The organism is Pseudoalteromonas caenipelagi, assembly GCF_013140855.1.
Lineage (GTDB): Bacteria > Pseudomonadota > Gammaproteobacteria > Enterobacterales > Alteromonadaceae > Pseudoalteromonas > Pseudoalteromonas caenipelagi.
Map to the genome: position 1 here is coordinate 403,700 of NZ_JABBPG010000001.1, position 115,343 is coordinate 519,042.

Annotated in this window: 95 protein-coding genes, 2 tRNA genes and 3 pseudogenes (2 of these 100 running past the window's edge); 39 read left to right on the forward strand and 61 right to left on the reverse strand. The window is 41.1% G+C overall.

Going from position 1 to position 115,343, the window contains the following annotated elements; all coding sequences use genetic code 11:
* The 11 genes from HG263_RS01715 to gyrA form a co-directional block, all read right to left on the reverse strand.
* Positions 1-2,324 carry the 5' portion of an efflux RND transporter permease subunit gene (locus tag HG263_RS01715; protein ID WP_171624358.1) on the reverse strand. The gene continues 886 nt to the left of window position 1, outside the view, so only the first 2,324 of its 3,210 coding nucleotides appear in the window; it begins with the start codon at positions 2,322-2,324; its stop codon lies off the left edge, out of view.
* Entirely contained in the window at positions 2,321-3,496 is a 1,176-nt protein-coding gene (locus tag HG263_RS01720; protein ID WP_171624359.1) for an efflux RND transporter periplasmic adaptor subunit, read from the reverse strand. Before HG263_RS01720 ends, HG263_RS01715 begins: the two co-directional genes overlap by 4 nt.
* Before the next feature lie 229 nt (positions 3,497-3,725).
* Entirely contained in the window at positions 3,726-4,430 is a 705-nt protein-coding gene (gene pyrF / locus HG263_RS01725) for an orotidine-5'-phosphate decarboxylase (RefSeq protein ID WP_171624360.1), read from the reverse strand.
* A gap of 105 nt (positions 4,431-4,535) precedes the next feature.
* Complete coding sequence (lapB, locus tag HG263_RS01730; protein ID WP_171624361.1) at positions 4,536-5,672, reverse strand: lipopolysaccharide assembly protein LapB; 1,137 nt, start codon at positions 5,670-5,672, stop codon at positions 4,536-4,538.
* Between the two features lie 2 nt (positions 5,673-5,674).
* On the reverse strand, positions 5,675-5,938 hold the full coding sequence (locus tag HG263_RS01735) for a LapA family protein (protein ID WP_171624362.1): 264 nt from the start codon (positions 5,936-5,938) through the stop codon (positions 5,675-5,677).
* A gap of 21 nt (positions 5,939-5,959) precedes the next feature.
* Entirely contained in the window at positions 5,960-6,247 is a 288-nt protein-coding gene (gene ihfB, locus HG263_RS01740; RefSeq protein ID WP_171624363.1) for an integration host factor subunit beta, read from the reverse strand.
* Between the two features lie 59 nt (positions 6,248-6,306).
* The gene (gene rpsA, locus HG263_RS01745; RefSeq protein WP_171624364.1) at positions 6,307-7,974 is read right to left on the reverse strand and encodes a 30S ribosomal protein S1; all 1,668 of its coding nucleotides are present in this window, start codon (positions 7,972-7,974) and stop codon (positions 6,307-6,309) included.
* A 92-nt stretch (positions 7,975-8,066) separates the two neighbouring features.
* Positions 8,067-8,780 (reverse strand): (d)CMP kinase, encoded by a 714-nt coding sequence (gene cmk, locus HG263_RS01750; protein ID WP_171624365.1) that lies wholly within the window; start codon positions 8,778-8,780, stop codon positions 8,067-8,069.
* A gap of 151 nt (positions 8,781-8,931) precedes the next feature.
* Positions 8,932-10,209, reverse strand: coding sequence for a 3-phosphoshikimate 1-carboxyvinyltransferase (gene aroA / locus HG263_RS01755; protein WP_171624366.1), 1,278 nt, complete (start codon positions 10,207-10,209; stop codon positions 8,932-8,934).
* Entirely contained in the window at positions 10,209-11,291 is a 1,083-nt protein-coding gene (serC, locus tag HG263_RS01760; protein ID WP_171624367.1) for a 3-phosphoserine/phosphohydroxythreonine transaminase, read from the reverse strand. The genes aroA and serC overlap by 1 nt, the downstream gene beginning before the upstream one ends.
* Before the next feature lie 68 nt (positions 11,292-11,359).
* Entirely contained in the window at positions 11,360-14,041 is a 2,682-nt protein-coding gene (gene gyrA, locus HG263_RS01765; protein ID WP_171624368.1) for a DNA gyrase subunit A, read from the reverse strand.
* Between the two features lie 185 nt (positions 14,042-14,226).
* Here gyrA and ubiG point away from each other — a divergent pair, with 185 nt between their 5' ends.
* The 7 genes from ubiG (at position 14,227) to HG263_RS01800 (ending at position 21,043) form a co-directional block, all read left to right on the forward strand.
* Complete coding sequence (ubiG, locus tag HG263_RS01770; RefSeq protein ID WP_171624369.1) at positions 14,227-14,937, forward strand: bifunctional 2-polyprenyl-6-hydroxyphenol methylase/3-demethylubiquinol 3-O-methyltransferase UbiG; 711 nt, start codon at positions 14,227-14,229, stop codon at positions 14,935-14,937.
* Complete coding sequence (locus HG263_RS01775) at positions 14,934-15,581, forward strand: HAD family hydrolase (protein WP_171624370.1); 648 nt, start codon at positions 14,934-14,936, stop codon at positions 15,579-15,581. The genes ubiG and HG263_RS01775 overlap by 4 nt, the downstream gene beginning before the upstream one ends.
* A 360-nt stretch (positions 15,582-15,941) precedes the next feature.
* Entirely contained in the window at positions 15,942-18,227 is a 2,286-nt protein-coding gene (gene nrdA, locus HG263_RS01780; RefSeq protein ID WP_171624371.1) for a class 1a ribonucleoside-diphosphate reductase subunit alpha, read from the forward strand.
* A gap of 51 nt (positions 18,228-18,278) precedes the next feature.
* Positions 18,279-19,409 (forward strand): class Ia ribonucleoside-diphosphate reductase subunit beta, encoded by a 1,131-nt coding sequence (nrdB, locus tag HG263_RS01785; RefSeq protein WP_171624372.1) that lies wholly within the window; start codon positions 18,279-18,281, stop codon positions 19,407-19,409.
* Positions 19,409-19,681, forward strand: a complete 273-nt coding sequence (gene yfaE / locus HG263_RS01790; RefSeq protein WP_171624373.1) for a class I ribonucleotide reductase maintenance protein YfaE — start codon at positions 19,409-19,411, stop codon at positions 19,679-19,681. The genes nrdB and yfaE overlap by 1 nt, the downstream gene beginning before the upstream one ends.
* 502 nt (positions 19,682-20,183) lie before the next feature.
* Entirely contained in the window at positions 20,184-20,483 is a 300-nt protein-coding gene (locus tag HG263_RS01795; RefSeq protein WP_171624374.1) for a hypothetical protein, read from the forward strand.
* Between the two features lie 23 nt (positions 20,484-20,506).
* Complete coding sequence (locus HG263_RS01800; RefSeq protein ID WP_171624375.1) at positions 20,507-21,043, forward strand: DUF924 family protein; 537 nt, start codon at positions 20,507-20,509, stop codon at positions 21,041-21,043.
* Between the two features lie 52 nt (positions 21,044-21,095).
* Here HG263_RS01800 and HG263_RS01805 read toward each other — a convergent pair whose 3' ends face one another.
* The 4 genes from HG263_RS01805 to HG263_RS01820 all read right to left on the reverse strand — a co-directional run bounded on the left by HG263_RS01805 (position 21,096) and on the right by HG263_RS01820 (position 25,390).
* Positions 21,096-21,638 (reverse strand): GNAT family N-acetyltransferase, encoded by a 543-nt coding sequence (locus tag HG263_RS01805; protein WP_171624376.1) that lies wholly within the window; start codon positions 21,636-21,638, stop codon positions 21,096-21,098.
* A 195-nt stretch (positions 21,639-21,833) separates the two neighbouring features.
* A complete protein-coding gene (locus HG263_RS01810) occupies positions 21,834-23,075 on the reverse strand; it encodes an amidohydrolase family protein (RefSeq protein ID WP_171624377.1) in 1,242 nt (413 codons plus the stop codon).
* Between the two features lie 12 nt (positions 23,076-23,087).
* A complete protein-coding gene (locus HG263_RS01815; protein WP_171624378.1) occupies positions 23,088-24,470 on the reverse strand; it encodes an amidohydrolase in 1,383 nt (460 codons plus the stop codon).
* Between the two features lie 125 nt (positions 24,471-24,595).
* The gene (locus HG263_RS01820) at positions 24,596-25,390 is read right to left on the reverse strand and encodes a hypothetical protein (RefSeq protein ID WP_171624379.1); all 795 of its coding nucleotides are present in this window, start codon (positions 25,388-25,390) and stop codon (positions 24,596-24,598) included.
* Positions 25,391-25,660: 270 nt separating this feature from the next.
* Here HG263_RS01820 and HG263_RS01825 point away from each other — a divergent pair, with 270 nt between their 5' ends.
* A complete protein-coding gene (locus HG263_RS01825) occupies positions 25,661-26,020 on the forward strand; it encodes a DUF3718 domain-containing protein (protein ID WP_171624380.1) in 360 nt (119 codons plus the stop codon).
* A 58-nt stretch (positions 26,021-26,078) separates the two neighbouring features.
* Here the strand turns inward: HG263_RS01825 and HG263_RS01830 are convergent, their stop codons facing one another.
* Entirely contained in the window at positions 26,079-26,774 is a 696-nt protein-coding gene (locus HG263_RS01830) for a DUF445 domain-containing protein (RefSeq protein ID WP_171624381.1), read from the reverse strand.
* Positions 26,775-26,950: 176 nt separating this feature from the next.
* Between HG263_RS01830 and HG263_RS01835 the strand changes: the two genes are divergently transcribed.
* Positions 26,951-27,805 (forward strand): fructosamine kinase family protein, encoded by an 855-nt coding sequence (locus HG263_RS01835; RefSeq protein ID WP_171624382.1) that lies wholly within the window; start codon positions 26,951-26,953, stop codon positions 27,803-27,805.
* Between the two features lie 85 nt (positions 27,806-27,890).
* Positions 27,891-28,094, forward strand: a complete 204-nt coding sequence (locus HG263_RS01840; RefSeq protein ID WP_171624383.1) for a CPXCG motif-containing cysteine-rich protein — start codon at positions 27,891-27,893, stop codon at positions 28,092-28,094.
* A gap of 217 nt (positions 28,095-28,311) precedes the next feature.
* Here the strand turns inward: HG263_RS01840 and HG263_RS01845 are convergent, their stop codons facing one another.
* Entirely contained in the window at positions 28,312-28,956 is a 645-nt protein-coding gene (locus HG263_RS01845) for a riboflavin synthase subunit alpha (RefSeq protein ID WP_171624384.1), read from the reverse strand.
* A gap of 162 nt (positions 28,957-29,118) precedes the next feature.
* Between HG263_RS01845 and HG263_RS01850 the strand changes: the two genes are divergently transcribed.
* From HG263_RS01850 to HG263_RS01865, 4 genes are all read left to right on the forward strand, one after another.
* On the forward strand, positions 29,119-30,471 hold the full coding sequence (locus HG263_RS01850; RefSeq protein ID WP_171624385.1) for an MATE family efflux transporter: 1,353 nt from the start codon (positions 29,119-29,121) through the stop codon (positions 30,469-30,471).
* On the forward strand, positions 30,446-31,459 hold the full coding sequence (locus HG263_RS01855; RefSeq protein WP_171624386.1) for a DUF3080 family protein: 1,014 nt from the start codon (positions 30,446-30,448) through the stop codon (positions 31,457-31,459). The genes HG263_RS01850 and HG263_RS01855 overlap by 26 nt, the downstream gene beginning before the upstream one ends.
* Before the next feature lie 97 nt (positions 31,460-31,556).
* Positions 31,557-31,633 (forward strand) — tRNA-Val (locus HG263_RS01860).
* Positions 31,634-31,657: 24 nt separating this feature from the next.
* Positions 31,658-31,734, forward strand: a tRNA-Val gene (locus HG263_RS01865).
* A 228-nt stretch (positions 31,735-31,962) separates the two neighbouring features.
* On the opposite strand, the gene HG263_RS01870 is transcribed toward HG263_RS01865, so the two are convergent.
* From HG263_RS01870 to HG263_RS01885, 4 genes are all read right to left on the reverse strand, one after another.
* The gene (locus HG263_RS01870; RefSeq protein WP_171624387.1) at positions 31,963-33,840 is read right to left on the reverse strand and encodes a M6 family metalloprotease domain-containing protein; all 1,878 of its coding nucleotides are present in this window, start codon (positions 33,838-33,840) and stop codon (positions 31,963-31,965) included.
* Between the two features lie 248 nt (positions 33,841-34,088).
* On the reverse strand, positions 34,089-36,365 hold the full coding sequence (locus HG263_RS01875; protein ID WP_171624388.1) for a S8 family serine peptidase: 2,277 nt from the start codon (positions 36,363-36,365) through the stop codon (positions 34,089-34,091).
* A 328-nt stretch (positions 36,366-36,693) separates the two neighbouring features.
* Positions 36,694-37,605, reverse strand: coding sequence for a patatin-like phospholipase family protein (locus HG263_RS01880; RefSeq protein WP_171624389.1), 912 nt, complete (start codon positions 37,603-37,605; stop codon positions 36,694-36,696).
* Positions 37,606-37,651: 46 nt separating this feature from the next.
* On the reverse strand, positions 37,652-38,398 hold the full coding sequence (locus HG263_RS01885; protein ID WP_171624390.1) for a substrate-binding periplasmic protein: 747 nt from the start codon (positions 38,396-38,398) through the stop codon (positions 37,652-37,654).
* Positions 38,399-38,697: 299 nt separating this feature from the next.
* Here HG263_RS01885 and HG263_RS01890 point away from each other — a divergent pair, with 299 nt between their 5' ends.
* The gene (locus HG263_RS01890) at positions 38,698-39,414 is read left to right on the forward strand and encodes a substrate-binding periplasmic protein (RefSeq protein ID WP_171624391.1); all 717 of its coding nucleotides are present in this window, start codon (positions 38,698-38,700) and stop codon (positions 39,412-39,414) included.
* 53 nt (positions 39,415-39,467) lie between these two features.
* Here HG263_RS01890 and HG263_RS01895 read toward each other — a convergent pair whose 3' ends face one another.
* Together HG263_RS01895 and HG263_RS01900 are read right to left on the reverse strand one after the other, a co-directional pair.
* Positions 39,468-41,651, reverse strand: a complete 2,184-nt coding sequence (locus HG263_RS01895; protein WP_171624392.1) for an OsmC domain/YcaO domain-containing protein — start codon at positions 41,649-41,651, stop codon at positions 39,468-39,470.
* A gap of 172 nt (positions 41,652-41,823) precedes the next feature.
* Entirely contained in the window at positions 41,824-42,600 is a 777-nt protein-coding gene (locus tag HG263_RS01900; RefSeq protein ID WP_171624393.1) for a substrate-binding periplasmic protein, read from the reverse strand.
* A 367-nt stretch (positions 42,601-42,967) separates the two neighbouring features.
* Between HG263_RS01900 and HG263_RS01905 the strand changes: the two genes are divergently transcribed.
* From HG263_RS01905 to HG263_RS01920, 4 genes are all read left to right on the forward strand, one after another.
* Complete coding sequence (locus HG263_RS01905) at positions 42,968-43,363, forward strand: helix-turn-helix transcriptional regulator (RefSeq protein ID WP_171624394.1); 396 nt, start codon at positions 42,968-42,970, stop codon at positions 43,361-43,363.
* Complete coding sequence (locus HG263_RS01910; RefSeq protein ID WP_171624395.1) at positions 43,353-44,255, forward strand: sensor domain-containing protein; 903 nt, start codon at positions 43,353-43,355, stop codon at positions 44,253-44,255. Before HG263_RS01905 ends, HG263_RS01910 begins: the two co-directional genes overlap by 11 nt.
* Positions 44,256-44,278: 23 nt before the next feature.
* Complete coding sequence (locus HG263_RS01915) at positions 44,279-45,271, forward strand: CPBP family intramembrane glutamic endopeptidase (RefSeq protein ID WP_171624396.1); 993 nt, start codon at positions 44,279-44,281, stop codon at positions 45,269-45,271.
* A gap of 261 nt (positions 45,272-45,532) precedes the next feature.
* Entirely contained in the window at positions 45,533-45,778 is a 246-nt protein-coding gene (locus HG263_RS01920; RefSeq protein ID WP_171624397.1) for a hypothetical protein, read from the forward strand.
* 75 nt (positions 45,779-45,853) lie between these two features.
* Here the strand turns inward: HG263_RS01920 and HG263_RS01925 are convergent, their stop codons facing one another.
* On the reverse strand, positions 45,854-46,750 hold the full coding sequence (locus HG263_RS01925) for a hypothetical protein (protein WP_171624398.1): 897 nt from the start codon (positions 46,748-46,750) through the stop codon (positions 45,854-45,856).
* Positions 46,751-47,162: 412 nt separating this feature from the next.
* Between HG263_RS01925 and sbcB the strand changes: the two genes are divergently transcribed.
* Positions 47,163-48,614 (forward strand): exodeoxyribonuclease I, encoded by a 1,452-nt coding sequence (sbcB, locus tag HG263_RS01930; RefSeq protein ID WP_171624399.1) that lies wholly within the window; start codon positions 47,163-47,165, stop codon positions 48,612-48,614.
* 143 nt (positions 48,615-48,757) lie between these two features.
* Here sbcB and HG263_RS01935 read toward each other — a convergent pair whose 3' ends face one another.
* On the reverse strand, positions 48,758-49,642 hold the full coding sequence (locus tag HG263_RS01935; protein ID WP_171624400.1) for an NAD(P)-dependent oxidoreductase: 885 nt from the start codon (positions 49,640-49,642) through the stop codon (positions 48,758-48,760).
* Between the two features lie 139 nt (positions 49,643-49,781).
* Here HG263_RS01935 and HG263_RS01940 point away from each other — a divergent pair, with 139 nt between their 5' ends.
* The gene (locus HG263_RS01940) at positions 49,782-50,297 is read left to right on the forward strand and encodes a glutathione peroxidase (protein WP_171624401.1); all 516 of its coding nucleotides are present in this window, start codon (positions 49,782-49,784) and stop codon (positions 50,295-50,297) included.
* Positions 50,263-51,246 (forward strand): 2-hydroxyacid dehydrogenase, encoded by a 984-nt coding sequence (locus tag HG263_RS01945; protein ID WP_171624896.1) that lies wholly within the window; start codon positions 50,263-50,265, stop codon positions 51,244-51,246. The genes HG263_RS01940 and HG263_RS01945 overlap by 35 nt, the downstream gene beginning before the upstream one ends.
* Positions 51,247-51,293: 47 nt before the next feature.
* On the opposite strand, the gene HG263_RS01950 is transcribed toward HG263_RS01945, so the two are convergent.
* Positions 51,294-52,187, reverse strand: a complete 894-nt coding sequence (locus HG263_RS01950; protein WP_171624402.1) for a DMT family transporter — start codon at positions 52,185-52,187, stop codon at positions 51,294-51,296.
* Positions 52,188-52,356: 169 nt separating this feature from the next.
* Here HG263_RS01950 and HG263_RS01955 point away from each other — a divergent pair, with 169 nt between their 5' ends.
* Entirely contained in the window at positions 52,357-53,166 is an 810-nt protein-coding gene (locus HG263_RS01955) for a substrate-binding periplasmic protein (RefSeq protein ID WP_171624403.1), read from the forward strand.
* On the opposite strand, the gene HG263_RS01960 is transcribed toward HG263_RS01955, so the two are convergent.
* The 5 genes from HG263_RS01960 to HG263_RS01980 all read right to left on the reverse strand — a co-directional run bounded on the left by HG263_RS01960 (position 53,129) and on the right by HG263_RS01980 (position 62,077).
* A complete protein-coding gene (locus HG263_RS01960) occupies positions 53,129-55,822 on the reverse strand; it encodes an ATP-binding protein (protein ID WP_171624404.1) in 2,694 nt (897 codons plus the stop codon). The genes HG263_RS01955 and HG263_RS01960 overlap by 38 nt on opposite strands.
* 72 nt (positions 55,823-55,894) lie before the next feature.
* Positions 55,895-58,135, reverse strand: coding sequence for a TonB-dependent receptor (locus HG263_RS01965; RefSeq protein ID WP_246239851.1), 2,241 nt, complete (start codon positions 58,133-58,135; stop codon positions 55,895-55,897).
* Positions 58,136-58,233: 98 nt separating this feature from the next.
* Positions 58,234-60,477 carry an NAD(P)-binding protein gene (locus HG263_RS01970; protein ID WP_171624405.1) on the reverse strand — a complete coding sequence of 748 codons (2,244 nt, stop codon included), beginning with the start codon at positions 60,475-60,477 and terminating at the stop codon, positions 58,234-58,236.
* A gap of 24 nt (positions 60,478-60,501) precedes the next feature.
* Complete coding sequence (locus HG263_RS01975; protein WP_171624406.1) at positions 60,502-61,458, reverse strand: acetoacetate decarboxylase; 957 nt, start codon at positions 61,456-61,458, stop codon at positions 60,502-60,504.
* 25 nt (positions 61,459-61,483) lie between these two features.
* Positions 61,484-62,077: a dienelactone hydrolase family protein gene (locus HG263_RS01980; protein WP_171624407.1), complete on the reverse strand. Its 594-nt coding sequence runs from the start codon at positions 62,075-62,077 to the stop codon at positions 61,484-61,486.
* A gap of 285 nt (positions 62,078-62,362) precedes the next feature.
* Between HG263_RS01980 and HG263_RS01985 the strand changes: the two genes are divergently transcribed.
* Positions 62,363-63,217 (forward strand): transporter substrate-binding domain-containing protein, encoded by an 855-nt coding sequence (locus tag HG263_RS01985; RefSeq protein ID WP_171624408.1) that lies wholly within the window; start codon positions 62,363-62,365, stop codon positions 63,215-63,217.
* A gap of 194 nt (positions 63,218-63,411) precedes the next feature.
* Here the strand turns inward: HG263_RS01985 and ccoG are convergent, their stop codons facing one another.
* From ccoG to HG263_RS02000, 3 genes are all read right to left on the reverse strand, one after another.
* A complete protein-coding gene (ccoG, locus tag HG263_RS01990; RefSeq protein WP_171624409.1) occupies positions 63,412-64,794 on the reverse strand; it encodes a cytochrome c oxidase accessory protein CcoG in 1,383 nt (460 codons plus the stop codon).
* A gap of 144 nt (positions 64,795-64,938) precedes the next feature.
* The gene (locus HG263_RS01995) at positions 64,939-66,375 is read right to left on the reverse strand and encodes a sigma-54 interaction domain-containing protein (RefSeq protein WP_171624897.1); all 1,437 of its coding nucleotides are present in this window, start codon (positions 66,373-66,375) and stop codon (positions 64,939-64,941) included.
* Between the two features lie 68 nt (positions 66,376-66,443).
* A complete protein-coding gene (locus HG263_RS02000) occupies positions 66,444-67,406 on the reverse strand; it encodes a GlxA family transcriptional regulator (RefSeq protein WP_171624410.1) in 963 nt (320 codons plus the stop codon).
* Between the two features lie 98 nt (positions 67,407-67,504).
* Here HG263_RS02000 and HG263_RS02005 point away from each other — a divergent pair, with 98 nt between their 5' ends.
* Entirely contained in the window at positions 67,505-67,930 is a 426-nt protein-coding gene (locus HG263_RS02005; protein ID WP_171624411.1) for an MAPEG family protein, read from the forward strand.
* Between the two features lie 113 nt (positions 67,931-68,043).
* A complete protein-coding gene (gene rsmF, locus HG263_RS02010) occupies positions 68,044-69,483 on the forward strand; it encodes a 16S rRNA (cytosine(1407)-C(5))-methyltransferase RsmF (protein ID WP_171624412.1) in 1,440 nt (479 codons plus the stop codon).
* Positions 69,484-69,735: 252 nt separating this feature from the next.
* Here the strand turns inward: rsmF and HG263_RS02015 are convergent, their stop codons facing one another.
* The 3 genes from HG263_RS02015 to HG263_RS02025 are packed head-to-tail and all read right to left on the reverse strand — an operon-like array spanning position 69,736 to position 73,179.
* A complete protein-coding gene (locus HG263_RS02015) occupies positions 69,736-71,238 on the reverse strand; it encodes an aldehyde dehydrogenase (NADP(+)) (RefSeq protein WP_171624413.1) in 1,503 nt (500 codons plus the stop codon).
* Between the two features lie 23 nt (positions 71,239-71,261).
* Entirely contained in the window at positions 71,262-72,263 is a 1,002-nt protein-coding gene (locus tag HG263_RS02020; RefSeq protein WP_171624414.1) for a 4-hydroxyproline epimerase, read from the reverse strand.
* Between the two features lie 4 nt (positions 72,264-72,267).
* Entirely contained in the window at positions 72,268-73,179 is a 912-nt protein-coding gene (locus HG263_RS02025; protein ID WP_246239852.1) for a dihydrodipicolinate synthase family protein, read from the reverse strand.
* Between the two features lie 251 nt (positions 73,180-73,430).
* Between HG263_RS02025 and HG263_RS02030 the strand changes: the two genes are divergently transcribed.
* The 4 genes from HG263_RS02030 to map all read left to right on the forward strand — a co-directional run bounded on the left by HG263_RS02030 (position 73,431) and on the right by map (position 76,965).
* Entirely contained in the window at positions 73,431-74,675 is a 1,245-nt protein-coding gene (locus tag HG263_RS02030; RefSeq protein WP_171624416.1) for an NAD(P)/FAD-dependent oxidoreductase, read from the forward strand.
* Positions 74,676-74,683: 8 nt separating this feature from the next.
* Positions 74,684-75,907 carry a M24 family metallopeptidase gene (locus HG263_RS02035; RefSeq protein WP_171624417.1) on the forward strand — a complete coding sequence of 408 codons (1,224 nt, stop codon included), beginning with the start codon at positions 74,684-74,686 and terminating at the stop codon, positions 75,905-75,907.
* Between the two features lie 70 nt (positions 75,908-75,977).
* A complete protein-coding gene (locus HG263_RS02040; RefSeq protein ID WP_171624418.1) occupies positions 75,978-76,190 on the forward strand; it encodes a ParD-like family protein in 213 nt (70 codons plus the stop codon).
* On the forward strand, positions 76,183-76,965 hold the full coding sequence (map, locus tag HG263_RS02045; RefSeq protein ID WP_171624419.1) for a type I methionyl aminopeptidase: 783 nt from the start codon (positions 76,183-76,185) through the stop codon (positions 76,963-76,965). The genes HG263_RS02040 and map overlap by 8 nt, the downstream gene beginning before the upstream one ends.
* A 143-nt stretch (positions 76,966-77,108) precedes the next feature.
* Here the strand turns inward: map and HG263_RS02050 are convergent, their stop codons facing one another.
* The 7 genes and pseudogenes from HG263_RS02050 to HG263_RS02075 form a co-directional block, all read right to left on the reverse strand.
* The gene (locus HG263_RS02050) at positions 77,109-77,927 is read right to left on the reverse strand and encodes a hypothetical protein (RefSeq protein ID WP_171624420.1); all 819 of its coding nucleotides are present in this window, start codon (positions 77,925-77,927) and stop codon (positions 77,109-77,111) included.
* A 237-nt stretch (positions 77,928-78,164) separates the two neighbouring features.
* A complete protein-coding gene (locus HG263_RS02055) occupies positions 78,165-79,034 on the reverse strand; it encodes a PhzF family phenazine biosynthesis protein (protein WP_171624421.1) in 870 nt (289 codons plus the stop codon).
* A gap of 387 nt (positions 79,035-79,421) precedes the next feature.
* Positions 79,422-80,024, reverse strand: a complete 603-nt coding sequence (locus HG263_RS02060) for an outer membrane beta-barrel protein (RefSeq protein WP_171624422.1) — start codon at positions 80,022-80,024, stop codon at positions 79,422-79,424.
* 148 nt (positions 80,025-80,172) lie between these two features.
* Complete coding sequence (locus HG263_RS22645) at positions 80,173-80,544, reverse strand: DUF998 domain-containing protein (protein ID WP_343043955.1); 372 nt, start codon at positions 80,542-80,544, stop codon at positions 80,173-80,175.
* A gap of 425 nt (positions 80,545-80,969) precedes the next feature.
* Positions 80,970-81,455 carry a DUF6265 family protein gene (locus HG263_RS02070; RefSeq protein ID WP_171624423.1) on the reverse strand — a complete coding sequence of 162 codons (486 nt, stop codon included), beginning with the start codon at positions 81,453-81,455 and terminating at the stop codon, positions 80,970-80,972.
* Positions 81,456-81,586: 131 nt separating this feature from the next.
* Positions 81,587-81,820 (reverse strand): annotated as a pseudogene (locus HG263_RS22235) (transposase); the annotation flags it as partial.
* Between the two features lie 177 nt (positions 81,821-81,997).
* Positions 81,998-82,306: a hypothetical protein gene (locus tag HG263_RS02075; RefSeq protein WP_171624424.1), complete on the reverse strand. Its 309-nt coding sequence runs from the start codon at positions 82,304-82,306 to the stop codon at positions 81,998-82,000.
* 100 nt (positions 82,307-82,406) lie between these two features.
* Here HG263_RS02075 and HG263_RS02080 point away from each other — a divergent pair.
* Both HG263_RS02080 and HG263_RS02085 read left to right on the forward strand, forming a co-directional pair.
* Positions 82,407-83,421: pseudogene (locus tag HG263_RS02080) on the forward strand (IS110 family RNA-guided transposase).
* Positions 83,422-83,579: 158 nt separating this feature from the next.
* Positions 83,580-84,283 (forward strand): annotated as a pseudogene (locus tag HG263_RS02085) (transposase); the annotation flags it as partial.
* A 514-nt stretch (positions 84,284-84,797) separates the two neighbouring features.
* Here HG263_RS02085 and HG263_RS02090 read toward each other — a convergent pair.
* From HG263_RS02090 to HG263_RS02100, 3 genes are all read right to left on the reverse strand, one after another.
* Complete coding sequence (locus tag HG263_RS02090; protein ID WP_171624425.1) at positions 84,798-85,112, reverse strand: hypothetical protein; 315 nt, start codon at positions 85,110-85,112, stop codon at positions 84,798-84,800.
* A gap of 949 nt (positions 85,113-86,061) precedes the next feature.
* Positions 86,062-88,725, reverse strand: a complete 2,664-nt coding sequence (locus tag HG263_RS02095; RefSeq protein WP_171624426.1) for a TonB-dependent receptor plug domain-containing protein — start codon at positions 88,723-88,725, stop codon at positions 86,062-86,064.
* A 373-nt stretch (positions 88,726-89,098) separates the two neighbouring features.
* Positions 89,099-92,182 carry an error-prone DNA polymerase gene (locus HG263_RS02100; protein WP_171624427.1) on the reverse strand — a complete coding sequence of 1,028 codons (3,084 nt, stop codon included), beginning with the start codon at positions 92,180-92,182 and terminating at the stop codon, positions 89,099-89,101.
* A 256-nt stretch (positions 92,183-92,438) separates the two neighbouring features.
* Here HG263_RS02100 and HG263_RS02105 point away from each other — a divergent pair, with 256 nt between their 5' ends.
* The 3 genes from HG263_RS02105 (at position 92,439) to HG263_RS02115 (ending at position 96,939) form a co-directional block, all read left to right on the forward strand.
* Positions 92,439-94,967, forward strand: a complete 2,529-nt coding sequence (locus HG263_RS02105; protein ID WP_171624428.1) for a TonB-dependent receptor plug domain-containing protein — start codon at positions 92,439-92,441, stop codon at positions 94,965-94,967.
* A gap of 329 nt (positions 94,968-95,296) precedes the next feature.
* Positions 95,297-96,202 carry a hypothetical protein gene (locus tag HG263_RS02110; RefSeq protein WP_171624429.1) on the forward strand — a complete coding sequence of 302 codons (906 nt, stop codon included), beginning with the start codon at positions 95,297-95,299 and terminating at the stop codon, positions 96,200-96,202.
* Positions 96,199-96,939: a polysaccharide deacetylase family protein gene (locus HG263_RS02115; protein WP_171624430.1), complete on the forward strand. Its 741-nt coding sequence runs from the start codon at positions 96,199-96,201 to the stop codon at positions 96,937-96,939. Before HG263_RS02110 ends, HG263_RS02115 begins: the two co-directional genes overlap by 4 nt.
* Positions 96,940-96,996: 57 nt before the next feature.
* On the opposite strand, the gene HG263_RS02120 is transcribed toward HG263_RS02115, so the two are convergent.
* The 10 genes from HG263_RS02120 to sdhC all read right to left on the reverse strand — a co-directional run bounded on the left by HG263_RS02120 (position 96,997) and on the right by sdhC (position 109,343).
* Entirely contained in the window at positions 96,997-98,400 is a 1,404-nt protein-coding gene (locus tag HG263_RS02120) for a Y-family DNA polymerase (protein ID WP_171624431.1), read from the reverse strand.
* Positions 98,397-99,077, reverse strand: coding sequence for a translesion DNA synthesis-associated protein ImuA (imuA, locus tag HG263_RS02125; protein WP_171624432.1), 681 nt, complete (start codon positions 99,075-99,077; stop codon positions 98,397-98,399). The genes HG263_RS02120 and imuA overlap by 4 nt, the downstream gene beginning before the upstream one ends.
* A 425-nt stretch (positions 99,078-99,502) precedes the next feature.
* Positions 99,503-100,375, reverse strand: a complete 873-nt coding sequence (sucD, locus tag HG263_RS02130; protein ID WP_105168407.1) for a succinate--CoA ligase subunit alpha — start codon at positions 100,373-100,375, stop codon at positions 99,503-99,505.
* Entirely contained in the window at positions 100,375-101,541 is a 1,167-nt protein-coding gene (gene sucC / locus HG263_RS02135) for an ADP-forming succinate--CoA ligase subunit beta (protein ID WP_105168408.1), read from the reverse strand. The genes sucD and sucC overlap by 1 nt, the downstream gene beginning before the upstream one ends.
* Positions 101,542-101,719: 178 nt before the next feature.
* The gene (gene odhB, locus HG263_RS02140) at positions 101,720-103,216 is read right to left on the reverse strand and encodes a 2-oxoglutarate dehydrogenase complex dihydrolipoyllysine-residue succinyltransferase (protein ID WP_171624433.1); all 1,497 of its coding nucleotides are present in this window, start codon (positions 103,214-103,216) and stop codon (positions 101,720-101,722) included.
* A 3-nt stretch (positions 103,217-103,219) separates the two neighbouring features.
* Positions 103,220-106,039, reverse strand: a complete 2,820-nt coding sequence (gene sucA, locus HG263_RS02145) for a 2-oxoglutarate dehydrogenase E1 component (protein ID WP_171624434.1) — start codon at positions 106,037-106,039, stop codon at positions 103,220-103,222.
* Positions 106,040-106,124: 85 nt separating this feature from the next.
* Positions 106,125-106,844 (reverse strand): succinate dehydrogenase iron-sulfur subunit, encoded by a 720-nt coding sequence (locus HG263_RS02150; protein ID WP_171624435.1) that lies wholly within the window; start codon positions 106,842-106,844, stop codon positions 106,125-106,127.
* 10 nt (positions 106,845-106,854) lie between these two features.
* Entirely contained in the window at positions 106,855-108,627 is a 1,773-nt protein-coding gene (sdhA, locus tag HG263_RS02155; RefSeq protein ID WP_171624436.1) for a succinate dehydrogenase flavoprotein subunit, read from the reverse strand.
* A complete protein-coding gene (gene sdhD / locus HG263_RS02160) occupies positions 108,628-108,975 on the reverse strand; it encodes a succinate dehydrogenase, hydrophobic membrane anchor protein (RefSeq protein ID WP_171624437.1) in 348 nt (115 codons plus the stop codon). It abuts the gene before it with no gap.
* Complete coding sequence (sdhC, locus tag HG263_RS02165) at positions 108,966-109,343, reverse strand: succinate dehydrogenase, cytochrome b556 subunit (RefSeq protein ID WP_070985301.1); 378 nt, start codon at positions 109,341-109,343, stop codon at positions 108,966-108,968. Before sdhC ends, sdhD begins: the two co-directional genes overlap by 10 nt.
* Positions 109,344-109,741: 398 nt before the next feature.
* Between sdhC and HG263_RS02170 the strand changes: the two genes are divergently transcribed.
* The 4 genes from HG263_RS02170 to HG263_RS02185 all read left to right on the forward strand — a co-directional run bounded on the left by HG263_RS02170 (position 109,742) and on the right by HG263_RS02185 (position 113,398).
* Positions 109,742-111,028 (forward strand): citrate synthase, encoded by a 1,287-nt coding sequence (locus HG263_RS02170; RefSeq protein WP_171624438.1) that lies wholly within the window; start codon positions 109,742-109,744, stop codon positions 111,026-111,028.
* Positions 111,029-111,130: 102 nt separating this feature from the next.
* Positions 111,131-112,348, forward strand: a complete 1,218-nt coding sequence (locus HG263_RS02175) for an aminotransferase class V-fold PLP-dependent enzyme (RefSeq protein WP_171624439.1) — start codon at positions 111,131-111,133, stop codon at positions 112,346-112,348.
* A 5-nt stretch (positions 112,349-112,353) separates the two neighbouring features.
* Positions 112,354-112,761: a SufE family protein gene (locus HG263_RS02180; RefSeq protein WP_343043946.1), complete on the forward strand. Its 408-nt coding sequence runs from the start codon at positions 112,354-112,356 to the stop codon at positions 112,759-112,761.
* Positions 112,762-112,945: 184 nt separating this feature from the next.
* The gene (locus HG263_RS02185) at positions 112,946-113,398 is read left to right on the forward strand and encodes a hypothetical protein (protein ID WP_171624440.1); all 453 of its coding nucleotides are present in this window, start codon (positions 112,946-112,948) and stop codon (positions 113,396-113,398) included.
* 200 nt (positions 113,399-113,598) lie between these two features.
* Here the strand turns inward: HG263_RS02185 and tcdA are convergent, their stop codons facing one another.
* The 4 genes in view from tcdA to lpxK are tightly spaced (at most 47 nt apart) and all read right to left on the reverse strand, a layout consistent with a single transcriptional unit that may run on beyond the window.
* Complete coding sequence (gene tcdA / locus HG263_RS02190) at positions 113,599-114,399, reverse strand: tRNA cyclic N6-threonylcarbamoyladenosine(37) synthase TcdA (protein ID WP_171624441.1); 801 nt, start codon at positions 114,397-114,399, stop codon at positions 113,599-113,601.
* Between the two features lies 1 nt (position 114,400).
* Positions 114,401-115,066 carry a TIGR01621 family pseudouridine synthase gene (locus HG263_RS02195; RefSeq protein WP_171624442.1) on the reverse strand — a complete coding sequence of 222 codons (666 nt, stop codon included), beginning with the start codon at positions 115,064-115,066 and terminating at the stop codon, positions 114,401-114,403.
* Positions 115,067-115,113: 47 nt separating this feature from the next.
* A complete protein-coding gene (locus HG263_RS02200; protein ID WP_171624443.1) occupies positions 115,114-115,311 on the reverse strand; it encodes a Trm112 family protein in 198 nt (65 codons plus the stop codon).
* Positions 115,301-115,343, reverse strand: partial view of a tetraacyldisaccharide 4'-kinase gene (gene lpxK, locus HG263_RS02205; RefSeq protein WP_171624444.1) — the end only. It continues 938 nt past the right edge of the window; 43 of the gene's 981 nt are visible here — the last part of the coding sequence; the start codon falls outside the window, past its right edge; the stop codon is at positions 115,301-115,303. The genes HG263_RS02200 and lpxK overlap by 11 nt, the downstream gene beginning before the upstream one ends.

Here is a 115,343-nt window from a genome sequence, read left to right on the forward strand (position 1 = left end):
TTATTTTTAGGATAGCGCACACGAACCTTGATTTCGTTTTCTCCACGTTGAAAACGCTGCACTATATCGCCACCAAAGTTATTAAGCACCTGCATAGATAGTGTTTTGGTGTCTAGGCCTAATGCACGACCTTGTTCATTGAGTTCAAAATAGTACTGAGGTTCACCTAAATCTAGATTGTGATCAATACCACTTGTTCCTTTAGCCGCCTGAACTTTCGCCAGTAAAGCCATACCAGCACTTTCTAGCTGCTGCTCATTATTGGATTTTAACTGCACTTTAAAATTATCTATCATGCCGCGCTTAGCCAGTATTTTGGTTTTTTTGACACCTTCCAAACTCCCAGCCAATACAGACCATAGTTGCGCAAGATCATTTGCTGAATACACGCTGCTTTTATTAAGTTCAAGTGTCACTGTACCCTGCGTATCGCTTTCAGCTAGTACTTGTAGGCTTGAAATGTAGGATTTATCCGCAATATTTTGATTTGCACTATATTGCTGTCTTAACTGGCTATCAGCTTGCTGAGCTAATTGCTCAAGCCGGATTAAATTATCATAGATCTGCCCAGCGCTGGCGTCGTTATACATAGTGATCTCAGCACTGACAGTATCACCGGGTACATCTGGAAAGAAAGCAACTCGAACAGCGCCGGTAAATGGCAAAGACATAACCAATACCATCACCATTAAAAAAACGCTCAATAGTTTTAAATAATGTTCGATAGCATAACGTAAGACAGGAATGTAAATTCGCTCGTTAAAATCATTTAACCACTTATCAGCTTGTGCACGAATGCTCTGCCAAAAGTTCAACTTGGTTGGTTTAAACGTGTCTAAATGCGCCAAATGAGAAGGTAAAATCAACTTGGATTCAATCAACGATAATAACAATGCTATGGCAACGATAGTGCCAAATTGCGCATACACTTGCCCCAATCGCCCTTGCACATTACTCAAAGCAACAAAAGCAACTACCGTTGTCAATACGCCAAACATAGTGGCAGCAGCTACCTTATGAGTACCTAATATAGTATTCGCCACACTGTCTCCGTTTTGTTGGCGAGTATGGTAAATGCTTTCGCCAATCACCACAGCATCATCAACCACAATACCGAGTGCCATGATAAAACCGAATGTGGTCATTTCATTCAAGCTAAGTCCGGTAAAGCTATCTGTCATGAAAAACAATGTACCGCAAAATACAAAAGGAAGGCCCATAGCCACCCAAAGCGCAACACGTAAATTCAAAAATAGCGCCAAAACTATAAATACAAGTGCAATACCGGTAAACGCATTTTTCAACAACAGCGACAAACGCTCTGTGATCAACGTACTTTTATCCAACCAACTTGTGATCATCATGCCATCTGGCATATTAGAAGCACTTTGCCATTGTTTTACAATGTTATTGGCTTGCTCAACGATGTCTACGACATCCCCATACTCATCCATAACGATTTGTATAGCCGCTGCGTTATAACCGTTATAACGGGATAGAATAAATGCATCTTCCGCCTGAGTATATTTGACCGATGCGATATCTTTAAGTGTTATAGTGCCGCCATTTGCGAAGCTTTTCACTACAATTGATTCAAATTGCTTAGTGTCGTACGCTTGCTCAGAAACTTTTAATCTGACCGTTTTGTTTTGACTATAAAGGCTTGTACCAATTGCATAGGAAGACTCTCTATTTATTGCATCTTCGATATCGTTCAGGCTTATCTCATACGCTTGTAATTTTGCTTCGTCGACCTCAACAGATATTTCCCACTGCGCTTTTCCTTTTATTTCTAAATCTTTAATTGCGCTTTTCTCTAACAGCGTATCTTTGAGGCGAACAATCCATTGTTCTAAAGTTTGCCGTTCAACATCACCATATAGCTGTAACCAAAGCACATGATCTTGACGTCTTGCCTTGGTAATAACTGCAGGTTCTGAGCGTTGAGGTAAATTATTGATGGCATCAACTTGAGATTGTATATCCTGATATAATGCATCAATATCGTAACCACTTTGCATTTCAACGCTTACATGTGTCCCTTGCGCATTAGACGTTGACGTAATTCGTTTTATACCGGCGACAGTTTGCAGTGCATTTTCGATTTTGATAGCTATTCCTTGCTCCGCCTGAATTGGCTCGCCGCTATCGAATACCACCGAAATAGAAATGGTATCGGGCTCTAAGCTTGGGAATGCTTCTTTACGCAACCCATTTAACGACAGCAATCCAACGATAATCACGCCAAAAAAGAGTAAGTTTGCGGCGACAGGGTTATTCACAAACCAAGCAATAACGCCTTGAAGTTTGTTATCACGGATCATAATAATGCACCTTCAATAGTCTGAACATGCATGCCTTCGCTGAAGTGACTAAGCGGTCTTTTTACAACTTGAATGGGTTTGTTTTTTACGGATTCGATGTAAACATAATCACCGCTTGAAAAAACGTTGCTTGCATCGTATTCATGCAATTTTCCGCTCTCATCAACTGACCATATATTTCCTTGTTGAGAGATAGCTGAAGCTGGTAACTTATAGAGTGTATCACGTGCCTCTCCTTTTATAGCGACCTTAACAAAAGTACCGCTGTACAAAGGGATTGCTTGTTGCAAAGGACTTTCTACACTAATTACAATAGAACGTAAACGCGTATCAGCATCCAAATGTCTCTCTACCCGAGCCACTTTACCTTCCCAACTTGTTGTATGATCTAATGTACTAAAGATTGAAGCCGAGTAACCCTGTTTATCGTTTAGATTTGATATAGACTGAGGTAGTTGCAGCCATTGCTCTTCAGATAACGGTACTTTAACTTCAACCGTTGAAATACTATGAAGCTGGCCAATAAGTAGACCCGGTTGTACATAACTACCTGGTTGCACAGACACCGCTACCACGACGGCATCAAAAGGCGCTTTTATTTTGGTATTGTCTAAATCTCGTTGTGCTTCTTTAACTGCCAGCTTGGCATATTCATATTCAGCCTGCGCAGCTTCCAGCTGTGGTTTTCGCAAAATTAGTGGGGTCGCTTTTTGACCACCTACCTTGTTTCTTAGCCAATCATTATAGGCGACTTCTCCTTGGCGCTGCTCTTCTTGCAAGTTAAGTAACGCTTTAGCCTCTTGGGCTTTTGCTTGTGCAAGTTTAACCAAGTAAGGGGTATCATCTATTTTTGCAAGAACGCTGCCTTTTGCTATTCTTGCACCCGAGACGAAGTTATCGTTCAATTCAACGATTTTGCCACTCACATCACTTTTAAGGCTTAACTCGAACTTCGCTTTTGCTTCGCCAAAGCCAATAATTTCTGGCGCGTAGCTAAGTCCCTCAACTTGAATTGTTTCAACTTGAGGCAGCTTACTCAAATTACTGCTAGAAAAGGCTTGAACCGAGTCGCCCGGTACACCTGAATTGTTCGCACTAGACACTTGGTTATACAGCAGCACGCTTAAAAATGCGGTGAAACTTAGCACTATAGTTAATAACTTAAATTTCATCAGTTAAGCCTCTAGTAGGTTTTGTGACTTGCTACGCGTGATGGTGTGTGAACATAAAATAAGGGGGCGTTTTAAAAAGGAATTAAAAAACATGTAACTCGTCTCCAATGTAATAAGGAGCAAGTATAAATAAGCAGCGGTTAAGGTGAGGTTAAGATGGTAAGTCGTTGAATGTTATAGTGTTACAGTACACCTAGTTAAAACTAAGTGACTGTAACTAGAAAATAAACTAAGCAATAGAAGCGTTAATTTCCTGCAAGGTAGCAACAGGATCGCTCGCTTGAGTGATAGGTCGACCAATGACTAAATAGTCACTGCCCGCGGCAACCGCCTTTTGTGGTGTCATAATACGCTTCTGATCACCAGCATCACTGCCTGCAGGTCGTATACCTGGTGTAACCAACTTAAATGAATCGCCTAATTGAGACTTAAGTAAATGTGCTTCTTGCGCCGAGCATACTACACCATCAAGACCGGCTTCTTGAGCAAGCTTTGCTAGGTAAACAACTTGATCTTGGGGCGTTTTTTCAATACCTAAGCGTAGTAACTGACCTTGGTCCATACTTGTAAGTACCGTCACAGCGATGAGCATTGGCGCGTTTTCACCATATTTAGCGAGCGCTTCTTTGGCTTTTTGCATCATTTCAAAACCACCGCTGGCATGTACATTCACCATCCATACGCCAAGCTCAGCAGCAGCTGTTACCGCCTTTGCGACAGTATTAGGAATATCATGAAATTTCAAATCTAAAAAGACATCAAAGCCTAACGCTACTAACTCTTTAACAAATTCAGGACCAAAGTAAGTGAACATCTCTTTGCCTACTTTTAATCGGCACTCTGAAGGTGAAAGCTGTTTTACAAAGTTCAGTGCGGCTTGCCTATCGTCGTAATCTAATGCGATAAGCACTTTTTTATTATCATTTTGAGACATAGTATTCCTACATTGACAGTCGGTTCTAAAATAAAGCGGAACTTACTTTGAGCAGTATTATAACGGAAACTTTATAACTTGACCTGAGATTTTAGCAAAATCTGATTAATAGCCGTCTAACCCTTTGCTTGGCCCAATTGTTTCCCAATGCTTGCAAGAAGGGCATAGCCAATAAAGAGTATGACTTGTAAAACCGCAGTGTTGGCATTGATATTCTGGTTTAGTGGCAATGTAAGAGGTAACGAGCTTATCAATTTCAGATAAAACATCTTTTATTCTGTGGTTGTTATTACCCAAAAGCTGTAATAGAAAACTAAAGCCTCTGATTGATGGCTCTCGTTTTAAGCTGTCGGTCAGAAACTCTATCGCCTTTTGTTGTTCTTCGGCCTCTAATAACGCTTGGCAATACTTGATACGAATTAGCACCCCTCCTTTTGGCATTAACTCTTCAATTAAGTCATCAAATTGGTGTTTTAAATTTAATGCATGATAACTGTGTTCAAGCTCATTAATGTACAGAGGTGCTGTATTGGTGTTCGCCACAATAAGCTTACGCCAATAATATATCGCTTTAAGATGATCTTGTTTTGAATATGCATCTTTGCCCAATTCATAGAATGGTCGCACGATATTGTGCTCGAGTGCACAGGCTTGTTCCATGAGCTTTGAATTATCATCGGCAAGTGCAGTTTCACAATAAAAATTGGCAATTGCCGCAAAATGCTGCTGCTTGGTAAACAATTCACGATGAGATTCATACATATTAATGCCCTTTCGCCAATCCCGCATTTGCGAATAAAGGTTAATAATAGGGTCTAATGCTTCTACATTGTGATTTTTAACTAATACAACTAGGTGTTCTTCTGCACTATCTAAAAGCCCAGCTAAAATATAATCCTGTGCAAGTTCCAAACGGCACGACGCCATATCACTGGCACTTAAATTTGGCTGGTTGAGCAATAGTTCGTGTATTTTAATAGCTCTATCTAATTCGCCACGTTTGCGAAATAAAGTAGCTAAAGTGAGGTAGTGCTCAACTGAATCAGCCGACACTTCTAAAAGCTCTATCAGATGCTCAAGGCCTTGATCTTCTTCTCTATCAAGTAAGTACTTAAGACCTTTGCTATATTGCGAGGTAATCTGGCGGTTCAGTTCTAGAGCTTGATTTTTTGCACTATTTTTACCCATTACATAACCGTATGCGGCTGCAACAGGGAGCAATAAAAACAACAGCTCAGTCATGGTCAGCGTTCAGCATCAGTTGTCATCTGCCGATGACTTTTCTTTAGCCGATAGTTTTGCCACTTCAACTTCGAAAATACCGCAACGCTTACCACACACCCAATAAATACACCAATTATAAAACAGACACTCATTAAGGTTGATAAGGGTAATGTGCTACTTGCAAAAATATAGTTAACGTTCACTGCGTCTGGATTTTGAGTACCAATTACAAAAGCCAACAAAACTAAAACTAGCGCCAATCCTTTTTGAACTACCTTAACCAAGTGTTACTCCATATATCTGGTTTATTTAAGACTTTCGTTTACGCGATCACGTAATTCTTTACCAGGCTTAAAGTGAGGTACATATTTACCATCTAACTCTACCGTTTCGCCTGTTTTTGGGTTACGGCCAGTACGAGGTGAGCGATAATGCAATGAGAAACTACCAAAGCCACGGATTTCAATACGATCTGAGCTTGATAATGAACCTGCCATTTGTTCAAGAATTTCTTTAACTGAGTTCTCTACATCCTTAACAGGAATATGCGCATGTTGCTCTGCTAGTTGTTCTATCAATTCTGACTTTGTCATAATGTTTCCTTAGATAAAAAAGGAAGGGCTAAAGTGCCCTTCCTATATAGACTTATATATTAGTCTTTTTGAGCGTTTTTGAAAGCTGCTGCCATTGCGTTTTCGAACGCAGGCTCTTCTTTCTTCAACTTCTCAAGAACTTCTTTCTCTTCAGCTTCGAACATTGCTTTAACTGATAGGCTGATAGTACGGTTCTTACGATCAACACCTACAAATTTAGCTTCAATTTCGTCACCTGCAGAAACAACAGTCGTTGCATCTTCGATACGCTCTTGAGCGATGTCAGCTACACGAATGTAACCTTCAACACCTTCGATAAGCTCAACAGTTGCGCCTTTCGCGTCAACTTCAGTCACTTTACCTTTAACAATAGCACCTTTTTTGTTTGCGTCTAGGTAGTTATTGAAAGGATCTGCTTCGATTTGCTTAACGCCAAGTGAGATACGCTCACGCTCTGGGTCAACTTGAAGAACGATCGCTGTGATTTCATCGCCTTTCTTGTACTCACGTACTGCTTCTTCACCTGGAGTGTTCCAAGAGATGTCAGAAAGGTGAACAAGACCGTCAATACCACCGTCAAGACCGATGAAGATACCGAAGTCAGTGATTGACTTGATCTTACCAGTAACTTGGTCGCCTTTGTTTTGAAGACGAGCAAATTCTTGCCATGGGTTTGCGATACATTGCTTAAGACCTAGAGAAATACGACGACGTTCTTCGTCGATTTCAAGAACCATAACTTCTACAGTGTCGCCAAGGCTAACAACTTTTGAAGGGTGGATGTTCTTGTTAGTCCAATCCATTTCAGAAACGTGTACTAGACCTTCAACGCCTTCTTCGATTTCTACGAAACAGCCGTAATCAGTTAGGTTAGTTACACGACCAGAAAGCTTAGCACCTTCTGGGTAACGGCCAGCGATAGCTGCCCATGGATCTTCGCCTAATTGCTTAAGACCTAGAGAAACACGAGTCTTCTCTTTGTCAAACTTAAGTACTTTAACAGCGATTTCATCACCAACATTTACGATTTCTGAAGGGTGCTTAACACGCTTCCACGCCATGTCTGTAATGTGTAGTAGACCGTCAACGCCACCTAGGTCAACGAACGCACCGTAGTCAGTAAGGTTTTTAACGATACCTTTAACTTCTTGACCTTCGATAAGGTTTTGAAGAAGCTCTTCACGCTCTTGTGAATTTTCTGATTCGATAACTGCACGACGTGAAACAACTACGTTGTTACGTTTTTGATCAAGCTTGATTACTTTGAACTCAAGCTCTTTGCCTTCAAGGTGCGCTGTGTCACGTACAGGACGAACATCAACAAGTGAACCAGGTAGGAACGCACGAATAGTATCAACTTCAACAGTGAAACCACCTTTAACTTTACCGTTGATAACACCGATAACAGTTTCTTGCTCTTCACAAGCTTTTTCAAGGCGGATCCAAGCTTCGTGACGCTTCGCTTTCTCGCGAGAAAGGATAGTTTCACCAAAGCCGTCTTCAATTGCATCTAAAGCTACGTCTACTTCGTCGCCAACAGCAACTTCTAGTTCACCAGCAGCATTTTTGAATTGCTCTGCAGGGATAGCACTTTCTGATTTTAAACCAGCATCAACAAGAACAATGTTGTTCTCAATTGAAATAACAGTACCTTTAACGATAGAGCCTTGCTCTGCTTCAAAACCCTTTAGGCTTTCTTCAAATAACTGCGCAAAATTTTCTGACATACTAAATACGTCTCATAAATTAATATTCCAATTAGCAACCATGCTGCATGGGGTAGTTAAAAAAACACAAGCTTCCTGCCAGTGCGAAAAAATTAGAGTAAACGCGATTTCTCGAGCTTTCCTGAAACTACTGCGTCGTCAAGTATCGACATTACTTTCATAAATACTTGTTGTGCATCCAGTTGCGTCGTATCGATCACGATTGCATCATCTGCTGGAACAAGCGGCGCGACTTTGCGATTCATATCGCGATCATCACGAGCTTTAATATCCTCAAGCAGACCACTTAGTGTAACATCTAGACCTTTAGCATTCAACTCTAAGTAGCGTCTATTAGCCCGCTCTTCAGCGCTTGCTGTAAGATATAACTTAATTTCAGCATCAGGGAAAACCACAGTTCCCATATCTCTTCCATCGGCTATTAAGCCTTGCTCACTTCGAAAAGCACGCTGGCGACGCAACAGTGCCTCTCTCACTCTGGGCAATGCGGCAACCTTTGACGCTGCAGATCCGACTTTTTCGTCACGTATCGTGCTACTTACATCTTCGCCTTCTAAAATAACTTTGCTTTTTTTAGAAACAGGATCTATTAAAAATTGCACATCTAAATTGGCTGCTAATGGAACTAACGCTTCTTCGTTATCCAATGCAATTTGATGGTGTAGAGCTGCAAGGGATAAAACGCGATATATTGCACCGCTGTCCAATACATCCCAATTTAGTTTTTCAGCTAACAAGCGACAAACTGTTCCTTTGCCTGATCCACTTGGGCCGTCTACGGTGATAACTGGCATAGATGCCGGCATTAAAACCTCCTGAAATGCTCACCTGAGATAAATCGCGAGTATTATACGCAAGTTAAATGAATTTATCCTTATTAACGTGTAACTTTTTGTTAGATAGACACTAATATGAGGGGTTACGCGGCTTTTCGCAGCATAACCCCTTTTCATTTAGCTAAACACTGATTGAAGATAGAGTGTCAAAATAGGTAGGGAATGTTTTCGCCGTGCAGCCAGGATCATTGATAATAACTTCATGACCTCCTACTGCAACCATTGAAAAGCACATTGCAATACGATGGTCATTATACGTGTCTATATCAGTTAGATTAATTGTCTGTGGTGGCGTAATTTCAATAAAGTCCTCACCTTCGACCACTTCTGCACCAACTTTTCTTAACTCCGTTGCCATCGCAGCTAATCTATCTGTTTCTTTTACACGCCAATTATAGATGTTCCTAATTGCCGTAGGACCTTTAGCAAACAAAGCCACTGTGGCTAAAGTCATGGCAGCATCAGGAATGGCATTAGCATCAATATCGACTCCTTTAAGCTCACCTTTACGGACCACTAGTTTTTCATCATGCCAGTCAATTTGCGCACCGACCTGCTCCATAACACGGGCAAAGCCGATATCACCCTGCACACTATTTTTGCCAACGCCGTTTATTTCTACTTCGCCGCCGGCTATAGCTGCTGCAGCAATAAAATAGGATGCAGAGGAAGCATCTCCTTCAACCATAATTCTTTGTGGCGATTGGTAAACTTGCCCACCTTTGACGCTAAAGGTTTGATAGTTATCGTTGATGACGTCGACCCCAAATTGCGCCATTACACCGATGGTAATATCAATATATGGCTTTGAAACAAGTTCACCTTTAATGGTAACTTTGGTGTCACCTGCAAACAAAGGTGCAGCCATCAGTAAAGCAGTCAAAAACTGACTTGAAATACTACCGTCTATTTCTACCTCTCCACCATGAATTGCTTTACCAGCTATACGTAGTGGTGGATAGTCTTTATTCTTTAGATACTCGATGTCAGCCCCAAGCGCTTGCATTGCGTCGACTAGGTGGCCAATTGGGCGCTCTTCCATACGCGGCTCACCAACCAATTCAAAATGACCCGATGTAGCTGCAAGCACAGCCGTTAGAGGACGATATGCGGTGCCAGCATTACCCAAAAATAAGGGCTCGTTTGGTGTGTTTAATTTCCCTGCACAGCCTCTAACTGTCGCGACCGTTTTATCTTCGCTGAGCGTTACTTCGACTCCCATCTGTGCAAGCGCACTTAACATATGCCGAATATCGTCGCTGTCCAACAAGTTATGTACCTGAGTTGTTCCCTCAGAAAGGGCTGCAAGTAATAAAATGCGATTAGATAAACTTTTAGAGCCAGGTAAAGTGACACTGCCTGACACTTTAGTTATTGGTTTAAGAGTTAACTGCTCCATCAGCTATGCTCCTTAGCAAATTTATCCATAAATGTAACCAAAGCTTCGATACCGTCAATAGGCATTGCGTTATATATACTCGCTCGCATACCACCCACTAAACGGTGGCCTTCTAAGGCTACTAACCCTGACTTTTCAGCTTGCTTTAAAAAAGCATCATTTAACGAGTCATCTTTTAGCCAAAACGGAACATTCATTAGTGACCGACAATGCTTAGCAACTTTATTGCTATAAAAATCCGATTTATCGATATAGTCATACAGAATCGCGGCTTTCGTTTCGTTGTGCTTTTCCATTGCTTTAACTCCACCTGTAGCCTCTAGGTGTTTAAATACTTCAGCGGCGAGATACCAAGCAAACGTAGGTGGAGTGTTATACATGCTGCCTAGCTTTGCTTCAATCGCATAATCTAGGATAGAAGGACGTGGTAAACCTTCTCTTTCGAGTAAAGCTTTTCTCACAATAACGATACATAGGCCTGAAGGACCTATATTTTTTTGTGCGCCAGCATAGATAATATCAAAATCATCAACATTGATTTCACGTGACAAAATAACCGATGACATATCTGCGACTATTGGGGCATTTGGATGTTTTGGTACATCAAAAATCTGAATGCCATCGATTGTTTCATTGGGGCAGTAGTGTATAAAAGAAGCATTACTAGGTAGCGGCCACTGCGATACGGGTTTAATATCAAAAAAACCATCTTTATCACTGCGAATATTGATACCTTCAACATTTGTAAACTTCGCACCTTCTATAGTCGCACCATTGGACCAAATACCGTTTTCGATATAGATGCCAGGTGCATCATCTAGATGCAAATTAAGCGGCACAGCAGCAAATTGACCTCGGCCACCGCCGTGCATAAACAGCACTTCAAATTCATCTGAGATATTCATTAAACGGCGTAAGCTGGCTTCACATTCTTTAACCATTGCTAAAAAAGGTGCAGAACGATGACTAACTTCCATCACCGATACACCTAAATTTTGCCAATCTAAAAACTCTTGCTGTGCTTTTTTCATTACCTCAGGTGGTAACATGGCAGGACCTGCACAAAAGTTATATACCGTCATTATTCCTCATTCCTAAACAACTTTATATTTTACCAATAAAAAAAAGCGGCCGAAGCCGCTTTTATCACTTATTCACCTTGTGAATCGTCTGTTGTATTCACCGGTGTGTCCTCAGATGCTGGTAACTCGTTACCCTCACCTTCAGGAAGTTCTTCAACTGCTATTTCTTCGATACGTTGTAAACCAACTACTTGCTCATCGTCAATAGTTCTGATCAAAATTACCCCTTGGGTATTACGACCAACCGTTGAAACTTCGCTTACACGAGTACGTACTAGTGTACCTCGATTCGAAATAAGCATAATTTCATTGTTATCTTCAACCTGAACCGCACCGACTACAGCACCGTTACGCTCACTCACTTTTATCGACACAACACCTTGTGTTGCACGGCTCTTAGCCGGGTAATCTTCTAGTGGTGTACGCTTACCATAACCATTTTCAGTTACAGTCAAGATAGCACCATCATTTTTAGGTACAATGAGCGAGACTACTTTTACGTCATCTGGCATCTTAATACCACGGACACCCGTAGCCGTACGTCCCATTGGACGAAGCGCTAACATTTCTTCACCAGTTTCAGGGTCTATTTTAACTTCACCTGTTTCTGAATCACGAAGCTTTTCGTTAAAGCGAACCACCTTACCATGATCAGTAAACAGCATAATATCGTTGCTGCCATCGGTGATATCTGCACCAATCAAGCAATCGCCTTCGTTTAAGTTGATTGCGATAATACCGCTTGCGCGTTGGCGACTGTATGCAGTTAATGGTGTTTTCTTAACAGTACCGTTCGCTGTTGCCATCAATACGAACTTATCTTCTTCATATTCACGTACTGGCAAAATTGTTGTTATGCGCTCATTTGCCTCTAGTGGCAACAAGTTAACGATAGGTTTACCACGAGCAGCTCGTGATGCCAACGGTAACTGATATACCTTTAACCAATACATTCGGCCAGCTGTTGAGAAGCACAAAATAGTATCATGGGTATTTGCAACTAACAGACGTTCGATGAAGTCTTCATCCTTCATACGCGTTGCGGCCTTGCCTTTACCACCACGACGCTGTGCTTCATAGTCGCTTAGCGGTTGATACTTCACATATCCTTCATGGGATAAAGTAACAACAACGTCTTCTTCATTAATTAGGTCTTCTAGACTGATATCATGCGCAGCGGCACTTATTTCTGTACGACGCTCATCACCATAGGTATCTTTGATGATAACCAACTCATCACGGATCACTTCCATCAAACGTTCAGGTGTTGAAAGGATATATAGTAGCTCTGCAATAAGTTCTAGAAGTTCTTGGTATTCACCTAATATTTTCTCGTGCTCTAAACCTGTAAGCTTATGTAGGCGTAAATCTAAGATTGCTTGAGCTTGTTGCTCTGACAAGTGGTATTGGCCATCACGAATACCCAGCTCTGCAGCTAACCAGTCTGGTCGTGCTACATTATCTTCGCCAGCTTTTTCAAGCATGCTCTTAACCGTGCCTAACTCCCAAGGGCGAGCAAGTAAGGCAGCCTTTGCTTCAGCAGGGCTTGGGGACTTGCGGATTAGTTCGATGATTGGGTCTATGTTTGCAAGAGCGATTGCAAGACCTTCTAAGGTATGAGCTCGATCTCGAGCTTTCCGTAAATCAAATACCGTACGACGTGTTACTACTTCGCGGCGGTGAATGATAAACGCTTCAAGCATTTCTTTTAGGTTAAAACACTTAGGTTGGTTATTATCCAACGCAACCATGTTCATACCAAATACAGTTTGCAACTGTGTTTGTGCATATAGGTTGTTTAGAATAACTTCACCAACTTCACCGCGCTTTATTTCAATAACAATACGCATACCGTCTTTATCAGACTCGTCACGTAATGCACTGATCCCTTCTACCTTTTTCTCTTTAACAAGCTCAGCTATTTTTTCGATTAAGCGCGCTTTGTTAACTTGGTATGGGATCTCGTGGACGATGATGGTTTCTTTACCCGTCTTTTCATCCACCTCGATTTCAGCGCGAGCACGAATATAAACTTTTCCGCGTCCGGTTTTGTACGCCTGCTCAATACCCTTTTTGCCATTGATGATAGCCGCTGTTGGAAAATCAGGGCCAGGTATATATTCAATTAGATCTTCGATCGTCAGATCAGGATTCTGGATCAATGCTAAACAACCATTGATCACTTCGGTTAAATTATGCGGTGGTATATTTGTTGCCATACCAACGGCAATACCAGATGAACCATTAACCAACAATGCAGGAACTTTGGTAGGCAATACATCAGGAATTTGTTCTGTGCCATCGTAGTTAGGCACATAATCAACGGTTTCTTTTTCGAGGTCAGCCAAAAGCTCATGTGAGATTTTCGCCATACGTACTTCTGTGTAACGCATCGCTGCGGCTGAATCGCCGTCTACCGAACCAAAGTTACCTTGGCCGTCTACCAGCATGTAACGTAAAGAAAATGGTTGCGCCATACGTACTATGGTGTCGTAAACCGCACTATCACCATGCGGGTGATATTTACCGATAACATCACCGACAACACGCGCCGACTTCTTATAAGGCTTATTCCAGTCATTTTTAAGTTCGTTCATGGCGAACAATACGCGACGGTGAACGGGTTTTAAGCCGTCACGTACATCTGGTAATGCACGACCAACGATTACACTCATTGCGTAGTCTAAGTACGAATTTTTGAGTTCATCTTCGATATTGACTGGTAGGATTTCATTGGCGAGATCAGTCATTTGATTCCACTTTCCTTCAGTGTCTACCTCTTTTATGTCACACTATCGCGTGGCGAAGAGGTTGAGTTATTATTAATTCTGGGTAGCCATGCTAACACACTTTTAAACAATTTACAGGCGCAAAGTTTTAGTGATTTTAATCTGACCCCTCTTATAATGCGCTCAGATTAACGAGGAAGTTTTTTATGACCGAACATCAAAATGTAGACCCACAAGAAATCGCAAAATTTGAACAAATAGCAGAGCGTTGGTGGGATACTGAAGGCGAATTTAAGCCTTTGCATGACATCAACCCACTGCGCTTAGATTTTATTAACGACAAATGCCAAGGTCTTTTTGGCAAAAATGTACTCGATGTGGGTTGTGGCGGCGGCATTCTTACTGAAAGTATGGCCAAATTAGGTGCCAATGCTCAAGGCATAGACATGGGACAAGAACCTTTAAACGTCGCTAAGCTGCACAGTTTGGAATCTGGTGTAAAGGTGGATTACCAAAAAATTCCCGTTGAAGAATTTGCAGCGCAGAACCCTGAAGCGTTCGACGTAGTGACCTGCATGGAAATGTTGGAGCATGTACCAGACCCGGCTTCTATCATCAACGCAGTTGCAGCATTAGCAAAGCCAGGAGCAAGCGTTTTCTTCTCTACTCTAAATAAGACAACAAAAGCATATTTAATGGCGATTGTTGGTGCGGAGAAAATTCTAAAGATGGTACCAGAAGGTACTCACCAGCACGATAAGTTTATTCGTCCATCCACTTTGATTACTTGGGCTGAGCAGGCTGGACTAAAAGTTAGAGCAAGTGCAGGTATCAGTTACAATCCATTGAGCAAAACTTTCACTCTCAGTGACGACGTTAGCGTGAACTACCTACTTCACTTTGAGAAATTAGCATGATTGAAGCGGTTATTTTCGATTTAGATGGCACTTTACTTAATACGTGTGATGACTTAGGTGCAGCACTTAATCATACCTTGCAATTACATGGCATGCCGTGCGTACCAAAAGAGGTATACAGCCCTGCAATTTCAAATGGCGTTCAAGCGCTGTTAGAAGTTGGCTTCAAAGACAGCCTAGAAAACCATGACCTCTCGGCTCTAAAAAAGTCAGTTCTTGATTATTATGCTAGCAATATTGCCGTGTTTAGTCATTGTTTTGAGGGAATAGGCGCGCTATTAGATGCACTTGGCAATAGGAATATCAAAGTGGGGATCATGACTAACAAGCCCACTTTTTTAACGATGCCATTACTACAACACATCGAAGAGTTAAAACATATAGAGGTTGTTGTGTGCGGTGACACGCTGGACGAAGCGAAACCTTCTCCAAAACCTCTATTGCATGTAGCTGAACAATTAGGCGTCCAGCCTAATGCTTGTTACTACGTTGGCGATGCCGCAAGAGATATTGAAGCAGCAAAAGCGGCTAACATGCACTCCGTTGCCGCATTATGGGGTTATGTACCAAGTGAAGAGGTGGCACTGAGTTGGCAAGCAGATCTGAATTTAACTAACCCAGAATCGCTAATTTCACATATATAGTGTACAAATAAATGACAAAGCACTATATCTAGTGCTTTGAACCCGGAACCACTCCAGATTGTGTAGAAAAAAATCAGTTAGAATTTTTTTTGAATTTACTAAAAAATCCGACCATCTTGGTTGATTTTTTTAAGGTGTGTTTAATGATAAATCCTCAAAGGTTAATAGCCACTAACACGAGTGATTTATCCTTAACTTATCCACAATTGTGAGTAAGTTGTTCTATTGCAAATTTAGCGTAACCCCACTATCTTGTGATCCACGGTATGCTCATCACCATATATAGTGGTGAATAGATAAACAATAAGTGTGAACCGTGCGTTTACCAAAAAACAATTCCGAAGGAATACAGGCGCAACTATGAACCAACAGTTATCTGTCAGCAAAAGAAACGGCCGCAAAGAGCCTCTTGATTTAGATAAAATCCACCGCGTAATCACTTGGGCAGCGGACGGGTTAAACAATGTTTCTGTGTCTCAAGTCGAACTCAAATCGCATATTCAGTTTTATGACGGTATTCGTACCGAAGACATTCATGAGACAATTATTAAAGCAGCTGCAGATTTAATCGACAAAGAGTCACCTGATTATCAGTACTTAGCTGCGCGCCTTGCAATTTTCCACTTGCGTAAAAAAGCATACGGTCAATTTGAGCCACCACGCCTTTATGATCACATTACTAAGCTAGTTGAGGACAAGCGTTATGACCCTCATTTGCTAGTAGATTACACTGAACAAGAACTTGATGAACTAGATAGCTATGTTGACCACAGTCGAGATTTAAACTTCAGCTACGCTGCAGTAAAACAGCTAGAAGGTAAATACTTGGTTCAAAACAGAGTTACTGGTGAAATTTACGAAAGTGCTCAGTTTCTATATATTTTAGTTGCAGCGAGTTTATTCTCTGATTATCCAAAAGAGACGCGTTTAAGCTACATAAAGCGTTTTTATGATGCTATTTCGCTGTTCAAGATCTCATTACCAACGCCAATCATGGCAGGCGTACGTACACCAACTCGCCAATTTAGCTCATGTGTATTAATAGAATGTGGCGATAGTCTTGATTCAATTAATGCAACATCGTCTGCTATCGTTAAGTACGTAAGTCAACGCGCTGGTATTGGTATTAATGCTGGTCGTATTCGTGCACTTGGCAGCCCAATCCGTAACGGAGAAGCGTATCATACGGGCTGTATTCCTTTTTATAAGCACTTTCAAACAGCTGTTAAAAGCTGTTCACAAGGTGGGGTTCGTGGCGGTGCCGCAACACTATTCTACCCACTTTGGCACTTAGAAGTTGAAAACTTACTGGTACTTAAAAACAACCGTGGTGTTGAAGAAAACCGTGTTCGTCATTTAGATTACGGCGTACAGTTTAACAAAACAATGTACTCTCGCTTAATCAAAGATGGTTACATTACCTTGTTCAGCCCTTCAGATGTGCCTGGTTTGTACGATGCATTTTTTGAAGATCAAGAAAAATTCGAATCATTATACGAACAATACGAGCAAGATGAATCTATTCGTAAAAAACGTATTAAAGCCATCGAGCTTTTCTCGATGTTTGCTCAGGAGCGCGCAAGTACTGGTCGAATTTATCTTCAAAACGTCGACCACTGTAATACGCACAGTCCGTTTGACTCTAAGGTTGCGCCAATTCGTCAATCAAACTTATGCCTTGAGATAGCGCTGCCAACTAAACCACTAAACAATGTAAATGACCCTGAAGGTGAAATTGCATTGTGTACTTTGTCAGCATTTAACTTAGGTGCGTTAAATTCGCTTGACGAGCTTGAAGAGCTTGCAGAATTAGCAGTGCGTGCACTTGATAACCTACTTGATTTCCAAGACTACCCGGTACCTGCAGCCAAAAATGCTACCATGGGGCGTCGCACACTAGGTATTGGTGTGATTAACTACGCTTACTACCTAGCTAAAAATGGCGTTAAGTATTCAGACGGAAGCGCAAATGGTTTAACACACCGCACGTTTGAAGCGATTCAGTATTACCTCATGAAAGCGTCAAACGAATTGGCTAAAGAGCGTGGTGCATGTCCGCTATTTCATGAGACTACTTATTCAAAAGGTATCATGCCAATTGATACTTATAAGCGAGACTTAGATAAAATTTGTGAAGAGCCTCTTCTTTTAGATTGGGATGGCTTACGTCAAAGCATTAAAGAGCATGGTATGCGTAACTCTACGTTATCAGCATTAATGCCTTCTGAGACATCATCACAAATCTCAAACGCGACCAACGGTATTGAGCCGCCTAGAGGCCATATTAGTGTTAAAGCAAGTAAAGATGGTATTCTTAAGCAAGTGGTTCCTGAGTACGACCGTCTGAAAGACAATTACGAGCTGCTTTGGGACATTCCATCAAATGATGGTTATCTTGGATTAGTCGGAATCATGCAAAAATTCGTCGATCAAACGATCTCTGCAAACACTAATTACGATCCAAATAAATTTGAAGGCGGTAAAGTTCCAATGAAACTACTGCTCAAAGATTTATTAACGGCATACAAATTAGGTGTTAAAACACTTTATTATCATAATACCCGAGATGGAGCCTCAGACTCACAAGATGAGCTGAAAGCCCAACCGGAAGATGATGATTGTGCAGGCGGCGCTTGTAAAATATAAGTATATGCGGGTCGATATGACCCGCTGTTTTTGGTATTGAGTGTATTAAATATGTCTTATTCTACTTTTAGCAGAAATCATAATGATCAGTTAAAAGAGCCAATGTTTTTTGGCCAAACCGTCAATGTTTCTCGTTTCGACCAACAAAAATATCCCATCTTTGAAAAATTAATTGAGAAGCAGCTTTCCTTCTTTTGGCGTCCAGAAGAAGTGGATGTCAGCAAAGATAGGTTAGACTTCCAAAGTCTTCCAGAGCACGAAAAACATATATTTTTAAGTAACCTAAAGTATCAAACGCTACTCGATAGCGTGCAAGGGCGCTCTCCTAACGTTGCACTGTTGCCTATCGTCTCTCTACCTGAATTAGAAACGTGGATTGAAACCTGGGCGTTTAGTGAAACTATTCATAGCCGCTCGTATACACACATCATCCGCAACGTGACTCAATCACCTGAGTTAATCTTTGACGATATCGTTACCAACGAGCGTATCAATAAACGTGCTGACGCGGTTACTCGCTATTACGATGAATTAATCGAAAAAATATCCTTATATAACCTTCATGGCGAAGGCAAGCATGAAATAAACGGTGAAACGGTTGTTATCAATCTGTTTGAACTGAAAAAGCTACTTTATCTTTGCGTAATGTCTGTCAATATTCTTGAAGCTATTCGTTTTTATGTTAGCTTTGCATGCTCTTTTGCGTTTGCTGAGCGCGAATTAATGGAAGGTAACGCTAAGATCATTAAGTTGATTGCTCGTGACGAAGCTCTGCACTTGTCAGGTACTCAGCACATGCTCAACATAATGCAAGATGGTAAAGATGATCCCGAGATGGCGATCGTTGCGGCTCAATGTCAAGAGCAAGCAATTGCTATGTTTGTTGAAGCTGCAGAGCAAGAAAAAGAGTGGGCAGAATACCTATTCAAAGATGGCTCGATGATTGGTTTAAACAAAGATATTTTGTGTCAGTATGTTGAGTATATCACCAATGTCCGCATGAAAGCTGTTGGCTTGCCAGCTCAGTTTGAAAATAAGACCAACCCTATTCCTTGGATTAATGCTTGGTTGGTCTCTGACAACGTGCAAGTTGCACCTCAAGAAGCAGAGATCAGCTCATACCTTGTGGGTCAAATAGACTCTGAAGTTGACGCGTCTGAGTTTGGTGACTTTGATTTGTAATGAGTGACAATCCCTGTCATAAAATTACAATGGATAGCCATGATGAGCCGCTTGAATTTGCGGCTCAATCCCCTTCTCTTCTCGATACATTAGAACAAGCAAATATAGAAGTTGCCTATCAATGTAGAGAAGGGTTTTGTGGTGCATGTCGTGCTAAATTAGATGAAGGTGAAGTGAGTTATAATCAAGAGCCACTGGCTTTTGTTCGTGATGGCGAAATTCTATTATGCTGTACTAAACCGCTGACTGATATTAAATTGACCTTACTATAGCGCACTGCGACATTAAAATATGTGGCAATATCCATATTGCGAAATAATTATATTTTTTCTATCTCTAGCTTTTTAAATAACATGTTTGATAACCCACCTGACCCTTTTAATATGTATTATTAAGAGTCATTTAGCAATATTAATTGTATAGTCATTCCACTTCAGCCCTTCTTAAAGTAACACTTTTGTTCTTACGTTATTCAATTGCAGTACGGTATATAAGTACACTTTAGAATAACCACAGACATAACTAGTCGAAAATAAAAAACACTTTTGTATTATAATACCTCATTAAATAATCGTGATGAACATTTACATGTACAAATGTGTAGTTTATAAATTTAACACCTATATGCTAGCTGAGTTGTCATATTCTAAGCGAATTACTCCCCTGTATTGAGTATTACGTAATTTAGTACGTAAAAAACAATTCGACTCCCAAAGCGCTTCGCTGTAATATTTCGTAGATGCAAATTTTTAGTGCAGATAGGGAGCTTCGTTCATGCAAGAGCAAATAATATTATCATCGTCGGCAATTAATCAGGTCGGCGCGGCCAAATGTGATGGTACACTTTCAATCACAACTCAACATTTAGAGTTCAAACCGCTTAATACACAATTAAGCCTAGGTTCTATTAAACTAGATCGTAACGAAATAGAGTCTGCAGAGCCCTGTATAGGAACGGGCGGAGGCATTATCCCAATCTCAGCTGACGCAATAAAAATAACGCTTAAGAATAAAAAGCAATATGAGTTTATACTTACAAATAAAGAAGTATGGCTGCAACAGCTTAATAACTAATGCCTTACTTTTAGGGGGCTTTTGTGATTAGTGACGTTTTAAACTTTTGGTTTAAAGAAATTGATGTCAAGCTTTGGTGGAAAAAAGATCCTAATTTTGATGAACTTATCAAAAAGCGCTTTGGCACACTACACCAAAGTGCAGCGCGATGTGAGCTTTACCATTGGCGCACAACCCCTCAAGGAAGCTTGGCTGAAATCATAATACTTGACCAGTTTTCTAGAAATATATACCGAGACACACCAAAAGCGTTTGAGAACGATTCACTTGCCTTAACATTGGCCCAGTTTGCTATCGCTCAAGGTCAAAACACTATGCTGCCTAAGAATAGAAGAAGCTTTATGTATCTTCCATATATGCATAGCGAATCACAAGCTATTCATACTCAAGCCGTTGAGCTATATAAAGCTTTAGGTAACGAAGATAATTTAAGTTTTGAGCTCAAGCACAAAGCCATTATCGATCGGTTTGGGCGATATCCTCATCGCAATGCTATTTTAGGTCGAACATCAACCTCTGCAGAGCTTGAATTTTTAAAACAACCTAATTCAGGCTTTTAAGTTCAAACAACGCACAATGATGTTAACTCGGTATACTCTTTTTAGCGACTTTTCAAACAGCTGATAAGTTCCGTTTCATTGGTACAAATGTGACCGATAATGTGTCTGTCACAGGGTACTCTATGGCCTCTTCGGCAACAAAGCCATGACGTTCATATAACTTCACTCCAGGTAGTGTTGCCATTAATTCTAAAGATTGGAAACCTTTAGCTCTGGCTTCTTTTTCGCATTCTTGCATTAGCACAGAACCAAGTCCTTGGCGCGCATAACTGGGTTTTACAAAAAATGCTCGAATTTTTGCAGCATCTATATCGGGATTAAGTTCTTTTGGTGATCTGTTTGGCTCTCTATCACTACCAAATAATGTGCTACGAAAACTCCATCCTCCGCATGCAATGAGAAGCTTATCATCTTCTATTACAAAATAGCTCTGATCTTTAATAAGTTGTGAGTCTACACCTAACGCCGCTTGCAGTGCACCTTCAATTTGCTCTTTAGAATAATCCTCTGACGAGAGTTTTCTCGCAGATTCGGCTATTAACATTTCTATTTGAGCAATATCGCTTAAGGTTGCTATTCTTATTCTATATTTCATATATTAAACCGCCCTTACTATATAAAAAGTCAGTTTTAAATTAACTTATCAATCAATAACAGTAAATGACTATTTAAATTTATAGTTATAAAAAAACTCTGATATTTCCTTGGTTATGAAACCCCATATTCGTATATTAATAACACAAAAAAGCCCAGCTATAGCTGGGCTTAAATTTTAAATAATGTTGGCCTATTATTTTGTATAAGCGCGAGGAAGTTTAGAGTCCGTTGTATAACGTTCACGAAGCATGTCGTGACGAGACTCAGTGCTCACCTGTTCACCATTGATCCACACTTTTTCTATATGAGTACTTAACTCAAATGGATCGGCGCTCCAAAGGACTAGATCAGCACGTTGGCCGACCGCGATTTTACCACCATCAATTTCGAATGCTTCAGCAACATTGCTGGTAACAGCTTTAATAGCACTATCAAAACTCATCCCATTTGATACGGCAATACCCGCATCATAGCGAAGTTGATAAACATTATGACTGCCATCGCCGAACACTGATAGCAACACCTTAACACCCGCCTTTTCTAACTTACCAGCATTTTCCAAACTGGCATGTATTGCATCAAAATCAGTCGGAAGATTCGATACGCCACTCACTATCACAGGGATCTCAGCTTGTGCGAGCTTATCGGCAACTAGCACCGCATCAGATCCACCACGAATGATTACGTCTAAAGAAAACTGTTGTTTCAGCTTGATCACCTGCACGATATCAGCAGCACGATTAACATCAATAACTAACGGCATTTTCGCTTCTAGCAATTGCGTTAATACACGCTCTTCACCAGACGGCTTGTCTTCTTCTTTGTCGTCTTTTTTATCTTTTTGCTTTTTAAGCTTAACTTGCTGACCTTCAAGCTTTTCAATTAGCTGCTGAAAAGACAACGCTCGTGACCCTTTACTTTTAGCACCTAAGTCAATTACTAACGCTGTATGTTTATCAGTGACACTATCAAAACCGCCGCTTAAGTCAGCTGTAAATGCAAGCCCTGAGTAAACACCATCATAATTAATAGGTGATACTACATTTTGTGTGATCCCGCCTTTTCGTGCATAGGCAATCAAAGAGGAGCGTGGATTAAATGCATAACTAGGGTCAAAATCTAGTCCAGCTTTTTCGTCTGATGCATCACGCGAACGTGCCACAGCCCCTACTTCAACAAGGCCTAATTGGTTCATTGAGCCAATGAAACCAGGGGTTAAAACCATTCCTTCACCACTTACAGTTACGTCTGCGTCAACGCTCTGTGGATTTATAGCTTTGATTTTTCCATCTTCAATTACAACTGTTGCATTATTTAAGGTTCCCTGCTCTGTTGCAGTATGAACCGTTGCGCCTGTAATAGCCGTAATTTGTGCAAAGGCAGCTGAACTTGAAAGCAGCGCACCAGTGATAATAGATAACTTTAATTTAGTCATTGTGTGCGCTCCTTATTTTTGACCTAGCATGAAATCGCTAACTGCTTGATACTTTTCATCGTTACGGTCATATACTTTTGCACCGTCGATATATACATGCTCGGCTTTAGCGTACACGCTAAATGGGCTTTGGTTCCAAATAACGACATCAGCTTGTTTACCCGCCTCAATTGACCCTGTTTTGTCTGCAATACCCAAAGACTTAGCAGCATTATAGGTTATCCATTGGATCGCATGCTCTTCAGATATATCAAAGCCTTTTTGATTTGCGTTGTACATCACCTTACCAGCTTCTTGATTCAGGCGCTGAATCGTAGTGTCTGAGTCAGAGTGAATGATTGCACATGAGTTTTTAACGGCATCAACGATGGCTACATTTTCATGAACCATGTCATAGGCTTCCATTTTAAAGCCCCACCAATCTGGCCAAAGAGCCGCACAGTTTCCATTTTCGGCCAATAAGTCAGCCACTTTATATGCTTCAATACCATGGTGGAATGTTCCAGAGTGATAATTAAACTCTTTACCTAGGTCAATCATCATGGCCATTTCTTCGGCTTTATAACAATGGTTATGGATTAATATTTCACCGTCAAGCACACCACGTAACGTATCTAGTTTAATATCACGCTTTGGTGCATCAGGGTTCATACCTGCTGCATATTCTTGCTCATAGCGCTCCCAAGCTCGCTTGTACTCAGAGGCTTCTATCCAAGCTTCACGATAACCCGCCATATTACCCATACGAGTATAAGGCGCGACGCCTTTACTTCCGTATACACGTTTAGGGTTTTCACCACAAGCCATCTTCAAACCATATGGTGCCTCAGGAAATTTCATCGCTTGCATGGTGTGTGCAGGAACATTTTTCAATGTCACACTACGACCGCCAAACAGGTTTGCCGAGCCGGGTAAAATCTGTAACGTAGTAATACCGCCTTCACGTGCACGGTTAAAACCTGGATCCTGTGGCCATACAGAGTGTTCAACCCACACTTGCGATGTATTGGGGTTTACCATTTCATTACCATCAGAATGAGATTCTACTGATGGGCTAGGATAAGCACCTAAATGTGAGTGCACATCGATAATACCAGGCGTTACCCATTTACCTTTTGCATCAACAGTGGTTTGTGCTTCTACGTTCAAATCAACACCAACTTGACTGATTTTACCATCTACTAGGTATACATCAGCGTTATCTATACGCTCACCCGTACCTGTTAATACCGTAGCGTTGGTAATCAGTGTTGTGTTCGAAGGTAATGGTTGATAAGTACTAGGATAAGGATTCTTTTCAATCGTCACTTTTTCTTTTTGCGGACCAGTATCTTGACAGCCCGCGAGCGCTGCACTCAATGCTAGCACCAAAATGGAAGGAGCAAATTTTTGCATTGTTTTATCTCTATTTGTTTTTATTTCTCAATAACTGTAGCGAAACTCAAGTGAAAATGCGAAACAAATACCTCCAAACGCATTTATTCGCGATGAATTTCTTATTTTACAATTCACTTTAAAACTTAACGAGCAATATAGTCTTGATATAGCTTAGCAAGCGCAGCGTCTATGTCTAACTTTGCATCTCGTTTCATTAGTTGCTCGGTAGCTCTGGCAACAAAATCTGAGTTTTGCTTGTGCTGCTTGGCAAAGCCCTGAATTTTAGTTTTGGCGGCGTCAAGAGTCTGAGGCATACTATACCTATGCTTGTATTGACTTAATGCTTTGTCAAAATCACCATCACATTCTTTGACCAACAAATCGTAAAACTTGCTTTTATTCACACCACAATTTTCGAAACAATATGCCATAGCCGCATCAAAACTAGGAAACTCATGCTCTGCTACAATAAAGCTCTGCTTAGCGTGTGGTTTGTCAAACTCAGCTTCGTCACTTTCTAACAAAAATGGGATAAACTCTAAACGCTGTGCGGCCTCCTTTCCAAGTGCCATGCCTGCACTAATGCTATGCGCAAACTCTGGGCTCATTTCATCAAGCTCTGATTCATGCCACATATAATGTACTTTCAGCGCTTTTGCATATTTGTTAGAAAGTTTAGCCTTTAACTTTTTAACCCGCGCGTCTAAGCTCAATACCCGCTCATTATGTAACAATGCAAAACACTCATAGCACGATGGAACAGTGATAAAATCGGCTTGCTCGTCAAACTCAAGGACAAGCTCTGCATGCTCTAGTGGTGGGCAAAAGTCTACATCTGTAGCTTCACAGCCACAGTAATAGCAAAGTTTTGCATGCTCAACTTGTTTGGCTATGCCTTGCTTATAATATTTTTTTAGCGTCGCTTTGTAAGTTTTCATTACACTCTCATCATTTGGTAACTAAAAACCATTTATTTGAAAACCAGCATTTACACTCATGAAAACGAAATGTAAAAGTAAAAAAAATCATAAAATAAAAAACTAAAGTTGTGTCTAAATACACATATATTTTCGTTATTAATCAGTGCATTAAATATTATCAGTTACATCCAAATACTTGCTTACATTCTCACATCATTGCTTTACAGCATCTTTCACTGAGTCAGTCATAATTAACTCGAACCCAAACTAAACCCGTGGAGAAACATCATGAAAAAGCTAACTACTTTTTGTGCATCAGCAACACTTTTAGCTGGCCTGTTGGCTGGTACAGCAAATGCAGAACAATTTGTTGCAGCAGACAACACTATCGAAACTGAGTTATGCATGGCCATTACAGAAAATGATTCATTCAATTTACGCAAAACAATGAAAGCGCACCGTATTGGACTAAGAGTTATGCAAAATGAACTGACTTGTAACAACATGTCTGCTGATAAATTTATTGCTGTACATGGCTTTGACAACTCTGCGCATTCACTCAATGTCGATTTGAACACCGAAACGCACATTAAAGACCTAAGTGCCCGCCACGAAATAGGTAAAACAATCGTTGTGTCAGGCTCTTAAGTTATGAAAAAACAATATTCGATATAGTACGCAATATATTTTTGCGTACTATATTCTTTTAACCTATCAAGTGGGCAATTAAACCAAACAGTCCACCAAAAACTCCCCCCCATACAACTAACCACCCTAAGTGCGCGCGGATCATGTTTTGTACAATTTCTTTAACCATATCTGGGGTCAATTCTTCAAGCCTGTGCTCAACTGCATTTTCAATCGTTGTAAACACCATTTCGGCACTATGCCCACTGCTTAATTCATCGCTCATTAGCTGCTTAAACTTTTCTTCTTCTGTTATATCTATCAGTGCATCTTGCATCTTTTCAACAAACGACTCTTTCATTGGTTGTAACGCTTCATTACCGCCAAACATCGCTAGCATAGGGCCAAATTGCGATGTTTCTATCACTTGTAGCAATTTGTCAAATGCGGGGCTTAAGTCTACTTTTTTAATTACTGGCGTTAAGTCCATAGAGTTTTGCTGTTTTTCAAGCAACATTGACACTTTTTCTTGACTAAAAAACTCTTCCAAAATTAATACACTGATTGATTCTTTAAACTGCTTGAACTTGAGTTTTATAACGCCTGAACCATATAAAAATGGCACTTTTTCAAACAACATATGAATCGCCAGTAAATTTGTCATTGCACCTGATAACGCGAATATGCCGATAGAAAAGACTATTGGCAATTGCATAAAATAGCCAATAAGGACAGCTAATAGCGCCAATGTATTAGTAACATAGCTTTTATTCACTACAACCTCCTGATTTACAAACCGATGCATTCTATACACTATTTTCGACAAAATATAGCGCTGATAAAAGCCATCTATATTAGGTTTTAAGCAAAAAACCACTTTTGTCCTCCCTCAATGCCATTGATCCGCTATATTTAAACTTCAAGGCGGTCTATTTGTTTAAGGTGACCCTAATGTGGAATGTCGTTAATCAACAAATATCTGAAGTATTACATCAGCCCTTTGTTGTAACACACAAAGAACAGCTTAGAAGTTGTGACAATGAGAAGCACTTTCATATTACCAATGGTGAACAGCACTACTTGGTTAAAGTAGATATATTAAGCGCACTTGAACGTTTTGAGGCTGAAGCCAAAGCCAGAGACTTACTCATTAGAGACAGTGATTTTTTAGTTGCTGATACCATAACCATTGGTACCACAATTGAATTCAGCTTTATTGTACTAGAGATGCTCCCCAGAGCCCAAACTCAAGAAAACTGGCATGATTGCGCACTACAATTGGCAAAGATGCATAACCGCTTTGAACAGGAAATGTTTGGTCTAGAGGAAGATAGCTATATGCATCGGCTAGTTCAACCTAATCAATGGCATCGCAAGTGGGAAACGTTTTTCGCTGAGGAGCGAATAGGCTGGCAGCTTCAGCTGCTAAAAGAAAAAGGAGTCGAATTAGTCAATATCGATGACTTTGTGATAACCATTAAGTCCCTGCTTGCCCACAACACTAAACCTTCTCTTTTACATGGCCATTTTTGGAAAGGCAATATCTTTTTCAGCGAAGGAAAAACATGCTTAGACAATCCTGCTTGTTATTATGGCGATAGAGAAGTTGATATCGCAATGAGTGAACTTTTCGCTCCCCTCCCAAAAGAGTTTTATAGTGCTTATAACAAACAATTTGCGCTGCAACCAGGCTATGATATTCGCAAATCTGTTTACCAATTATATCCACTACTTTTGCACGCAAATTTATACGCGGGTGACTATCTCAACCAAGCACAGAAAAGAGTGAACGAGATCTTAAAATAGCCGCAATAAAGCGCCCACAATTGCATTTAATGCTATAATTAAGCAAGTGCAATGGCTATAGGCAATCGCCTGTTTGGAGAGCTGAATGAAAGCGCTGTATGATCAAAGAATAACATGCCCACACTGTGGTCATCACGTTTACGTAAGCCTTGACGCAAGTGATGGCGATCAAGACTTTTATGAAGATTGTGCAGCATGTTGTAACCCAATTCACTGCAACATGCATATCGATCAATCTAACAATAAACTTGAGTTACACATTGACAGTGACGATGAACAAGTTTTTTAACGCACAAGCTTTGTCGTGTTACTAGAACGTGTTGGTCTTTGTTATGAGTTTTTGCAGCAGTCATTCGGGTATTTTGACAAGGCAGAGCCTGCTCCGCATAGTTATTCTACGTACGCAAGGTAATAACGTAGAGCAATGCCCGAATGGCACTGCCTAAAGGCTCAAAGTAAAGTTCATACCTAAAATACTAACACACCCTAGGCAACGCTTCTTGTTATCAATTTAAATCACTTAGCCGGTTTTGTTTACGTAAGTAGTTTTCTACTGTATTTACAATCGTATAGGTTTGTTGATCAACCTCAATATTAACAAAATCACCATTGCGTACACGGCCTATGTTAGTAATGTTTAATGTTTCTGGTATTAGATGCAACCAAAAACCATGTTCATCAATTTCTCCGACCGTTAGGCTCGCCCCGTTCACACAGATGAATCCTTTATATAAGATAAATTTAAGCCACTGAGACGGCACCCTGAGATAGATTTTACAGTTATCTTCTTCATTAACAACGTGCTGCGCTTGAGCTGTACAGTGAATGTGGCCAGATACGATATGCCCACCCAATTCAGTGCCAAACGTAACCGAGCGTTCGTAATTAACCTGTGCCCCTCTAGACAACTCACTTAGATTTGTCAGCTTCAACGTTTCGTCAATTACATCAAAATAGACTTGGCCAACTACATCATGTGGATTCAACTCATACGCAGCGACCGTTAAACAACAGCCATTTATCGCGATACTAGCGCCAATGTTTAAGTGGGTTAAGTACTCTGTTCCAACTGATACGCCTAACCTTAATACACCATCTCTATGGTTTGCACTTATTACTGTTGCTTGCGTTTGCACAATACCAGTAAACATACTTACCCTTGCCGAACAAAAATTTTTCACATGATACAGGATAAATTACACCGCCTGAAGCTGGCATAGCAGGAACATACAGATAATTTTCCTACATTCACCGTCTTTACTCGCAAAGACTTACAACTAGAGGTTACAATTAGATTTTTAGCTGGCGATCACATGAAGTTTAGTTACTGGGAAGGCAAGCGTCTTTTGCAACTTGCTACTCCCGTTTTTTTCGCTCAAATTACCTTAGTTTTAATGTCAGTTGTTGACACCATGATGGCCGGCCAAGTCAGTGCCAATGACCTTGCAGCACTTTCAATTGCAACTGGTATTTGGAATCCGCTGATCTTTTCTTTACAAGGCATTTTGCTAGCAATAACGGGCATTGTCGCACATTGTCACGGTGCAAAAGATTTAACAAGTATCAAATCGCACTTTCAACAAGGTATGTATTTGGCCTTGATATTAGCTGCTATCAGCTTATTGCTCGCTCAATTAACACCTTTGGTTTTTTCAAGACTAGGCACCAGTACACAAATAACTGATTTATCGCAGCAATATATTGATTTTGTAAAATGGGGAGTGCTGGGCTTTTTAGTCTTTTCAATCTATCGGAATGTGACCGAGGGAGTCGGCTTAACTAAACCCGCATTTTATATCAGCCTAATTGGTCTTGCCGTAAACGTTGTGGCTAACTACATCTTTATCTACGGAAAGTTAGGCATGCCAGCTTATGGCAGTGCTGGGTGTGGGTTGGCAACCACATTGGTTTTTTGGGCAATGGCCCTAGCCCAGTGGTTATACTGCAAGCGTAGCGAGACCATGCGAGCGTTGTTTTTGTTATCGTCGTTTGCCAAGCCAAATTTATCAGCAATCTGCTACATCGCCAAATTAGGGCTGCCGATTTGCTTAGCCACATTATTTGAAGTCACCTTATTTGCCTGCATTCCGCTATTTATCGCCGATTTAGGAGCGGTTGCAGTATCTGGACACCAAATAGCAGCAAGCGTAACAACCGTTTTGTTTATGATGCCTTTAAGTCTTTCAATGGCAATCGCCATCCGAATTGGTAACCTATCAGGCCAACAAGCAAATAAGCAGCTTAAAACAGCGATATTTACCAGTTTTTGTCTAGCTACATTCATAGCTTTATTTGTTGCTTTACTAACCTTTATTGGCCGAAATAGTATCGTTTGGCTGTACACTAATAACGAGCAGGTAGCGCTACTTGCGTCAGGTATAATTGTGCTAGCGTGTATTTATCAGCTTCCAGATGCACTTCAGGTAGCGGCTAACGGTGTACTAAGAGGGTTAAAGTACACGAAACCTATTTCGTATATTACGTTTGTTTCATATTGGGTTATAGGCTTCTCACTAGGCTACATTTTAGCCAAGACAGACCTAATAGCCCCTGCCATGGGTCCAAAAGGGTTTTGGATAGGTATTATCGTTGGCTTAAGTGCAGCTGCGGTAATGTTACTTTTAAGTGTGAGGTCTCGACTTGCGTCTATCTTATCTCGTTGTTAGTTGCTTTGTTTTGCTTACGGGTTGTACACCTGCTCCAAGTGACATCTATGAAGAGTATCAACGGCGTTTAGAAAACGTTACGCTTAAAAATGGCATTTTAGATAATGCACTTACGCCACTTAAATTCAAACATGTAAAAAAGCCAAAGTCGCAAGTTACACTCTCAGTTTTGGAGTTAACGCGCTTGGATCACTGTGCGCTGATGAACATCATCGCTGCCAATAATAATCAGCTTGGCAAAGTACGAGTACCAAGCGAGCAATTAAAATATGCGATTAACTTTATAGTTCACGCGCAGCACTGCTTGAACCATCCCGAAACAATCGATGACACTGTAAAAGCAAAATTGGCAACTGCGCTCGAGGAGAAAAAAAGCCAGCTCACTAAATATTTTGAGCAAATGGTTTTTAATGAACGTGAGCTATCTAAAATGTTACTATTAACCAGTCAAGAAATTGCTTTGGAAGATCATCAAGACCCCCTAACTAAAGCATTAGAAGCATTAACGACGCTTACTCATCTATACACAAAAATAGCCTTATCGGAGCCCGATTACAGCCAGCTGGAAGACCCTCAACTCATCACGGATGCATTGGCTACACTTAATAAAAACAACTCTGTATCTCGGCTCATTACATCGGCAAGAAAACAAATTTCATCAAATAATCTAACGACCCAATGGCTAAATACCATAGAGCCTTCAAAAACGTTTTGTCAGCAAAATAAGAATAAGAAAAAAGCTCAGATTCTCAGCAACATATTTAACAAGTTTTATCTATCTCAATTGCAAGGTTACCAATCAAAGCTCACCAATATGCTGCGAGAAGTTTCTCCGTTGCTTTTTGTTTTATGGCGCTCCGAGCCACAATTAAGTCGCCGATTTAATGTTGAATCTAGCGACTCTTACTATCAGCAACTAAAACACAGTGCAGTACAGCACGTCACGTGGTGGCAAAAATTTTATAAAACGTGCAAAATCCAGCCTTAATGAGCAAAAAAACTGCAAACAAACAAAAATTTAGCAAACTGGCTTGATCCAACTTGCAAGTCGCTATATATTAGCCGCCGTTGCTTTGCAACACAGTACGACCGTAGCTCAGTTGGTTAGAGCACCACCTTGACATGGTGGGGGTCGGTGGTTCGAATCCACTCGGTCGTACCAATTTAGTTCATACCAAATTATAATACAACCGTAGCTCAGTTGGTTAGAGCACTACCTTGACATGGTAGGGGTCGGTGGTTCGAATCCACTCGGTTGTACCATCTTATAAAATCCTTTCTTTTCGTTGCAGTATTTAAACGTTTGTTATATAGCTTATCAAAGCAAATTATCTGCAAAAAATTATACCCACACCTCGTTAATAGCGATGAGCGCTTTCTAATACGAAATTTGATTACTAAGTAAATGGGTAGACAATGACGGCTTTATCTAAGCTTTGTCAAATCAAAAAACTAGACTTATTTACAGTCATCGCCACCCGATATAATAGATTACTTACTGAGCATTAAACTGTAATCTCCTGATCCCGAATATGAGTAAACAGTGATTCGGTAATATCCATTACTGGCTTGATAAGTTATGGCCTCATTTGAAGTTGGTGATTCGGAAACAGCGGCTTGAACCCAGCGCCCTCCTTGCCAAACTTCAAGTTTCAAATCAAAGTCAGCGTTACTTGGGCCTTCTAAGGTCATATCAAGCGTACCACCTGCATATTGAAACCAAGTACCGTTGGGTACAATTGCCTGCTGCTTATCTGCCAAATAGCCTGTATAAACGTCTCCTTTAGGTGGTGTGACACCCCCACCTATTTTAAACGACATGGTTTGTGCAGCATCACTAATTTCACTCACAGCTAAACCTGAGCTACTGCCATTCCACCATAGTGAGTTTGTTCCTTTTGAACTCAAAGCATTAGGTAATGACGCTGAAAACTCACCAGCAACGTCATATAAATCCGTAGAGTCACCTCTGTTTGATTTGTTTTCAGGGTCTCTATTACCATCAGCATGCTCCATTTGAATGTATGGATACCACTCATTAGAGTTATTACCAGCACTATCCACATGCCAAATGGCTAGGCCTTGATCAAGTTGCTCAGAGTTTTGGCCCGAACGATGAATCGCTTCAATATAAAATGCTTCATTACGGTTGCTCGGGTTCGTCCATTTATAAGATGTATTAGAGCCAGATGTGTGTGTTAACGTACCGCTAGGGGCATTACTATTGATTGCAGGGTTGAGCTCTGTCACCGTGTCCCACCCTGCCAAGTTTCTAAAGTGCGCCACAGGCGGTGTCGGCTTGAAACGATTAGTTTCGCCAATCGCACCATAACCCATAACACCAAAGCTAGCGACAGATCCTTCAGAGCTACCATCGTAATCATATAAATCAGGCCAGTTCGTTACCAAATGACCAGATTCATGCACAAATGTACCAATTGCTAGGCTATTACGCATATCCGTAATTTGATAACGATCGGTGCAAACACCATCAGCACAGAATCTTGGGCTAAGTGCAGCCATATGAGGCCATAGACCCTTTGACCAACTGCTGTCTGAATTGCCCGCATAAAAAATATTTAAGCCTTTGATCTGGCGACTACCATTTACAGAGAGCGTAGAAAAGTCAAACCCTTGAGTATATTCGAGCCAGTTGAGCGCTTCTTTAATTAACTCTTGCGAGCGCACGGTTGAACTGTATCTGTCGTCCGTATAATAAGATTTGTTCTTTTTGGCGGTATAGTACGCCGTTACCGTATTAGTATAGTCAAGTTTGCCACCAGAGACGCTTCTAAAGTAACCTCTTACTGATTGGGCATTACCAAATTCAGTATAGTTTAAGTCATTTAAAAACGACTCCACTTGCGATTTGCTAATGGTCCCACGAAAATCAGGAAAATCGATGATGATTGTTAGCCCTTTAATTTGCCCCGTGCTTTGCGTATCCACTTCACTGATGGTGCTTAACATACCATTAGCTTTAGTATGGGATTGCTCACCAAACATTCTCTGTTGAGCTTGCTCTACTTTCTTTTGTATTGCTGTGCGACTCAGTGTAAAAGCAGCGTCTTTTATTACATTGCCTTGTACCGCTTTATTACTTACTAACACGCCTGTTGATATCAAATCTTGACCATCACTAGATACCTTAGCGTAAGTAAGACCGTTTTTCTTTTCATCAAAAATCACTAAACGACCGTCTTGAGTGCGTTGCAATGCAAAATAATCGTTACCTTCTAGGCTAATACTGACAACTTCACCATTTGGTTGCGTATATTCGTACTGGTGGTTTTTGTAAGGAATGGCGGCTTGAGTTAAGCAAGTGAAGATGGCCAAAGGCGCAATCGCGAATTTTTTAAACCTATACATGTTGTGTTCCTATTACGGATTAATGGAAACACATTATTAACATCAAAAATACATATATTCAACACTCCAGAGAATGCAAACTGACTATTTTTAGAACGCTTTGTTCCTATATATAACACTTCTATACAGTTTTTAGTAATAGCACCCAATAATTGGATTCTATTTTAAACACTCGCTGAATTTGGTTTACCCATATATTTGCAACAAAAAAGGCCGTACAAGACGGCCTTTGATTTAAGGTTAATTAATTATTTTGGCGTAGCAGCTACATTTAGTGTAATGCCGCTAGATGCTCTGTAACCGTAGATATCGATGTACCAAGTACCAGCTTGCGGGTTTTGCATCGCACAAGACTCATTGTTGCTGCTGCTCTCTGACTTACAATCGTAACTAGAGGTTGTAGATTGTGCGCCACGTGTTACAAATAAGTCCGCATCGCCCGTACCACCTGATGTAGTTACATTCAGATCTGAGTAACCATCCGCTAGGTCTAGTGTGAAGCGAGTCCAGCCACGACGAGCAACACTGATACCAGTTTCAGTTACGTCAATTGGTTGCGTACCTGGATTTGTAGTACCACCGTCTGTGTAGCTCGCAACAAGAGATACACCTGAGAATGCGCTGTAGCCTTTCACCATAACTTGGTAAGTACCACCAGACTTAGTTAGGTTACAACTTTCATTGTTACCGCCTGCGTATGGACGACATTCAAAGTTTGAGTCACTTGGCTTAGAGCCAAACTGAACATAAAGGTCTGCATCGCCTGTACCACCGCTCATGTTAACTTTAACATCAGTAGCGCCTGCAGGTACTTCAAAAGTGAAAAGTAATTCTTCAGCTTTAGCACCAGAAAGATTTGACTTAGCAACACCGTTTTCTAATTCGTTACTAACTGGCGGCTCAACTGGACCACCTGTACCGTCACAACCTTTCTCAGTGATGAAGTCAATTGCATCTTTAGTTTGAACTAAACCATAACCAAATTTAACGTCACGACCTGTTGCACCTAGATCTTGTGCTGTAGCAGTTAGAACTGCACGGATTTGTGAAGCTGTACAACTTGGGTGGTGGCTCCATACTAGTGCTGCAACACCAGCTACGTGTGGTGATGCCATTGAAGTACCGCTCATTAAGCCATAGTTGCTAGGGTCTAAATTAACAGACGCTGTCATGCCAATGTTGTTTAACATATCCGCACCAGCAGTATCGCTAACTGTTACAGCTGGGATAGAAGTTGCGTTAGTATCACCTAATGTGCCGCCGAAAGAACCAGCTGCATTGTTATAAATAATCGCACCAACACCACCACTGTCTTCACAGTTTTTAACTTTGTCATGGAAAGAAATGTTACCACGTTGAATCAAACATACTTTGCCATTTGCACCTGAGTCAACTGACTCACCTGTTGCAAAGTTGTACAACGGCGCATTTGCATTACCTTGGTTTTCCATGCCGTTAGCGTCATAAGACTGACCAGCAACAGATAGAGAAACAATAGTACCTAAACCTTCAGGGTATGATGAATTAACATCAACACCTGGTGCTGCAATTTCTACTTGGCTGTTCTTTTGCGAGAAATCGGCCAATTCTTTATTGCTGTCGATTGCAGCAACTGACATAACTGAGTCATATGATGCAGGGTAGCTTTCAACGTCAGTGGTGTTAGTTGGAACACCGTCGTTACCTGCCGCTGCAATAAGTAACATACCTGCATCAGCTGCAGCTTGGATACCATTGCGCTCAGTTACACTTGAACCTTCACCACCTAAACTCATGTTTACAACATCAGAACCCGCTGCTTTACACTTGTTGATTGCATCAACTAACTCTGAAGAGTATCCCCAACCATCAGCATTGAATACTTTGATGATGTGCATTGAAGGATCTGTACCAATTACACCGCGTACACCAATACCATTATTAAGTGCCGCTATTGTACCCGCAACGTGTGTGCCGTGAGGTCCACCGTGCTCATACCAGTTACCAGTGCCAGAATCATTCGTACCAGAAATTGTGTCGCCACGAGCGCCCATATCTTCATGCGGAAGATCTAAGCCTGAGTCGATAACACAGATTTTTTTACCGCCGTTTGCAGCTGATGCTACTGAGTCATCAACCAAATCAGCTTGTACCATTGAGATACCGTAAGGCTGAGTTTGTGACATCAAACGACGTGGCAAATCTTCTTCTACGTATTCAACTAGGTTGTCATTACGCAGTGCCATTAGTTGTGTATCGCTTAATTGCGCTACAACTGCATTCAAGCTTGCTTTAAACTGTGCATTTTGAACACCTAAAGTAGCCATACGGTTAGCTGCCATTTGCGGCATGTTAGCCGAGTCTTGCATAGCTACACCCATCATCGCCATTTCGTTATCTTTGTATTTTACAATATAACGTTTTGGTAACGGAGATTCTGATTTCTCAGCAACTTGTTTTAAAGGAGATGCCTGTAATGATGCAGATACCGCAAGTGATAGCAGCGTAGTTGCAAAAATTGCTTTATTAGTTGTTACTTTCTTCATTGGAATAATCCATGCTTGTTATTATTTTCGTAATGAAATGTATCAAAAAACAAAATAATTAACACAACAAGTTACACGACATTGTAAAGAATTGTTAATGACACTGTCATAAAACAAATTAATTCACTAATAAAACAACAATTTAAAATGTACAGATTTTTTACAAAGACACTAGAACAAATACTCTTTCATGTTAAAACACGATCAATTAGTACCTTTTTCATTAACACTCAGTACCTGAAAAAGTTAACTCTATAACGAAAATCGGTGACTTTATAATGAGAAGAGGCAAGTAAAAAAGTAAAATATTTAGCTTTTACTTTAATAGTCAACTCAGTGTTCCTTTGCGCCAACGCCTTAAAAAGTTTTTACCATGGCGAATCCCGAGTAAATAGTCATATTGCAACATCTGAGCAGACGATCCGAGTACCATACTTTGTAAAGGATGATTTGGGGCTATTTGAATGACATTAACGTCTTTTGGTGGGCTATTCATAAATTCAAGCGCCTCATCATATCGCGCTTGATGGTAATGATATAGATCAAGCATTTTTTGCGACTGCTTGATCCGACGCATAAGTGGCTTAAGTCTCTCTAGTATTGGCATATGGCCATTATGGTGTTGCTCAAACGTTCTTATCACTAAGATTTGTTTAGCGCCCTGCTGATATGCCCACTTTACCGGAATTGGATCAGCCACCCCACCATCCATATAGTTTCGCCCAGCAATATTAACTCCTCCTTGATATAGAAATGGTATAGCGCTAGATGCTTTTAAATGTTCAAACATATTCTCATGCCAAGTATGGAGATATCGAGCTTCTAATGTTTGGGCATCAGTGGCGACAGCGTAAAATTGGTGGTCTTGGTCGAGATTATTTGAGTCTGTGAGTACCCGCAACTTGGGGCTATGGTTAACCTGTGAAAAGTACCAATCAAGATCAATCACCTTACCGTCAGTAAAAAATTTACTTGGTTTAAAAAACGTATCGTCTGTAGTCAATTGCGCTATTGCGGTACGCGCGCATTGTTTAGCTCTGGCAGAATAAGCCGCGAGGTTTTGTGCACCAGCCGAAACACCAACTTTAAGGTCAAATGGCCAAAAGTTTTCTTCTAAAAAGGCGTCTAATACTCCCGCTGTAAAAATTCCCTTTTGCCCACCCCCTTCTGCAACCAACGCAAACTCGGATTTATGGACACGCACAGATTCATTAATGTTAAGCGACAGTTCGGCCTGCATATTTCACCCTTTTTTTATTTGTAACCACGTGTTATTGATTAATTCCTCATTGAAAATGCATCTTACTATGGCAAGCTGATGCGGTATTTAGTTGATTGATCTCGGTTGCAGCAGAGGCTAGCCGTGTCAGCATTTTGCTAGGGGCATCAACGTGAGCAGCGAGATAAAGTCTGGCAGTGAGTTCTGGTACTTCTAGTACTAATTTCCACTTCCCTTGCGTACCCATTGCTTCTGACATCTGCTCAACAAAACTCTGTGCACCGAACAAAAAGTCAATTCTTCCTTTTTCAAGTAAACCACCTGCTTGGTTTAAGCTACTCAGCGTGACCAATCGACTTTTTTTAAAACCATGAGATTCAAGATACTGTAATGATGGTTGCGCAACCCCAACACCAACAACATAGTTTTTTATGCTGTCTAACGAAAACTGAGTATGCCATTGCTCATTGTCAACACGCTTATAGAATCCGACTTTGAGATCACACAATGGCATTAACCAATGATAATGCCGTTCTCTTTTCGCCGTGCGAGCTATTGAATAAATTAACGCACTTGGCGACGCTTCAAATTGTTGTTTTGCACGGTGCCAAGGCAGCATATAAATTTGATAATCAAAATTTGTACGAACCATTAATGCACGCACCATCATTGTTGCATGTCCATCTATCTCTCCACCATTACCTTGGTATTGGTATGGCGGAAAATGCTCTGTATAAATGTCAATTTTACCTTGCGCTGACACGCTGTTGCTTATCGATGCTATCCCTAACAAAGCCCAAATAAGAGATTTCATCGTCAAATTACCGCAGCTCTTTTTATTTAGTATAACTCATCAATCGTAGCTCATGTGATTTCATAATACGGAACATCATCTTATAATTAACCTCAGGTTTGGATAAGAGTTTTGAAATAGACAATACTAGTTAGCTGACGAAACGCGCAAGTCACACAGGGTGTTTTCCACAATAACAGAGGTCTTTAACGCAAAGGGTAAGCGAATTCGCTTACCCATAGCCGGGGTTAATTTTGTTCATTCGCACAAAACTCAAGCTATTACTACACTAAATGAAGTGATGTTGTCATGAGATGATTATGGTTATTCGCTCGCTATTCTTATTGGTTTACACTTTTTTTTCATCCTATGGCATAGCACACTCTGATGAAACCCATTTGCGTGTTGTAACTGAACATTTTCCACCATATCAATTTGTTAAAAATGGCGAAGTAACCTCAGGTTTTGCGTATGAAATAGTAAAAGCAGCGTTAGCAAAAGCGCAGCTTCATGCTGCTATCGAAGTGCTCCCTTGGGCACGAGCCTACGAGGTAGCCTTAAAGTATCCTAACGTCATTATTTTTTCTATCGCTAAAACGGATGAACGCGCACCATTGTTTCACTGGTTGTTAGAGCTTGGTCGGCTAGATTTTCATATGTATTCGTCAAACAACAATAAACTCATAAATATTAACAGTATGGCTGAGGCAAGAAAGTATATTCTAGTGGCAGTCAGAGGAAGCTACGAGGCAGATAAGCTATTGTCTTTGGGCTTTCGTTTAGATACTAACTTAATTTTAGTTAACGATTTTGCACATGCTTGGAGAATGGTTGAAAAAGGGCGCGCCGACGCAATTTATGCATCCCATATCCCCCCAAAAGTTAAACACAGTAGTTTGTATGGCTACAAACAACATCCGACGATTTATGAACATCGCTTTCTCCATGTTGCTGCAAGTCTATCCACGCCACCAAGTACGATAGCAAAACTTCAGCGTGCTTTTTCTCAAGTACGCCAAGCACAAAAAAACCAGTGACAAATAATTCATCACTGGTCCAATATAGCCTTTGTTCTGGCAGATATTGCTAGTTACAACCTCGCTTTCTTTGCACGTGCTGTATGTAGCTTTTTATAGCTATCAATCAATCGCAGATGCTTATCTAAACCATCTAAGTTCATGTTGGTAGGCGTTAAACCATAAAAGCGTACATCACCGTTAACAGAGCCTACAACATTGCCCATCATTTCTTTTGAGAACATACGTTCAAAGTTAGTAATAAAGTCCTCGAGTTCTAGCTCTTCATCAAGTTCAACTTCTAATACTGCATGTACGGCCTGATAGAACAAACCACGCTCTACCGTGTTATCATTGTACTGAAGGAATGATTCTACCAACTCAATCGCATCCTCAAGCTCACCAAGCGCTAGATAAATTAAAATTTTCAGTTCAAGAATGGTCAATTGACCCCAAACGGTGTTTTCATCAAATTCAACACCGATTAGAGTAATAATATCGATATAGTTATCTAACTGACTTTCTTCTAAGCGCTCAACTAGACTTGCTAATTGCTCCTCATTAAGCGAATGTAAGTTAAGAATATCTTCTCTGTACTGCAGTGCTTTATTGGTGTTATCCCAGATCAGGTCTTCTACAGGATACACTTCAGAGTAGTCTGGTACCAGGATACGACACGCGGTACCCAAGTCTGAAAACTCAGCAACGTAACACTCTTTACCTAAGTCTTTTAATATACCAAATAGCGTGTCACATTCTTGTTCATTGGTGCCTGAAAAATCCCATTCAACAAACTCATAATCGTGTTTAGCACTAAAGAAACGCCATGAAATAACACCTGTTGAATCTATAAAGTGTTCTACAAAGTTTTCAGGTTCTGATACCGCTAAACTATTAAATGTAGGTTTAGGCACATCATTGAGTCCTTCAAAGCTTCGTCCCTGCAATAGCTCTGTTAAACTACGTTCTAGTGCCACTTCAAAACTTGGATGCGCACCGAATGAGGCGAATACCCCACCCGTTTTTGGATTCATAAGTGTTACACACATAACAGGAAACTGACCACCTAAAGAGGCGTCTTTAACCACCACAGGGAAGCCTTGTTCCTCTAACCCTTTAATTCCAGCAACAATGTTTGGATATTTGTTTAATACGTCAGCGGGTACATCCGGCAGCACTATTTCTTGTTCGATGATTTGGCGTTTAACCGCACGCTCAAATATTTCTGACAAACATTGCACTTTTGCTTCATTAAAATTGTTACCCGCACTCATACCGTTGCTGAGAAACAAGTTTTCTATCAAGTTTGATGGAAAATAAACAGTTTCGCCATCAGAGTGACGTGTATAAGGAATAGAGCAAATACCACGCTGGGCATTACCCGAGTTAGTATCAATTAAGTGTGAGCCACGTAATTCACCTTCAGGGTCATAAATTTCACGACAGTATTGATCTAGGATTCCTTCAGGCAACGAATCGTCTTGTGTTAATTTAAACCACTTTTCATTTGGGTAATGAACAAACTCACTATTAGCAATCTCTTGCCCTAAAAACTGGTCGTTATAAAAGAAATTGCAATTCAAGCGCTCAATAAATTCACCCAGCGCAGAACACAATGCACTTTCTTTTGTTGCGCCTTTACCATTGGTGAAACACATTGGCGACGCTGCGTCACGGATATGCAATGACCAAACATTTGGTACGATATTACGCCAAGATGATATCTCTATTTTCATACCTAGATCAGCCAAAATGCTGGTCATATCAGCAATGGTTTGCTCAAGCGGTAAATCTTTACCTTCGATAAAGGTCGTTGATGCGCCATCAGGCGTTGTCATCAGCATAGCCTGAGCGTCTTCGTCTAAGTTTTCAACGGTTTCAATTTTAAACTCTGGGCCAGTTTGCACCACTTTTTTAACCGTGCAACGGTCAATAGAGCGCAAGATCCCTTCACGGTCTTTTTCAGAAATGCTCTCAGGTAATTCAACTTGGATTTGAAAAATTTGGTTGTAGCGGTTTTCTGGGTCAACAATATTATTTTGGGACAGCCGAATGCCTTCTGTGGGGATTTCACGCGCATTACAGTAAACTTTAACAAAATAAGCTGCGCACAAAGCTGATGACGCCAAAAAGTAGTCAAACGGGCTCGGCGCTGAGCCATCACCTTTATAACGAATAGGCTGATCGGCGATTACCGAAAAGTCATCAAACTTTGCCTCTAATCTTAAATTGTCTAGAAAATTAACTTTAATTTCCATTGTAAAATCCCATATTGCGCTGTTCACAAACCATGAAAGTTACGGTTTGTCAGTGGTAAAAATCTTAGGAAGTGATTATCGGCTTTTTCAAGCTCAGTGTCTTGGGTAAATTGAAAAAAGCGTTATTTTTATTTGCAAACACGAGCAAATAGCCTGTTATTTGCACTTAATATCAATGTTTACTCAACACCAATTGCCGAGAGAGTTCATCATTAAATCTAGATAGGAAATCATCATTAATCTCACCCGACAATTTGCTAAAAATAAAATGAACAGGTTCGTCATAGATTTTGTAAGGGTGAATATATAGCGCTTCGTTGTGCATTTCTTGCATATACAAACGCATTGTTATTGGGTCACCAATTACTGCATCTACTCGACCCGCCACCAGCATATCAAGGCGATTTTTTAAACCATGAATGTGAAAAATCTGACTCGCTTTTGCCGCTGCTAAGTAACGTTCAAAGTAACGTTCAAACTCCTTGCCATACCAAGTATGCTTGTCTGTGGCAACAACAACACCTTGTGCGTTTAAATCACTGAGCTGACTAATCGACCACTTGTTGCCGTTTTTGCTAAGCATCGCAATGTTTACCACTTCATTACGATAAGGTTTTGAAAAATTTAAATCTTTTCTGCTTTTCGTTTTATAAGCATACATACCAATGTCAATATGACCTCGTTCAAGTTCAACTAAGGTACGCTTCCAAGTCATTTGTACAAATTCGTACTTACACCCCATATTATCTAAAATAGAGCTGAGCAGCTGAATGTCATAACCTATGAGTGCATCTTCTGAATCATTAAAATATGAGAAAGGCTTATATGGGTGCCAAGCAATCAATAACTTGTTTTGTCCACAAGTTGAACTTGGTTTTATAGGTTTAGCTTGGCTACTGACTGTAAACAATAAACACATTGTAATAGATAAAACTAAGCCTTTAAACATTGGCTGAACACCTGAAAGTCAGATTAATTCAATGTATTAGTGTAGTTTGTTTTTCCGCTATATAGCCTATCGAGTTAACACTATTGGCAGCAAAAGTGCCAATGAAGATACGGGGGCTAATGGGGTTATTGTACATGCGACTTTGTACTTTTAGACATCACATTGATTGATGCAAATGCTAAAGCAAGACAGAGTAAACCGATATAGGTGCTCACCATAGCCAGCCTATATAACCTAAATCCTCGCCAAATTCAGTTAACCGCGCTTGCCATAACTCCAGCGACCATTTCTAATTTACGACACTAGTATTTAGTTAATAGTAGTGCTAACTTAATACTACTGTTAACTAAATACTACTAATACAAATGTGAATGAATTTAATAGCAACAACGCTCAAGAACGTGAAACGCTTGACGCGTTAACTAAAAAATTTACTAAAGAGCTCAGTACTGGTACTTCTGCACTAGTTTTGCTGAGCATACTCAAAAACGCTAAAAAGCCATTATATGGCTATCAAATAGGCCGCTTACTGAATACCGATAAACAAGGAGCGATTTACCCTGTACTTAGGAATATGGAAGCAAAGGGTCTGTTAAATAGCCAGACGCAGATATCTCAAAGCGGCCCACCTAGAAAGTACTTCACTATTTCTAAACTGGGAGAAAAGGTACTGGCTCAATGGCTTCAAGTTTGGGATCAAACACAACAACTCGTTAACCAAGCTATTTGTGGTAAAACAAATGGAGACAGCGATGTCGAATAATCAAGTAGAACAACAGATTCAACACTATTTACGCGCTTTAACTGAGCAATTACAAGGACAAGATATAGCGTTGGTCCAAGATGCGCTCTATGACGCAGAAAATCACTTTCGCTGTGCCTTTGAAGAAGCAAACAGCGAGTCAAACGCGATCATCGATATAATATCCGCTTACGGCACACCAGAGGAGATAGCGAAGCATTACTGTGATATGGAGCTAACCGTCAATTGGGCGATTCACGGTATTCACGGTATTCACGGTATTCACGGTATTCACGCCAATGATAAACCGAGTGTTCACGAAACCAGTGTGTTTTCAATCTTTAACGATATGTCGGCTTATAAAGCACTAATTTATGCGTTTATTCGTCTGCCTTTAGGTATCGCCTACTTTGCTTGGACCTTCATAGTCGGTTGTTGCAGCTTAGCTGCCTCATTGTTTATCGTCGGCTTACCGGTATTGGTATTTTACATTAAGTCGATGCACTATTTTTCGCTATTGGAAGGCAGATTAATCGAGAACTTATTAGGTATTAGAATGCCTAGACGACCCGCTAATACGGCCTTTAGTATCAAACAGAAGATATTAGACCCGATGCTATTAAAACGTAATTGGTCAACCAGCCTTTATTTGTCTTTGCAACTACCACTGGCCTTGATATACCTGCTACTTATCGTTCTACCTGCCATTTTGGCGGCCTGCTTGTTCTTATCACCAATTTTTGACCCAATCATTCATGCTTTCTACCCTGCTTTAGAAATTGATATCAATTGGTACTGGCTGCCAGTTACAACCCTCGTCAGCACAGCGCTGTTGATGCTATCGCTGTTTTTTGCAAAACAATTAGGAAAATACAACGGCAAGCTCGCCAAAGCCATGCTTGTCGGTGTATAAGCTAAACTATTAAAGGAATTAATATGCGATACCTCAGAGAGTTTACCCATAGCAAACCCATTTTTTCATATCTTATTTTGTGCTTTTCTTTCACTTGGCTTGTTTGGTTTACTGTGCCCAATATTGCAGGTGATAACTGGGCATTTGGTAAAATCATCGTAGGTGCTGGCTTTGGTCCTGCAATTGCAGCAATCATTTTAGCCCAACTACATGGTACAGGCTGTCGTTTTTCATCAAAAAAATGGTGGGGAAGCTTTAGCATTGTCTTTGTGATTATGGCCGTTATTTACACCTCAATGTTACTCACTGGTGATGCCATTACACTCGAGTTATTTAAACAAACAAAACCACTAGGCTTATCAACTTTAAGTATTGCCTGTGTAGTTATCTCATCAGCGGTATCGGGGTTTATCGTTGCGAGTTTGCTGTGTAGTCGCAATAGCCGATTAAATTCGTTACTACAATTTAGCGCAAACACAAAGTGGTGTCTTACTGCCTTATTGCTCCCTGCCGCTTGGATGGTTTTAGGCCTGCTCACAGTTAAACTTAGTGGGGCTCCATTGCCTGCATTTCCCCTAGATCTATTAAATTCAACAGACTCTCTGTTTGTACTGCGCAGTATTCTATTCACGCTTATTGTGGTCGCAATCGGTGAAGAAGCTGGCTGGCGAGCATGGTTATTACCTGAACTTCAAAAACGTTTTAGCCCTTTAGTCAGCTCATTCTTTTTGGGATTAATTTGGGGGGCTTGGCACTTTCCATTATTTGTGATTGGTCAATACCCAGACGCTCCAACGGCGGTATTCGCTAAAATGGGGGCCTGCGTAATTTTAGCAACACTATTTACTTGGCTTTATAACCACTCAAAGCAAAGCTTACTCGTTGCAGTTATCTTTCATACTGCGCTAAACAACAGCGCGCGAATACTGCCGTTTACTGAGCAATCGGGCATTTATATGCTAGCTATTTTTATTGCCGTAATCATTTTTGACAAAATGTGGGCAAAGCGTGGTTAAGTTTATAGGCAATTAATCAACTACATAGCGAAGGTTGCGATAAACGAAGTACCATACAACATTACGAGTGTTTTTTTTGCAAAAAACGTGTAATAGATTTTGTTTCACTTACTTTTTGAACGCCCATCTAAACGCGCAAAAAAAGCCACCGTTTTTATTAAACCTAGTGCGATGAGGACAGAAATGAGCGCGTGCATTGCCATCTTTGGTATTATGTTTTGTGATATTTCTGTCTGAAAATTTTCATCATAAGTAACCCAAGTGATTGCAAGGACTCCGACTGAAGCGAATATGAAAGGCAGTAGTGCGCTATCCACTTTGATTTCAAACCGTCGCGTAAAAGAGCTTGCCCAAGCAATTAAAATAAAAAACACGGTTTGGACAATCACCGCGCCAGAAATTCCTACAACCTCTCTGACACTAAAAAAGAGTAACAAGCAGAGGGTATATGAGAACACCTTTTCTTTATGCTCACTAAATGCATACAACGCCAAAAAAAGTAAATAATAATAAACAGGACTAAATACATTTCTTTTCCTTAAGGTGTATGCTCCTCAATAGACAAGCATACACCTTGATATATTAGGTCGGCCAACAAATTGGTTGAGGAACCTGGATGCCAGTAGCATCAGTGTAACCCGTTACGCACGTAATCCCTGTCGTATTTTCAGGATTGGGGGCCTGAGTATTGGAGCCTCCTGTTCCACCTCCACCAGAGCGCCCATAAAAACCTACCGCCTCTAACACTTTGGTATTTCTTGATGTCTTATTCATCGCATCCCAAAAGCCACTTGTAATTTTAACAAAGCGTCTAACACTTGGCCGATATACACCCGATTCATTTCCGATTATGATTAGAAAGTCACCGCCTTTAAGTACGCCAAGTGTTGCCGTTTTGCTCACCGCCTGACCGACGGCGGCCCCAACAGTGGCTTCTACTGCTGATTTGTACATACCAAATGCAGAAGACGCCATTCTGGCTGCCCTTGCAATTCTACCAACAATGTGATGAGAGGCTGCGCCACTTACAAAACCGAGCACATCGTTTGTGGAGTCAATATATTGTTGAGTAATTGGCATTACTGTAGGTGTCAATGTTAATTCTTCAGACATTTTCATGGTAAGGTAGTCCCACTCCTCACATGGATTGTCCCTATCATATCTGCAATCTAAAGCGCCATCGAACGGTCTAATTTCCGTATCTAGATTTAGCTTCTTCTTACTAGTGTACTGAATTTTAGGCAGGCCTTTTATAAACTGACCATAGCTCATATAGTTTATCAACGTACCATTAGAGTCATATAGCTCAAAAATGTTTTCTTCATTAACTACGAAATCCAGTTTATTAATTGCTTGATGCATTTTCGTCAATACATCATTTAAATCACAGTTTTCTTCACACCTTAATCTACCTGTGATCCCTTCTTCGGGAGCCTGAACGCTTTCTGATATTGCGTTAGATAAACTACTAAAGCCCATTCCAAGTATCAGCAGACAAGTCTTAGCCCATTTTTCCATTTTTCCTTTCGTGATATTTTTAAAGCCTTAAATCACCTCTATGGTGGATCTGTAATACACCCAAATGCAGCTGAAAAATAAATACAAAGATATATAAATGTAATATTTAGTAATAATACTAAGAGTTAATGTAAAATATCCACTTCTCGCTAGTGATCACCTTGTTATCCGCTTATAAGCACAGAGCTTAGGTTTCGTAAACACCAACAACCATTTTTCCTCGGCTCTCACTTCTAATATATATTAAACACATTAGGTTTTACCCTTCCCCCTACATTATGCGACAATAAGTGCTGATGTTTTTGCTATTACAGTTATCTAATAACAACGAAAAGCTGACTTAACATAATGAACGCAAAGGTTTAAGCCCTATATGGCAACACAAGAACACAGCCTAACTGGCCCAACAATTTATTGGCACGATTATGAAACTTGGGGTGCATCGCCGCAAAAAGACCGCCCTAGTCAGTTTGCTGGTATTCGTACCGACCTTGATTTAAATATCATTGGCGAACCTTTAATTGAGTACTGCAAACCTGCTCCAGATTATTTGCCACACCCAGAAGCATGCTTGATAACTGGGATCACCCCACAACATGCCATCAAGCATGGTCTCATTGAGGCTGAGTTTATGGCCAAGATCCATGCTGAATTTAGTCGCCCAGATACCTGTGTAGCAGGTTATAACAGCATTCGTTTTGATGACGAAGTAACGCGCTACGGCTTATATCGTAACTTTTACGACCCATATGAGCGTGAGTGGCAAAATGGCAATAGCCGCTGGGATATTATAGACCTAGTACGTGCTTGTTATGCATTACGCCCAGAAGGCATTGAATGGCCTTTAAAAGAAGATGGTACACCTAGTTTTAAACTTGAGCATTTAACAGCGGCCAATGGTATTGAGCACAGTGCGGCACACGATGCCTTAAGCGACGTAACAGCGACGATTGCACTGGCAAAGCTCATTAAAGAAAAGCAGCCTAAACTTTATCAATTTTTCTTTGGCTTACGCCACAAAAAAGCACTGCTTGATATGGTTGATGTGTACAATATGCAGCCGCTCGTTCATACCTCTTCGCATATAGCTGCGACACAAGGTTGTACCACTTGGATTGCTCCCATGAGCTTTCACCCAGTGAATAAAAACGCCTTAGTATGTTTTAACTTAACCCACAACCCGCAAGTGTTAATTGATTTGTCGGTTGAGCAATTGCGCGAACGTTTATATACCAAACATACCGACTTAGCGGAAGGTGAGCAGCCGTTAGGTTTAAAATTGGTACATGTTAACAAGTGCCCTATTTTAGCACCAGCCAAAACCTTACTTCCCGAAAATGCGGCTCGTTTAGGCATTGATAGAGCACAGTGCTTAGAGCATCTTAAAGTACTGAAAGCACACCCAGAGCTCAGAGATAAAGTTGCGCAAGTTTTTAACGAGCAAGGGAATTTTAGCGCAACAACTAACCCTGATTATCAGCTGTATAACGGCTTTACAAGTAAAGCGGATAAGGCAAAGTTTGCGATTATTCGCCAAGCGCAGCCGCAAGCCCTTAGTACGCTTAATTTAGAATTCGAAGATGCTAAGTTTTCAACCATGTTGTTTCGTTATCGCGCTCGTAACTGGCCAGAGACACTGAGCCCACATGAGCTTGATATATGGCGAAAATACTGTCAAAACAAACTAATGCATGGTGAAGACAACCCATCAATTAGTGCCGAAGACTTTATGTTAACGCTGGAAAATTTAGTGCATGAAAACGAGGGCAATGAACAGAACCTGAGTATTTTAAAAGCCCTGTACCATTACGCACAGAGCTTGTAACTCGCAAGCAAAAATGCCGAACAGTTTGTTTTACTAGGCGGTGCTCAAAAAAGCCCGCCTCGCCCTAGTAAAGTCAGGTATTTCTATAAAAGAGATATTAAACAATGAGTTCGGCACTTTATCTTAGTCATATACTAATCTAATTACTTTTTGTCGTGAATAGCGTCTAAACGCGCCAACAAACTTGAGGTGTCAAAACGACCCCCACCAAGGGCTTGCACGTCAGCGTAGTATTGGTCAACCATGGCCGTCAACGCCAAAGAAGCACCATTGTTACGCGCTTCATCAAGGGCAATACCTAAGTCTTTGCGCATCCAATCAACTGCAAAACCAAACTCATATTCACCCGCCAACATGGTTTTGTAACGGTTTTCCATTTGCCACGAACCCGCTGCGCCTTTAGAGATAGTCTCAATGACTTTTTCTCCATCAAGGCCCGCTTTTTTGGCAAAGTGTAATCCTTCGGCTAAGCCCTGAACCACGCCAGCGATGCAGATCTGATTCACCATTTTACAAGTTTGGCCGCTACCCACTTTACCTAGCAATTGAGAAAACTTGCTATACGCTGCCATAACACCTTGAACACGTTCAAAATCAGACTGTTCACCACCAGCCATAACTGTCAGCACGCCATTCTCAGCACCCGCTTGACCGCCTGATACTGGCGCATCTAAAAACGCGATGCTTTTCTCAGCAGCTTTATTGCTCACTTCAATTGCCACTTTTGCAGAGGTTGTAGTATGGTCAACTAAAATAGTGCCACCACGCATGCCTACAAGCACACCGGTTTCACCATAAACGACTGAACGTAAGTCGTCATCGTTGCCCACACACATAAATACAATATCAGCGTCTTTGACCGCCTCAGCAGGCGTATTTGCATAGCTACCTTGATGCTCACTGACCCACTTTTGCGCTTTTTCTACGGTGCGGTTATATACGCAAACTTGATGACCTGCACAGGCTAAATGCCCCGCCATTGGGTAGCCCATTACCCCAAGTCCTATGAATGCAACTTTCACTGACATAATTCTGTCCTATTTCGCTGTTATGGTATCGAGAATGGAGTTTTTATACCCAACTAAACTGGGTATAGCAAATGAAAAGCTATAAATAACTTATGAAAGAACTTAATACTAGATTTAGCGAGCAAGGAGTCTGAGCGCTATGGAATCAATACATCGCTACAGTGTAAAACTTATAAATGGTGAAACGCTCGCACTGAAGCAACTTGAAGGTAAAACGGTACTAATCGTTAACATTGCCAGTAAATGCAGCTTTGCGCCCCAACTAAGCGCACTGGAAAAACTGTACCGACAATATAAAAACTATGGTTTTGAGATTTTAGCATTCCCGTGTAATCAGTTTGGCCGTAACGAGCCACTTGAAGGGGTAATGCTCAATGAGTTTTATAGAAGTCACTTTGGCTTAAGCTTTACCGTCTGTGATAAAGTTCAAGTAAATGGCCCGGATGCTCACCCGCTATTTAATTATTTAAAATCAAATACTAGAGGAATTGCACAAAACCGCGCAATTAAATGGAACTTTACCAAGTTTTTAGTAAACTCACAGGGAGAGCTGGTTTCTAGGTACGCACCAAGGACCAAACCAGACACGTTAAAACCTGTCATTGAGAGCCAATTAAATGATGAAAGTAGCCCTATTCAGTTCGCAAAATTATGAAAAACCATTTTTTTCAAAAGCGTTAAGCAGCCACCCTAACATTGAATTACATTATTTTACTGAATCATTAAATGAACAAACGGTGGCACTATGCCAAGGATTTGATGCGGTATGTGCTTTTGTTAACGATACACTAAGCGGTGCTGTGCTAGCTGCCTTAGCAGAATACGATATTCAAGCTGTTGCATTACGATGCGCAGGTTTTAACAACGTAGACACTAAAGCCGCCATTGCTTTAGGAATAAAAGTACTGAGAGTGCCTGCATATAGCCCAGAAGCCGTTGCCGAACATTGTATTGCCTTAATGCTTACGCTAAGCCGCAAAACCCACAAAGCTTATAACCGAGTGCGTGAAGATAACTTTGATCTAAATGGCTTGTTGGGTTTTAACCTACATAACAAAACAGTGGGCGTTGTTGGCGCAGGTAAAATAGGTCAGGCGTTGATTGCAATTCTAAATGGTTTTGGTGCTAATGTGTTGGTATACGACCCAAATGTCGGCGAAGGTTCTTACACATTAACCTCTTTTGATATGCTGCTTGAGCAAAGTGATATCATTAGCCTAAATTGTCCTTTGAGTGAAGCCACCCACCATATGATAGACGATAATGCATTTGCTAAAATGAAGCCAGGCGTCATGCTTATCAACACCAGCCGTGGTGCATTAATTGATACAAAAGCTTGCATTCGAGCTTTGAAAAATAAAACGCTAGGATATCTCGGGCTAGACGTTTATGAACAGGAGTCTGAGCTATTTTTCAAAAATCGCAGTGACGAAATTATTCAAGACGATGTGTTTATGCGTTTGGTGAGTTTTCCCAATGTATTGATAACGGGCCATCAAGGCTTTTTTACACAAGAAGCGCTAGAACAAATTGCCAATGTAACACTCTTTAATTTACAACAGGTGTTTGACGCTCAAGGTGAACTGACAAATCAGGTTGTATAATCACTGTCGATGTATGGGAGCACTTATCCCATACATCGCTTTATCGTTTAACTTAATAGCAGTACCCCTACCCCAAGCAACGCTAGCAAGCCACCTAAAACCATATTTGCAGTGACGGGTTCTTTTCTAACGAAGCCAATCGTCATTACCATTAACGGCGCTGTTGCAAAAATGGTTTGTGCGATAGCGGGATCTGTGTACTTTACAGATATTAACTGCAACCATAACCCTATAAATGTACCAAAAAATATAGCAGATAATAACCAACCTCTGCCTTCTATTTTATGAAAACTCACCGCTTTTATTAAACTGTGTTCTTTGAGCAAAAAGACCAAAACTGCCACGCTAAAAGTACCACTCAAGAGTCTAATTAATGCGGCCCATAAACTACTACTTTGCTCTGCATTCATAGCACCTTTTGACATCACCATACCTGCTGCTTGGCAAAATGCTGCTAGCAAAGCGAACAGAATACCTTTTACATATATAGTGCGCTCTAACTCAGGCAATAATTGCTTAGGCTTAAGCGCTATTAAAACTCCCACTATTGTTATTACAATGCCAAGCCAAGCCTGCCAAAGTAAATAGCTCCCAAGCATAATAATATTAAGGATCCCGGCTATAGCCGGTGCAAATGACTCAATGATTAAGGTTCTCGCTGGACCGATATTTCGCAGTGCAGCAAAATAGGCACTGTCACCTATAGCAATCCCAATTACCCCACTGGCAATCAACCAATACCAACTTTGTATAGCGCTTGGTGCATGCAAATCCTGAGTCACTATTATGGCTAAGAGCATCATAATCGCAGCTAGCATACCTTTATTTACGTTTAGCTCTAGGGGCGATAAGCTGTGACTAAAGCGCTTGTAAAGTAACGTTGAGCTTGCCCAAACAAGCGCAGCCACTAAAGCGGCAACTTCTCCAATTCCTAATTGCATATCTCTTACTTGTTATTTTTTTGGCAAGTATGTAATGATGAGATGGAAATAGAAATAAAAATAGATAAACGAATGCAAAGTTTATCAATAAAATAAGAATCGGCTTTATTTAGCAATTTATTCGAAAATTCAACTAGATTTAATAGATTACAAACAGGAGATTGCTAATTTGCATACCTTAATCCAAGTCTTTATCTTATCTTTATTTGTTTTTACGACTAACTGTATTGCTGTCGAACAATGCAGGCAATCTGTAAAGCTTGGCCTAGTCGCTGATTGGCCTCCACTTACTTATTTTCGCCACGATGAAGCACAAGGTTTAGACATAGAAATTGCCAAAATGGTGTTCAACTCAATCGATATATGCGTTAACTATGTAAGATTGCCATCTAGTGCACGAGCCTTGGAACAAATGGAAAAAGGCTATATTGACGTTGCAGTTATGGTTAGCTACACAGAAGAGCGCGCTAAATATGGCTACTTTTCCCGCCCGTATCGAAACGAAAAGATGCGCTTGTTTAGTTATTTAGAACCACAGCCTATTTCTAGCCTGAATGAATTACTGGATGAGGGGAAAACCATAGGCTTGAGCATTGGGTCTTTTTATGGACAAGAATTGATACAGCTTGCCAACAGTAAGCGATACCAGAATCAGCTGGTACAGATTTCTAGTGCTGAACGACGTGCAGAAATGCTTGTAAAAAAAAGAGTAGATTTTATCGTCGACGATTTAATAACGGGCCTTTATATGATGAAAAGCAAGGGGTATGAAAAGATAAAACCTTGGCCATATGTTGTGCATGACAACCAAGTTCATTTTTTTATCCGAAAAAGCCAAGCGAGCAAAAAGATCTTAGACAGTGTCAATAATGCAATTGAGTCTTTACAACCAAAAATCGACCTGCTTGTAGCCAGCTTTGTCCATCGTCAATTGACACATATTAACTCGTCACTTTCGCTTGATGTGAGCTTGCGATAGTGTGTTCGATCACCGCCACTAGTTCTTCTATGTGTGGGACTATCTCATCTTCAGTATAATTGCCTCTAAACATACCATCTACTTTTGACGCTAAGTTTTGTATTTCAAAACATTCAAACATACCAGCGGTTCCCTTTATGGCATGTATCGATTTACTCAGGCCCTCCAAATCATGATATTTCAGTTGATTTTGAAGCTGAACTTTTTGCTCGTACAACCCCGAAATATACTTATTTTTTAACAAATCAAACTCTTCATTAGGAATGTCTATTTCATCCACAACCGAAATATTCAAATAGTGGCTGATTTTCTTACTAAACTCAGCTCTATCAATTGGCTTTGCAAGGTGATCTGTAAAACCAAGCTTTATATACCTTTCAACTTCATGCTGCATGGTGTTTGCAGTAAGCGCTAAAATAGGTGCTGAGCAGCCCGTCGCCTGAATAAATGTCAAAGCTTGCTCACCATCCATAACTGGCATCTGAATATCCATTAATATCAGGTCATATTCATTTTCTAGTACAGCTTGTACGGCTTGTTGACCGTTTTCTACTGCTGTAACTTTCAACCCCATACGTTCCAAGATACGCTGAATGAGCTTGCTATTGTCACTATGATCCTCTGCGAGTAAAACATCCCCTTTAAGATCTGTATTTACAGCTTCAATTACCGACTCATTTATTGGTGTGCTTATAGAGGCTTCCTCTAAGCTATTTACCCATCTAGTGTTGTCTGTCGTAAAAAGCCCCAAAGTTAACGTAAACACAGTGCCCGAACCGACTTCACTTTCAACAGATATGTCGCCATTGAGCTTATTTGCCAAACTTTTTGAAATATTTAGACCCAGCCCCGTTCCTCCATATTTACGCGACGTCGATGAATCAGCTTGATAAAACGCACTAAATAGCTCTTTTTGCTCAGTTGATGTCATCCCTATCCCCGTGTCGGTAACCGAGATCTTTAACACATCTTCAGAGCAAGCTACATCGATTGTTATTTTTCCAACAGACGTAAACTTTAGTGCATTTGAAGTTAAGTTAAGCAAAATTTGCCGCAAACGTGTTGGGTCGATAACAATGTTATCGGGTAATGGGAAGTGATATTTAAGGTCAAATTCAAGGCCTTTATCTCGAATCTGCTTACCCAATAAGGACTCTACATGCATTATGGACTTAAACAGATTCGACTCCATCAATTCGATTTCAAGTCGATTAGCCTCAATTTTTGACATATCCAAAATGTCATTAATGAGTCCCAAAACGTGTCGAGAGTTTTGCAAAATCACGTTAATAGCATGATTTCGTTCTTGCGGTGTGATATCGCCCAGAATTATACCATCTGCATAACCGATAATTGAGGTCATCGGCGTTCTTATTTCGTGGCTCATATTTGCTAAAAAGCGGCTCTTTGACTCACTGGCATCCCTGAGTTGAGAAGCCAACTGCTCCAACTCATATGTACGTTTAAGTACTTTGCCTTCGAGGTTTTTATTTAGCTCAATATTTTCTTCATTGGTTAAGCGGAATTTATCGGCAACCGCAAAAGCGAGTAATAGCGCATCCAGTGCTGTTCCCACAAGTCCCAACAAGTAAAGGTTAAGTGTAGAGGCTGGTAGTATTCCTAGATTGGTTAAATTTCCAATCATGTTTGGCACCATCATTGCGATGTAGGCCAATACAAAATATCGAGCTGGCTTAAACCCATCAAGTACCCGTAAAACGCCAATATACATTCCTAGGCACAGAGCACTGCCAGTCATAACTGTGGCCCATAAAAAGCCAAAACCAGGAAATAGAATACAAAACGGTAACCCAAGTGCAGAAATGATGCCTAACCAAATTGAAGTTATTGATAAATTGGGGTGCTTATCTTTGAGTTTAAGTAAGCTATTGTAAAACAATATATTTGTAATTGGGGCTAAGGAAAACCCCAGCCAGTGTAAATGAGCAGAATAAAAACCAAACAGCTGATCAGGTATATGAAAAAAGTGACTCCAACTGAACACCCACACACCAGCAAATAGCGCAAAGTATAAATGCGTGGCATCTTTTGAACCTATATAAATGAGTAAATTGTATAACCCCAATATAATGCCAACGCTGAAACAAAGCGTCATCAACAAATTTTCTTTAATAACCAGCTCGTTAAAATCTTTTACCGGTTTCATTACCAACTTAGTTGGGGTATAGAAAAACTCACTTTCAAAAGAGGTTACTAAGTAATACGTGGTGTTAGGTTTTAGCTCTATTGTGTTGCCATAGTGAAATGCAAATTCGTTAGGATTTTTTCCTCCCGAAAAGTAGCGTTGAATGTCACCTTTATCACTATAAATTCTACTCTCAATCCGATCTACAACGGTGTTGTAGGGGTATAACACCAACTTCTCGAGACTAGATTTATTGGTGATCTGCGTTACTAACCAATAACGCCCAGAAAAAAGAGCCCTTGAGGGCAACGGCTTGAGCTGTTTTGCCCACAGCTCAACAGATTGATAATTTGTTGGAAATCGTGCATTTTCGGATGATATAAGTAGCTGGGCATGGTCATGTAAATTAACACCTTGTTTGTCTAATGAATACTCGAAAACATCAGCATGACTGAGGCTTGAAAACATCAGCCCTAAAATAATGATCAGTTGTCGAATAATTAAACGCATAAAATGCCTTGATATTTTTGTGCTCATATTCCCATGAACACTGCTACATTTTCATCCATCTCCCCGTTATCGTTAAAAGCGATAACTCACATCAAGACCGACTCTTCGACCTTCTCCTTTAAAGTCTTCAAGCATACCTAAAAAACCCCTTAAGTCGAACTTTAAGTTGCTGTATTCTTTATCAAATAGGTTTTTAGCCCAAAGGTTAGCCTGCCACTGCCCAGCATCTAAACGTGTGTTAACACGCCATAGCGCATAACTATCTTGTTTGGCATAATCGCTTTGTAATTGGTCGAAATAATATTCTGACTGGTAATCAACGCCTAACGTAGTAGTTAGTTGACCAAGATTATTGAACACTGAAGTATAACTAACCTGCACATTCGTATTCAACTTTGACGTAAATGGCAAACGATTGTCTGTTAAAGATACCCCTAGCTGATCTACAAATTCCTCAAACTCTGCATGAGGTAAGTAGCCTACGCCAAATTGAACATTAAATTGCTCACTAATATCATAGTAAATATCGGCTTCGGCTCCATATATTTTTGAAGCGCCCACATTTTTAAGCAGTTGCAGAGGTACAGCACCTGGTATTGCAGACGGTTGGTTCATAAACACCTGCTGATCGTTGTAATTGTAATAAAAAATCGCAGAATTCAACCGTATTGAACTTTCAGGAAAGGTCAGCTTAGCACCAACCTCGTGGGCATTTAAACGCTCAGTTCCGTAATCAGCTTCCTTTGCCTGTTCGGGACTTGATAAGTAACCACCATTATATCCACCGCTTTTAGTACCATTAGAAAAGCTATAATAGAGTAACTTATTTTTATCTAAATTATGGTTGATAGCGAATCTGCCGGACCAACTACTATCATCATTGTTGCCCTCAACATGATAAAAAGGTAACACCGCTCCGTCTAGGTTACTTGGGTCCACTACAACATTGATTCGTGAAATGGAGTCATAATCTACAGATTCATCACTATACCGTAAACCAAATGTTAGCGTAGTATCGCTACGCCACAGCCACTCATACTGCGTAAACAACGCTATAACACTATTACGTATCTCATTGTCATAAAAGAATGTTGCTGAATTTGAGCCGTTAGGAGTACCTCGTAAGTCGCGCAGAATATCGTTGTAATTGTCCTGATAAAGTCTTTCTTGCAATTGAAAGATACCGGATGTGAGATAACCGTTCTCGTAATCACTTTGATACCGAACTTCATTACTCAATAGTTCGGCTTTTAACCCCAAATTGCCTTCGCAGGTACGTGCAGGTGACCCATCACAGTTAAAGGCATGCTCCCTATCCAAACGGCTGAAAGAGTTAATCCATAATAATTGAGATTTATCGGTAAGTTGGTATTCCACTTCCGCAGTCCATCCCTTACCAATACTGTGGTGTGGCGAATTATTATTTACATTAACAGCCCAAAAATCGTCACTACCATCATTGAAACCAAATACATCTGTACACTTCCCTTGATTCGCTTGTTCAGGTGTACATGTTAAACGCGTTTTAGGGTCAATCACCCCAATATTCCCTACAGGCTGAACAACACCATTCCAGTGACTGTAATTTGCCTTAAGGTAAACACTTAGCGTATCCCATTGAGCTAAATAGCTCAGCCTTATATCTGATTGCTCCATCCCAGCTTCTGGGGCCGTTGGGTGCAAATTGTAGGATGTATAATCGTACTTGACATGATTTGCAGCAAGCCTGAGCGCAGATTCATCATTCAAGCTAACATTGTAAAAACCTTGTACCTTTGACCACTCATCGGTACCCATTCCAACTTCTATTTTCCCATAGTTTCCAGCGTCAGGGCGCTTAGAGCGAATGAGTACAGCACCACCGGTACTATTTCGACCAAATAATGTACCCTGTGGCCCCTTTAGAACCTCAACTTGCTCGATATCAAAAAAGTTAACTAACTGATTATTTGCAGATCCCACCGATACACCATCAACGTACATAGCTACGGGGGAGGTATTCGCGGTGTTATAGTCAAGTAAGCCAACACCACGAATATTAATCGCAGGCGGCGTGCCCTCTGCCGCATTTTGACTGACCTTCATATTAGTTACGAAGCTACCTAACTCAGTGGTATCCTTTACACCAGAGTGACGTATGTCGTCTCCTTTTATTGGTGTAATTGCAATACTGACCTCATCAAGCAGTTGAACTCTTTTTTGCGCATAGACTTCAATGACTTCAATGGATTGTTCGTCTAATGCCAAACAGGGCTTTAGCAAAGCCCCGCCAACAGCTACACAGACAAGGCTTAGCGAGAGAGATTGATTCATATCCTTACTCTTTTATTACATTTCATTAGGTTAGTGGCAAAAAGTATAGTTCATTAACAGATCCTCCACCAAAATAATGAGAGATACAACGTTATTTCTTATGCACCATCTGGTTCAAAGCCATCCTCGCCGCTAATTTTCGAAGGTATTCCACACAAAGATCGTGATGTTTGCATACCTGCCATAACAGCAGCTTCAACGCATCCAGCATTTACACCCGTTTGGATCCAATCACCAGTTAAGTATAAATTAGCAAAAATTGAGCCGTCAGTTGCTAATCTGTACTGACTGCTACCGGTTACAGACAAAACATAACGTTCACTTGGGTCTACGTTAACGCGCCAATACTGGCTATCAAAGCGCTGCTCGCCCACATCACCTGCTGGCGCGTATAACACAGACCAATCAAATTGTTGTTGGTTATAAACGCTGGGCCACAGAGGCTGCATTTCAGTTCTTAATTTATCAAGCGCATTCTCTTTAACTTTGGCTTTTTGTTCCGTAGGGAAGTTATGATGGCTTTTAGATGGGTAGGTCTCACAACCAAATGCGCTACAAAAATATGCAATATTGTTTGGTCCATTACTTGGCCAATCTTCCTTGTCGACTAAGTTTGACATAGCTGCCCATGTATCAAAAGGTTGTGAAAAGCCACTTAAGATTGGTCTTTCTTCACTGGGTGGAGAATAGTTAAAACCGAGTTGCTCATCAGTTTTATTCAGCCAAATTTGAAACGCTTGAGTCGCCACCGTTTTTACTTTGGTGGCCTGATCGTTGAGCTTACTATCGAGTTGTAATAATTCTGGGCATAAATGATTTAACGATGCCACTGAAATACCAAAAATAACTTTGTCAAAGTCCACACCTCTGCGCAGCGTTTTGGTTGGCAACGGCTGTCCAAAAGCAGTTTGATATACATTCGCCCAGTCAGACCAAAATGACTCTAAATTAATGTTGTGTTGTTCAATCAGCTGCGCCTGTTCAGGAAGAATTTGATCAAGTAATGGCCTGTCAGGCCAACATGGTAACCCTTTAACAAATACAAACGGTTGATAAGACTCATCAACCAAAGTAACTTGTTCAGTGATGTTAATCTGCTCGACAACATGATTACCCTGTTGATCAATACCTGGAAGTAATTCATCTACCTGATTAAAAAACTCAAACTTTACACCACGGCTTTTCAATAACTCGTATATAGGTGCAAAAATCACATCCCCCATACCAGCTTGCATTTTCCACATAACGCCACCACGATAGCAAAGCATTAACCGCAGCATAGCAAGTGTAGCAACCCCCGCCTCTACATCACCCTTTTCAAAATCACCATCGACATAACCAAAAACCAGATCATAAAACCCTCTCACTGGAGCTGATTCGACGGTGTACTGCTTGTTCGCACCATTTTTTGCTAACCAAGCTTTAAAATCAATGTTGTTGATTGAGCTAAACCCTTTGGAGAATACTTTATCTTTGATAAGCCCAATCAATACGGCTATACCCAAATCAGCGCACACATACGCGCGGCGAATATTAGGGTTATCATCCAATAACTCTATCGCTTCACTGTTTAACCATCGCTTCAACTTACGTACTAGATACCAAACAACTAGTCGGTCTTTCGAGTCGCTTAAGTCTTTATCTGTCGCTCTAAGATTAACTAACCGCTGTAACTGTTGAGAGAGCATTGAGGGCGTTGACCAAATCTCTCTAAGTTCATCGTGGGCACTTTGAAAAAAATCTTCGACTTCATCTTCTACATCATCAAAGGCTTGACGAACTTGAGTTGCTAAATGTTGTAGTAAGCTTCTGTCTCGACGCTTAGTTGTTTGCAGCTTGGTTTTCTTGTGGTGTAAAGATACTTCCTCTTCTAAAGTACTAATAAACTTTCTCAGCCACGCAACAGTCATTTCTATTAATTGCCAAAAGTGCAAATCCAAAGTTCCATCAGCAGGGTTTCCCTCCAGAACAGGAAAGTCTATTGGCCATGTTTGCCATTCATTATCTATAAACTCTTGAAGCACTACGAAACTATGTGGTTTAAATGCTTCTTGCCAAGTACTAAGCGGCATATCACTTGGCCGGTTTAACTTGTTATAAACATTTTCTATGGCTCTGAAGGAATTAACGTAGGCACCAAACCAAACATGCAAGCCGTGTTCTTCTATACGTTCACCCATTTGTGCGTTTCGACCGCTAGCCCCTTTTCCGCCAAGTCGCCAACCGAGTTGGTAAACAGTTAGGTCATATTTTTGCTGCCAGTTCTCTTGCTCTGTCAAATAAACAGCAGCAGTCATAGCTGATACCCCACCCCCGAGTATCGCGATTTTTTCTCGACTCATGATCCTATTCCTTGCTTTTATTGCTTAAGCACCACTTACAATTTCGTAAGCACCGTCTTGATCAAAGTTCATACAAACATAATACGGTAACGTTGCCGTTTGCTCGCCAATATCGATACCAAACATGTCGTTTAATGGAAACGCGTCTAGTCGATTTATCCTGACTTTGAACTCATCTTTCAAGAATCCCATTTTATGGATTTGCTTTATTTCGGAAGGCGAATGGACCACCGCTTTATACACTGCATTTTCAGCAAACCCATCAGGAAACTGCTTAAACAAAATTTGGTCCATTTGAGGGTGTGTAAAACCCGACAGGAATTGTTTTAATAAATCAGCACTAATGTGAATATCATCACTGCTTGAATGCAGAAGCTCAGCCACCTCATGCCCAATCTCAAATAATTCTTCAAACCAACTATCGTCATCCGCTTCTCTGCTAATTGTTAGCAGCTCATGCCAAGCCATTTTTGTATCAGTGCTAAATGGATTGAATGTTTCCAAGCTCAAAGAAAAATGGTCGGCTTGCTTATAAGAGCTCGGCATCTCATAACGACATTGATACTTGTTATAACCCCATGTTTCACGACCATTTATCAAGGCATTAATATTGTTGACTGTAATAAAAGCCGGATACCAATACAAATGTGTCATTTTATTGGTCATGCTGTCTACTTGTGCTATTGGCAACCAAAAAATGATGTCTGTTTCTTGCATCCAACCATAACTTCTAAAAGGTTCCACTTTTGATGCGATATTTTCAATATCTGTGAAGGTAAGTAAGCAATACGACGATAATGCTTTAAAGCTAAATTCACTATTTGTAATACTATTGAGTGTTTGGTCAACATAGTTTTGAATTGACACATGAGTGCCTTTTACGAAGAAGCCATACATCATTGCGTTGATCATTCTACAAGGGGGCTTTGCAATTGGATTGCCGAAAAAATGTTGATAGGTGCCGTATTGCGCTTCACTCATAATCTATATCCTTAAATATCTATTATTAATCCACTTCTATCTGCTCCTGTTCAAGCGACTGCTGAAGTGTTATCACTTGTTGCTCACACAAATGAGTATAGTGAAGGTATGCGTATTTGTTGAAATGATTTGATAGCGCATTCATGAATCCATGACTATACCTAGTACGTGTGCAAGAAACCCAAGAAATTTTCTTAAGTGTTTGAATAACGGGCGTCAGTTCAAAATGTGATTCTTGATGGGGAAAATATAGATCAACAGGGCATTTTGGATGAATATGTAAATAATTTCTGATCTGACCGGGGTAAAATCCTATCAGCTTGTGAGGCAGCTTACCTTTCAATTGCGCCAAAGCTCGCCAAGCGGCCACCGCGCCGGCACTAAAACCAATGATTAAGTCAGGTCTGAGGTTTGCAATAGATCTTTCAACCTTTGCCATATAGCCATCATGGCCAATGGTATTGACGAACTGTTCATAAATGATCGATTCGTCCTTTTGTCTCACAGGCTGTTTGCTCACATAAGGAGAACAAATAACAACCTCACCACTTAGCTCATTAGCAAAAGCGTCTAAATTGGCAGTGTGTCCATATATATCACTAATAATTAGCGTTACCATAGCGTTTATCCTTTTTGTAAATTGGTATTGCTTTGATATGTAACGCCAACCTTGCATTATAAGTTAAAACAACTTTTGTGTATATCATAAGCTCCCCTTATCGTTTGTGCATATCCTTTCACTTTGAGGGTTGTAACGCTGATTATTTCGGCAAAGGCTGGCTATTTAAATTTAGCAGTGAACAGGTAGATGTAAATAACTGAGATGAATTTATTTACATTCTGATAAACTCCACTTTTTGTCAGTTTGCTACACTTAAAATTCGGTAAACCGTTAGGTAAGCGAATGCTGCGAACTTGCATATTCATATTATTGCTACTACCACTTAGCACGCTAGCAAAAAGCATTACATGGATATATGTCGACTTTGCGCCCTACTACATATTAGATGGCGCGAAAAAAGGCTTCGGCAGAGATGAGCGCGTCATTCAGCTTTTAGATAAAGCCTTGCCCTCATATGACTTTAAATTTGTCACTTTACCCGCGAGCCGCGCGATTCATGAGTTATCTAGTCCAAAGAACTTATACTGTATGATATCTATTTATAAAACACCGCAAAGAGCTCAGCATATAGACTACACAGTTGAAAGCTCTACCATAGGGTTGTCACCATCGCTTGCGATTAGACGCAGTACACTGCAGAGGCTCAATTTAGAATTAGGACAACAAGTCTCTATTCGAGAGCTTATTCATCGCTATCAACTTACTTTAGGCATCTCAGCCAGCCGCTCTTTTGGCGGTATACTTGATGGTATTATCGATACGATTCCACCAGAACAGTTAGTGTCTCGTCCAGGTAAAGATCCATTAATGAGCCTAACCAAAATGCTGTTGAAAAAGCGTGTCGATATTACCTTAGGTTACCCTAGCGAGCATTATCATATGCAACAATTGTTGGATGACGACTATCAACTATCACAACTTACCATTAAAGAAACTGAGAGCTTCGCCCAAGGTTACGTAGGTTGCACTAAACAAGCACAAACCCCTGCACTTATCAACGAACTAAATTCAGCATTAAAAACCATAAAAGCCACGCGAGCGTTTAGCGATGCGATGCTCTATTGGCTGCCTACAGAACTGCAACCAACATTAACAAGTAAGTTGATACAACAAAGTAACGACACACCTGAAGGTTAACATAGCTTATGGTGGTCTATAGCTTATAAATACGAAAACTCTAACACTTGAGATATACAGCGTAGCCAATTATACAGGTTGCAAAAGACAAGGCACTGGAAGCGTTTGGTTGAACTCATAAACAGCAAGAGTTGACGGCTTACTCTGAATTACTCAATGCCCAGCCATCAACTCACAGCTATAAAAGGTCCACCTTAGTTGCGATAAAAGTAACTCGATTTCTCTAACATTATGCTGGCATCTTCCATCGCACTAACGACAAATGTAACATCCTGGGCTTTGCTCCTAAGTAAAGTACCATCAATGCTCACGGTGATTGGCACTAATAGCATTTCACCAGCTGTCACCTTTATTACATTTGGCGATGCAAGCGTTGCTCCCTCAAGCCCTTTTAGGCTCACTCGGTAGTGTAAATCTTGTTGAGTTTTGTTTATCACACTCAAGGTATAAGGGTTTTCAACAATACCTTCGTAATTCACGCGATACAGTGCATTTCTATCTCTGATTACCGAAACCTCAAGAGGCATACGTTGCATTAACCATATTGCCATAACCACTATGACCATGATTGCCAAAGAAGCATAACCTATCAATTTAAGCCTAAAAGGGTTGGTTTTTTCGTTGTCTTGTTGACGCTCACTTTGATACTTTATCAAACCCGTTTGATAGCCAAACTTATTCATGGTTTCATCGCATGCGTCTATGCATAATCCACAGTTTATACATTCATATTGCAAACCGTTTCTTATATCGATGCCAGCCGGACACACCTCAACACATAAGTTACAGTCAACACAGTCACCTAATCCCAACTCCTTAAGATTGTCTTTGCGTTTCCTGCGTCCGCGTTGCTCTCCGCGTTGCGCATCATAACTCACTAATAAGGTATCTTTATCAAACATGACAGATTGAAAACGCGAGTAAGGACAGGCTACAGTACACATTTTTTCTCTTAAAAAGCCTGCATTGCCATAGGTACATAAAGCAAATAAAAACACCCAAAAACTGACTAACCCCGACCATTGCAATGTGAACATTTCACTATACAAAGTGTAAGCTGGGATAAAGTAAGCCATAAAAGACGTTGCAGTGAGTAGCGAAATAACCAGCCAGAGGCTGTGCTTGACGATTTTTTTGCGCACTTTTTGCGTACTCCATGACGCCTTATCCATTTTTATGCGCTGATTTCTAGTCCCCTCAATTCGATGCTCAACCCAGGTAAACATCAGCATCCAAACGGTTTGTGGACACATAAAGCCGCACCAGACTCGGCCAAGCCAATTAGTTACAAAAAATAAGGCAAATGCACCAGCCATAAACAGCCCCGCTAAAACCATAAAATCTTGCGGTAAAAATGTCGTGCCAAATATTCTAAATTGCTGATGTGCCACATCGAATAGAATTGCCTGCTTACCCTGATAGCTTATCCAAGGTAAGCCAATAAATGTCAGCATTAACAGCCAACTCAAGGCGCGTCTGATACGTTGAAAGTACCCTGTTTGTTCTCGGATATAAATTGGCCCCGGCTGGTTATAGGGCTTAATAATTAAATCTTCTTCTTTAAAATCAAACTTCATATTTCTTCTACTTGCGCTTGCTCTAATAGGATACAAGTAGTTTTGCAACTTTCAGACCAAACTGAAGCATAAGTCAACGTATTGATTTTTAAAGATTTAAATAACTTGCAAGATGATGTATTCGTGATATATCACGAGATAACGTTATATATCACGAGTTCTTCTATTAATTCCCAACTTTTTCATTTTGGATCGCAATGTACTTTCATTCAATCCAAGCTTACTGGCCGCCCCTTTTACACCCGCAACTTGCCAATTGCACGCTTCTAATACCGATAGAATATGCTTACATTGGGCAGCATCAAGAGTGAGATCATTTTCAAAAGGGTGCTGTATCACTTTATCTGCTTCAGATAACGGCTGCGTTAACTGTAATACCCGTGAAGTACTGAGTATTGCTTCGCGTTCCAATACATTTTGTAATTCTCTGATATTGCCTGGCCAATCATAGCGTTTCAACTGTTCTATGGCTGCGCTGGATACCCCTTCGAGTTGTTTGCCAAGGCGCTTATTAAGCTGTTTAATTATGTTGGCGCTTAGAACCGGAATATCTTCTTTACGCTCTCGAAGCGCTGGTGCTGTAATCGGGAATACATTGAGACGATAATAGAGGTCCATGCGAAAACTGCCTTGCTCGACCATTTTCCAAAGATCTCTATTCGTTGCAGCGATAATACGAATATCGACTGATAACGTTTGGCTACCACCCACGCGTTCAAATTCATGCTCTTGCAAAACGCGCAGTAACTTGCTTTGTGCCTCTATTGGCAATTCACCAATTTCATCTAAAAACAAAGTGCCTTTATTAGCAAGCTCAAAGCGCCCTTTACGTCTTTCATTAGCTCCTGTGAAGGCGCCTTTTTCATGACCGAATAGCTCAGACTCTAACAAGCTTGCAGTAAACGCAGCGCAGTTAACCTTCACAAATGGTTGCTTATTTCTGTCGCCGAGTCGATGCAGGTTTCTTGCAACCAACTCTTTACCAGTGCCATTTTCTCCAAGGATCAAAACCGTACTGTTCGTTTGACTTACCAATTCAATTTGCGACAACATGGTTTTAAAAATATGGCTACTTCCAACCAGACCTGAATCTTGCCAATCTTCATTAAGTTCAGACAACAAATAAGCATTCTCATCTTTTAATTGCTCGCTGAGAGATTTTACTTGTTCTAACGCTGTTCTTAATGCCTGTTCAGTTTCTTGCTGTTTTGATATGTCTCTAAATACAGCAACCGCACCAATTAACTTACCTTGTCTATAAACAGGTGTAGAGGTGTATTCAACCGCAAAACTGCTGCCATCTTTGCGCCAAAATACCTCATTTTTTACATGACGCCGCTTACCATCAAACATGGTGCAGTAAATCTGACACTCATCAGCTGGATATGGTGTGCCATCAGCATGACTATGATGATGATATTGGTGTATTTTTTTGCCTAACAATTCATCTGCACGCCACCCTGTCATACGCTCAGCTGCGGGATTAATAAAAACAGCATTACCCGACAAATCAAAGCCATAAACGCCTTCGCCTACTGCGTTTAGCAACAGCTCAGCATCACCTAAAAAATGGTTAACCATATTCGCCATAACTCACCCTCGTGAAATATCACGACCACTATAGCACAGTGTTTATATCATTGAAGTTATTAACTGAACTGTTGGCGATAATCAGCTAATGTTTGACCATATTGATCTTTAAACACTCGATTGAACGAACCTAAATCTTGGTAGCCAACTTGCCACGCTACTTCGTTGATATTCATGCGGGTTGTGCGCAATAACTGCTTTGCTTTTTCTAAACGAGCAAGCCTGACATAGTGCGACGGAGAAAGCCCCACTTGTTTTTGAAAACGACGGATTAGTGTACGTTCGCTTACGCTCAATTGCTTGGCAAGCGAGTTCAAAGTTAACGCCTGTGATAAATGCGCTTTTATGTAGTTTTGCAATGACAGCAGCCTTTCGTCTTGATGCAACTCAAATGCACCAACATGCATATATGAACTTTGAGACACTGAAAGTTTTGGAATTGCTAACCAAGACGACAACTCTTCGGCCAGCTCAGAGCCACAAGTTTGAGCGATAAAATAGACCATCATCGAGAAATAACTTTGTGCAGCACCAGAGGTTAACACTTTACCATCTTGCAAGTAGATTTTTTCTTGGCTGACTTTAAGCTGTGGAAAGTAACGCTGATAAAAAGATTTCAGCCACCAGCTACTTGTTACCTGATAGCTATCCAAAAAACCACTTACCGCCAAATAGCTTACAGAAGTACAGGTAGCGATTACATGCTCACTGTGTTGCGCCAATTGCTTTATATGTTGTGCCAGTGGTACATAGGTTTGACAATCTCGCCATAGTTTTTGATGACCTCTAAACTGGCTACCAATCCATAACATAACATCAACTTTATCAAGTTCTGCGAGCTTTTTATCACACGGCAAAACCAACCCTTGGCTCGTTATGACTTGCTTGTCATGTACACCCACTAGGTACCAACTAAATATCTTCTTTTTATTAATAGTATTGGCAACGTTTAAAATATCAATCACCCCTGTAATACCAGTTGCAAGCGCATTATCAGGGCAAATAATCGCCACTTGATACATTTGTCAGTTTCACCTTTTAATATGCCATTTATGACACATTAGCTTTTAATTCCTTTGCGGTAAAGTGGTTTTAGTTAACCAAGATGAGGTGTTGAATTATGTGGGTACACTATCCAATTCTATTTTTAATTGCACAAATGTGTTTCTTATGGCTTTTGACCATGTGGCTACGGATATCTGCTATTAAAGCTAAGCTAGTCTCAGCCAAAGATATCCAGTTTATTCAAAAAGCTAACTTTCCACGCGTTGCCACTCTTGCTGGCAATAGTTACGATAATCAGTTCCAGCAATCTGCATTATTTATAGTGCTACTGTGTTTACTCAATCAGCAAGGTATTGAAGGCCATTTTTGGTATGTAACAAGTACCTTTTTTGTTTTTGCGCGTTATTGGCATTGCTTTGAGCATATCGTGTGTCGCAACTTGCTGTTGAGAACCATCGCATTTGCTTTAGCCACCATTTGCTTTTTTGTTGCTTGGTTTGGCTATTTGTATGCAAGCCTAGCGGGTGCAAAGCTAGTCTAACAACCCGTTGCTTTAGTTTCGATTAACAGCTGGTTTTTAAAAGGACTTTTAGACCAGCGTTAAAAAATGATAAAATTTTGCTTTGCTTCTTATTCATCAGCTAGGCACCCGTTTTGAACCCTTCGACATATATTCCAGAATCATTTATAGATGATGTAAAAACCTATATTCCCAAGCACCTATCAATAGATGATTTTATTAAGGCTTGCCAGCGACCCCTGCGTCGTTCTGTCAGAGTTAATACCTTAAAAATGTCGGTCGCTGACTTTGAACACTATTGTAATGAAAATGACTGGAAAATAGCTCCTGTTCCTTGGTGTAACACCGGGTTTTGGCTTACTCGTCCAGATGACGAAGAGCAAAACCTACCTATCGGTAATACCGAGCTTCACTTGAGTGGCTGTATTTATGTGCAAGAAGCCAGCTCTATGCTCCCCCCACAAGCGCTCAGCAACGTAATAAGTGAGTGTGAATATGTGCTCGATATGGCCGCAGCACCAGGCTCTAAAACAACGCAACTGGCCGCCATGATGAACGGTTGTGGTGTGTTAGTAGCCAATGAATTCTCGTCATCTCGTGTAAAAGTACTCGCCGCAAATATCAAGCGCATGGGGGTATCGAACTGCGCTCTGTCACACTTTAACGGCAATATCTTTGGCAACTATATGTTTGAGTGCTTTGATAGTATATTACTAGATGCGCCTTGCTCAGGCGAAGGCACAGTGCGTAAAGATGCCGATGCGTTAAAAAATTGGTCTATTGAGTCCAATATCGAAATAGCCGATGTTCAAAAGCAGCTGATAATAAGCGCTTTTTATGCCTTAAAACCAGGAGGCACACTGGTTTACTCAACATGCACACTGACACCGCTTGAAAATCAAGAGGTGTGTCAATATTTGTTAGACCAATTTGCAGGACATGTTGAAATCGAACCGTTAAATAGCCTTTTCCCTAATGCTGAACATGCCACTACCGAACAAGGTTTTCTACATGTTTGGCCACAAATTTATGACAGTGAAGGATTTTTCATCGCTCGATTCAAAAAGCTTAGCTCGGTGACAAATTGCGAACAACAAGTTAAAAAAGGCGCATTTCCATTCACCCCTACTGCAAATAAGTTACAAAGTGACTTCAATGCCTATATCAAAAAGCAGTTTGGTATAAAGGCAATAAAAGGCCAACTCATGACACGAGATAAAGAGCTTTGGCTCTTTCCAGAGGGGATGGCACAAATAGAAAACAAAATTAAATATGCTCGGCTCGGTATTCAGCTCGGTACAACCCATAAAAATGGAGTACGTTTAGAACACGAATTTGCCACAGCTTTGGGTAAGTTAGCCACAGCAAATATTTATGCTATGAACCAACAACAAGCACAGGATTATTTTCAGGGTAAAGATATTCGTCTTGCAAAGCCCACAACAAATTTGGGAGAAGTTGTTTTAACTTTGTGTGGTGCACCTGTGGGTTTAGGTAAGTGGCAAAAAAACAAAATAAAGAATAGCTTGCCTCGAGATTTAGTAAGTGACTCCCAGTTAATAACTTGGGTATAACTTGGAGATATCTTTCACCTATTTTTAGATTAAATAAGCATATAAGATATAACCCATTGTTTTAATTGAATTTTAAATATATTGCATATGTTTGTAAGTTTTGTGAATAGTTAACTACACTTAAATTACTTTCTACTTCTCCCTAATGTATAGAAGGTGTTTTTAAGTAACGCATTGGCTCCTCAGAGCCATCCCCTAAGCCCAGAGCTTCCCTTTGCTCTGGGTCTTTTTTTGCTTAACATTTATCAACAATTATTCAGCCCGTTGACGACAAATTGGTCTTAAAAATCGCAGCATCGCATTTAACCCCACTGAAGTACTTCTTACATCAGTACTTGATGGGAATGGTCCCCCATGATTCATAGATGCGCATACTTCAACACCCGTTGGCATTTGGTTTTCAATTATTCGACCAACTTTGTACTGCAGAGCTTCAATCAGTTGTGCGTTAGTTACAAAATCATTATTTGAACCATGTATTGATGCACTAAGCTGCCCTTCTAATGAGTCAACCAGTTGCTTTAATTGCTGCGCATTGTCATATTTCACCATCATCACTGAAGGGCCAAAAACCTCTTCGTGTAACTGTTTGTTTTCCATATAAGTGTTAGCGTCAGTGCAGAATAAATGTGCATTCGCGTGGAATGTCTGTTCAAGTACACCTTGGGCTAGCAAACTCACCCCCTGTGCATTTTTGAGCAGCTCAACACTGCGCTTGAAGCTTCTGACAATGTTAGGCGAGAGTAATGTATCTGACTTACTTTGTGATAGCTGCTCAATGGCTTCTTCTATCAATTCTTCCGCGTCACTTGGCACCAACCATAAACCAGGACTTGTACAAAACTGACCATTACCCATAAGCACTGACTGACATAAAGATTGAGCTAATTGCTTGCCTTGCTCAGCCGCTTTTTGCGCAAAAACAACCTGAGGATTCGTGCTACCTAATTCACCATAAAATGGAATAGCTTCTTTCCTAGTGGCGATGGTTTCCATGAGTTTTTGTGCAACACCAAAGCTACCGGTGAATCCCACAGCTTTTATAGGCTGTGCTGCAACAAGTTGATGCGCTATCCCATATCCTTTTGCTTGGATCATAGAAAACACACCTTTGGGCATACCCGTCTTGGCAATAGCCTTATCTATTGCATGTGTCATTAACTCGCTAGTCACTGGGTGCGCTGTATGACTTTTCATTACCACAGGACAGCCAGCAGCCAAAGCCGCCGCAGTATCGCCTCCCAAAGTTGAAAATGCGTACGGGAAATTTGATGCGCCAAACACAGCTACTACGCCCACTGGTAAGTAGCTTAAATGCGTATATGGTTTCGCTAAAGGTGTACGATTCGGATCGGCTTGATCTTTAATATCAAGGTCAAGTAACCCATTTTTGCACTGCTCTAAACTCTGTGCAAAAGCCCTTAACTGATTCATAGTACGACCACGCTCACCTTGTAATCTAACTAATGGCAAGTTGGTTTCTTGGTGTGTTACTTCAAGTAGTTGCTCGCCCAGTGCTTCAATCTCATCAGCAATTGCATATAAAAATGTTGCACGCTCAGCAGGGCTTGTTTGGCGATATACGACAAATGCTTGCTCAGCTGCACTCACAGCTTGTTGCAACATCTGTTCGGTTGCTTCGAAAATAGGCGTAGTTAGGGGTTGATTCAGTTTAGGCGAAAAGCCAAAAAACTTATCAGCACCTTCGGCAATACACCACTGCCCTGCAATGTAACTTGCTCCGCTGATCTGCATAATTCACTCCTGTTGTTTGATTGTTAAATGACCTGAAAACCAAATGCATATGGGTCGTCGTCATCTACTGTTATATTGCTGGTACCTGTGACCTTAGACCAACCTCGAATACTGGGTAATATCGCCGCCTTTGTAGCCACTTCTGTCACCCCTTCAATGCAACCTACGAATTGGCTACCAATGTAACTCTCATGTACAAACTCTTGTCCAACCTGTAATTGCCCTTTTGCAAACAGCTGCGCCATACGGGCACTTGTGCCAGTGCCACAGGGCGAGCGATCTATTGCTTTATCACCGTAAAAAACCGCGTTAGCTGCGCTAGAGTTTTGTTGTTTTGGCTGTCCTGTCCACAAAACGTGAGAAGCACCTTTCACCGTTGCGTCTAATGGATGAATGCATGTAAGTTGTTGGTTTACAATTTGCCTGACTATCGGGCTAAATTTTAGAATTTCACTGGCATTCCATTTATCGATACCAGGAAAGCACTCTTGAGGTTCAACAATAATATAAAAATTACCGCCATAGGAGATGTCCACGCTAAGGAGGCCAAGCTCAGGGACCTCTATTTCGATATTCTGGTATGCTAAAAATGCAGGTACATTAAATAACTTAACCCACTCTACTTTGCCATTTACCATTCGATAATTGACATCTACCCGTCCAGCTGGCGTGTCTAGCTTTAGCTGTTCTTGCTGCTTAGGTTGGATCAGACCATGTTCGAGCGCGAAAGTAACCGTGCCGATGGTGCCATGGCCACACATTGGCAGACACCCAGATGTTTCAACAAACAAAATACTCGCATCGCCATCAGGGGTGGTTGGGGGATAAATGAACGAACCTGACATCATGTCATGGCCTCTTGGCTCAAACATGAGCGCTTGGCGGATCCAGTCATATTCGGCCATAAAATGCTGTCGCTTTTCACTCATGCTGTCACCCCGTAAATTGGGGTGACCACTGGTGATTAAGCGCACAGGGTTGCCACAAGTGTGACCATCAATACATGAAAATGTCCCTTTGCGCATAAGCTTAATCCAAATTAAATTTGCTTAAATCGATACGGTTGCTCATTGCGTCATCATATAAACGATTAATCATCGCTTTTTGCTCTTCTGGCAAGCTTAAACGTGGTGCGCGCGTCACTTCTGAGCCCCGACCGGCTAACTGCTCTGCATATTTAATACATTGCACCAATGTGGGAATAGTGTCTAAACGAAGCAAAGGTAAGAACCAACGCCAGATCTCTTTGGCTTCTTCATAGCGCCCTTGGCGAGCCAATTCATAAATCGCCACAGACTCTTTCGGGAACACATTTGTCAGCCCAGAGATCCAACCTGTTGCGCCAAGCATTAGGCTTTCTAAAGCGATGTCATCTACGCCACCAAAAATGATGAAGCGATCAGCAAATGCTGTTTGCAGCTCAGTAATACGACGTGTATCTGTTGTGGCTTCTTTGATCGCCACAATATTTTCCTCATTCGCCAGTACCTTCATACCTTCAATAGATACATCAACGCCATACGTAATTGGGTTGTTATAAATCATCACCGGCAACGACATGCAACGAGCGACCTGTTGATAATGGTAAATAGCTTCTCGCTCAGTTGAGCGGTACACCATACCTGGCAACACCATTAATCCGTCGATACCAATTTTTTCTGCATCTTGGCAAAACTCTACCGCAAACTGCGTAGTGGTCTCAGCAACACCGGTTAATAAAGGTACGCGACCTGCAACAACGTCTTTAACTGCTTTGAGCACTTCACGTTTTTCTTCAAATCTTAACGAGCAGTTCTCGCCCACAGTACCTAGTACAATGATACCGTGAACACCTTCGTTGATAAGCGCATCAACCATGCTTTTTGTTGTTTCGAAATTAATGCTGCCATCATCATTAAATTGGGTTGTTACTGCTGGGTAAACCCCTTGCCAATCGATCATTTTATTTTTCCTCATTGGTTTTTGTATTTACCATCTTAGGTATATTGTATACAATAATCAATATCCGATTGGGAAATTTATTTTTCTTAACTCTACAAGAATCGATGTAACGCTTTTAATCTATTGATTTAAATATCATTTAGGTGTTTTAGTTCGGTTAAAAAAATTACCTTTTGGGTTAAAAGTTAAACATGCAATTTGGCTGTTTTACTTATTTCTCGGCCAAAAAGTTTAAAACGTAGGAAAAGTGCATGAGCATAAAAGAACAAAAAGTTGCCGTTATAGGTGCTGGCATCATCGGCCTTTGCGTCGCTAAGCGGTTAAGAGATTGCGGCTATCACGTTTGTCTATTCGACAGTGAAGGAATTGCACAACGCTGCTCAAAGGGAAATGCTGGCCACTTTGCTACAGAACAAGTATTCCCTTTGGCAGATAAAAAGCTGCTGCCCAAATTGCCGAATATGTTATTTAATCCCCAAGGTGCATTATCTATAAAAGCAAGCTATGCACTAAAGATGCTGCCATGGTTTTTCCGTTTTTTACTCAACATGCGTGAAAAGCGCTTTAACGCCCACACACGAGCCCTTAAAGCTTTGAATGAAAGCTCATTATCTGCGTACGAAGAATTATTAGCTGGCAGTAATTATCAATCACTATTGACTAAAAATGGCTCGCTACTGACCTTTGAGCAGAGTAAACCCAGTGATATAGAAAAAATTTATCTCAACTTTAAAGCGCAAAATGTATCTGTTACTTGGCTTGATAAAAAAGCGTTACATGAGCTTGAGCCAAACATCAGTGAACACGTAACTAATGCGCTATTTTTTCCAGAGGTAGGTCATAGTATTGACCCTCACTCTTTATGCATGCACATTTTTAATCAATATAACAAGCAAGGCGGAGAGTTTTTCCAAGAGGCTGTAACTAATATCATCGCGCAATCAGATAAAAGTATTGTCTCAACAAGTACTAATAATACTTATCACTTTGACAAAGTGGTTGTGTGTACCGGAGCTTGGAGTAAGCCTTTGGCTAAACAACTCGGTTTTAATGTGCCACTTGAAACCGAGCGAGGCTACCATGCAATGGTTGAAAAGCATGACATTTTATCGCGTCCAGTTGCATCTGCTGAGCGGCAGTTTATTATCACTCCGATGCAGCAAGGTCTTCGTTTGGCTGGTACCGTTGAATTTGCAGGTTTAAACGCGCCAGAGCGCACTACTCGTGCGACTATGTTGCTAGGGCATGCAAAAAACATCTTAACAGATATTCAACACTGCCAAATAAAGCAGACTTGGATGGGATGCCGCCCTTCTCTGCCAGATTCATTACCTGTGATCAGCACAGCGCCTGACAACAAAAACATATTATTTGCATTTGGCCACCAGCATTTAGGCCTAACGCAAGCGGCTATTACCGCAAAATTGATTGCCCAATTGTGTCAAGGCGAGCAACCCTCTCTTGACCTAAACCCTTACAGAATTAACCGATTTTAGGAGCAAACATGACAACATACGGCATAGGCACCCAATCACAACAACAAGCCCTTGATGCACTTGAAGATATGACACAGGGAATACAGCCCATTGCATATCAAGAGTATGAAGCGCGCATCGCAAAAGCCCAGCGTTATATGCAGCACCACGGTATAGATGCGATTTATTTAAATGCAGGTACCAACCTCAAGTATTTTACCGGCATGCAGTGGTATGCAAGCGAGCGATTAGTTGGCGCAATTTTACCCGCATCTGGAGGTGTTGAGTTTATCGCCCCTACATTTGAAATCGGTTCTTTGCTTGATTATCAGGTGATTGAAGGCCCTATTAATGACTGGCAAGAACACGAAAGCCCATATACGCTATTTGCTAATGTTCTAAAAAACATGGGCATAAGCGACCAAGCAACCATAGGTATAGACGAAAGTACGGCATTTTTTGTTGCCGATGGCATAGCCAAAGCGGCGCCTACCTTGAACTTAATTAACGCCAAGGAAGTGACAGCCCACTGTAGAATGCATAAGTCTGAAAACGAATTAGCGCTGATCCAGCGAGCTATGGATATGACACTTGCGGTGCACAAAGCCACAGCAAGTATGTTGCATGAGGGCATTACTACGACAGAAGTTGAAGCATTCATTAATAAAGCGCATAAAAAAGTGGGCGCAACAGGCAATTACTTTTGCATTGTTTTGTTTGGCAAAGCCAGTTCATTTCCACATGGCGTTAAAGAGCCTCAAGCACTCAAAAAAGGTGATGTTGTACTGGTAGATACTGGCTGTAAACTTGAAGGTTACTTGTCTGATATCACGCGTACCTATGTGTTTGGCGAGGCAAACGAACGCCAGCGTACTATGTGGCAACATGAAAAAAATGCACAACTTGCCGCTTTTGGAGCTGCACAAATTGGCGCAACTTGCGGGGATGTTGATCACGGTGCACGCAGCTATTTGGCTAATCAAGGGTTAGGCCCGGATTATAATTTACCAGGTTGTCCTCACAGAACAGGGCACGGTATTGGTTTAGACATTCACGAATGGCCGTATTTAGTAAAAGATAATCCTCAATTACTCGCGCCTGGTATGTGTTTTAGCAACGAACCTATGTTAGTGGTGCCGAATGAATTTGGTATTCGTCTGGAGGATCATTTTTACATGACCGAGGCTGGACCAAAATGGTTTACACAGCCAAGCCATAGTATTGATGACCCTTTTGGTTTGAATAAAGATTAATTAGAACGCTTTACTTTTTGAACGCCCAAAATATACAATACATATATAAAACATATATAGGGTGTATATTTTGGGCATTGTTAAAATCTCCGACGAACTACACGAAGAACTTCGCGCAACCTGCCAAGTCATGTCTCGTTCAATTAATTCTCAAGCAGAGTTTTGGATAAAGATGGGCCGCTTAGCAGAGCTCAACCCAGATAAAACCTTTACGCAATTGATCCAAGCCGAACTTGCACAGCATACAAACCAGATACCCGCAGCGAGCACAAAAAATGAATGATGTTATCTTAAAGTCTTCAAAACAAGCTGATTTGATGCGTGAGTCTGGCAACTTGCTTTCGCAAGTTTTTGTTATGTTAGATAGCGTTGTTAAACCCGGTATTTCAACAATGACAGTGAATAACCTAGTTGAGCAATTTATAGTAGAAGAACTCAAAGCAAGGCCTGCATCAAAAGGACAATATGGCTATGAATTTGTGCTAAATAGCTCCGTTAATCACGTTGTTTGTCATGGTATTCCAAATGAATCTCAGATATTAACTGACACCGATATCGTCAATTTTGATATCACTTTAGAGAAAAACGGCTTTATCGCTGATTCAAGCAAAATGTACGTGATGCCTAATGCATCAGACGAAGCAAAAAAACTCGTTACTTTAACCGAACAAGCAATGTGGCAAGCAATAAAACTTGTCAAACCGGGCGTTCGCCTAGGTGATATAGGCCATATTATTTCTAAACTTGCTCATCAAAATGGTTACAGTGTGGTACGTGAGTATTGTGGTCACGGCATAGGTGAGCAAATGCATGAGGCCCCTAATGTACTTCACTACGGAAAACCAAATACAGGATTAAAACTGCAAAGTGGCATGACATTCACTATTGAGCCCATGATCAATCAAGGTAGCGCACGAATTAAAACTAAAAAAGATGGCTGGACTGTGGTAACCAAAGATAAAAAGCTATCTGCACAATCAGAGCACACTATTTTAGTAACCGATAACGGATTTGAAGTACTGACTTTACGCCCAGAAGAGGCACATTTGCTGGCCTGATTTCGCAGCTTGAATTGCGCCTAACTCAGCCCTATTACCCATTTAAAAGGCCAGTGCTCTGTACACCGGCTTTTTAAGTCACCGTTTTTGCACACTAAAAATACCGATTCGTAAATAACGCTTAAATACGGTGAGCTGTTAAGCTAGTTAAAAGGCGCACTATGTTCAAGCTGACTGATATCAAAACCTAACATATACAATGCTTTATCAACTTTTCTAAAGTTTTGTTGTGTGGCTTCACCATACTCTAATTCACATAGATACCGCACAAGCCACGATGCCATTTTATTCGCTCTAAAATTGCGCTCAGCATCTGAACACTTTATTTTGATGCCCAACAGCTCTCGGTACTGCCGATTAAGTTGTCTCGAACGGTCTTTAGGTCCAGTGAAAGATACAAGATTGCATGTTATAGACTTGAGACTGTCTTGTTTATCACCGCTGTCGAGTGATTGATAAAAACCTACAAGTATATAGTTTATATACGCTGCAACTCTCGAGTCATAGATAGTCGTGAGCTCGAACATAAACGAAAATACTTTTGTCCAACCACTAGACCAAAGTATTTTTTTCATATTTAAGGACAAAGTTTTGTCATCCTCGAACCAGCCTTTCCATTGTTCAAGCGCAGGCTTCAACTCACCTTTGCGATATAAGTTCAAGGCATCAATAATATTTGAAGCTTGAACACCTCCCCAATCAAACACTTCTATGCACTGTAAAATGAGTTCATTATCCGAAGTAGAGTCAGGAAGCCCAAGTTGACGATCAATACCTACCGTGTATTTACCTGATTTTTCATAGCTATATTTTTTAGCAGCGTCTTTAATTGAAGAAAACTCTATTACTCCCTTGCGTTTCCCATAATTAATTTTACATTTGTTACCACTCACACTGTTTTTATAGTAATCCGCAAACCCCAAATCATGTAAAGTTTTAGCCATTATTAAATATGAACTCATACATCCCTCTTTTCTATTCAATGGTTATTTATTGGCTTTCAAAATAGATTAACTAATGGTAAAAAATAATGGCTTTGGGAGGCTATCTAACTCGAAGCACTTAGATTGTTTACATGTGTTGAGCTTGATAATAATAGCCTCCCCACTTGAACATGCCGTAAGCATAAATAACATCACGTAGTAAAGCGTTTGTAAGACTTAACTTTTTGAGTGAATCATTCTGTCGCGATCAGTTCGCTATAAGGCTACCTTTTGCATCCCAATTTTATCAGCGAAGCCACCGACCCTAACACGCTTTATACCTCCCTCGCTTGAATCAACTGACGCTGTAATTGTTGAAATACAGTCCATTGCTCGACCTTGCTCGAAAGTAAAGCGCTTTGAAGAGCCTTGATATAGGTGCTTGGTTAAATAGCATGCCAATGCGCCACTTGCACTTCCTGTCGCTGATTCTTCTGAGATGCCAAATAATGGTGCAAAGTTACGACAACTTGCCGTCAATTTACTTGATTCATCACACAGTTCAAAAGCATGAATACCAATCACCTCATGTCTTTTACAAAAGTCACTGGTTAGCTTGTGATTCACTTTAATTTTATCTAAATAACCACTAGGCACAGGGACGATAATATCAGGTAAGCCGGTTGAAACGACCTCTACCGGTAAATATGTTGATTCAAGTATCGAAGGCTCTAGTCCAATTAACTCTGATATAGCCTCATAACTCAACACGTCTCGATATTGGGGCAACTGCTGGTCCATAACTATATGGCCAGTTTCAGAAATGTTTACCTCGAGTATACCAGCTTTGGTTCTTTGTATGTATTTCCCATTGGTTACAACCCCTGACTGATACATCGTCGAAAACGCCGCCAACGTAGCGTGGCCGCAAAAATCGACTTCGCCCGTTGTAGTAAAAAAAGAGAGCGCATAATCAACTTCTTCATCTTGTGATACAAATGCTGTTTCAGAGTAACCTACGGCTTGTGCTATGCTTAATTTTTCTTCGTTTGATAAGTCATCTGCATGCAACACCACACCAGCGGGGTTGCCACCAGAGCCATTGCTGGTAAAGGCGTTAACCAAATGTGCTTCTACTATTTTCAATATCAATCTCTCCACACTGTGTGTTTACTTAAGTATGCTAAGAGCCCACCATAGGCCCCAGGCGCAACGATACTATGTATATATTTTATTACTTGCCATACTACTAATAATGTCCCCTAGTTTTTTGGGTTCCGCACTCGAGTAACTATTAGTTACACAAGGTATGCTGATGAATGTACGCTGTAAAATAAAAAATCGGCAAATCGCAAAACGAGGCCTGTTAAAGGTTCTACGGATAAACTATTACAATACCTGATTTATCAAAACAGTAGATATTAACGACAAATCATAAATTTTGAAAAATACAATCAATATTAGCGAGCGAAAATAATAGAGTCACCAAATATGGATTAACTATTGTCTAGCGCTCACTGACCTACCCTCTATTTAAAATGTATATTTAATCCCTAAGTTAATGCTTTTCCAGCTTTCTGAATGTCCAGAGCTAACCTTAAGATCTGGTAAAACTTGATAATCTACAAACAAGGAAACAGATTGTGTAGCTTGGTAATCTAAACCGACTCCATAGGTAAAGCCACTTTCAGACAGTTTAACTAGATGCGGATAAGTAGTAGTTATATTACCAGCTTGATCTGTATAAGAAATACTCGTAGTTATTTCATAGTTGCTTTTGCTTGTTCCCACTAAACCATAGACCCTCAAAGTACTAAAAATGGGATAAGAGGTGTTTATAAATAGCGATGCCTGTGTGTCAATATCTTCTTTGTATTTTGGGTTCGATAAACCATCCACATAAAATGGATGAGAGTATCCCGACACACCGTAATTATATCTTGCTTCTAACGAAAAATATTCATTAAGTTGATATCCACTAATAGCACCAATGGTTTTAAAATCTCTCTCTGGTAAGGAAACGTCTTGCGCACTACTTTGTAAACCCAAGTACCAATTACTGTTGCTTTCAGCATGTGCTGAAAATCCTAGTGATAAGGCTATGATAGTAGATGTAAATGTGAGTATTTTTTTCATTCTAAATCCTTTTGTACAGCTTTCATTTGAACGTGTATTTTTTGAAAAAGAAATTATAAGTACAAAGCTAAAAATATCAACTCACATGTTTTTATAGTGCGAGAAAAACCCACAGTTAAAAAGTTAATTTTTTAAGGGCTTTATTTACTCATAACCCCGCCAGCATTAATGAAAATACGCTTAACCAAACTAGGTTAAGCCAATATGATATACGTTGATAATAAGCAGCTCGTTTTTTCATTTCATATGCTTTTGCCATTTTCACTAAATAATAAATAACTAGTGAAGCAGTTATTACTGACACTAACCTGAAGCAAAAAGGCACGTAAATTGATTTTTGGCTGGCAGCGATTATAACTGGCGAAATTAAAAGCGAGAAAAGCATAACTAAACCCGCTAAAGAATGAATTTTACAGCTTAAACTAGGGGATTTTGTGTATGGGTCTTTATCCATCGGGAAGTAGCCGGCAATCCAAGTGCCAATTCCATGTGCAATTATTAGCCACCCAGAAATAGTAATAGCGAGACTTGACTCATTTAGTTAAGCTACTGTCCAGCCAAAAAAGCAAAATATAAAGCCTAAGGGGTAGTTATTGATGACTGGTGATATTTTTCGGTTGAACTATCAGCCGCACCTAACTCGCTACAAATTGATGTGCATGATTGTAATTTGGGTAAAATTTCGCAGTAACATACACGCCGACAGTAATCCAAATCGTTGCTATCACCCCTGATAATGTGGCTATACTCTCAATCAAAGCCATACTCCTTGTGCAGACTTCCCTCTATACTAAAAGGCTTATACAACTCATTAACTGATATTGCGTTAATTTACTACACCTTTACACACGGTCAGACTCGATCATGAGGTGTAATAATAACTTTTGCCTATTTTACCTTGAGCGCGGGTGGCAACTACAGCAACACACCAAACAATTGACATCATCATTGGTGTGTTTGTTTGCTACCGTTTTCACGGATAAATTTAATTGTAAAACCTTTATCTTTTTCTCCTGAAACAAAAACTGTCATGTTTTTATCTTTAGTTAATTGATAATTGAGCTTCTTAGGGAAATCATGTTGAACATTCTCAAATATAGCCGTTTCAGCATTGCAACTGGTCAATTTGAAAGCGACAGGCATATCGTTACTGACAACTTTAGCAACATAAAATACCTCTCCAGACATTTCAACTAATCGTAAAGTTTCTGAGCTTACAATTTTATTTTTTTCGATGGAATATGTATATCCTGCGCCCTCAAGGGTTTTGCTGCTAACCTGTTTCCATGATTCATGCATTTGCAGTTTGCTGCTTTTAGCGTTCCAATTACCCACAAGCCATGCCAATGATCCTACCGTATCACATGCTTTTGCTTGTGCTACTGAGTGAAAGACTAAACACAGAAATACCAAACTTGTTACTCTAAACATAAAAAACAACCCCACTAGGTTGACGAAAATAGCCATGTAGCCCAAAAATGGTGGTCAACACTTTTTGGCCCCTCCCAGAAAATAAATAAAGGACAGATAATAAAAAATAAAGGACAGACACCTAAAATCTCTCGTTTATCATCTACATACAGCACAATGTGAGTGTGGTTACTAATCACCGTATAAGCACAGACATCAATACAAAAACCTGTGCTAAAAATAACAAACGCTCCTCTACCCAGACTCGTCGATGCTCATACAACTTGCCTGTTAGCTTATCGTCTTCGAACAAAAATGCGCGACGAACACACCGTGGTAATACTTAGTATCGGATAGGTGATTTGCCACTTCCTTGCTAATCCAATCGTTCACTCCTTGAACTGAGAATTGAAATGGTTTTGAAGAACTAAAAGCTTAGACAAAACATCCAAGGTTTCAAGTTTGAGTGCCCAAATTGAGTGACTGCCCCTTATTGTCGGTTTCCTTAATGTCGGTTTATAATGCCGAGCTTTGCAGTGTATCTGCAACAGCGACTTGTTAACTTAGTTTTCATAAATCGCCTTAATCTTACATGTTGTTTCATCGATATGAATAGCCACAGACTTATTTCTGGCTTTGGCAGATAATAATAAAGCATATTCGTCCTTAAACGATTCCCTTGTCCGATCTAAACAATATCTATTAGGCCAAGTACTGTAACAAGTGCAATCGGTCTTTGTAGCACCTTTTTGAGCAATCGAAATTGTTTTCCCATCATAGCCGATAGCAATCATTTCAATTGTACCGCTATGCCAGTCGGCGAGAGCAGATGTTGAAAAAAGTAAACCTAGAAATAATAATATTCTATTCATTCTTTGAACTCCGATAAGTTGACGAATGATATGGACTCCCCACTCGGCATCAATGTGCCATAGTGAAGTTGATAAAAAGCTTCAATTGAGGAGAGTCCATATGTCATTAATTAAAGCCATTGGCATCGATTTAGCCAAATCTATCTTTAGTATCCACGGTGTTGATACTCATGACAAGTGTAAATTACGTAAAACCATCAAGCGAAACAAACTCTTAGCTGAAATTGCAAAATTACCGCCTTGCATTATTGGCATGGAAGCCTGCTCGGGCGCACATTATTGGGCACGCGAATTTACTAAGTTGGGCCATGACGTACGTATCATGGCATCCAAGTTTGTCATTCCTTATCGTCAAAACGAAAAGAACGATGCCAATGACGCTGAAGCTATCTGTGAAGCAGTTACCCGACCTAAAACACGATTTGTCACTATCAAAAGTGAAGAACAACAAGCTGTTCTTTGCCTGCACCGTATTCGACAGGGAGCCATAAGCGCTGATAAACCGCTTACGAGGATTACTTGCTGAATTTGGTATTGTTATGCCCAAAGGTCGATACCCTGCACAACAGGCGATAACAAGTATTTTAGAAGACGCTGAAAATGCTTTGCCGATGCTCGCCAGAGAGTGACTTCATGATTTATGGCTAGAGATTAAAGGGCTAAACCAACAAATTCTCAAGCACGACAGAAAGCTTTACCAATTAGCCAATCAAATGAACGCCGCTAAACGCTTAATGAGCATTCCTGGTGTCGGTGAAGTCACTGCAACTGCGGTAGTTGCCACCGTGTGTGATGCCACTGAATTCGATACCAGCCGGGCATTCTCTGCTTGGATAGGTTTAGTACCAAAACAATACACCACTGGTGGCCAAGTTAAGCTGGGTCGAATATCAAAACGAGGCGAAAAACACATACGCACCTCACTCATTCATGGCGCACGAGCCGTGATTGCTAACTGCAAGCACAAAACTGATAGAACCCGTTTATGGGTAAAAGACCTTATCGAACGACGAGGATTTAAACGAGCGACGGTAGCCTTGGCAGCCAAAAATGCGCGATTAATTTGGGCATTGTTACACTCAGAAAAAGAATATCAGATTGATTATGTGAAATAGTTAAATCAGTAAAAAAGAAAGGTTAGTTAAAACGGTTAACCCCACCGAGTCTTAGCATTAGCAAGTGACGATAACACGGTCAGACCGAGAGCATGAAAGCCTGTTTAGTCGGGAAGAGTTAGCAACTCTGTTTAACGAATGAGGCATTGCTCAAGCGCCTATTGCGCGGTGGTAACTTCCCGCTTGCTTACATGCGCTCGACCCGTGATTTACTGCGTAGAAGAACGCGACTGGTTCAACATGGCGCACAACTGAAAGCGCATATAGTTAACATAAATAGTCAGTACAACTACCCACCGCTCGAACTACACATGAAAAACAAATGTGTTCGCCAAGAATTCCAAACGCGTTTTGACGACCAAGCCGTTCAACGCAGTGTTAATTTTGATTTAGCCATACTCGATGCCTACGCAGAAGAGCTTAAACAGCTTGAATATTATTTAGAGAGTAAAGCTAAAAAGCATCAACCAAACTATTACGCACAACTGCGTACAATGCCAGACATTGGTCTCATTATAGCCATGACTATCTTGTATGAGATTGGTGATATAAACCGCTTTGAATCTGTACAAACGTTCGCATCTTATTGTCGGCTCGTTAAGTGTAAAGCAGAATCTGCAGGCAAAACCTATGGCACCAGTGGCAATAAAATTGGCAATAGCCACTTAAAATGGGCATTCAGTGAAGCCGCTGTGCTTTATTTACGTGGCAACGACAAAGCTCGGCGTTACTTAAACAAATTACATAAACGCATGAGCAAGGCCAAGCACTCTCTGTGCTCGCTCACCAGCTCGGTCGTTGTGTTTATTTTATGCTTAAGAACAAAACGGTATTCGACGATGAGCGTTTTTTAAAAAGTTAAGTCGCACAATGGGGTGAGCTATACACCTAACTAGATAGGCATGAACAACCATGCATTATTTGTATTTAAGTCAGCAAAAGCTGAATGTGACAGGTAAGTGTTGTCGAAGTAATAAGCTATTTCGCCTTGATTAGACACCCCATTGGTGCGCATTAATTTAAGCAATAAGTTAAATCGTTTACATCTTAGCTGATTACTGCGTAACGCACCTTTAACTAACTGGACGAATGAGCCATCCCCTTGAGTAGCGCCAGATTAAGGTTAACCGATGAATGTCTAATGGCCCTAAACGATAAGCTGTATCAACTGATTTAGGCAGCGCTGAGAGCGCAATAAGGGATTACGGCGTAATGCCCCTATATGTGTTTGCCGTAAACGATTTTAACGGCTAACCGACATAACGAAGTTGAACAGATTTAAGAATTGCCATTACAAATTAGCTGCTTAAAAGCAGCTAAAAAGAATCGTTATGCTTACTTGACCCGATAAGGTTCATATGTGTTATGAATATTCTTCAATGAATATAAACTCTATACGCTGAGTTGCAGTTTTCTGACGTGGATAAATCTATTCTCACTTTCTTATTGGCCATTTTAGCGGCTAGTAAAATACTCAGAGCTTTGTTTGTATCAGTGTTTTCTGGAAGAAACCTTACGTACTTGCAATTGCATTCGTTACCACTAGATTCTATATCCGCATATACTTTACCATCGCTACCATCAAGACCAACAAGTTTTGGCAACGAATTTCCATTCTGAGTGCATGCAGCATATGCTTCGGGCACGAATGCTAAACTCGTTAAAAAAAGAATTTCTTTTATATATTTCATACACTTTCTCCATGATTAATATGGTTGTTCCATAAAATTCATAACAGCTTATTCTCTCCCAAAATGTCGGAATAAATACCGACAAAACGGGCCATATTACCTACCTCAATCTTCCCACGCAAAAAGTTCAATGTAAACAACTCTTAAGCTTCACTCAAAAACTGTGGCCATCAAAATTGGACAAACGGGCCGTAATAATGTTTTCAGACAAACTACTGGCAATAAAAACAGTGTATTTTCACAGGGTTTTGTTCTGTTTGCGCATACTCAACAACTATGCGGCATGTACTGCTGTGTATTTGGATATGCGCCACCTAACTTGGATAGTCCATTAGGCTAAATACTTAAGCGTTATAAGGCTTCATGAGGGCCAAATACTTCGTATACACCTAGCAAGATCAATTGCTGCTTTATCGTTGCCATAAACGCCGTTGGGCCACACAGATAAACTCGTCATGCTCTAACAGTAAAGCTAACTTGCTTTGTGACAGTTCGCTGCGCCCTGATTGGTCGCCACTTTGGGTGTTTTCATACCAAACCTCTTTGCTTAGATTTTTATGTTGTTGCGCTTTTTACTCTATCACTTACTTAAAACTATGTTCATTTTCACTGGCGCAGGCATGAAAAAACAACAGCCTTTTGCTTTTATGAGCGTTTAGCGCCTATTCAAGCATGGCCATCATCGGAGCAATCCCCCCTTGAACACAACGAGAATTCATTTGAACATGCATATACTCATTCATATAAGCACTTAAAATTCATTTAAGATCAAACTGCTGAATTCAAATCACTCAACCTGCAAACTTCTATCGAGCCACAATTAACAAGGGGAACATGCATACATTCCCTCCCTGTTTGTATAGCCATGCTAGTTAACGGCCAAGAGTGGCTCATAAAAAAGCCCCGCGACTTGCGCAGGGCTTTTATCTAAATCAATTTTTCAAACTGATTAGAACTTGTAATCAAACTTAAGGTAAGCTTGACGACCCAGTGTTGTATGTGTTTTAGCATCAATACCCATAGCGTCAGAAGGCACAAGCGGTGCTTCTTCATTAAACAGGTTTGCTGCACCTAACGTTAACGTTAAGTCTTTAAAACCAATGTAACTTACTGTTGCATCATAAGTTGTCCAAGATTCAATCTTAAACTTGTTACCTGCGCTATCAGCTAAGTCATTATACGAATCAATAAAGTTAATATTTAATGTTGCCAACCAGTCATTGTTTGCCCAATCAACCCCTGCAGTCCAACGATATTGAGGATGTTCGTGTTCGCCATTTAGGTCTTCACGTACCGTTGTTGTGTTACCTTGGTCATCACTTTGGAAAGACTGCTCCTCAAAGTTCAGGGCATAAGTTAGGTTATAGCTAAACTTAAACTCACCCATATTTTGTGTTGTAAGGGCATACGCTAAGTTAACATCAAAACCGTCTGTTTCACGACCACCAATGTTTACGAATGTATCGTTGATTGTCAAAATACGACCAAGTGTACTACCTTGACTTGGCGCACGAAGAACTAAGTTTGGATCGGTACCACAGCAATCAACTAGCTTCTGTGCACCAATTTTCTTGATCAGGTCTTCTTGATCGTAGTTCCAATAGTCAACACCAACGCTAAAATCATCCGTTGCCTGCCATACAACACCTAAGTTGTAGTTTTCAGATTCTTCAGGCTGTAGGTTTTTGTTACCCGCAACAATTGCAGTGTATTCTGTCGGTTCACAGTCTGCTTCAGCGCCTGTTTGACGACAACGCTCTTTATCGATAACAGTCGGAGACTCATCAGTACGGCCTAAGTGAAGCTGTACTAATGACGGTGCTCTAAACGCAGTACCCCAAGAACCACGGACTACTAACGAATCAATCGGTGCCCAGCGGAATGCTACTTTAGGGTCGGTTGTGGTACCAAAATCACTGTAATCTTCATGACGTACTGCAAGTTGCAGCTCTAACGTGTCTAGCACTGGAACACTGAACTCAGCAAACACTGCGGTGTTGTCTCTATCACCATTGGCTTGCGTAGCTTCGGTACCAAAAATTTCACCACGAATGTATTGGCTATCTGGGTTATCTTCGATTTTTTCACGGCGTGTCTCAAAACCAAATGCTGCAGATACATAGCCCGCGCCTAGCTCAAACAACTCACCAGAAATTGTACCGTCAAGTGATTGCATGGTTGATGCGCCGTAACGTGTAGTTGTGGTCTCAAAGTATGCAAGTCCTTGAGCTGTGTTAGTGCTTGGTTCAAACGGGTTCCATAAACCCATATCAATTGCTTGTTGTGCTCGAATTTTATTCGGGAAGCCATCAAAACCTTTTTCAACTGCGCTTGAGCGGATACTTGAATAGGCAATTTCCCAATCCCAGTCTTTATAGTTACCACGCGCACCAAGCACAGCACGGTAGTACTCTGAATCTACGTCTTTTTTACGGTTACCAATATCAATGGTACGACGACGCATTGAAATATCAACGCCATGTAAGAAGTGAGTTGGATCAGTTGCTAATGGGTGATTTGGGTTATCACCGCTCATTGTTAGTTCGGTAAAGCTTGGGCTACCAGCACCTTGGATAAAAGTTGATGCGTGTTGTGCGGCAAATTCAGCAAAACCTTCAACACCATCGGCAAGTTCTTGAACACCGTTATAACTAAAGCTGAAACGCTCAGTTGAAGGAATTAACGTCATGTGCGGCGCATAGTCATATCGACAGATATCACCAATGATCATATTGTCAGGACACGTATCGTTACCCCATACATCGGCAAAAATAGTCTGTCTGATTAAGGTGCCGTCATCAGCCGTGCCTGTTACAGGCAGTCTTGCCCACTGCTCGTCTGTTAGCATGCTTCTAACAACTTCTACGCTGCCAGGGAAACCTGATGAACTTAAAGAGTTGTTACCACCTCTAAAGCGCTGATCAGCGGTGGCTGTGTAGTCTCTGTCACCATAAAACACATCGCCACGCTTGAAGTAATCTAATGCAAAATTATGCTGACCTTTACTCGTTGACGAGCCCCATAAAACCGTAAAGTTTTGTTCTTCACCGCCGCCATCCGCTGTATCTGATACTTTGCCCGATACTTCAAAACCATCAATATCATTACGCAAGATAATGTTGATTACACCTGCTACCGCGTCAGAACCATAAGTGGCTGATGCGCCGTCCTTTAAAATATCAATACGTTTTACCGATGAGACAGGAATCGTATTTAAATCAACGAAAGAGGTTTCGATATCTTTTGCAAATGGGCTGACAGCAACGCGGCGACCATTGATTAATACTAATGTAGATGATGCACCTAAACCTCTTAGTGCCACACTTGAGCCACCGTTGGCGGTGTCATCGCTTGAGTTACCTTGTGTACTGAATGTACCTGCACCTGATACAGGTAGCTTTTGTAGTGCACCAATCAAATCTGTAGAGCCTGTAGCGGCTAAATCACCTGCTGAAATTGATTGGATTGGAGAAGGTCCTTCCATGTCAGTGCGTTTGATGTGTGAACCGGTAACTTCTATACGTTCGACTTTTTCATCCGCTGCGACAGCTGATTGGGTTTGACCTAATAACATTGCTGCTGACAATGCACTTAATGCAAATATTGGTTTCATTGTTTGCGTTTCCCTGTTGTAGTGTAAGTTATTGTTTTAATTAACCTGTATTGTTCTACCACATATTTTCGCAACGCACAATTCGTCACTTTTCTTACATTTTTTGTCGCCATCATGCTTATAAGCGCAAGTTTTATAAAAATAAAACATTCAAATCAACAAGTTATTAACCTACAGGCCCCGTAAGGGGTAAATGTTTAGGTGTTTTTAGAGTCTATTTTCAGAAAAAATTTTTGTTGTAAAAGTGTTACATTTAGTTTCTAAAACTCTGAAGTACCTTGGTGTGAGTGGTCATGATATGAACACTTAAATACACGCATAATATCTCTGTAAGACAACTATTTACACAAACACAATAAATAAGAGAGTCATGCTAATGGAATTCTCTAGAACGTGGCCTAAGCGTTAATAACAAGTCGCTGCGATCCAGTAACCTTCCAGCAATAACATGAACCACTTCGCCACTACGCTCCAACACACCTTTCACCTCAAGTATTTTGGCACTTAAATAGGCTTGTTTTTGTGATCTAGCTGTTGCCGCCCACACCACAACATTAATATTGCCTGTGTCATCTTCAAGGGTAAAAAAAGTGACACCTGCAGCGGTGCCCGGCGCTTGCTTGCCAGTTACCAGCCCTATCACTGTAACTAGCTGCTGATCTGCTATATGCGCAAGCTCAACTTGGCGAGTAAAACGGCCTAAACGATTTGCTTCATCTAATAGTGTGATCGGATGTTTATTAAGGGTAAGCCCCATCACAGCATAGTCTTCCAAAGTGTTATCTAACGCATCTCCTTCTCCAAATGGTGCGATTTCTTCTTGCATATTAGCGTCATCCTTTACACCACTAAATAATGGCAGTTCAGTGTCTTTATCCATGATTTGCCAACGGGCATTGTAACGACCACCAGCAAAACAAGATAACGCATTAGCTGATGCTAGTTTCTCCAAACTTGCACTACTTACACCTAACATGCGTACCTGTTCAATATTTAAGTAACCCTGTTTAGGCCTCTGCGCGAGTATGGCTTTGATTGCATCACTACTAAGACCTTTAACCAACCTAAAACCCAAACGGATAGCAAACGCGCCGTGTTGCTCAATGACATCATGGTCATGATTAGAATGATTAATACAAACAGGCAAAATCTCCACACCATGGCGCTGGGCGTCTTGGCATAACTGCGATGCACTGTAAAAGCCCATCGGCAAACTATTCAACAATGCGGTGTAAAAGAAGGCGGGAAAATAATATTTGAGCCAAGCAGAACTATAGGCAAGAACCGCAAATGACGCTGAGTGGCTTTCAGGAAAGCCATATTCACCAAATCCACAGATCTGTGCAAATATTTGTTCTGCATAGCTTTGTGAATACCCCCTTTGCTGCATACCATCAAGCAACTTGCTTTTAAATTGCATTAGCTCGCCCGTTTTTTTCCACGATGCCATTGCTCTACGTAACCTATCGGCTTCACCACCACTAAAACCTGCAGCGACCATTGCAAGCTTAATGACTTGCTCCTGAAAAATCGGCACACCCAGTGTGCGAGAAAGTACGGATTTAACTTGTTCTGAGGGATAACTAATTTGTTCAGTACCACTTCTGCGCTGTAAAAATGGATGTACCATGCCACCTTGTATGGGTCCCGGTCGCACTATGGCGATTTGTATCACTAAGTCATAATAACAAGCCGGTTTTAACCTAGGTAACATGCTCATTTGTGCACGCGACTCAATTTGAAACACTCCTACCGTATCAGCCTTTTGAAGCATTTTATACACTTGTTGATCGTCGCCCAAACGAGTTATATCAGCAATATTCCAAGCATAATTAAAGTGCCGATTGATATAGTCAAATGACTTGCGAATTGCGCTAAGCATGCCCAAGGCCAAAATATCCACTTTTAGCAAAGAGAGCGTTTCTAAATCGTCTTTATCCCACTGGATCACGGTTCGGGCATCCATTGCCGCATTTTCTATCGGGACGAGTTCATACAGCGGGCCTGATGAAATAACAAAGCCGCCCACATGTTGAGACAAGTGTCGTGGGAACCCTAAAATCTCATTGACTAGTTCAATAAATAATTGCCCTTGATAAGAGTTTTCATCAAGCCCCAGTTCGCTGATCTGTGTGTGCCACGACAGCGCTTTGTCGCGGCGATTAACTTGTTTGATGTAGTAATCTAACTGGGTGCTATCCATGCCTAATGCCTTGCCTACGTCTCTCACTGCGCTTTTAAAGCGATAGGTGATCACGGTTGCAGCAAGCGCTGCACGCTCGCGGCCATATTTTTGATAAATGTATTGGATCACCTCTTCACGGCGGTGGTGTTCAAAGTCTACATCAATATCAGGGGGTTCATTGCGCTCTTGGCTGATAAAACGTTCAAACAACACTGAGATCTGCCGAGGGTCAACCGCCGTTATTTCTAAGCAATAACACACCACCGAGTTAGCCGCTGATCCCCGACCCTGATATAAGATTTCTTGCCGCTTGGCAAACATCACCACATCATGAATCGTTAAGAAAAAGTACGGGTAGTTAAGCGACTCAATTAATGACAACTCTTTGTCTATTAATGCCGCTATATCATCAGGTACGCCTTCAGGAAAACGCTTTTGCTCACCCTTTTTCACAAGCAAACGTAAATAGCTCATTGCACTGTGGCCTTTAGGCACCAGTTCGTTTGGATACTCATATTGCAGGCTATCTAAATCAAATGTACAGCGTCTTGCAATATCAAGCGTGGTATTTAGCCACTGGGTCTTAAACAATTTACTTAACTTTTCTTTGCTGCGCAGTGCCCGCTCGGTATTGGATATCAGCCTTTCACCTAGTTCGTTCACCGCACAACCATAACGAATGGCAGTTAAAGTATGCTGGAGCTTTTGCCGCTCCCCAACATGCATCAGTACGCCCCCACACGCGGTGATTGGTAAATCATACTGCTTTGCAAGTTGCTCACAATGCGAGATGTACGCTCTATCATTGTTTAGTAAATGTCGTTGTAAACCAAGCCAAACTCGCTGTTGGTGGTATTGCTTCAGCCACATTGCCCAATCATTATCCCGCGCCCCTAAAGCTGGTAACCAAATTATCAAACAATGTTTTACAGACATTAAATCCCATAAGCCCAACTCATATTTGCCTTTTTCGCAGCGCTTTCGAGCATTACTAATGACACGACAAAGTTCAGCATAGGCTTGTCGATTAGGGCATAACAACACAAACTTTAATGTTTTATACTCAAATACACTCCCGACAATGAGTTTTACCGACAGCTGATTTTCTTTAATTGCGCGATGGGCACGTACCACACCCGCAACCGAACATTCATCGCAAATAGCGATAGCGTCATATGCTAAAAAGTCAGCTTGCTTTACCAACTCCTCAGGGTGAGAGGCTCCTTGTAAAAAAGAAAAATTACTTTGACAGAATAATTCGGCGTAGCGCATAACAAACAAGAAATACTGTACATTTAAACAGTATCCGGTATTTTAGATAGAAGATCAAACTCGCCTGCCAAGTTGGCATTAACAAATAAACGTTATGTCATTGATTAAAAGCTCAATCTTAAACTCATAATTATTTTATATGACTAATGGCTTATCTTTTTTCACAACAAAATCATTGCATTGGCATTTTTTTTATGCCACTTTCGAGCCTACTTAAGAACGATTACATATAACATCAACAGAGTAGTAAAAAGTTATGACAGGATCTATTAAACTCTCGCCAATAGCGCTGGCACTATTAGTCAGTACCACCGCTGTAGCACAGCAAGCCAATGATAAAAATATCGAAACGATCTCGGTACTGGGGTCAAAAGTTTCTAACAGAACTGCCACTGAGTCGACCTCTCCGATTGATATACTCGACACCGAGCAGCTTAATAAAGGTGGTTTTACTGAACTTGGGCAAAGCTTACAATCTATCGCGCCTTCTTTTAACTTTAGTCGCACACAAGTATCTGACGGTTCAGATTTATTCCGCCCTGCAACATTAAGAGGCTTACAGCCCGATCAAACACTGGTATTGATTAACGGTAAACGCCGCCACACACAAGCTATTTTTGGCTTATCTGGCACAGTAGGCGCAGGCGCTGCAGGTACTGACATGAACTCAATTCCGTTGATGGCGCTAAAAAATGTTGAGATATTAAGAGATGGTGCGGCAGCCCGTTATGGCTCCGACGCCATTGCTGGGGTTATTAACTTATCACTGAACGACAGTACTGGTGTTACCACAGGGTTTGTGCAAGCAGGCTCAACAGGTGAAGGTGACGGTGACACTTATTCGCTTGGCCTAAACCGAGGCTTTGATATTGGCAACGAAGGCGGCTTTATCAACTTCTCACTAGAATACCGTGATGCCGATGGTACAAATCGAGCGCAGCGTGATACTGGCGGTTCTTCAACCGTTGAACCTGGGGAGCTATCGCAAACCGTTCGTTGGCGCCAAGGTAACTCAGACAGTGAATTTATTTCTCTGTTTTATAACGCCGCCTTACCTATAGGCAATAATGAGCTTTACTCATTTGCTGGTTTTTCTAATCGCACAGCATTTGGCAATGGCTTTTATCGTGACTTTAATCGTGCAGAGCGCAACGTACCGCAAGTTTACCCTGATGGCTTTTTACCAAGAATAGATAATGAAGCAGAAGATTTATCTTTTGCTGTTGGTTTTAAAGGCGAGATCAGCCCAGATTGGAACTTTGATTTCTCAAGTACATATGGTGAAAACCAATATGATTATTCGTCTTCAAACACCATCAATGCGTCGTATGCAGCTCAGTATTTAGCCGAAAACCCCAATGCCACTGCACAAGATATTGCTAACAATGCTGGCCCTAAGGGGGGTTATTCGGGTGGCTTTAGATTCGACCAATGGACCACTAACTTAGATATCAATGGCATTATTGATGTTGCAGGTGGTGAGCCAATTTATTTGTCAATGGGTGCCGAGTACCGTAAAGAGAACTATGAAATTGTACCGGGTGAAGTAGCCTCTTATGCGTGTGGCATTGCAAACGCGAATAGCTCCTTCCCATCGGTTATCAATCCAGATGTATTTGCTGACTGTGGTTTCCAAGCTTATCAAGGGCTTAGACCTGATGCAGCAAACAAAGCAGATCGTTCAAGCCATGCAATTTATATCGAAGCTGAAACACTGTTAAACGAGGATTGGCTAATAAGCGCTGCGCTTCGCTATGAAGATGTGTCGAATTCCAACGATGACACCATCTGGAAGCTTGCAACTCGCTATGAAGTCACCGACGATTTTGCGGTTCGTGCAGCGGCCTCAACTGGCTTTAGAGCCCCGTCATTACAGCAATCTGGCTATACCGCATTTACCACTACTTTAGGTGGCGATGGCTCATTAGCAACTTCTTATACAGCAACCGCGGGGTCTCCATTCCCAGCTGCGCTAGGCGTTGATGGCCTTAAGCTTGAGTCATCCGATAACTACAACTTAGGTTTTGCTTGGGATGTTAGTAATGATTTGTCTGTTACGTTAGATTTTTATCAAATCAAGATTTACGACCGTATCAATCTAGGTAGCTTTATTGGGGTAAATAGCGACGAGCTGCAAAACTTCCCTGCTGCCAATGCAGCACTGAATGCAACGGGTGCGGTGCAAGGCAACTTTTTCTCAAACTCACTTGACTCTACCACCAAGGGGGTTGATTTGATTGCGTCATATTCTGTGGATGTTGCAAGCGGCGCGCTTGATATTACGTTTGCAGCAAACAAGAATAAGACCGAAATTGATAGAGTAAATACGCCACAAGGTATTCCTGAGAGTATCGTACTAGATGAGCAAAGACGCTCTTTCTTAACCCACGGACAGCCTCAAGAGCGCGCTACGCTTACTTTTGACTATCAACAAGACAAATGGAGCTCATTACTCAGATTTAACTATTTTGGCAAAACTGAAGTAAGCTACTTTGCTGGTAAACATATTGTGTTACCTGATTTCCTCTCACCAACCAATGACTGGCAAGATACCAGTGTGGTTGAGTCTGCTGTTTTAGTTGATGTAAATGTAGGCTATCAGCTTAACGATAACATCAACGTCTCTGCTGGTATCGACAACATATTTGATGAAACACCTGACGAACTGGGCGAAGACGAAGTGCTTAACTTTATCACTAACGGGGCAATGCGTTATCCACTTCGCGCTCTACCCTATGGTTTTGATGGTATGACCTATTACGCTAAATTGACCTTTAGCTTCTAATCTACCTCAGCGGCAGTGGCATTAAAACACCACTGCCATTCACATTTCACCTAGCAACCCAATAAGCTACTTTCCAATAACAACCTGCTTTAGGAGACTTTAACTTTTAGCTAATAACACTCATTTGATTGTGACTGCTTCTATACGTCCCCTTTTTAGTTCCTACACTTTTTTACGCTTTATAAATACTTTTATACACGCCTAGGTCTTAAAATCCGATTGCGCATTTAAGCGTTCATGCACAGAGTTAGCCCACTCACCACTTTAGTCATACTTTTGCCAAAAATATATGGGTTAATTTAAGGATCAGGAAAAGGAATTAAGCAACCATGCCTATTCAATATAAGGAAAGGCAACACAGTCAATTAAGACAGGTGTTGCTGTATGTCGCATATGGAGATGACTTACTCTATTACCAAGGAGTAAAAACCAGTATTCTCTCGGTACTTCACCACTGTAAAAACAATCGTCAGCTTGAAGTCGTTGTTATTAGTGAAAAACCCGATTTTTTTGCTAACTACCCAGTAACACATTTCACAATTACACCAGCTTTAAAGCTAGATTGGTCATTAAACAACCGCTATCATTATCGAATTAAAAACCGAGCACTCGCTCATGCGATTGATAATTTACACCTTGGCGCCAATGACAAAATTCTAGCGTTAGATACCGACACTTATTTAACTAAAGATATCAATGGGTTGTTTGATAAAATCAATGTCCATCAATCATTAATGTTTTTAGATGAAGGACCATTGACAAAAAAACAATTTACCGAATATAGAGAGTCCTACCAATCCCCTATTAAGCTTGAAGGGGACGAGGGTTATCAAATATCACACCAAGATCATATGTGGGGCTCTCTCATGGTTGGTATTACCGCCAGCAAACGTACACTTGTAGATAAAGCCGACCAACTTTTGGTTGCTTTACACCAGTGGGCACCAACGGTAAGAACAGTAGAGCAATTTGCCATATCACAAGTGTTAAGCAATGATGGCGAGCTAATTGAAGGAAAAAACTACGTACACCATTACTCTCATAAAGGCAGAAAATATTTTGCGCAAACAAACATTGAAGCATTTTTTGCCAATTACGGACACTACACGTTCGATACTCAATTGCAGTACTACCCTAAGCTTCGCTTGCGAAGAACATTAGCGGCATTCTTATTAGAAAAATTCGCTAAACTCACTCAGTCACCTAAAACAACTTCAAGAACCAAAGCAATATGACTCAAGCTATCCCCATTTTGATGTATCACAGCTTAGCAATTAAGAAAAAAGGCACTGTGCTACGCAGTATACATGTGCCTCCTAAGCGTTTTTGTAATCATATGAAAATGCTTAAGATACTTGGCTATAAAGCACTGAGTATGAAGCAGTTAGCCCCTTACCTTCGAGGTGAAAAGCAAGGCAAAGTAGTAGGACTGACCTTTGATGATGGGTATTTAAACAATTTAACTCATGCCGCTCCTTTGCTGCAACGCCTTGGCTTTAGTTCCACGCTATACGTTGTGAGTGACCTCATTGGACAACATAATGTTTGGGATAAACATAAGAGCATAGACTCGAACCCGTTAATGAATGAGCAAGAGATAAAGCAATGGCTTAGCTATGGACAAGATATAGGCGCACATACTAAAAACCATGTGCATTTAGACAAAATCAGTGAGCCTGATGCAGATATAGAAATCTCAGGTTGTAAGCAGACTCTTGAAAGCATGTTTCAAACAGAAGTATCTGATTTTTGCTATCCATACGGTCACTTTAATCAGCATAATATCGAACAAGTTAAAGCTGCCGGTTATAAAACAGCAACCACAACTATCCGTGGCAGAGCTAACTACAATGGCGTCTATTCTGATTTGTTCACATTACCTAGAGTGTTTATTCCCTACCACACATGGCCACTACGCTTTTATCAAAAGAGCTTTAGTGCCTACGAAGACCGAAGAGTACATAAGTCATAAAATAACCGTCATGTTGGAGGTGTTTTGTTATTTAACGCCTCCAGCTGAAGCTCCTCGCTAGCAAAACAATCCGTGCACAAACCAGCGCTGTGATGACTCTTTGAAAACCCATAACCACTGACCTTGCTCATTACGAGCAATGTAATAATCACGCTCTATAGCATAGTTATCCCACCAGCCTGTACTGACCCTTTCAGGTCCCCAATAAATGGTTACTTTTTCTTGCAGAGGTACTGCATGGGGCAACAACATACTTGGTCTTTGCTGCTTTGGCATACGCTGTAACCTAGCACTGTCAGATAAAGGCTGGCTTGAAGAAAATGAACGCTCAGGCCGATGATCAGCATAAACCTCAAAGCCATAAACCGCTTGCTCACCTAACTTAGCCTGTAATCTTGCTATTAGCTCAGCACCGTCTATTCCCGAACGTTCAGGCTCAAATAGCGACTGACTCTCATATGTATTATCCTCAAAATCTTTTACCGATAATGAGATAGCTTGTACTGGCGACGATAAATTAATATTAGAAAGTTTTAACTCTAAAAGTGACTGCCAAGTTTGCGCGCTGCTTTCTCCTTTCGCTGCTGCCACTTGCAGAAAAAGAGGTTGTTCATCTCTTAATTGCAACTCTAAAATAATTTGCATCGCAAGTTTATTACGATGCCTTAAAAACAACTCTAACTGCTGTAGTAACTTACCTAACGGTTTTGTCAGCCACTGCAAGTTTTCTAATTCATATAATAAAATCAACTGGCGAGAAAACACCAAGGCAGGCACATAGTAAGTTAAAGGATGTTGCAACTCGCCTTTTAGGCGCCCTATGTATTGTACTAACTCAATCTCAAATCGTTTGGCTAAATCTGCAATAGGAATACTCAATAATTGCGCCACTGATACAATGCGCACACGCAGTAATTTTTCACATGTACTTTGAGATAACTCTGTGCATTGCAAATTGAAGCTTTTAATCTCTTGCATCAATGTTTGCATATTGTCAGTAACAAGATTTTTTTTACCTTGCGCAAGTAATCTAGCGCCCAGTACCGAATAACCTGTTGCAAAGCGATAGCTGAGCTTTAAATCAGCTAAATGATTTTGCACATGATGCCAGTAGTTATCTAAACTTTTGTACAAAGACAGCATGTTAGTGACCTTTAGTACAATACCGTTAGGTGGAAACAAACTGATATCAGCTGTCACTAAGTACAGCCAGCTCGCAACCTCTTGCAACTTCGCGTTTTCTAAAGCCGCATCATAGGCAACTACCTGTAAGTTTTCACACAAACTCGCGGCACTGGCCAATCCCATTTCCAATTTAATACCTGCTTGGAATGCGCGATGAGACGCCTGCATAACCTGATTGGTATGGCTATTTACCACTACAATAGCAGGATTGTTTTGCTCTGAAAGCAAGCTATCTAGCTGCAAATGTTCAAAGTGAATATATAGCCATAATGTCATTTAGCTATCCCAAATGCTGATGGAAAAGGCATTACATTGCTGCTTTCTAGCGGTGCAGACGCCAGCTGTGGCCAATAATCCTCTAAATTAAGAACAAAGGTACTTTTAGGTCTGCCCCCTTTTTGCTTTTTAATTTTGACTGCTATGCCTTGCTTATGAGCCGATAGTTCCAAGCATAGCGTAACGGGTAATGAAAAATGTTGTTCTTTGGGTGAGCGAAATAGAAAAAGTGACGCTTTACCATGCTCTGAAGCAAGCTGCAATCGCTTGGATTGCGATATTGCTAATGTGTTATGCCATAACAATACGCTACTACAGGCGTGACTTTTTAAGCATTGCTCACTGGCCCAAAGAGCTTCTTTGGCGGATGTTGGTTGAATGAGTAACAGCTGTTTATTATCAAAACCCAAATGATATAACTGATGCGCATTAACATGAGCCGGTGGATTAATAAATACGGTTAAGTCTTTTTTTGTTTGCAAATAAGGCAACCAAATCTGTAACTCGCCAATACCACTTGGCGATTGTACTTCAACCACACCTTGTTGAGGTAAACCGCCATGTAGCTGCTCATCAAGTAAACTAATACCTGTACTCACACGTTCAAAGGATTGAGTCTGCTCACACCCTTGCCATAGCCATTGGCGATGCTGCAGTAAGTCAATTATCTCGTTCATACACACCAAAAACCAAACGCTGTATATTTGAACAGTATAAGTGTTTATGCATAAACTGCAAGATCAAACCAAGATCAGCTCTTATCCTAAACGACTCACTCATCAGAAATAATTAAAAGTCAAAATGTTAGATTTATTACAATGCAGACAGAGACACCTTACCTTTACGTAAAATGCAACCTACCGCTTACGTAAGAATGGCCAAGCATTTACGTAAAGTAGATGAGCATTGTCGTTAAACTATATAATTCATGCTGTGTTGGGCTGCGTGGTATACTTCGTAGCTGAAGTTTTATGGTAGGTGAAGCTTCTCTTTGATGGTAACTTTATCTGTGCACGGATCGCCTTCTTAAGAAAAAACATACACATAAAAAATGCCAGTCATTGGACTGGCATTTTATAATCACTTTAAAAAGCTTTGGTTATTACCAACCCGCTTTTTCTTTAAGTGCAGAGCCGATATCAGCTAGTGAGCGAACAGTCTTAACGCCTGCCGCTTCAAGTGCTGCGAACTTCTCGTCAGCCGTACCTTTACCACCAGCGATGATAGCACCAGCGTGACCCATACGCTTACCAGCAGGTGCAGTTACACCAGCAATGTAAGATACTACAGGCTTAGTTACGTTGTGCTTGATGTACTCTGCCGCTTCTTCTTCAGCTGTACCACCGATCTCACCAATCATTACGATTGCTTCAGTTTGTGGATCGTTTTGGAACATTTCTAGTACGTCGATGAAGTTAGTACCAGGGATTGGGTCACCACCGATACCAACACATGTTGACTGACCGAAACCTGCATCAGTAGTTTGTTTAACCGCTTCGTACGTTAGAGTACCAGAGCGAGAAACGATACCTACTTTACCAGGCTTGTGGATGTGACCAGGCATGATACCAATCTTAGTTTCACCCGGAGTGATAACACCTGGGCAGTTAGGACCGATCATACGAACACCAGTTTGGTCTAGCTTAACTTTAACGTCAACCATATCTAGTGTTGGGATACCTTCAGTGATACAAACGATAAGCTCGATGCCAGCATCGATAGCTTCTAAGATTGCATCTTTACAGAAAGGTGCCGGTACGTAGATAACTGATGCAGTTGCGCCAGTTGCTTCTACAGCTTCACGTACAGTGTTGAATACAGGAAGACCAAGGTGAGTTTGACCACCTTTACCTGGAGATACACCACCAACCATTTGCGTACCGTACTGGATAGCTTGCTCAGAGTGGAAAGTACCTTGACCGCCAGTGAAACCCTGACAGATTACTTTAGTATCTTTGTTAATTAATACAGACATTATTTGCCCTCCGCAGCAGCAACAACTTTCTCAGCAGCATCTGTTAGTGATTCTGCAGCGATAATGTCAAGGTCAGAGTTAGCTAGAACTTCACGACCTAGTTCAGCATTAGTACCTTCTAAACGTACAACTACTGGTACTTGAACGCCAACTTCTTTAACTGCACCAATGATACCTTCAGCGATCATGTCACAACGCACGATACCACCGAAGATGTTAACTAGTACTGCTTTAACATTGTCATCAGAAAGAATGATTTTGAATGCTTCTGCTACACGCTCTTTAGTCGCGCCGCCACCAACGTCTAGGAAGTTAGCTGGCTTACCACCGTGTAGGTTTACGATGTCCATAGTACCCATCGCAAGGCCTGCACCGTTAACCATACAACCTACGTTACCATCTAAAGCAACATAGTTAAGCTCGAAGCTTGCAGCGTGTGCTTCACGCGCATCTTCTTGTGAAGGATCGTGGAATTCACGGATCTTAGGCTGACGGAACAATGCGTTTCCGTCTACACCGATTTTACCGTCAAGACAGTGAAGGTTGCCTTGATCAGTAATAACTAGAGGGTTAATCTCTAATAATGCGAAATCGTGATCGTTAAACATAGTTGCAAGACCCATGAAGATCTTAACAAACTGTTTAATTTGTGCTGGGTTAAGACCTAGTTTAAAGCCTAACTCACGACCTTGGTAAGGCTGAGGGCCTACTAGTGGATCAATTTCAGCTTTATGAATTAGCTCTGGTGTTTCTTCAGCAACAGTCTCAATTTCAACGCCACCTTCAGTAGATGCCATGAAAACAACTTTGCGAGTTGCACGGTCTACAACAGCACCTAGGTATAATTCGTTAGCGATGTCTGTACAGCTTTCAACTAAGATTTTAGCTACTGGCTGACCTTTTTCGTCTGTTTGGTAAGTAACTAAGTTTTTACCTAACCAGTTTTCAGCAAATGCGCGAATTTCTTCTTTGCTATCAGCTAGCTTAACACCGCCCGCTTTACCACGGCCACCGGCGTGTACTTGACACTTAACTACCCATTTGTCGCCGCCGATTTTAGCAGCTGCTTCTACCGCTTCCTGAGGTGTATCACAAGCGAAACCCTCAGATACTGGCAAACCATAGTCGGCAAATAGTTGTTTTGCCTGATACTCATGCAAATTCATGATGCTTTATCCAATTTCTTATACTAAAAAAGCTGAATATTTATGCAAATAATCAGCTATCCCAAATTGCGCTCCTAGTATAGATCCCAAGGCGTACGATGAAAACCCTAGTTAGACCAAAGGCGCAAAAAAAAAGCTGTATGAACGAACATACAGCTTAATATCTAATCAATATTGATTAAACGTCTAGTAATAGACGCGTAGGATCTTCTAATAGCTCTTTAATTGTAACTAAGAAGCCTACAGATTCTTTACCATCGATTTGACGGTGATCATAGCTTAGTGCCAAGTACATCATAGGTAAAATTTCTACTTTACCATTTACCGCCATTGGACGGTCTTGGATTTTGTGCATACCCAAGATTGAAGACTGTGGTAAGTTGATGATTGGCGTTGATAGTAATGACCCGAACACACCACCGTTAGTAATAGTGAAGTTACCGCCAGTCATATCGTCAACAGTTAGCTTACCGTCACGACCTTTAAGCGCTAGCTCACGAATACCTTTTTCAATTTCAGCGACTGACAGTTTGTCACAGTCACGAAGAACTGGTGTTACTAAACCACGAGGCGTAGATACCGCGATGCTGATATCAAAGTAGTTGTGATAAACAATGTCATCACCGTCGATTGATGCATTCACTTCAGGGAAACGTTTAAGTGCTTCAGTTACCGCTTTCACGTAGAAAGACATAAAACCTAAACGAATGCCATGACGCTTTTCAAATACCTCTTGGTACTGCTTGCGAAGGTCCATGATAGGTTTCATGTTTACTTCGTTGAAAGTGGTCAACATCGCTGTTGAGTTTTTCGCTTCAAGTAAACGGTTTGCGATTGTCTTACGTAAACGAGTCATTGGTACACGTTTTTGCGTACGCTCACCTAAAGCGACTGCAGGTGCTGCAGCAGCTGGCGCTGACGCAGGCTTTGCTGCTGGTGCAGATTTTAAGAATGCATCCACATCTTCTTTGGTGATACGACCGCCTTTACCAGAGCCTTTGATCTTAGAAGCATCAAGACCTTTCTCAGCGATCAAACGACGCACTGATGGCGTTAACACATCTGAGCTTTCTTCTACTGCAGCCGGCGCTGCTTGTGCTGTAGGTGCTGATGCAGCTGGTGCACCACCAGCTAGGATTTTACCTATTACTTGGTCGCCAAGTACAGTTTCACCTTCGGCATGAATATGCTCACCCATCACGCCATCTTCTGGCGCAACCACTTCTAAAACTACTTTATCAGTTTCAATATCAACTAGGTTTTGGTCACGGCTCACCGCTTCACCTGGTTGAACATGCCAAGTTGCGATCGTAGCATCTGCTACAGACTCTGGAAGTACAGGTACTTTAATGTCCACTTCTTTACCTTCTGCTGCTGGCGCCGATGAAGACGCTGCTGGTTGTTCATTTGATTGAGCTGGTGCACTAGCCTTATCGCCAGCAGCACCTAAAATTGCGATAACTTGTTCGCCAAGAACCGTTGCACCATCCACTTCTTTAATTTCAGTGATCACGCCATCTTCTGGTGCTACAACTTCTAGTACAACCTTGTCTGTTTCGATATCTACAAGGTTTTGGTCACGACTGACGGTATCACCAACGCTAACGTGCCAAGTTGCTACCGTGGCGTCTGCAACTGACTCAGGAAGAACAGGAACCTTAATTTCGGTTGTCATCTCTTATCCCTTATTTTTAATTGTTAATGCGTCAGCAACTAACGCGTTTTGTTCTTTAGTATGTGTTGACATGTAGCCACACGCTGGTGCTGCCGATGCTTTACGGCCAGCATAAGTTAGGTTTGCACCTACTGGAATTGCATCCCAGAAATGGTGCTGAGAGCAGTACCAAGCACCTTGGTTTTGCGGCTCTTCTTGACACCAAACAAAGTCTTTTACGTGCTGATAACGAGCCATGATCTCGTCCATTTCCTGATGTGGGAAAGGATATAACTGCTCTACGCGAACAATAGCAACATTGTTTAATTCTTGCTTACGACGCTCTTGTAGTAATTCGTAATAAACTTTACCGCTACAGAAAACAACACGCTCAACTTTAGCCGGGTCGATATCATCTATCTCATCAATCATGTTATAGAATACGCCATCTGCCAACTCTTCAAGTGAAGACACAGCGAGTGGATGACGTAACAATGATTTTGGTGTCATTACAATCAGTGGACGACGCAGTGGACGTACTGATTGACGACGTAACATGGCATAAACTTGTGCAGGCGTTGAAGGCACACATACCTGCATGTTGTGATCAGCACACAATTGCAGATAACGCTCTAAACGCGCTGAGCTGTGCTCAGGTCCCTGACCTTCATAACCGTGAGGCAACAACATGGTAAGGCCACATAAACGACCCCACTTTTGTTCGCCTGAACTTAAGAATTGGTCAAATACTACTTGTGCACCGTTTGCAAAGTCACCAAACTGTGCCTCCCACAGTACCAATGAAGTAGGCTCAGCTGTAGCGTAACCATATTCAAAGGCCAATACAGCTTCTTCAGAAAGCACTGAGTCGTACACTTCAAATGTACCTTGCTTTTCATGAATATCTTGTAAAGGAATATACGTTGAGCCGTCTTGTTGGTTATGCACAACAGCATGACGATGGAAGAATGTCCCGCGACCTGAATCTTGGCCTGTCATACGGATGTCAACACCTTCATCAACTAACGTTGCATAAGCCAGTGTCTCAGCCATCCCCCAGTCAAGCTGCTTCTCGCCTTTTGCCATTGCCTGGCGATCGTCATAAATTTTCTTAACACGAGACTGAGCTTTATGCGTTTCTGGATATGTTGAAACTTTCTGTGCTAACTCTTTTAGCGTATCTACCGACAGTTTTGGCTCGTAAGCAACATCCCAATCGTGACCAACAAACTTTGACCAATCCGATGAATGCTTGGTGTCAGGCTTAATTTCTTCAACAACACACTGGCCATTATCTAGACCGTTGCGATATTCATCAGCAAGTGCTTTCGCATCGCCTTCTGAGATAACACCTTCAAGCGCCAATTGCTCAGCATAAATTTGACGTGGAACTGGGTGTTTTTTGATCTTTTGATACATCAATGGCTGCGTTGCATTAGGCTCATCAGCTTCATTGTGACCATGACGGCGGTAACATACCAAATCAATTACAACATCACGACGGAATTGGTTACGGAAATCTAATGCGATTTGTGTAACGAAAGCTACAGCTTCTGGGTCATCTGAGTTTACGTGGAAGATTGGCGCCTGAACCATTTTTGCAATGTCAGTACAGTAATCTGTTGAACGCACATCTTCTTGCTTCGATGTAGTAAAGCCAACTTGGTTATTTACGACGATACGAACTGTACCACCTACACCAAACGCACGGGTTTGTGATAAGTTAAACGTTTCTTGTACAACCCCTTGCCCCGCAATTGCAGAGTCACCATGAATGGTAATTGGGAGTGCTTTTGAGCCAGTTTTGCATCCTAATCGATCAAGACGAGCACGAACAGACCCCATAACAACTGGATTAACAATTTCAAGGTGTGACGGGTTAAATGCCAACGCCATGTGAACATCACCACCTTGCGTAGCAAAGTCAGATGAATAACCCATGTGATACTTAACGTCACCAGAACCTGCTAATTCGCCATATTTACCAGCGAATTCATCAAATAAAACTTGCGGATTTTTACCCAGCACGTTTACTAGCACATTCAAACGACCACGGTGTGCCATACCAATAACAGCTTCTTGTTGGCCACTTTCACCTGCACGGTGAATAAGCTCTTTGAGCATAGGTACTAGCGCATCACCACCTTCTAGCGAAAAACGCTTCGCACCTGGAAATTTGGCACCAAGGTATTTTTCTAAACCGTCAGCAGCTGTTAGGCCTTTTAGAATACGTAGTTTTGTTTCTTTGCTAAATTGAGGCTTTGAGAAAGTCGATTCTAGGCGTTGCTGTAACCAACGTTTTTCTTCTGTAGAAGTGATGTGCATATATTCCGCACCAACTGAACCACAGTAAGTGGTTTTTAGTGCAGCATATAAGTCTTTTAGTTTCATTGTCTCTTTGCCACATGCAAAAGAGCCAACGTTATATTCTTTGTCTAAGTCCGCATCAGTTAGTTCATGATAATCAAGTTCTAAATCTCGAACTCTTTCTCGCTTCCATAGACCCAGAGGGTCTAGATTAGCGTTTTGATGGCCTCTAAACCTAAATGCATTAATTAGTTGCAGTACTCTAACTTGCTTGGCATCGGATGAACCATCCGCCGCAACTACTACTTCTCTGTGCTTGTTTTTCGCAAGTTCAGCAAATTGCTCCCTTACCTGTGAATGCTTAACATCAACATCCACCCCATCAACTTTTGGAAGTTGATCAAACACTTCTCGCCATTCATCTGGCACTGAAGTCGCATCATCAAGATACGCTTCATACAGCTCTTCTACATAAGCTACGTTTCCGCCGTACAAATGCGAAGATTCTAGCCATGCCTTCATCACACCTTCGTGCATTTATTAGCCCTTTTCTCTAGCGCAGAAATTTAATTAATAACAAGATGGCATGCGTATGCATGCCATCTAAGGATTTAAATATGTCTTAAACCGAACGATTTAACAACATAGATTTAATCTGACCAATGGCTTTAGTTGGATTCAAGCCTTTTGGACATACGCTAACACAGTTCATGATACCGTGACAGCGGAATACGCTGAACGCATCGTCAAGGTCTGCCAAACGCTCTTCTGTAGCAGTATCGCGGCTATCAGCCAAGAAACGATAAGCATGTAAAAGACCTGCTGGGCCGATGAACTTGTCTGGATTCCACCAAAACGAAGGACACGACGTTGAACAACACGCACATAAAATACACTCATACAAGCCGTCAAGCTCTTCGCGTTCTTCAATTGACTGAAGACGCTCAACACCACCTGTTGGTTTGTCGTTGATTAAGAACGGCTTAACTTTCTCATATTGAGTATAAAATTGGCTCATATCAATAACTAAGTCACGGATAACTGGTAAACCAGGTAGCGGACGTAGAATGATTTTACCTTTACCATTTTTTTGTAGTGATGAAAGTGGTGTTATACACGCTAGGCCATTTTTGCCGTTCATGTTTACACCATCAGAACCACATACACCTTCACGACATGAACGACGGAAAGATAAAGTTGGGTCTTGCTCTTTTAGAAGTAAAAGCGCGTCCAACACCATCATGTCACGACCTTCTTCTACTTCAAGCGTGTAATCCTGCATACGTGGTGCATTGTCCACATCAGGATTGTAACGATAAACAGAAAATTCTAAAGTTGCCATCGTCTAGCTCCTAGTAAGTACGTGCTTTAGGTGGGAATGCTTCACGAGTCTTAGGCGCGTAGTTAACTTCACGCTTGCTCATGCTTTCCGACACAGGGTTGTAAACAGTATGACATAGCCAGTTTTCATCATCACGATCTGGGTAATCAAAACGAGAATGAGCGCCACGGCTTTCTGTACGGAAGTTTGCAGCAACTGCTGTTGAGTATGCTGTTTCCATCAGATTGTCTAGCTCTAAGCATTCAATACGCTGAGTGTTAAACTCTGTCGACTTATCGTCAAGGCGTGCATGCTGTAAGCGCTCGCGGATCTCTTTAAGCTGTTGTAAACCTTCAGCCATAGAGTCACCTTCACGGAATACCGAGAAGTTAAGCTGCATACACTGCTGCAAATCTTTCTTAATTTGTACCGGATCTTCGCCCTGACCTTTGGTTGAGTTTTCCCAGCGGTTGAAGCGCGCAAAAGCAGCATCGATATCATCGCTTGAAGCGTCTTTAGAAATTTGCGTATCTGCTAAGTATTGGCCTAGGAAGTTACCAGCCGCACGACCAAATACCACAAGGTCAAGTAGAGAGTTACCACCTAAACGGTTAGCACCATGCACTGATACACACGCAATCTCACCTACAGCAAATAAACCTTCAATTAGTTTACCATTGCCGTTTTCGTCAACGCTTAATACCTGACCATTTACGTTAGTTGGTACACCACCCATCATATAGTGGCATGTAGGGATTACTGGAATTGGCTCTTTAGCAGGGTCGACGTGTGCGAATGTCTTAGACAGGTCACAAACACCTGGAAGACGAAGGTTAAGTGTTTCTTCACCTAAGTGATCTAGCTTAAGCTTGATGTGTGGACCCCAAGGACCATCACAGCCACGGCCTTCGCGAATTTCAGTCATCATTGAGCGAGCAACAACGTCACGCGATGCTAAATCTTTAGCATTTGGCGCATAACGTTCCATAAAACGTTCACCGTCTTTGTTTAGAAGGTAACCACCTTCACCACGACAACCTTCAGTTACAAGCGTACCTGCACCTGCGATACCAGTTGGGTGGAATTGCCACATTTCCATATCTTGCATCGCGATACCAGCACGAGTCGCCATACCAACACCATCACCAGTGTTGATGTGTGCATTAGTCGTAGACGCATAAATACGCCCTGCACCACCTGTAGCAAGCACAACCGCTTTAGATTTGAAATAAGTAACTTCACCTGTTTCGATATCGATTGCAGTACAACCTACTACATCACCGTTATCGTTTTTAACTAGATCAAGTGCGTACCACTCAGAAAAAACGTTGGTTTTATTTTTAACGTTTTGTTGGTACAAAAGGTGAAGCAACGCGTGACCTGTACGGTCTGCTGCTGCAGCTGTACGCGCAGCCTGTTCACCACCGAAGTTCTTCGACTGACCACCGAAAGGACGCTGATAAACACGGCCATTCTCAAAACGAGAAAATGGTAAGCCCATGTTTTCTAATTCAGTAATAGCTTCAGGACCGGTTTGACACATATATTCGATAGCGTCTTGGTCGCCGATAAAATCAGACCCTTTAACCGTATCGTACATGTGCCATTCCCAGTTGTCCTCATGTGAGTTACCAAGCGCAACAGTGATGCCACCTTGAGCTGATACAGTGTGAGAACGTGTTGGGAAAACTTTAGAAATCAATGCACAAGTTTTGCCTGATTCAGAAATAGCAAGTGCTGCACGCATACCAGCGCCACCGGCACCAATTACTACAGCATCAAATTCACGAGTATTGTATTTCACTTAAACACCCCACAGAACAAACAGACCAATTGCTACGTAAGCAAGTGCCATTAAGTTTAAAACGAAGCCAAGTACTGAACGCATCGTTGAGCTCTTTACATAGTCAGTTAAGACCTGCCAAAGGCCGATACGCGTATGCACCATAATGCATACTAAAGTAACAATAGTTGCTGCTTTAACAGCGAGATTTGAGAACAAACCTTTCCATGCTTCGAATGTTAGTTCTGGAGTAAGAAGTAAATAACCAACAATAAATACTGCATATGCTGCAATTACTAATGCGGTTGTACGCAACGACACATAATCTTGTACGCCATCACGCTTGAGAGTTGCTTGATTTAAGACCATATCCACACTCCTGCTAGAATTGCCACTACCACAGAAAGTGCAATTGCAATTTTAGCGCTGCTATTGCCAGACTCTAATTCTTCCCAGTGACCCATGTCTTGGATCATGTGACGGATACCACCGATTAAGTGATATGCCAGAACACTGACGGTGCCCCACGCGATGAATTTTGCAATAAAGCCACTAAATAAGCCTTTTACAAATTCAAAACCTTCAGGAGAAGAAAGAGACTCAGACCAAGCCCAAATGACAAAAGTTAAAGCGAAGAATAATGCTACACCCGTTACACGGTGTAGAATCGACGCTTTAGCCGTTGCCGGCATCGATATAGTCGTAAGATCTAGATTTACAGGTCTTTGCTTTTTCACAGTTACTTGCCCATCTTGCCCACAAAGGAGCTCATCTACTTGTTTTTATAAAACCCATTTGCACCACATGCACAAATGGCACACTCTAAATAAACCTGTTTTTCCAAAAAAACGATCATTTTTCGTAAAAATAGGTTTACCCACAGACGATACGGTATAAAACCTTTGACAGTATATAAGGCCGTGCGCGCTTTTACAATTCTTGTTTAGATTGAGACGGTTGCGAATTAGCCAATGGTATAATATTTAATCTAAACAGAATATTTATTATACATATTTGCATAATTCTTAGAAAAATTGACTTTCTACCCCAGTTTTACGTTAAAATGATCGGAATTTGCTTAACATTAGTATCACAACATAACAATCAGAATTGTTATTTCATAGGAGATAAATAGATGGCAGATAAAAAAGCCACAGTACATATTGAAGGTCACGATCCGATTGAACTTCCGATTTACTCAGGCACAGCCGGCCAAGATGTAATTGACGTTCGCACTTTGGGCGCACACGGCCATTTCACATATGACCCAGGTTTTATGTCTACCGGTTCATGCGAGTCATCTATCACCTACATTGACGGCGGGAAAGGCGTATTGTTACACCGCGGCTACCCAATTGAACAGCTTGCAGAAAAATCTAACTACATCGAACTTTGTTATCTTTTACTAAAAGGTGAGTTACCGACAGCTGAACAACATGCTGAATTTGCAGATGAGATCACACGCAACACCATGTTGCACGAAAAAATCGCGGTATTTTTCCAAGGGTTCCGCGTCGATTCTCACCCAATGGCAATGCTTTGTGGTGTAGTAGGTGCTATGTCATCTTTCTACCATGACGATTTAGACATCTCAGACGCAGATCAGCGTCATCGCAGTGCCGTACGTTTAGTCGCTAAGTTACCAACAATTGCAGCGATGGCGTACAAGTACAACGTTGGTCAACCGTTCGTATATCCTCGCAACGATTTAAGCTACGCAGAAAACTTTTTACACATGATGTTCTCTGTACCAGCAGAGGACTACAAGGTGAATCCTATCCTAGCAAAAGCGATGGATAAAATTTTCATGCTTCACGCTGACCATGAGCAAAATGCTTCAACGTCAACTGTACGTCTAGCTGGTTCTTCAGGTGCAAACCCTTATGCTTGTATTGCTGCGGGTATAGCATCTCTTTGGGGTCCTGCTCATGGCGGTGCAAACGAAGCATGTTTGAACATGCTAGAAGAAATCGGTTCAGTAGATCGTATCGATGAGTACGTTGCAAAAGCTAAAGATAAGAACGACCCATTCCGCCTGATGGGCTTTGGTCATCGTGTTTATAAAAACTTCGATCCTCGTGCAACAGTAATGCGTGAAACATGTCACGAAGTACTTAAAGAGCTAAACATTCAAGACCCATTATTAGATGTAGCAATGAAACTTGAACAGATCGCGTTGGAAGACCCATACTTCATCGAGAAGAAACTATACCCTAACGTAGATTTCTACTCAGGTATCATCTTGAAAGCTATCGGTATTCCTACCAGTATGTTTACAGTTATTTTCGCTATGTCTCGTACTGTTGGTTGGATCTCACATTGGGATGAAATGTTGTCTCAGGCAGGTCACAAAATTGGCCGTCCTCGCCAACTATATACAGGCTATACGCAGCGTGACTACAAAGCTGCCTCTGATAGATAAGTACATTCTATCTGAATTAAGGCCGCCCAGTGCGGCCTTTTTTATTGGCATTAATGTAAAATCTAATTAAAATCGCCGCTCAATTTAGCTAAGGACCTTTGCATGAGTGATATCACACAGCTGAGAAACGACTTCCCAACCTTAAAGCAGACCATCGAAGGTCATCCTTTAGTCTATCTAGATTCAGGTGCTACCAGCCAAAAGCCTCAGACGGTGATCGACGCAATTAATCGCTTTTATGCAAAAAACAACGCAAACGTACATAGAGGTTTACACACGCTGAGCGAGAAAGCCACTTTTAACTATGAAAAAGTGCGCGAAAAAATGGCTAACTTTCTTCACGTAAACGCAACAGAAATAGTCTGGACTAGCGGCGCAACAGAAAGTATCAACTTAGTTGCGGCCGGTTTAACCCAAAATTTGTCGCAAAACGACATCATTCTTATCACGGCACTTGAGCATCACGCCAATATTGTTCCTTGGCAACAGCTTGCACTGCGTACTAAAGCGAAGTTAGAAGTAATACCTGTTAATGAACAGGGATGCATAGAAACAACGCAAGCGATAAGCAAAATAACTCAATTGAAACCTAAAATATTTGCTTGCTCCCATGCTTCAAACACGCTTGGAAATATACAAGAGGTTGAAAAACTAATCGCCAAGGCAAAAGAATTTGGTGCGATCACGCTGATTGATGGTGCTCAGGCCTTTTTGCATTTGCGCCCTAACTTGCGCCAATTAGACTGTGATTTTTATGTGCTATCTGCACACAAAGCACTTGGACCGACTGGTTTGGGTGTATTGTATGGAAAATACGACGCACTCAATGCCCTGCCCGTTTATAAAACTGGGGGGGAGATGATTGAAACAGTGAGCTTTGACAAAACCACATTTAGACAAGCGCCAGCTAAATTTGAGCCCGGCACGCCTAATATTTCTGCGGTATTGGGTTTTGGTGCAGCGCTAGATTACCTAGAGGCTATCGACTTCGGTGCCCTACACCAATATGAACAAGACTTATATCAGTACCTCATACAAAAGCTGCAAAGCATTGAGGGAATTAAAATCTACGGTGACTTAAAACACAACATTGGCACCGCCAGTTTTACTTACAAAAATGAACATCATTACGATTTGGCAATGCTGCTCAACAGCTACGGTATTGCTGCTCGAAGTGGTCATCATTGTACGCAACCACTGATGCAAACATTAAACTTAAACGGTACAATTCGCGTTAGTTTGGCGTTTTATAACAATAAAGCGGACATTGATAGATTTATTAGCGCATTACACGAGTGTATTGCATTGCTCGAAGGGTAAGATTTGTGACATATCAGGAAATTCACGACATATTGTCAAATACATCGAGTTGGCAGCAAAGCTACCGAGAGATCATGTTACTTGGGAAGAAACTGCCCACTTTGCCTGACGTACTTAAAACGGATGAAGCGCGTGTTCGCGGCTGCGAAAGTAATGTATGGCTGCATATTGACTTAGACGAACAACAGCAACACCTAGTGTTAGTTGGTGACTCGGATACCCGTATTGTCAAAGGCCTACTTGTCATTGTGCTAGCCATATATAACGCAAGAACACCGATGGACGCTGCAAAGGTAGATGCTTACAGTGAGTTTGAGAAATTGGGCTTAATCAAACACCTTAGTCCATCTAGAGGTAACGGCATCAAGGCCATTGTGGATACTATCCAACAACAAGCTGCTAAATGGGCTTAAAGACCGACATTTCATACCAACGCACCAGCCAAACCTGCCTTCTCGAACGGTTCTAAATGCAAAAATGTGGCAATGTTACTAACATTGCCCGCATTAACGACCTGAGCAGTAGCGCTTTTACTCGAAACAAACATTTATTCTAATAAGCTTTTCACTTAGCACGTTTTCGATAAAAGGAGCTTTTGTGAAACGATTACCCATCTTAATTTTATGCATTGCGCCTCTGTGTAGTGCCGCTTCAATGGAGCAGCTATATGGCACTTGGCAATTTATGGTCGAGGGAGGCTTAATCTACGAGTTAAAATATAAATTTGCGCTCGACAAAAACAAAAAACACTTACATCAATTCGGTTATATAAAGTTATCTGGTGAAGGGGCTTCACCAGACGCTGCTAACTTCAATTATACACTGAGCGGGACAATACACTTTATTGATAGCGACACGATGATGATAAAACCTGTGAGCGTCCAAGCGAAAAAAATTCAGGATGTTTTGGGCGTTATAACGCCGGAGTTTATAGCTGATTTTGTAAACAATACAGAGCAATATGAAACGACTGTAGAATTCACTGATAATCATCATCTAAAAGCCAAATTTGACACAGATGAAAGCGCCGTGTGCGTGTGGGTTAAGTAACCTCAGCTGCAGATAAGAGTTTTGATGGCTCACAATGGAGACGTTGTAACCTCGTGAAAATAACGAAAAGAGTGTGCGAAATAGCTTTATTGGGCAAATTCGTTTGTGTGCAGCTGAGGTTAAGTAATAAATCCATGAATTTGAGAGCAATAAAAACTGAAAAATAAGCGCTGAGTTAAATCACTAAGCGCTCTTTTCGCTCAGCTGCTAACTTGCTTAGCCTTCTTATCTAGGTATTTACGGATCGCTCTAGATGCAGCAAAAAAGCCAAATGTACCTGTTACCATAGTTGCAGAGCCAAACCCAGTCGCACAATCCATGTTCTTGCTACCATCAGCTTGCTGCTTGGCCATACACACTTCGCCACTTTCGGTTGGATAAACTAATTGCTCAGTAGAATAAACACAATCCACCCCAAATTTACGTTTCGGATTGGTTGAGTAATTGTAGTTTTTCCTAAGCAAATATCTGACCTTTGCTAGCAAAGGATCTTGAGTTGTCTTAGCAACGTCGCCAAATTGAATTTGGCTTGGATCAGTTTGTCCACCAGCTCCCCCGGTGGTTATAACTGGGATTTTACGACGTTTGCAGTGAGCTATCAACGCTGCTTTTTCTTTAACTGCATCTATGCAATCAATAACATAATCAAAGTCATTGATATGCTCAGAAATGTTATCCAAGGTGATAAAATCATCAATTAATTGCACGTCACAGTGAGGGTTTATTTCCTTTAATCTATCACGCATAGCTTCAATTTTTTGCTCACCAATAGACGATGACAATGCGTGGATTTGACGATTGACATTCGTTACGCAAATATCATCTAAGTCAATTAAACAGATATGTCCTATACCTGTGCGCGCAAGCGCTTCGGCTACCCAACTACCTACTCCACCTATACCTACAACACAAAATTTAGCTTCACTTAACCAAGCTAATTGTTGCTGACCATATAAACGACCAATGCCACCAAAACGTAATTGGGTTTGTTGTTGTGTCATACTACCACTCTAACTGCCAAGGATTTTGCCATTTAGCAAACTCCTCATGTTGAAATAATTTTGCAAAGTGCCCTTGAGGACTAGGCTCTATCGTGTATTCCCTTACAACACCTTGCCAATTGAATCGCAATGCGTATGCATGCAAATACACTCTATCAGCGCTTTGCCCACCATATAGTTCATCACCTAAGATGGGCGCAGACAGACTCTTTAAAGCAACCCTCAATTGATGGGTTTTACCTGTGAACGGTTTTAAAATACATGCTCTCAAACCCGGTTCAAGGCTCATACTATAAAGCCTTGTTAGTGCCGGATTATCACAGGTTTTCAGGAGCTTATAAGCGCCTCGACGAGCTTTCCCCATATCGCCCTTAATCCAGCCCTGTTTTTTCTTCGGCTTGTCTGTGATTAAAGCAAGATAAGCTTTATCAATCTCTCTATGTGCGAACAATTGGCTAAGGCCATTCGCCGCAGCACTTGACTTGGCAAGTATCAGTAATCCCGATGTAACCTTGTCAAGCCTATGTACCGCATACAATTTAATGCCAAGCTGCCTTTCAAGTTGCACAACAAAGCCAATATCACTCTCACTATGAAAACTGCTTCCCGCGGTTTTGTGAGCGACAACATAATCGGCTTCATCTGCAACTAATTCTATATTGTTCATGCTAGTTGCAGCGATTTTCTAAATGAAAGGAGCAAACAAAACCACCACTATGCATGCCACTTTTCTACTTCGTCTGAACTTAACTCTCTCGCTTCATCTTCAAGTAATACAGGGATATCATCACGAATTGGATAAGCAAGCTTTGCTGCTGTGCTAATAAGTTCACTGTTTTCTTTATCGTATTGAAGCTTACCCTTACACACTGGGCATGCCAAAATCTCAAGTAACTTTCTATCAAACGCCATGATAAATCTCTTTTTGTTTTAAAATTTGTTTT

Bases quoted from the DNA above. Each gene is read 5' to 3' on its own strand.
- ccoG (WP_171624409.1), bottom strand. From the start codon at position 64,794: ATGAAGTTTGATTTTAAAGAAGAAGATTTAATTATTAAGCCCTATAAC.
- HG263_RS01820 (WP_171624379.1), bottom strand. From the start codon at position 25,390: ATGAAAACTTACAAAGCGACGCTAAAAAAATATTATAAGCAAGGCATA.
- map (WP_171624419.1), top strand. From the start codon at position 76,183: ATGAATGATGTTATCTTAAAGTCTTCAAAACAAGCTGATTTGATGCGT.
- HG263_RS02075 (WP_171624424.1), bottom strand. From the start codon at position 82,306: ATGAATAGAATATTATTATTTCTAGGTTTACTTTTTTCAACATCTGCT.
- HG263_RS02000 (WP_171624410.1), bottom strand. From the start codon at position 67,406: ATGTATCAAGTGGCGATTATTTGCCCTGATAATGCGCTTGCAACTGGT.
- sucA (WP_171624434.1), bottom strand. From the start codon at position 106,039: ATGCACGAAGGTGTGATGAAGGCATGGCTAGAATCTTCGCATTTGTAC.
- HG263_RS02030 (WP_171624416.1), top strand. From the start codon at position 73,431: ATGAGCATAAAAGAACAAAAAGTTGCCGTTATAGGTGCTGGCATCATC.
- HG263_RS02015 (WP_171624413.1), bottom strand. From the start codon at position 71,238: ATGCAGATCAGCGGAGCAAGTTACATTGCAGGGCAGTGGTGTATTGCC.
- cmk (WP_171624365.1), bottom strand. From the start codon at position 8,780: ATGCCGGCATCTATGCCAGTTATCACCGTAGACGGCCCAAGTGGATCA.
- HG263_RS01980 (WP_171624407.1), bottom strand. From the start codon at position 62,077: ATGGTAACGCTAATTATTAGTGATATATATGGACACACTGCCAATTTA.
- sbcB (WP_171624399.1), top strand. From the start codon at position 47,163: ATGGCAACACAAGAACACAGCCTAACTGGCCCAACAATTTATTGGCAC.
- HG263_RS01870 (WP_171624387.1), bottom strand. From the start codon at position 33,840: ATGTATAGGTTTAAAAAATTCGCGATTGCGCCTTTGGCCATCTTCACT.
- HG263_RS01890 (WP_171624391.1), top strand. From the start codon at position 38,698: ATGGTTATTCGCTCGCTATTCTTATTGGTTTACACTTTTTTTTCATCC.
- HG263_RS01835 (WP_171624382.1), top strand. From the start codon at position 26,951: ATGTGGAATGTCGTTAATCAACAAATATCTGAAGTATTACATCAGCCC.
- imuA (WP_171624432.1), bottom strand. From the start codon at position 99,077: ATGAACGAGATAATTGACTTACTGCAGCATCGCCAATGGCTATGGCAA.
- HG263_RS02095 (WP_171624426.1), bottom strand. From the start codon at position 88,725: ATGAAACCAATATTTGCATTAAGTGCATTGTCAGCAGCAATGTTATTA.
- HG263_RS01900 (WP_171624393.1), bottom strand. From the start codon at position 42,600: ATGTTTAAAGGCTTAGTTTTATCTATTACAATGTGTTTATTGTTTACA.
- HG263_RS02035 (WP_171624417.1), top strand. From the start codon at position 74,684: ATGACAACATACGGCATAGGCACCCAATCACAACAACAAGCCCTTGAT.
- HG263_RS02195 (WP_171624442.1), bottom strand. From the start codon at position 115,066: ATGAACAATATAGAATTAGTTGCAGATGAAGCCGATTATGTTGTCGCT.
- HG263_RS02110 (WP_171624429.1), top strand. From the start codon at position 95,297: ATGCCTATTCAATATAAGGAAAGGCAACACAGTCAATTAAGACAGGTG.
- HG263_RS02200 (WP_171624443.1), bottom strand. From the start codon at position 115,311: ATGGCGTTTGATAGAAAGTTACTTGAGATTTTGGCATGCCCAGTGTGT.
- HG263_RS01910 (WP_171624395.1), top strand. From the start codon at position 43,353: ATGTCGAATAATCAAGTAGAACAACAGATTCAACACTATTTACGCGCT.
- ubiG (WP_171624369.1), top strand. From the start codon at position 14,227: ATGACCGAACATCAAAATGTAGACCCACAAGAAATCGCAAAATTTGAA.
- sucC (WP_105168408.1), bottom strand. From the start codon at position 101,541: ATGAATTTGCATGAGTATCAGGCAAAACAACTATTTGCCGACTATGGT.
- HG263_RS01880 (WP_171624389.1), bottom strand. From the start codon at position 37,605: ATGCAGGCCGAACTGTCGCTTAACATTAATGAATCTGTGCGTGTCCAT.
- HG263_RS02060 (WP_171624422.1), bottom strand. From the start codon at position 80,024: ATGAAAAAAATACTCACATTTACATCTACTATCATAGCCTTATCACTA.
- HG263_RS02005 (WP_171624411.1), top strand. From the start codon at position 67,505: ATGTGGGTACACTATCCAATTCTATTTTTAATTGCACAAATGTGTTTC.
- HG263_RS02025 (WP_246239852.1), bottom strand. From the start codon at position 73,179: ATGATCGATTGGCAAGGGGTTTACCCAGCAGTAACAACCCAATTTAAT.
- HG263_RS01845 (WP_171624384.1), bottom strand. From the start codon at position 28,956: ATGTTTACTGGTATTGTGCAAACGCAAGCAACAGTAATAAGTGCAAAC.
- HG263_RS01940 (WP_171624401.1), top strand. From the start codon at position 49,782: ATGGAATCAATACATCGCTACAGTGTAAAACTTATAAATGGTGAAACG.
- lapB (WP_171624361.1), bottom strand. From the start codon at position 5,672: ATGACTGAGCTGTTGTTTTTATTGCTCCCTGTTGCAGCCGCATACGGT.
- HG263_RS01975 (WP_171624406.1), bottom strand. From the start codon at position 61,458: ATGAGTGAAGCGCAATACGGCACCTATCAACATTTTTTCGGCAATCCA.
- HG263_RS02020 (WP_171624414.1), bottom strand. From the start codon at position 72,263: ATGCGCAAAGGGACATTTTCATGTATTGATGGTCACACTTGTGGCAAC.
- HG263_RS02150 (WP_171624435.1), bottom strand. From the start codon at position 106,844: ATGGCAACTTTAGAATTTTCTGTTTATCGTTACAATCCTGATGTGGAC.
- HG263_RS01840 (WP_171624383.1), top strand. From the start codon at position 27,891: ATGAAAGCGCTGTATGATCAAAGAATAACATGCCCACACTGTGGTCAT.
- nrdA (WP_171624371.1), top strand. From the start codon at position 15,942: ATGAACCAACAGTTATCTGTCAGCAAAAGAAACGGCCGCAAAGAGCCT.
- HG263_RS02115 (WP_171624430.1), top strand. From the start codon at position 96,199: ATGACTCAAGCTATCCCCATTTTGATGTATCACAGCTTAGCAATTAAG.
- HG263_RS01775 (WP_171624370.1), top strand. From the start codon at position 14,934: ATGATTGAAGCGGTTATTTTCGATTTAGATGGCACTTTACTTAATACG.
- sdhD (WP_171624437.1), bottom strand. From the start codon at position 108,975: ATGGTCTTAAATCAAGCAACTCTCAAGCGTGATGGCGTACAAGATTAT.
- HG263_RS01825 (WP_171624380.1), top strand. From the start codon at position 25,661: ATGAAAAAGCTAACTACTTTTTGTGCATCAGCAACACTTTTAGCTGGC.
- yfaE (WP_171624373.1), top strand. From the start codon at position 19,409: ATGAGTGACAATCCCTGTCATAAAATTACAATGGATAGCCATGATGAG.
- serC (WP_171624367.1), bottom strand. From the start codon at position 11,291: ATGACGGTATATAACTTTTGTGCAGGTCCTGCCATGTTACCACCTGAG.
- HG263_RS01895 (WP_171624392.1), bottom strand. From the start codon at position 41,651: ATGGAAATTAAAGTTAATTTTCTAGACAATTTAAGATTAGAGGCAAAG.
- pyrF (WP_171624360.1), bottom strand. From the start codon at position 4,430: ATGTCTCAAAATGATAATAAAAAAGTGCTTATCGCATTAGATTACGAC.
- HG263_RS02120 (WP_171624431.1), bottom strand. From the start codon at position 98,400: ATGACATTATGGCTATATATTCACTTTGAACATTTGCAGCTAGATAGC.
- HG263_RS01965 (WP_246239851.1), bottom strand. From the start codon at position 58,135: ATGAATCAATCTCTCTCGCTAAGCCTTGTCTGTGTAGCTGTTGGCGGG.
- rpsA (WP_171624364.1), bottom strand. From the start codon at position 7,974: ATGTCAGAAAATTTTGCGCAGTTATTTGAAGAAAGCCTAAAGGGTTTT.
- HG263_RS01795 (WP_171624374.1), top strand. From the start codon at position 20,184: ATGCAAGAGCAAATAATATTATCATCGTCGGCAATTAATCAGGTCGGC.
- HG263_RS01925 (WP_171624398.1), bottom strand. From the start codon at position 46,750: ATGGGCTTTAGTAGTTTATCTAACGCAATATCAGAAAGCGTTCAGGCT.
- HG263_RS01970 (WP_171624405.1), bottom strand. From the start codon at position 60,477: ATGAGTCGAGAAAAAATCGCGATACTCGGGGGTGGGGTATCAGCTATG.
- HG263_RS01950 (WP_171624402.1), bottom strand. From the start codon at position 52,187: ATGCAATTAGGAATTGGAGAAGTTGCCGCTTTAGTGGCTGCGCTTGTT.
- HG263_RS01805 (WP_171624376.1), bottom strand. From the start codon at position 21,638: ATGAAATATAGAATAAGAATAGCAACCTTAAGCGATATTGCTCAAATA.
- HG263_RS01915 (WP_171624396.1), top strand. From the start codon at position 44,279: ATGCGATACCTCAGAGAGTTTACCCATAGCAAACCCATTTTTTCATAT.
- HG263_RS01945 (WP_171624896.1), top strand. From the start codon at position 50,263: ATGAAAGTAGCCCTATTCAGTTCGCAAAATTATGAAAAACCATTTTTT.
- ihfB (WP_171624363.1), bottom strand. From the start codon at position 6,247: ATGACAAAGTCAGAATTGATAGAACAACTAGCAGAGCAACATGCGCAT.
- HG263_RS02100 (WP_171624427.1), bottom strand. From the start codon at position 92,182: ATGCGCTACGCCGAATTATTCTGTCAAAGTAATTTTTCTTTTTTACAA.
- sucD (WP_105168407.1), bottom strand. From the start codon at position 100,375: ATGTCTGTATTAATTAACAAAGATACTAAAGTAATCTGTCAGGGTTTC.
- HG263_RS01850 (WP_171624385.1), top strand. From the start codon at position 29,119: ATGAAGTTTAGTTACTGGGAAGGCAAGCGTCTTTTGCAACTTGCTACT.
- HG263_RS02170 (WP_171624438.1), top strand. From the start codon at position 109,742: ATGGCAGATAAAAAAGCCACAGTACATATTGAAGGTCACGATCCGATT.
- HG263_RS02175 (WP_171624439.1), top strand. From the start codon at position 111,131: ATGAGTGATATCACACAGCTGAGAAACGACTTCCCAACCTTAAAGCAG.
- HG263_RS01810 (WP_171624377.1), bottom strand. From the start codon at position 23,075: ATGACTAAATTAAAGTTATCTATTATCACTGGTGCGCTGCTTTCAAGT.
- HG263_RS01720 (WP_171624359.1), bottom strand. From the start codon at position 3,496: ATGAAATTTAAGTTATTAACTATAGTGCTAAGTTTCACCGCATTTTTA.
- aroA (WP_171624366.1), bottom strand. From the start codon at position 10,209: ATGGAGCAGTTAACTCTTAAACCAATAACTAAAGTGTCAGGCAGTGTC.
- HG263_RS01960 (WP_171624404.1), bottom strand. From the start codon at position 55,822: ATGCGTTTAATTATTCGACAACTGATCATTATTTTAGGGCTGATGTTT.
- nrdB (WP_171624372.1), top strand. From the start codon at position 18,279: ATGTCTTATTCTACTTTTAGCAGAAATCATAATGATCAGTTAAAAGAG.
- odhB (WP_171624433.1), bottom strand. From the start codon at position 103,216: ATGACAACCGAAATTAAGGTTCCTGTTCTTCCTGAGTCAGTTGCAGAC.
- HG263_RS01935 (WP_171624400.1), bottom strand. From the start codon at position 49,642: ATGTCAGTGAAAGTTGCATTCATAGGACTTGGGGTAATGGGCTACCCA.
- HG263_RS02070 (WP_171624423.1), bottom strand. From the start codon at position 81,455: ATGTTTAGAGTAACAAGTTTGGTATTTCTGTGTTTAGTCTTTCACTCA.
- HG263_RS01815 (WP_171624378.1), bottom strand. From the start codon at position 24,470: ATGCAAAAATTTGCTCCTTCCATTTTGGTGCTAGCATTGAGTGCAGCG.
- HG263_RS01885 (WP_171624390.1), bottom strand. From the start codon at position 38,398: ATGAAATCTCTTATTTGGGCTTTGTTAGGGATAGCATCGATAAGCAAC.
- gyrA (WP_171624368.1), bottom strand. From the start codon at position 14,041: ATGACTGATCTCGCCAATGAAATCCTACCAGTCAATATCGAAGATGAA.
- HG263_RS02050 (WP_171624420.1), bottom strand. From the start codon at position 77,927: ATGAGTTCATATTTAATAATGGCTAAAACTTTACATGATTTGGGGTTT.
- tcdA (WP_171624441.1), bottom strand. From the start codon at position 114,399: ATGACACAACAACAAACCCAATTACGTTTTGGTGGCATTGGTCGTTTA.
- HG263_RS01985 (WP_171624408.1), top strand. From the start codon at position 62,363: ATGCTGCGAACTTGCATATTCATATTATTGCTACTACCACTTAGCACG.
- HG263_RS01995 (WP_171624897.1), bottom strand. From the start codon at position 66,375: ATGGTTAACCATTTTTTAGGTGATGCTGAGCTGTTGCTAAACGCAGTA.
- HG263_RS01875 (WP_171624388.1), bottom strand. From the start codon at position 36,365: ATGAAGAAAGTAACAACTAATAAAGCAATTTTTGCAACTACGCTGCTA.
- HG263_RS02090 (WP_171624425.1), bottom strand. From the start codon at position 85,112: ATGAAATATATAAAAGAAATTCTTTTTTTAACGAGTTTAGCATTCGTG.
- HG263_RS02105 (WP_171624428.1), top strand. From the start codon at position 92,439: ATGACAGGATCTATTAAACTCTCGCCAATAGCGCTGGCACTATTAGTC.